The following is a 115,343-nucleotide window of genomic DNA, read 5'->3' as shown; positions in this document are numbered from 1 at the left end:
GAGATGCATCTAATTGTGATGCAATGGCCGGCAAAATCGGGTCCACAAGTCCTATCCCCATAAATGAAATCACACATGCAAAGGCAACAGCCCAGACGGCCTTCGGCTGTCTAAGCAGACTTGTACGCTGTTTTAACACTTCTTCTTCCTTCATTCCATCAGAACCTTTCCTTCAAATGTTGACAAAATAAAATAAACACACAGAGGTGTTTATTTTTGTAATTGCTCAATTGCATGAGCCGCTTTATCTTTCATCGTTTCAAGATCCTTTTTAAAGGATTGAATCGTTTCAAGCTTTTTTGTAATCAATTGATGCTGCACAGTCAGCTGCGCATCCATATCTAACAGCTTCTCTAATCGTTCCTTCGGATCAAGCGACAGCAAATAGCCTTCTTTATTTAGCTCTAGCTGTTTTCCTATTTCCATAAACGATTGAAGCTCTTGTAAAGAAAAGCCGAGTACCTCTTTTGCCTGCATCACTTTCTCTAGTTCTTCCATGTCGTCCTCTGAGTACAGTCTGACACCGCCCTCTGTCCGCTTTGGTGCTGATAATAAACCAATCTCTTCATAGAAACGAATCGTCCGTTTCGTCAGCCCGCTTCTTTTCGCCACTTGATCAATTTTCATCCATTCCATTGCCAGTGCCTCCTGCTCATCAATTCATGATTTATTATACACCTTTATAACCTTAACGTAAACGTAAATGTTTAAGTTCTTGATTCTCTCGTATTTTGATGTAAAGCAAAAAACCTGTAGAATGTTCTACAGGTTTCATATTAGGATTAACCCTCTAATTCCTCAATCATGATCGACAGTTCTGTCCAGCGGTCCATTGCTTGTTCTAGTTCTTCAGCAACGGCTTTTTGTTCGTCCATCAGCTCTTGAATTTTCCCAAAATCACTGCCTGCTTCTGCAATGCTGGCTTCAAGCTGCTGATGTTTTTCCTCTAATGCCTGAATCCGGTCTTCAATTCCGTCCCATTCAAGCTGATCTTTATAAGAAAGTTTTTTTCTCTTTTTAGGCGCCGCTTCTACTTGTTTCTCAGCAGGCTTTGTCTCTGTCCGCTTCGCCTCTTTTTCTTGCTCCATGTAATCGCTGTAAGCACCTTGGTAGTGTGAAATGCGGCCATTTCCTTCAAAGACAAGCAGACGATGAACCACTCGGTCTAAGAAATAACGATCATGCGATACGGTCATGACAACGCCAGGAAACTGTTCTAAATAATCCTCTAAAATGCTGAGGGTCTCCGTATCAAGATCGTTCGTCGGCTCATCTAAAAAGAGAACATTCGGTTCTTCCATTAAGACTTTCAGTAAATACAGTCTGCGGCGTTCTCCCCCTGACAGCTTGCGAATAAACGTCCGCTGCATGGATCTTGGGAATAGGAACCGCTCCAGCATTTGCTCTGCTGTCACTATGGCGCCATCAGATGTCTTAACGATTTCAGCTGTTTCCTTGATGTATTCAATGATCGTCAGCTCTTCATCCATTTCCTTGTGATCCTGCGTGTAATAGCCAATACGAACGGTTTGTCCAATTGTCAATTGTCCTGAAGTCGGTTCAATTTTACCCGCTAGACAGTTGAGAAGCGTCGTTTTTCCGACTCCATTCGGTCCGATAAATCCAATCCGGTCGCCCGGCACGACTAAGTCTGTAAACCGCTCCACAAGGTTCTGGCCAGCAAAGGAAATCGACAAGTCTTCTGCCTCTATGACTTGTTTTCCTAGGCGATGGGAACCGATGGCGAAATCCAGCTCTCCCTTCGCATCAGGCCCTTTTTGATCCATCAGCTCTTCGGCTCTGCCGATGCGTGCTTTCTGCTTCGTCGTTCTTGCTTTTGCCCCTCTTCTCAGCCATGCAAGCTCGCGTCTGAGTAAGTTTTGACGCTTCGTTTCTTTTACCTGAGCTTCGGCTTCTCGTTCCGCTCTTTTTTCTAAAAAGACTTCATAATTTCCTTTATACGTATAAAGCTGTCCTTGATTCAATTCATAAATTCGATTGGCCACCCGGTTGAGGAAATAACGATCATGCGTCACCAGAATGACAGCACCGCTGTATTGACTCAAATATCCTTCGAGCCATTCAATCGTTGCATTATCGAGATGGTTGGTTGGCTCATCTAAAATCAGCAATCCCGCAGGCTGAATTAAATTTTTAGCAATCGCGACACGCTTTTTCTGTCCGCCTGATAAGGCATGAACAGAACGGCTCACATCTTTGACGCCAAGCTTTGTCAAAATCGTTTTGGCTGACAGGTTCGCATCCCATGCGTCTTCCTGATCCATTCGATTTTGCATGCGCATGAGCGCCTCTTGTTTTGCTTCATTTTGCGGATCATGCTCTAAATCAGCGAGTGCCTGTTCATATGCCTTCATCGTTTGAATCATGGGTGCTGTTCCAGAAAAAATGTAATCGAGAATCGTTTCATCCCCGTTCATTTCAGGGTCCTGCTCAAGAAATTCGATATCAAGTGTCCCTGCCTTCGTGATGTCACCCTCCTCAAACGATTCAAGTCCTGCAATGACCTTTAGGAGCGTTGACTTTCCTGTTCCGTTTGGTCCAATCAATCCGATGCGTTCCTTTGGTTCTATATGAAAAGAAATATGATCAAACAGCGTTTTCTCGCCATAGGTTTTATATAATCCTTCAACATTCAATAAACTCATTTTTATCAGCCCTTACATAGATTCTTCCTTTATTCTAAATCAGCCAGTAGCAGAAAACTAGTTTTAAAAAACCTGCTGCTGAAAAGAATGTTTCCTTTTGCTGCTCGATACACTATGAAGAGGTGATCTAAAGATGGTAACCATTAGCTTATGTATGATCGTGAAAAATGAAGAGGAGGTGTTAGCGGACTGCCTCTCCTCTGTTCAAGACATTGTCGATGAGATGATCATCGTTGATACAGGTTCAACAGATCATACGAAGGAGATTGCTCACTCCTTTTCAGCACAGGTACTTGATTTCGAATGGGTTCAGCATTTTGCCAAAGCCCGCAATTTCGCTTTCTCACGTGCAACGAAAGAGTATATTTTATGGCTTGATGCAGACGATGTTCTGCTAGAAGAAGACCGTCAAAAATTTCTTCAGCTCAAAGAGACACTCGATCCTTCGGTAGATGCCGTCTCGATGTTTTATCATGTGGGATTTGATGAAGACGGTCGGGTGAATTTTAAATATAGAAGAAATCGCCTAGTGAAGCGTGCCTTAAACTTTCAATGGTACGGAGCCGTTCATGAGTATCTTCAAGTGTATGGCAACATCTTTCCAGCCGATATCGCCGTCACACACCAAAAGCGTAAGAAAACAACCGCTGGTGAGCCTGGGCGCAACTTGCGAATTTATGAAGATATGCTGGCAAAGGGAGAGAACATGACACCCCGTGATCTCTTTTACTTTGCCAATGAATTAAGAGATAACAAGCAGCATGTCAGAGCGATTCGTTTTTATCATGAATTTTTAGCGACAAAACAGTGCTGGATTGAGGATGAAATTCGCGCATGCCAATATTTAGCCGACTGCTATTATGCGGTAGGTTTCGAGGAAGCGGCTTTATCCTCATTATTACGTTCTTTCTTATATGATCAGCCTCGGCCAGAATTTTGCTGCCGGATCGGGGATCATCTAAAAATTCAAAATAAACATCAGGCAGCGATCTTTTGGTATGAGCAGGCGCTGAAGGCTCCTGAAAACGAAGCAGCCTTCACACTCACACAGTATAAAACGTGGTATCCTCACCTTCAGCTTTGCTATTGTTATTATCAGCTCGGCAATTTGGAGAAAGCCAAAACACATCACCTTGCCTCCGCCGCCCATAACCCCACTCATCCAAGTGTGCTGTATAATGAAAAAATATTTACTAAATAGACATAGACTATCTATCGCCACATCCGCCTTCCATCTCTTGGCGGATGTCTCTTTTTAAGCACAAATTCGATTGTGGCGTTTAATACTTTAGTGATTTAAAGCGTTCTCCAACCAATTGACTAAATTATCATTTAAGCATATACTAACACTCGTCTTACGAAAAGATTTATCCATTAGGAGGTCAACATGAGTTCTTTATTTCGAAAAAAGTCTCTCGACCAGCTCATGCTTGAAAGTCAAACGAAGCGGCTCAGCCGATCGTTAAATACGTTTGATTTAATCTTGCTTGGCATTGGCTGCGTGGTCGGGACTGGTATCTTTGTGATTACGGGGGTTGCTGCTGCGAAAGATGCGGGACCTGCGATTATTATATCTTTTATTTTAGCTGCGATCGCATGCGCCCTTGCTGCTTTTTGCTACGCTGAATTCTCCTCGTCCATTCCTGTGTCAGGAAGCGTCTATACGTATTCCTACGCAACACTTGGGGAATTTCTCGCCTTCTTAATGGGCTGGGATCTCATGCTTGAATATGTCATTGCGCTCTCTGCTGTAGCAAGCGGATGGTCGTCCTATTTTCAATCACTGCTCAGTGGATTCGGTCTGCACATACCGAAGGCATTATCAGCTGCACCTGGAGCCGCTGATGGAGCCGTCTTTAACCTTCCAGGCGCACTCATTATTTTGCTCATCACCTTTATCGTCTCAAGAGGCGTCAAAGAAAGCACGAAGCTGAATAACATCATTGTGCTGATTAAAATTGCCATCGTCCTTCTCTTTATCATTTCTGGCTTTGCTTACGTCAAACCTGAAAACTGGACACCTTTTATGCCGATGGGCTTTCACGGCGTGATTGCTGGAGCGGCGACTGTCTTTTTTGCTTACCTTGGATTTGATGCAATCGCTAATGCGTCTGAAGAAGTCAAAAATCCTCAAAAGGCGATGCCAATCGGAATCATCGGTGCGCTCGGTGTTTGTACGATTTTATACATTGGTGTTTCATTCGTCTTAACAGGCATGGTTCACTATACGAAGCTGAATGTCAGTGACCCTGTCGCATTTGCTCTTCAAGTTGTTGGCCTGAATAGTGTGGCGGGCATTATATCCGCAGGTGCTATTATCGGGATTACGACAGTGTTAATTGCACTTGTTTATGCTCAAGTTCGCTTAACCTTTGCCATGAGCCGAGATGGACTCATGCCGAAAATCTTTTCAAACGTTCATCCAAAATCGAAAACACCGGTTGCCAACACTTGGCTCACAGGTGCTGTTGCGGCATGTATCGTTGGATTCGTTAACTTATCTACGCTAGCGAATTTAGTCAGCATCGGTACACTTGCAGCCTTTACGGTGATCTCTATCGCTGTGATCGTACTACGGAAAAAACATCCGAATATGAAGACAGCTTTTAAAGTACCTTTTGTACCTTACCTTCCCATTATTAGTGCGGTCATTTGTATGATATTGGCTGCTACACTGAAATGGGAGACATGGAGAGCCTTCCTGATCTGGGTGGCCATTGGTGTCGTTGTTTATTTCACCTATGCAAGACGAAAAAGTCATCTGAATGAAACACATTAGAAAAGAGACACGGGGATTCCCGGTCTCTTTTTTTTGCTTAAACCACGCTGTTTTTGACTGAATTTGAGTCCACCATATCTGGATCTAACACGCTTGAAATTGGAATGACAAGCGGTGAACAATCTCCATTGTCCTCTCCAAATCCTTGGTTCAATTTCATTGAGAGAAAATAATCGATCTGCTGATAAGGACCTAGCGTCAGTGATGCACCCCGATCCATTGCATTGATTTTAAAAGCACCGACATTGACGACTGAGGGTGAGAATAACATCACACGTCACTTCCTTTGAATGGGTTTAGCTGCTGGTGAAAAAGAGGCAGGTGAGTCCACTTGATCTCGATCATCTACATGGCTTTTTGTCCCGACAAAACCGCTCGCATCTCCAAAATTTTGTCCGTACCCCTGATTTTTTTTATCTGAGTTTTGCCACTCTGCTAACAAATTTTGTCCGACATTCACCGCCGATGCATTTTCAAAGGAATTAATTTTTAACATGAAAATATTAATATTGATATACGGAGTTGGTTGAACCACAGATAAACCTCCTTTTTATAGGTATATGCAAGCACCCATCAAGTATGTTAACAGGAGGTCTTCACATGGACTTCGAAAAAATGAAGCAGTGGATGGATATTGCCCAGCAAATGCATGGGGATGATTTTTGGAAAATGATCTTCGATGATGAGCAAAGATCTCCCTTTATGGCAAATGGTCCATCTCCCTTTACATTCACTCAGCAGGATCAGCGCGGCCCAGACGCGTCGTTTCCACCAATCGACATGGTGGAAACCGCGACAGAAATTCAGTACTTATTTTATTTACCTGGCTACCGAAAGGAAGATGTACAAGTGTTATCATATGGTGAATATTTGGTTGTGAAAGGACAGCGTCTTTCCTTTTTTAATGAGCAGGATTTTCGCCAAAAGCAGGGGAAGTATGGTCCGTTTGAAAAGAAAATCCGGCTTCCAGAAATGATTCTTGGACAAATGAATGCGGCCTTTAAAGACGGTGTACTTTATATCAGGCTGCAAAAGGATGAAGGAAAAGCGACTGCTATTATCATAGATGACGAATATTGATACTCACGGCGTCGATTTGATCACGATCATCAATCGATTCAATCGGAAGGATCGTGATCACGCCATCAGCATTCTGTTCCCCAAAGCCATTGTTCCTTTTGATCGTACTGCAATGATTGCGAACAAACGTCGAACCAAACGTCATGGATGATCCTGTGCCAATCGAATTCGTTTTCATATGAGCAATGTGAATCTGAGTAGGCAGCATGTGCGTCTCCCCTTTCTTGTCATCTCTATAAGTATATATCTCACAGCTTTTCCATAGACTAGATCAAGGCAGAAGAAAAGGTTGTGGTCTACTTGAAACATTTCATTCTATCACTCTTTAAAAAAACTGAATCCAGTCCATCCCCCTCTGTCACCGAGCTGGAGAAAAGGCTCACCGCTCTCGAGCAAAAAATGTCCGCACCAGCTTCTCCTGTCTCAGAGGATACACACATTCATATCGAATCCCTGCATGTGGACAAAATTGATTACCATTTAGAGTTTGGGGAGCTTTCCATTGATCAGCTTCAAGGCAGGCTCAATATTGGGGCAACCTATTACACGCCAAAGGACACGCACATCAAAAAATCAGCACCACCACCGAAGCCAAAAGAAACAAAAACACCGACAGTCTCGATTCGATCAAAGCCATCATCTTAACCCGCTCAGCTTTTAAGCACAATCGGGAGCCAAAAATACACCGCAAGGACAATCACCACAATACTCATGATATTTAACCAAAAGCCTGCCCTGACCATATCAGATATTTTCAGCACGTCCGCACTAAAGACAGCGGCATTTGGCGGTGTGGAAATCGGCAGCATAAACGCACATGAGGAAGCCAAAGCAGCCGCAGCCATTAACCCATAGGGCTCGATGCCAATCGCAAGCCCAAGCCCTACCGTAATCGGAATAATCATATTGGCAACAGCTGTATTTGACATAATTTCAGTCATAAACAAAATCGCTCCCGTTAAAATGATCAATAGCATGATATACGAAAGCCCATTTAAATGCTGTAGATTTTCCCCGATCCATCCTGTTAGATTGGTTTCTGCAAAGCCCGTAGCGAGTGAAAGCCCACCTCCAAACAAAAGCAACAGCCCCCATGGTAGCTGTTTCATATCCTGCCATTCTAATATTCTCTCTCCGTTTGTTGCTGGAATGAGAAATAACAGCATGGCACCGAAAATGGCGATAGATGTATCAGATACGGTGATCCCTCCAAACAAAAAGAGCTTAAAAATCCACAAAAACGCCGTCATAAGAAAAACACCAAACACCCATTTCTCCTCTTGTTTCATTTTTCCTAAATTCTCTAATCCTTTTCGAATGAACGTTACACTCATTTCACCTGTGTGCTCTACTTTGAACTGTACCTTGGTCAAATACAGAAATAAGAGAATGAGCAGAATCATCGCAACAGGAAAACCAAACAAAAACCACTCAAAAAACATAATTTCCCGATCTAATAGCTTTTTTGACATTGCAGCAAACACAGCATTTGGCACAGACCCAACAAGTGTTGCCAAACCACCAATTGACGCTGAATACGCAACCGACAATAAAATACTTTTACTGAATCGCTCAAGAGATGGACCAGCTAAGATGTCATTAGCCTTGACCTCTTTAATCACAGCCAGTGCCACCGGAAGCATCATCAGGGCTGTCGCTGCATTTGAAATCCACATAGATAAAAAAGCAGTCGCAATCATGATACCTAATACAATGCGGTCACTTCGTGTGCCAATCACCCTTAAAATGTGTAAGGCCATTCTTCTATGCAAATTCCATTTTTCAATGGCAATTGCAATCATAAATCCTCCCATGTACATAAAAACGATCGGATCTCCATAAGCTCTTGATGTCTGTTCCATAGAAAGCCCGCCAAGTGTCGGCAGTAGGATGATGGGCAATAAAGATGTTGCAGGTATGGGCAGTGCTTCTGTCACCCACCATGTAGCCGTCCAAGCGGTAATGCCCAAGACTACCCTCGCAGCATAGGTCAATTCATTTTCAGGTATGAGAAAAAGAATGAGCAAGAAGAGTGCCGGTCCAAGAACAAGTCCAATCACATTCACCTTTTTATAAACGATAACAATCCCCCCCTATTGAAAGCGTTTGTATATTTTTCTATTTTTTCACATTCGATGATCTCTTAAGAAATCCTTTAAATCATAAGAAAAAATGAAGATATCTTTCATAGAAACAAGCTATCATTTTCGTCCCTTTCCCAAAACCATGACATCGTGCCTTGGTCTATTTTCATAGGAGAAACTATACAAATCACGACCAATCACTGTAAAATATAGAGGATCTAATCAAAAATTGAGGTGTTTTCATTGTATACGGATCAACGAAAATCATTTTGGAAACAGAAAAAAGTCATGATCCCCATTCTTAGTATCATCGTAGTTGCTGCTGCTTTCTTTTTCTTAAAAGATTCTCTTTTCTCAAAAGAAAAAGAAGCTTTAAAAGCGGCTCAATCCTTTACGAAACAAATGGAGAAGAAAGACTTTACAAGGCTGGCTGAAGAGGTAACAAGTGCGTCTTTGAAAGCCAATGACTTCTCAAAAAAACAACTAGCCGAAAAATACGACAATATCTTTAACGGAATTGGTGCTTATGATCTGAACATATCAAAGCTCAACGTCGAAAAACAGGACAAAGGAAATGGGTATCAATTTTCCTATGATGTGACAATGAAAACGTCATTGGGCAAGCTGCACAAGCTTTCTTACAAGGGCGTTCTCTCAGAAGAAGATGACAAATGGAAAGTCGACTGGAAGCCAAATCTCATCTTCCCGCAAATGGAGAAGGGAGATACCATCAAGGTCAAATCAGACCCTGCTGTCCGTGGAAACATCGTCGATCGAAAAGGGCGTACCCTAGCAGAAACAACTGGTGGAAGCGCACTTGGCATCATCCCAGGAAAGCTTGGCACAGGGGAAGAAAAAGAACGCAATATCAAAAAAATCAGCAAGGCGTTTGATTTAGATGAAGAACTAATCGACAATCAGCTGAAACAAGCATGGGTCACAGACGACACGTTTGTCCCGCTCAAATCAATGTTAGAACAGAAGCTGATTCCAAAGGATATAAAAGGCGTCACCTATCAATCGAAGGAAATGCGTTACTATCCTTATAACGAAGCCGCCGCCCATCTCACCGGCTATGTCGGGAAAGCAAATGCAGATGATATCAAAAGAAATCCGGCATTAAAAGCAGATCAAATCATTGGCAAAACCGGTCTTGAATTCACATTTGACAAAAACTTGCGCGGACAAGATGGCGGAAGCATTTTGATCGTCCATGATGAAACAGGCATTGAAGAAACATTGCAAAAGTCAGATCGACAAGATGGAAAAACAGTGAAGCTGACCATTGATGCCTCTTTACAGAAAAAAGCCTATGAACAGCTGAAAGGTGAAAAAGGGGCCGTCACGATCATGAATCCATCATCGGGGGATCTATTAGCGCTTGTCAGCGCCCCTTCCTATGATGTCAATCTTATGACAAATGGGATCACACCTAAGCAATATCAGGCATACAGTGAAAACCCAGATCTCCCATTCCAAGCCCGGTATGCGAGCCGGTATGCACCAGGGTCTACATTCAAAACCATTACAGCAGCCATCGGGCTGGAAACAGGTGTCACAAAGCCTAATAAAGTACGCACCATCCATGGACTGAAATGGCAAAAGGATCAATCTTGGGGCAATTATCGAATTACACGAGTTCACGATAAAGAAAACGTAAATATGGTTGATGCCCTCGTGTACTCAGATAATATTTACTTCGGACAGGAAGCACTGGAAATTGGCAAAGACACCTATGGAAAAAAAGTGAAAGCATTTGGATTTGGTGAAGATTTGCACATGCCATTTACAATGAAACCAGCACAAGTATCAAACGACGGCATTCAATCGGACATCTTACTTGCTGACTCAGCATATGGTCAAGGCGAATTACTCATGTCACCGATTGAACAAGTACATGCCTATTCTCCATTTGCAACAGGAGGCAAGCTTGTCTATCCTCGAGTCGTTCAAGATGAGAAAACAGCATCACCAAAACAAATCATCAAAGAAGACTCGGCAAATACAGTGAAAAACGCGCTCACTCAGGTCGTGACGAGTCCAAACGGTACAGCTCACTCCTTACAAATTGAAGGAGCTGACATTGCCGCTAAAACAGGAACGGCAGAGCTGAAAAGCAAACAAGGAGCGACAGACGGTTCTGAAAATGGATTTTTACTTGCTTTTAATCCTAAAAAAGAAGATTACGTCCTCGTCGGCATGATTGAAGGTGTAAAAAATCGCGGTGGTAGTGGACTCGTTATTCAAAAAATGAAGCCTGTCATCGCAACTTTTTATAAGTAACCATTTAGAGACACAAGCGCTTGTGTCTCTTTTTTCTAAATCATGACAATTTGCTATTGTTTTATAGTTCACCTTATGAATAAAATGAGAAGAATGCAAAATAGAAAACAGTTGAATGAAAGGAGGAAGTCTCATTGGCTATTGCTGCTCGTACAAAGGATAAACCTCAAAATTCTGTCACTGGATCAACGGTTTATCCCATTTTATTGATTATTGGCATTTGCCATATGCTCAATGACACTTTGCAAGCCGTTATTCCTGCCATGTTCCCTATTTTAGAACGCTCAATGGGGCTGACCTTTACACAATTAGGGCTGATTGCCTTTACATTAAATATGGTCTCCTCCGTGATGCAGCCCGCTATTGGGTGGTACACAGATAAAAGGCCGATGCCTTATGCACTCCCGGTTGCTTTATTTTCTAGTGCTGTCGGTATATTCGGGCTTGCGTTTGCGCCTTCCTTTGCCACCATCTTGCTTTGCGTTGTCTTTATCGGACTCGGCTCTGCCATTTTTCATCCAGAGGGCTCCCGCGTTGCCAACATGGCAGCTGGTCCAAGACGAGGACTTGCACAATCTATCTATCAAGTAGGCGGAAATACAGGTCAAGCCTTTGCTCCGCTGATCGCTGCTTTAATGCTCGTCCCTCTCGGTCAGCCAGGCGTGGCTTGGTTTACGATTGTTGGAATGATGGCTGTCGGTTTCCTTCTTTATATTTCAAGATGGTACGCAGGAAGACTTCAAACCATTCGAGCTCAAGCGAAAAAAGCTCCACCAAAAGCTGCAAGATCTGAACTTCACCGTAAGTCAGCACTCACAGCACTTGGCATTATCGTCTTTCTCATCTTTGCCCGCTCTTGGTATGGAAATGCGATATCAAATTTCTATGCGTTTTATGCGATTGAACAATATGGATTGACGATTAAAGAATCACAGACTTATATTTTCTTATTTCTCATTCTAGGTGCAATTGGGACATTTTTAGGCGGACCGCTTGCAGACCGCTTCGGCAAGAAAACGGTGATTTTAATTTCCTTATTGGCATCCTTTCCACTTGCCTTGCTGCTGCCATTTGCCGGACCTGTTTTTGCCTATGTTTTACTTGGACTGATTGGAGTCATTCTGACGTCAAGCTTCTCTGTCACAGTCGTTTATGCTCAAGAACTATTTCCCGGGAAAATTGGCACAATGTCTGGTTTAACGGTTGGACTTGCGTTTGGTATGGGTGCAATCGGATCGGTCGCTCTAGGCTCATTCATTGATGCCTTCGGTTTAACGCCTACCATGATCGGAGTCGCCTTTTTACCGATATTAGGCATCCTTGCATTCTTACTACCTAGCGATCAAACCATCTCCAAATGGAATGAATCATAAAAAGGAGAAAACCGCTCAGTGATTGAGCGGTTTTTTCATATCTCATAAAAATGCGTATCAGGTACATGCTTCTTTGCAATAAACCCTTGCTGGAATTCCGGAAAGACCTTTTGCACCTGTTTGATTTTTTGATGAACCAAATCGGCATATGGAATATATAAATGATCCACAAGCTTTTGTTCTGTCATATAGTAATACCAATTCAGATTAAAGGTATTCTCATCAATGATCGTAAAGGCAGAAAAATGATAGAACAAGAGTGGACATTCGTCGAGATACATTTCCCCTTTCACAACTGAAAGCTTGTAGTTTTCAATATTCCAAATCGCGGCATTGGCTCCTTTAGATGTCACCACATGGACCCCTTCAAAATCATCGATCCATCTTTCAACATACCGCTGATCTCCATACGTCTTATTTTTTGTATCCATTTCGACTGTACAGTGTGCAAGACAGTTTTCCTTCCATTGTGTGACCGCCCGTTTGGCAACGTCTGTGTTGCGGCAGCCGACAAATCCAGTATTGAAGCGGCCAGATAACTCATAAAAGTGATAGAACCGCTTGGAATTCATATGATCCGTCAAAAATAAATGAGCGAGTGGATTCTCTGCAAATATCGCCTCTGGATCATGATAAAAATACAAATCCGTATCCAAATGGGCGAGATAATCCGCTTCTGAGGACTCAAGGATTTTGAGCAAAAAAACGGGCTTTAACGTCCAGCAATACTCATGGAACGTCCGATCATCCTTTGCCTTTCGTAGCGTGTCATCTTCAATGTCTTCAAGCTGTTCATATTGAACGTGCGGATGCGGGAATTCACTTAACACCTTGTAAGCCAAAGGATCTGCGCATAAAACTGACAACTTGAATGAATGAGCGGTTTGTTCAAGCGAATGAAGCAGCGCCAAAAGCTTAAAAACATGGGTATTCGACACAATGGTTGTAAAATGATAACACGCCATCTACAACACATCCACTTGAAACAAATCAACGCGTAATAACTCTTTTGTCAGCCCTTGAATGGCTTCTACAACCACTGTGCAGCCATATTCCTGCCGCGCAAGCTGTGCTGCCTCGGACAGCTTTTTCAAAGGGACATGTCTAGCGGTCAGCTGATCTTTATTATCGCGTTTGATGCCTACGTTCCGCTCTGTGATCAAATGAAGCAGCTCTAAAAAATAAGAGAGCAGACCATCGAATACCGGATTTTCACGCAGCTGCCGAACCTCTTTCACAATGTCATTTGTGACGGTGTGAGAAAATGGACCAGAGAAAGCCAAATGGACATCAATGGCATCAATATTGTTGTACTTCTCGCACATATACAAAATGTTATATTTGATGTCATCAAATGACGTTAAATTACTTGGATGCTCCTGATGCACGCTCATGATATCCTCTCGCAATTCAAAGGAGAGACCAAGCTGATGCAGACGAATTCCTAAATCATAATCCTCAAACCCGTACCGAACGATCTGTTCATCAAACATCCCGAGCGCGATGACATGCTTGCGTTTGACAGAGGAGTTATTCGTAATAAAAAATCGCCACGGCAGCTCATAAGAGCCTAAATCATAGTTGTACGTGCGCAAAATGTCTTTGAGGATAGCAATAAACTCAGACTGCAAATCGAAGCTTTTCTCTAGAAATGCACCATTTTCAACTTCCTTCATTGATAAAAGAGGCGTTTTATCATTCATTTTCCGCTTATACAGGCCTTGCTTTTTCAACCGATTGATATGATCCTGATCAAATGCTTCGTAAAAATAACGATAAATCCGCTTCCAGCATACACCACAAATGACAAGGTCCTCATGATCAGCATGTGCCTCCGCATGCTTTTGAATAAATTGCGGCTCTGCCAGCATATCGCTGTCATGGAATATCAGCAGGTCTCCCTCCGCCTCGCGAATGGCATGATTGCGCCCCTTGGCTATCCCTTGATTGACAGGAATACGCACCTTTTTAAACGGGAAATTCACCTCAATGTTCTCAAGCATTTCCATCGTGCCGTCCGTTGACCCATTATCGGCGACAATGACCTCAAACGGAATATCCGTATTCTGAAGCGTTAAAGAAAAAAGACTCCCTTCTAAACGCTCCTTGGCATTATAGCTCGGAATAATGACGCTTACCTTTGGCTTCTCATTCATGCGTCATCCTCCTCCAATTTGGCATAGCCGTTAAACAGCGGATCGACCTGCTCAACAGATTCAATCACATGGCGCAGCACGTTTCGATAGGCTTCTTGGAAAAACGGCAGATCATCTCTCCCCTTTTCATGAATTTGCTGCATCTCTTCCTTGCTCACGATGCGAAAGCCGCTGAAATGATAGCAAATGAGCGGATGCCCATCCTCCAGCAAAATCCGTCCATTTTCTTCTCGATAGGAATGCTGTCCATAATTCCAATGACCAATATTCACGCCTTTTGTTTGAATATCCTCCACTTTTTCAAACAGCTTCGGCATATGATCGAGATATCCTTGATCGCCAAACTTGCCTTCTCCCGGTGCATTTTTGCATTCCTTCAAGCATTCTTCCTTCCACCAACTGAGGCATTTTCGTCCGGCTTTATCTCCTTTAAAATGCAGGAAGCCAGAATTATAGCGACCTAAAAGCTTTTGAAGCATTTTCACTTCCTCAGGATCGAAGCTCGGAATCACAATATCCCCTCTCGAAAGTAAAACAGAGGCATCCGGCTGATGTTGAAAAATCACTTGCGGGCTCTCATAAAAAAATAAATCCGCATCAAGATAGGTTACTCCTTCTGCCTGCTCCTGTTCAAATAACCACTCAATCCACATCGGCTTTAATGTCCAGCAATATTCCGAGGCATCCCGTTCCTCTTTTTTCTCCAGCAGCTCCGGCGTTTCGAGCTCCCGTACATGAACAAGATCAACATGAGGAAAATTCATTTTTTGAAGCAGATCAAATGCAGCATCATCCATACATAACGTCTTGATGACAGCATCATCTTCTACTTGCTTCAATGACAAGAAAAACGCAATGGCTTGATAAAGTCTTCCACTTGATAGAACCGTACAATATATGCTGTTCATCTACTCACACCTCTATTTTTGAAAGAATTCGCGGTACCATTCAATCGTCTTCTCTAAACCTTCATCAATCGAGTAGTCTGGCTTCCAATCAAGCAGCTTTCTCGCCTTTTCTGCCGACAAATATTGATGCTTTATCTCATGCGTTCCTTGGTTTAAAATACGAGGCTTCAGTTCACTGCCCATTGCCTTTAAAATCTTATCCACGAGTTCAAGAACCGTCAGCTGAATTTCATTACTAAAGTTAAAGGCTTCTCCAGCGAGCCCTTTTTCCTCCATCTTCTCAGCTAGCAGCAAATAAGCCTTAACCGCATCTTCAATGTAGAAATAATCACGAATAAATGTCCCGTCACTTCTAATTTCCGGCGCTTCTCCTTCTAGCACAAGCTGGATGGTTTGCGGAATGATTCTGTTGAAATTTAAATCCCCGCCCCCGTATAAATTGCCACAGCGCGTAATACAAACTGGAAGACCGTATGTGTTGTAATACGTGTGAGAAATTAAATCTGCACAGCTCTTTGATACATCATACGGATGTTTCCCATTTAGCGGCATGTCTTCATCGTATGGAAGCTGCTCCTGATCGCCGTATGCTTTGTCACTTGATGCCACGATGACTCGTTTGATCAGCGGCTGTCTTCTGCACGCCTCGAGTACATTCCATGTCCCTAAAATATTGGCTTCAAATGTAGAAACAGGGTGTCTATTTGCGACCCCAACAATGGCCTGCGCCGCCAAATGGAAGACAGTATCAATTTCGTATTCTCCTAACGCACGTTCAATCGTTTGCATATCCTCCAATGCACCTTGCACCACATTCATCTTTTCAAATTGACTGCCTTGATATAAATTCGACCTTGGCACCTGATCACGCACAAGTCCCGTCACGTTTGCCCCTTGATCAATCAATTCCTTGACGAGATAGCTTCCCAATAGTCCTGTACATCCAGTCACAAATACGTTTTTCCCATTCCAAAATCCGCTCATGCCGTCACCAAACCTTCCATGGTTGTTTTCCATTTGTCCACATGCCATTGATTTCCTTCAGGTTCTTATACGTATCGATCGCTGTCCAAAATCCGTGGTGCTCATAAACCGCAAGCTCTCCATCATTCGCCAGATTTTGAAGAGGCTCCGCTTCAAACACGCATTGATCATCGTCTGTCAAATAGTCAAATACCTTTGGAGACAACACAAAAAATCCTCCATTGATCATCCCGATACTGTCTGTCTTCTCAGAGAAGGATTGTGCCATCCCGTTATATACCTTCAACGTCCCGTACTGTGACTTCTTTTCAATTCCTGTGACAGTCGCAGCTGCCCCAAGATCCTGATGACGCTTCAGCAGATGAAACATATTGACATTGGCAAGTCCATCACCATACGTCATCATAAATGTCTCATCCCCAATGAAGTCCTGTGCCTGCTTTAACCGTCCGCCTGTCATCGTATTCTCGCCTGTATCTAAAAAAGTGATTTTCCAGTTCTCTGACTTTCCTAAAAGCTTCATCTCCCCTGTCGCCATATCTAGCTTCATGCTGTGATGCCGCCAGTCGTAGTTCAGGAAATACTCTTTGATCTTCTCTCCTTTATATCCAAGCAATAAGATAAACTCATCTACTCCGTAATACTGATAGATTTTCATAATATGCCATAGAATAGGCCGATCTCCGATCATAGCAAGTGGTTTAGGAAGCGCTTGTGTGACCTCACTCATTCTCGTTCCCTTTCCTCCGCAGAGAATGACTGCTTTCATCTTCTCCCCTCATCTCTCTATGAAAAATTTTTGATTGAAAACCTTATCTTTATGCGGAAAATCAGTACATGTACCCTCATACTTTGTCCGACATCAGGTTTTGAATCTACTCTATTCATATGTCGAAATGAGAGAGGGTGCCACCTAGCATTTAACTATTTTTCTTAAATATTTCATTTTTAAGGTTATTTTAAGGTTATTTACCTATTTTTACATTGATTTAAATTAACATGAGTGGTTTAATTTTACTATAGGAGGGATTTTTATGAAAAAAATTATATTGTCTAGTATTTCATTACTTATTTTCACATTAGGATTAGGAACAACGACTTATGCCGCAAGTGATATGACTGGTACAGAGTATGTACATAGGACCGCCACTAAGAGCAAAAAAACTTCTTTTACTCATACTGCCACAAATACCAGTAGTAAAACTGATAGAGTCAGTTATTCGGTAAGTACTACAAAATCTACAACTGCTAACTTCAGTGCTTCTTATACTTTAAAAGCTATGGTTCACGAGGTCGGGATAAAAACCGAAATTGGCTTAGGTCAATCAAAAACAGAAAAAATCACAATAACTTGGTCCATTCCACCCAAAAGCAAATATATACTGACTGCAGGTACTCAGTTTGTAAAGGGATCTGGAGTAGTAAAAAAATGGAATGCAGGAAAAGTAGTTAGCTCGAAATCGGTTTCAGCCACGTGGTCTTTTGGATCATGGAGTACGAAAAAGAAAGCTAAAAAATGAACTTAGGAAAAAAGTGTATCACTTTTTTATTTTTTATGTTGATAATCAGTCTATCAGGTTGTCATAATATGAAAACTCAGAAAGAAGACAGTGATGCAATTGCACTTCCTTTAGAAGAAAACTTTACACCTCCCAATTTTGAAATAAATAAATTCAAAATTAAAACAAGTCCATTAGGAGTAGAATATTCAATTGACTATACTTTACGAAGCAAATTACATTTTATTCTAAATGTACACAATAGCGAATATTACTTTTTAATAAACATACCTGAAAAAATATCTGAAATTATTAAAGAACAAGAAACAGATTTGATTCCAGGACAGAGGACTTTTAGTTTTAATCAATTAAACTATAACATCACCTTTAATTTACAAACATCTCATATGTTATCAATTAAAGAACAACAAGAGATTAAGACAACTAAAGAAGGTTACAGCTTTTACATTCTAAATCATGAAAAAAGACCAATTCATTATTTTGATGATATTGAACTTTTATATGAATCATCTAAGTGATAGAATACAAAAAATCCATCTATTTTTAAGATGGATTTTTTGTATTCTTGCTCTAAGTTTAAATTGTATATTATCAGGGTAGATGGTATGATAAACATGTGCATCAACAGCACAAACAGCCTCTTTTTATCAAGAGACTACTAGATGGAATGAATTCAAGTGGCAGCTTGCTTCATTCTCAATATGAATCACGGAGGTGAAATCCCATGGCACAAAACGTACTTTGTGAAGTGAACTCTTGCCGTTTTTGGGCTGATAACAGCTGTACGGCTTCTACCATTAAAATTGGTAAAAACACAATGACTGATGTGACTCGCAATACTGAAACTGATTGCGAAACATTTGAAACAAAATAAGTGATTTTTCTGAGATGAAGGAACTGGCAGGTTCCTTCTTTTCTTTTATCATTCTATCAAGAATGATAATTATTATCAAGTGTTTTTCCATAAACATTTCTCGGGAAATAATGACACGATATTTCTCCATTCGTTGACGATTTTCACTCCTTTTTCTATACTCAACATATCCGAAGAAGAAAAAGTGGTGACCAATCAATGGATTTTACGATACGTTTTCTATCATTCTTTGTCGTAGAAATCGAAGGCAAAGATGAACAAGCAAATAAACGGTTCAAGCATTATCAAACATTAGATCAAGAGGAATTTGAACAAAGTGAGCTGAAGGACTTTTTAGATGGTGAGCTAAAAAAAATCGTCAAACGAAAAGTGGACAGACACCCTAAATCTGAACAAGTACCAACCAAAATTGGCCGGTTCATTGTCGAACCCGGTCATGAACTCGATTCAAATCCAAACTACAATTTATTTCATCAGACGAGATTTGCCGATACAAAAGAAGTATTTAATGAATGCAGTGAACAGTTTGTTCGCACGTATTTAGATACAAGTGCTGTCAGAGGCGGCGTTTTTTTAGTTGCGTCTGCCGTTCCTAAAAAGTACTTCGATGACTCCTTTGTCTTTATTATGAAATGCGATTTTGAACAGAAAGTTGCTTCTATCGCTGATACATCTACCTTGATCAAAAAAGTAGAAATGGCTATTACAACAAAAAACATGAAATCAATTCAATACCCTTTTATGCCAGAAGAGGGCATGACAGAGGAAGCTGAAGTGAAAATTCACCAATCCTCACATGCTCGTTATTTTGAGGACTTTCTGAAATTCGTCGAATACGGAGAATCTATGCCTGAAATCATGAAATCACAGGTCATGAACATGGTGCAGGAACAAGTATTTGAAACATTACAGGATGAAAGTGAAGAATTAAAGCAGTTCGAAGAGGATCTTGAAATATGGGAAGCGAGTGAAAAACGAGAAATTAGAGAAACACTCGATACAGAACAGGTCACACTAGCAGCTTCTCACATTGTGGAACAAACCCCTGACATCACAATGAAAATGCGTCTAGGTGAAACAGAAATCAAAGGACTTCTAGCGGACTTTGGCCACTCGATCCATATTGCGAAGGTCAACAATCGATATGTCGTGCTCGTCGAAGCAGACCAAATTGTCTTCGAAAAAGGAAGCACACCTGTTGAATTCCATAAACCAAATGGATTAAAAGAGGTTGTCAGCCAGCTCACGCAAAAAGCCTACGATTCAGACTTAGAATAAGAGAATATGACTGCCTCCTGCGATCAGCTGCATGAGGCAGTTTTTTTATATAACGCTTTATTTTTTACACTGCACTAGAAGAAACATGCTGCCCGCCTCTTACCCACATGCTGACAAGCATTAAGCTTATGATGAGCATCAACCAAAAGACGCTGTTTGTTCCGAAAAACTGAATCAACGTATACCCGCACAAAGGCCCTAAAGCAGCCCCCATATCTTGAACAAAAGAATAGCTGGCGAGAAAGCGGTTCTTATCTGTTTGAGCAGAGGCTTTTTGAAAGGCAAGTGTATCGGTGAACGTTGTGACAATCGTTGCCAGCAGCTGAATCAAAAGCAGCATCAATAGGAACCAGCCGCTCACCTTCAGCATGACCCCAAGAAAACTGAGCCCTCCAAATGAAAGAAACATCCAGCATAGCATTCGTTCCTTCATCACAAGCCGATCAAACCATTTGCCCGTTCTCGGTGCCACAAATGGTTCCCATCCCCACCTAATTGCTTGAATCACACCGCTTAAAGCCGAAGCTCCGATGACAAAGCCAAACAGAGTCAATTGATCCTGGTCAATCTTTGCTTCAATGACATGACTCAGCGTGGATGCGAATAAACCTTGAATGATCAGTGCGATCAGCATGCCTGTTATCAGTACTTTTACAACATCTCGTGTAAACCACTTTTGTTTGATGCCATGATACACCTGCGTGCCTTCTCTCTTTTCAATTTCATCCAACGATACATAAAAAATGCATCCCATCAATGTAAGTAAACCAAAGACTAGCGTCATGGACTGGAAGCCGATCAAGCTAGCAAAGATTCCGCCAAATAACATGCCAAATAAACTGCCAAGCCGGTAAAGCCCATTATAAAGCCCCGTCAAATGTCCTTGTGAGCCTTCGTCCATTTCAGCCAAAACCCTCATCCCGCTCATTCGGAGTAATGTCCAAGCGAGACCCCATGCGCAGCGGCAGATAAGCAGCAGCCAAAAGCCGCTCATCCCATATAATATCGTGGTCACTGACGCGATCAAAATCGCGATCAATACACCCGTCTTCATTGGGATATAGCGATAGAGCCACCATACGACAGGTGCTAGCGGGATACGAATGAATCGGTTGATGGACAGCAGTAACCCGACCTCCCAAATGGATGATAAACCAATCTCTTTCCAATAGACCGGGAGAACAATATAGAGCATTGAATCCCCAATAAGTGCAAATGCTGTGATGAGCGATATTGACACAACTTGCTTTTGACGACGATCCATTTTTTCTTCCCCCTTCGCTACCTTTACGATAAGGGATGCCTTATAATAAATCTAATGAATGTTTTTAATTGTTTTATCAAAATAATTGATAGGTGGTGCGAAGTTGAATTTACATGCCCTTCGGATTTTTGCAAAGGTCGCAGAGACAAAAAGCGTCACACAAACTGCCGACGCACTATCTTTGACACAGCCAGCTGTGACGGCTCAGCTTAGAAGCATTGAACGAGAGATCGGGTTTCGCCTTTTTAAACGAAACGGTCGGGGCATTGCGCTCACAGAAATGGGAAAGATGCTGTATCCTTATGCCCGGCAAGTGTTTGAGGCTGAAAAGGAAGTAGAATATCAGATCACGCTATTACAAAACGGGAAGAAGGGGCGCCTCCGCATCGGTTCTACCTATGTACCACTCAACTTTTTACTGCCTGATTGGCTGGCTGCTTTTAAAACGTCATCACCACAGTCAGAAATCGAATTAAAAAGCGGAAATTCCGCTCAAGTGATAGAGAGCCTGCTTCAATATGAATCAGATGTCGCCATCGCTGTAATTGAAGATTTGCATCATGAGGAGATCGTTACCTCTCATTTGACGAATTTAAGCTATGATTTTATTGTGCCAGCAGACCATCTGTTGAACGGAAAAACCGTTCCGCTAGAGCACCTGAGTCAGGAGCCCTTTTTAATGCGTGAAGAAGGCAGCTCCACTAGAGATAAGCTCTTTTCCCTGTTCACCTCGAAAGGAATTAAAAAACCGACTGTTGATTTACAATTCAGCGGTGTTCATGAAGCGATTCAAATGATTAAAGCTGGCTATGGGATCACACTTGTTCCCCGTGATGCGGTTCAAGGCAGTCTCAAGCGGAAAGAGATTGGGCGTGTATATATCGAAGGCATAGAAATCGTCAGACCTGTTGTGATCTGCAAACGGGCGAATGATCTTGAAGAGAATAGAACCGTGGATGCCTTCCTGCAAATGAAAGATATCGGTCCATTTAAGGAGCCTACTGCAAATTAAAAAGGTGCCTGCATGAGAAACAGGCACTTTTTTCTATTCTGCTGGCTGCACGATGTCATACGGTACAGCCTTTGAGGCTTTCACTAATTGTTCTGGTGTGATCAGTATTTCATTTCCCCATTCACCTGCTCCAACACCTAATACTTCTTCCTCTAATAGCGAAGCTTCGATGATGGTGCGGAAGCCTTCTGGCTGCCAGCAAAACGGCGGTATTGAGCCAATTCGGTAGCCTGTCACTTCCAGAACCTTCTCTGGTGATGCCATTTTAATATTACGAGAGCCAGCCGCTTTCTTTAGTTTCCCTGACTTAATATGCTGGTCAGCGCCAACCATCACAAGCAGCTGCTCTCCTTCCCCTGTTTCAAAAATCAATGTCTTAATCATTTGTCTCTCGCGAAAACCAAGGGCTGCTGCTACATTTGCGGCTCCCTTCTCTGTTTCGGAAGAAAATGTTTTGATCTCATATGGGATGCTGTGCTGATTCAAGAATTCATGTGCTGGCAGTACTTTCATTGATTTGAACCCCTTTCCTTACGATGTCTTTCATTTAGCTTATCACAATCCTCTCATCCTTAAGATGTATTTTTCAATGAAAAGCCACTGGGTCCTTCTTCACCATGCTATACTGAACTTGTTTTTGAAAAGGAGCCGGTTGGATATGGGAAACAAGTTTTGGTACTATACAGGCAGTAAAAGCCTTCTCATGCTAAGTGATATTCTATTTGTCATGACGATCACATTTGTGATCTATCAAGATACACAATCTGTTGCGTATGCGGCTTTATTTCCGTTAATAAGAACGCTATGCCAGCTATTAGCTGGGCTCATCTCTCCTGTTTTGGCAGATCACTATCAAGCGGGCCGGCTGTTGAAATGGGTCCCGCTTTTACGTCTTGGGATGCTCATCGTGTTTACAGCTCAATTTCATTTCTTTCAGCAGCATATGATTTGGCTGTTTGGTGCGCTCATTCTCATTTCCATCACAGGCGGGTTCATTAGCCCTTTATTGCAGGCCATCATGCCGATGCTTGTGCCAGAAAATCAGCTTGTGAAAGCGAACAGTACAGCCTCCATTTTTCAACAAACGGTTCAAATTGCCGGCTATTCGTTTACTGGAATGCTCGTTCTGTTCATTGGTCCCTTTTATTTAATGTGGATCACTTGTTTGATGATTGTGTTGTCTTATTTATTTTGCATCCCTTTATTTCCTCTTCTTAAGCAAGAAGACACCGTTCGAAAAGCAAATAAGATGAACAGTTTCAAGGATGGCTGGACGATCATTTGGACAAATAAAACAATTCGCACCCTGACCTTTATGGATGTGTGTGAAAATATAGCAGGCGCTGTGTGGATTGGGGCAATTACGCTTGCCTTTGTCACACAAGATTTAAACGAAAGTGAGGATTGGTGGGGATTTATCAATGCCGCTTATTATACCGGCGCCATTCTAGGCGGGCTCTTGGCTGCGTGGATAAGCCGGTTCATTCAAAAGCAGCTTCTTCTCTTTATGGCAGCTGGTTCATTCATTTATGCAGTGCTGACCATTGTCTATTCACTGAACAGCCTGCCGTGGCTTGCTTTGCTGCTTTGTATTTTGATGGGGCCTGCCTATCAAATTCGTGATGTTTCACAGCAAACCATTCTTCAAACGGAAACGCCCGTCCGAGATTTATCTAAGGTGTACTCGGCTCATTACGTCCTTTCCTCTGTATCTGTCGGTTTATCTATTTTCTTTGTTGGATTGATTGCAGATGCATTTGGAGCGAGGACTGTGTATTTGCTGGGCGGCTTGTTTGTGCTCATCTGTTCCGGGATTGCCATCCTCGCTTTTATGAGGCAGAAAAAAAAGAGCGGCTGATTCATGCAGCGGCTCTTTTACTTTTCCTTTAACATTGCGAACATATCACGCGCCATCGCTTCTAAAATATACACAACGGGCGTCTGTGTCGTAATATTAGCTCTGTGAACCCGTTCGTCTGTCACGTAATAAGCAATATTTAAATCAGAAATGCGCGAAACCGTACAGTGCTGATTGTTTGTAATGCTAATGATTTTGCTTCCTTCTCTTTTTAACTTCGAAATATGATCAATCGTAATACTGTTCTCCCCTGATACAGACAGCACAATGGTGACACTATTGTCTAAATACTGCATATTCATCGGGAAAAACGGATCATTGATGTAAAATGAAAATTTCTCAAGACTTGAAAAGTACCTCGCCCCATACTGCGCCAAAATGCCAGAGCTGCCAGTGCCAATAAACAGCACATTTTTTGCATCGGCAATGAGTCTTGCTGCCTCTTTAATTTTCCCCTCAAAGTCCCCTTTTAGTGTTCGTTCAATAAATTCATACAGAAAGTGCTGGGTGCTTTTTAAAGTAGGTGTCTGCTCTGCTTCTAAATACATTTTAAGCTTCACTTTAAACTCTGAAAAGCCTTCACAATTTACTTTTCGGCAAAAGCGAAGGACAGACGAGGTGGATATATGGGCAGCATCTGCTAAGTCCCGAATTCTCATATACACGACCTTTTCACTGTTTTCCATGATGTATCGGTATAAAGCGCTTTCTAGTTCATTAAAGCTGGAAATAACCTCACTTGAAAACATCTGACTTCCCCTTTCTCCAACAGCATGTCACAATGTGTTTCTTTTATGTAACAAGTCTCTAAATAGGGCACCCTTGCCTAAAGACGCTGAAGTCATTTACGCACGAGCTGCTCTCACGATAAGCTATAGATGTACAAACAAAAGAATTGGCTTTTCTCTATTATAACATTGCGCGTTACATTATTCGGAGGTGCAGAACATGGCAAAAGGATTAAAGGTTGTCACAATTGGCGGAGGATCAAGCTATACACCAGAGCTTGTAGAAGGATTTATTAAACGGTACGATGAATTCCCGATTAGCGAGCTTTGGCTTGTCGATATTGAAGCGGGAAAAGAAAAGCTTGAAATCGTCGGAGATCTTGCAAAACGAATGGTGAAAAAGGCAGGACTTCCAATCGAGGTCCATTTAACATTAGATCGCCGGAAAGCGCTTGTGGACGCTGATTTCGTCACAACACAATTCCGTGTCGGACTTCTTGAAGCACGTATGAAGGATGAACGCATTCCTTTAAAATATGATGTCATTGGTCAAGAAACGAATGGTCCAGGAGGTCTATTCAAAGGGCTTCGCACCATTCCAGTCATTCTTGATATTGTGAAAGATATTGAAGAACTGTGCCCAAACGCATGGCTTGTGAACTTCACAAATCCAGCGGGTATGGTTACAGAAGCCGTACTTCGCTATTCAAACCATCGCAAAGTCGTGGGCTTATGCAACGTGCCAATCGGCATTCGCATGGGAATTGCCAAAGGGCTTGATGTCGACGCAAGCAGAGTCGAGGTCAGCTTTGCTGGATTGAACCATATGGTCTTTGGACTCAATGTATTCTTAGATGGCAAAAGTATCATGGATCAAGTCATCGAAGACATGGCAGATCCAAACTCCACGATGTCGATGAACAACATTCATGCCATTCCGTGGGATGCTGATTTCTTAAAAGGGCTTGGCGTGATTCCATGTCCATATCACCGCTACTACTACAAAACAAGTGATATGCTGACTGAAGAAAAGAAAGCAGCAGAGAATGAGGGCACTCGTGCAGAAGTCGTTCGTGCACTAGAAAATGACCTGTTCGAGCTGTACAAAGACCCTGATCTTGATATCAAGCCACCACAGCTTGAAAAACGAGGCGGTGCCTACTACAGTGATGCGGCTTGTAACTTGATTGCATCCATTTATAACGACAAGCATGACATTCAGCCTGTGAACACGATCAACAATGGTGCCATCAGTGACATTCCAAATGATTCTGCTGTTGAACTGAACTGTGTCATCACAAAAGACGGCCCTAAACCAATCGCTGTTGGCGAAATGCCAGTCGCAGTCAAAGGACTTATTTCTCAAATTAAATCCTTTGAACGTGTTGCCGCTGAAGCAGCCGTGACAGGCGATTACAACACAGCACTTGTCGCAATGACGATCAACCCGCTCGTCCCATCAGATGCCATTGCAAAAAGCATCCTAGATGAAATGCTAGAAGCACACAAAGAATATTTACCACAGTTCTTCAATAAAGTAGAAGCATAAAACAGAACCGCACTTGTCGACAAGTGCGGTTTTCTTATTTCTCTGTAAACAACTGATCCATCTGAGAGCGGTCATAGTCTAATAGCCAGTGCTGTAGATCAAAAGCATATCTGACAATTTTCAAAGCACGATCCCCTGCTTTTTCTAATACAACTGATTCTTCTCCTAATGACCAATCTGCCACTTCAAAGCGAAGCCCAAAATGCCACCCATAAAAAAGAGGCGGCGTGAGGACAAGATTAGGAAAATGACTTTTTAAAAAACTATCGGTTTGATCGCTCATGTCATATCCTTCCATTGGTTTTATTTCTTATTTTACCGTTGAAGCTGATGGAATTATAATTGGAAATAAACTGTCATTTCTTATATGATAGAAAGAGATGGAGGTGTGACCAATTGAAAAAATGGTTTTTACAGGTGTTCCTCACAGCATTGATCACTATGTGGATACAGGCTGGACTTGATCAGGTGAACATCATTTATATCACCAATGTATGGGTCGATGTCAGCAGCTGGATTCTGATCTTCTTTGTCATCTACGCACTTTTTGAATGGACAGCTCACGTCTTAGCAAAAAGGAAAACCGTTCATCGCTAAACATCTCTTTTCATAGAGATGTTTTTTGTTGAAATTCTTCTTGCACAAGTTCATGGATGACGCCCATTCCTGCTTGGCTTCCAGCTGCTGCTGCAAGGACAAGCTGAGCAGGGCCGCCTAAATTGTCACCGCATGCAAAGACACCGCTGACTGTTGTACGACCAAGAATATCTGTTTCAATACCGCCATTTTTCGTCATTTGACAGCCTAGTGTTTCAGCAAATGGAGCTGACTGCTTGAATTCACTTGCGACAAATCCGCCTTCTCTATTCACCGTTTCCCCATTCGCAAGGTGAATAGAGTGCATTTGCCCATTCTCATGATGAATGGACATAATTGGTACATCAATGACTTGGATAAAATGTGCTGATAGCAATGCCTTCTCCTCTTCAGCAAACACTTGCTGTCCATTCGTAAACACGATCAAATCCTTTGTCCAATTGGAAAGAAGTTTAGCCATATGCAAGGCGCGTGGATTCTCAGCAATGAGAGCAAGCGGCTTGTCCTTTAGCTCCCAGCCATCGCAGAAAGGACAGCTAAACAACGTCTTTCCATACACTTCATGCATCCCCTTGATCTCTGGCAGTATATCCTCTAGTCCTGTTGCCAATATGATTTTCTTCGCTTCGAATCTTTCTCCCTCTTGTGTCAGTAAGGCAAAGTTGTCCTCATTGTTTTGTACCTCAACAATTTTACTTCGTTTGATTTGGATATTGGGGTAGTTTTGAAGATCTGCTTCACCCGCTTTTCTGATCTCAAACGGTGTCATTCCATCGTTTGTAATAAATCCATGTGATTCCTGAGTCACTCGATTTCTTGGCATCTCGTCATCGAATACAATGACCTGTTTTCTGCCTCGCCCCACAACAAGTGCTGCACTTAATCCGGCTGGCCCGCCTCCAATAATGGCACAATCTAATAACATGTCAATCTCTCCTTTTTATTCAAGACTTTAAAGACTCTTAATATCTATAATAGGTTCAAAAAAATCACATGTTGAAAAATGGATTTTTTTCTGTCTGCTCTATTTGACTTGCAATATCAACTAACCGCTTTTGACTTAGCGTTTCCTGCATTTTCGTTTCAACATCCTGCATGACCTGTTCAATCAAACAGCCATCATGAGGCATGAAAGAATCATGTTCTAAGGAACAACGAAATAAATTGGTTTGTCCTTCTACAGCCTGAATCACATCTAAAAACGAAATGTCTTCCTTCTGTTTCATAATGGCGTAGCCACCTTTTGCGCCAGGTGTTGATTCAATCAATCCTGCCTTCACAAGCTTTGTTAAGATTTTGGATAAATAAGTGGATGAAAGGTCTTGCATCTTGGCGAGAGGCTCAACGCCTATTGCTTTCCCCTTTGGTGCAAGAGTTAAAAACACCATCGTATGCAGTGCATAGTTGGTCGCTTTAGAATATTTCATAGGAACATCCCTTTCTATCTATTACAGACCTTTTATATCTGTAATTGATCATAAAAGATTCAAGAAGAAAAAGCAAGTGTTGTGAATCTACTTCTTTTTTATTCCACATTTCGCATTTCCTTCCGATAATAGAGGTAAGCACGAATCAAATTTTGATGAAAACTAGAAGGAGTGAAGAGAAATGTCAGATCAACAGCACAATGCAGCACACGAAGAAGAAGAAGAGGAATTTAACGTATACGACATGCTTCCGCCCGCAGGAACAATCATTGGAGAAGCAACAGAAGAAGAAATGGAAGCTGCGGCAGCATTAGAAGTGAGACATGTCGCGTTCATGCGCCTTCAAGATATGTTCATTCAATTTGATGGCTCGTCTTACAAAGACTTATTAAAAGACTTCCAAGAATTCGAATTGGATTCAACAAAATTCTGGAGAGCCATTGCTAGACGCCTGCAAGTTCCATACGAATGGCCAATCCGACTCGACCACGCAAACGGCCCTATTTATATAGGTGAAACAGAGGGTAGCCGTGAGGTTGAGGAGAGTGCGGAGTAAGGAAATGTCGGCCCCCTGGTAAGGGGGTCTATTTTTAAAATGATAGATACTTATTCCTCTAAATCAAATTCCAATGCGATTGATATATTAAAGGCAATTTGGGGCATTTCATCTATTTCTGATTGACTCAAATGCTTAGCAAAACGACGTGCATGCTCGACAACATCAGCATGCTGCTTAATCATTTCATCATTCATTATAAAGATCGTATTGATTGCCCAGCCAGCAGTCGTTAACATTTCTTCGTTCTGAAGGGTGTCCATATACGTTTCTACCTCAGAAAAGATCCACTTGATATCATCAATTTGTTCTACTTGGAAATTCGCGATTTTTGAAAGCTGTTCAGGGTCTTTGGTTAAGAAGATATCTTTCACTTCTTCTTTTGATAATGGTTTATTCTGCTTTTCATATTCAGCCTGCCACTCTTCATCTGACATCCCATCTTCTTCGCTATCTTCTGCGGTATAATGCCCAGCAATCAGTTCATCAAACGAATCCGCTAATTTGAAATCCGTCTCATATTCTAGATCAAAGTAATGAACTGGCGGATGCTCCTTTGTTTCTCTGTAATCCAATGCAATCCAAGTATGACCATCCCCACAAATGAGCACAAGTCCCTCAGGCAATTCCCATTCTTCTATTAAATAATCACTGTCCATGATGCCTTCGCCTTTGGCAATTCCTCTTAGATGGTTTAACTGTACATGATCCTCTGCCCATCCATTCGGCTGGTCTGTTGGAAAAGCATTATGAATGGTATACCCGCCATTTTGTTCAAGAATCAGTTTTTTATATGTATCAGGCAGGATGACGCCTAGCTTCTTTTCCGCTTTTGCAATGCCTTTCTCATTGATTTTCTTAAATGTCTCTTCACTTTCTATGTCTGTATCCCAAAATGGTTTCAAATAAAATACCTCCAATTGTTATTTCTATCTCATTTTACCATTTAGAGCCACTAGTTTAATAGTCCTATTCATAGAAAAAAGAGAAGGGCTTCCCCCTCCTCTTTTTCATCATGATTGTTCTTGTTTTCTCGCTTCAAATTCATCCAGCATTGCACGCACTTCATCTGTTGATGATGTATTCATTAATTGATTTCTTAGGAAGCTCGCTCCTCTGAATCCTTTTACATAAATCTTAAAGAAACGATGCAATGCCTTGAATGGACGCAAGCCTAGTGATGAGTATTGATCATGAAGATCAAGATGTAATCTTAAAAGACCAAGCAGTTCATCACTCGTATGCTCCTTCGGCTCTTTTTCAAAAGCAAATGGGTTATGGAAAATTCCGCGCCCAATCATCACACCGTCCACTCCATACTGTTCAGCGAGCTTTAAGCCCGTTTGACGATCAGGAATATCACCATTGATCGTCAAAAGCGTATCAGGTGCTACTTCATCACGAAGTTTTATAATCTCAGGAATGAGCTCCCAATGCGCATCCACCTGGCTCATTTCCTTTCTAGTACGAAGGTGGATCGATAAGTTCACAATGTCTTGCTCCAAAATGTGTCTGAGCCAATCGCGCCATTCATCGACCTCTGTAAAACCAAGTCTTGTTTTCACACTGACAGGCAGTCCCCCAGCTTTAGCCGCTTGAATCAGCTCTGCCGCAACGTCTGGACGAAGAATCAATCCACTGCCCTTCCCGTTTTGCGTGACATTCGGGACAGGACAGCCCATATTAATATCAAGCCCCTGAAACCCTAATTCCGCCATTCCAATGCTCATTTGTCTAAAGTTCTCAGGTTTGTCTCCCCAAATATGAGCAACAATTGGCTGCTCATCCTCTGTGAAAGTTAAACGTCCCTTCACACTTTGAATCCCATCAGGATGGCAATAGCTCTCACTGTTCGTAAACTCTGTGAAAAACACATCCGGTCTCGCCGCCTCACTCACAACATGACGAAACACAACATCTGTCACTTCTTCCATTGGTGCTAATATAAAAAATGGCCGCGGCAAATCACGCCAGAAATTTTTACTCATCTTTCATCCAATTCCTCTCATGACATAGCGCCTTTTAGGGCATGTCCTTCTTTTATCATTATATACTTTAGTTAGGATTCAACGCAAAAGGAGCATAAAATGAACAATAACAAAATGCTATCAGCACTTTATAAAATATCAAAAATTTGAGAAGACGTAAACGCCGTTCAAAAAGGCACTACTGGGAAACGTGTTATGCAATGGCAGCAGGTATAGCATCCGGCAAACTAATGAAAAGATATTCAAATAAAAAAAGCCCTATGCAGGGGCTTTTTTTATATTGTAATTGCCTTTTCTGTTACATGATGAGTGTTAGAAGTAATGATTTTATCAAGCGACCAACCGGCAGCGAATAACACAGAAAAAATTGTTAAACTGATAAAATACAGTACTAAGATACAATTCATTCTTAGTATGGTTTTTGTTACAATTTTTGTGTATCGCATAGATAAAAGTGATTTTCTTAAAAGCTGCTGCTTGGATCAGAAAACATTCTGCCAAAATCGCAAAAGTAATGGATAAAGGGGAAAAGTGGACAGAAAAACAGTTCACAAATGCTTTTATTAAGATGGGTGCCCCTAGAGATGTTGCTAAAACTTTGGCAAAATTCATCATTACTCTTATCTAAATATAAAAAAAAGGGCTATTAGTTTCTAATAGCCCTTTTTTATGGAGGGTCTTCATGTCTTTTTCTTACGTGATTTCATTGACTTTTTTAATACTCCTTTTAGTGTCTATCATACTCTATACTTTTTTAAGAAAGAAAAACGTTGTAGATGAAGCCCCTGGCGCTATTGCTGCCGTTCTTCTTATTTTGCTTATATTTTTTTCCCTAAGTTTAGTTATTGCCCTTCCAACTGTCATGCTTTATCTAGTATCATTGGGAGTGAATTTTCTTTTCGGTGAATACATCACTTATGATTCATTTTTTTCTATGATTACCTTCTCGTTGTTAGTTAGCATCATTGTGATTTTTTGGTCATTTATCGTTTTATTTATAGGGAAAGGAATCACTTTTTTGTTGAAGATCCCAAATTGGATAACTTATATTTTAGAATTTTTTGCTTCGTGGGCTCTTATTTACTTCACGATTAAATATGTACTAAATTTGAAGATAATTGAAGTTTCTATATGGGGGAATGGTGTATTGATTTTATCTTTCTTTGTTAGCTTTTTATACATCGGACTTGATATCATATCCTCTGCGCTTGATCAAAAGAATCAAAATATAGAAGAAGAACCCCCTATCCAATAATGGAGAAGGGGTTTTATTCATTTCATAGCTTTTTCTATCTATATTCATATGTCTATAGAGTTTTATTTTAATAGCATTTCAAGCGAATTTTTCATTCTAACGGAGGGGAAGCAAAAATAAGAATATCCCGATATCGATATTTTTCACGAAATCGGGATATCTCAATTAATGATTGATTACAAGACTTGCCACGCACTCCACATGACTCGTATGCGGAAACATATCCACAGGCTGCACTTCCTCTGTCACATACCCACCATCTTCAAGAATGCGCAAATCACGAGCAAGCGTCCCTGGATTACAGGAAACATAAACAACTCGGTTTGGTTTCATCTTTAAAATGGTGTCAAGCAGTGCTTCGTCGCAGCCTTTTCTTGGTGGATCGACGACGAGGGTATCTGCTTTGATGCCTTCTTTGTACCAGTTTGGGATGATGGTTTCTGCTTCGCCGACTGCGAATTCGACGTTGTTGATCCCGTTTAAGGCAGCGTTGCGTTTTGCGTCTTCAATTGCTTCTGGCACAATTTCTACGCCATATACTCTGCCTGCTTTTTGTGCGAGAAATAAAGAGATCGTCCCGATTCCGCAATACGCATCAATAACAGTTTCTTCTCCTTGCAGCTCGGCATATTCAAGCGCTTTGTCGTAAAGCACCTTTGTTTGAGCTGGATTCACTTGATAAAACGAGCGGGCTGAAATGGCAAATTTGATGTCGCCAATTGTGTCATAAATGTATTCTTCACCCCATAAAACGGTCGTTTCGTCCCCGAAAATGACATTTGTTTTCTTTGAATTCACGTTTTGCACAATTGACCGAACGTGTGGGAAGCGTGCTATAATCTGCTCAATCACCTGCTGCTTTTGCGGAAAGTCAGCCGTTCTAGTAACAAACACAACCATCATTTCACCTGTTGCAATGCCGTAGCGAACCATCACATGACGCAGCCAGCCTTTGTGCCGCTCTTCGTTATATGCTTTGATGCCAAACGCATTACATATGTCTTTTACTGCCTGTACCACTTCGTCATTTTCTGACTGCTGGATCAAACATTTTTCCATATCGATGATTTCATGGGTACGCTGCTGATAAAATCCTGCAACTAGTCCGCCTTCGCGTTCGCCAATTGGAACTTGTGCTTTGTTTCTGTAATTCCAAGGGTCTTCCATGCCGAGTACAGGATGAACTTTTACACGGCTCATATCAAGCTTGCCGATCCGCTCTAAAACGTCCTTTACTTGTTTCTGTTTAAATAGCAGCTGGCCTTCATAGCTCATATGCTGAATTTGACAGCCGCCGCACTGCTTATAGATAGGACATGGCGCATCTTGCCTATGCTGACTTTCCTTTGTCAGCTCCATGAGTCGCCCAAAAGCAAATCCTTTTTTGACACGTGTGACTTTGATTTTCCCTTGTTCGTCAGGCAGTGCATTCGGTACAAAGACAGGGAATCCTTCAATTTTCGCTACACCTGCACCTTCGTGCGTTAAGTCTTCGAAGGTTACATTGTAGTATTCATTCTTTTCAACAGGCGGTTTCATTTTCACCAATTTTATCACCTCATTTGCAAAGAAAAACTTGGTGCCATAAGGAACCAAGTTCAATCTCTACCCTATTTTTTCAGCTGTTGCTTTTGGCACTATAAATTCAATATGACGATACAGGTTTTCAAATTCACCTGGCAGCATGCCGCCGAATTCGCCATCTAAATTTAATTGCATTTTATCTTTTACATCTACCTTCACGCGATTCGCTTTTGTGTAGATGACATTGTTATCATGAATATGCTCGCCTCGCAGTGCAAGGCTGACTACTCGAATGGCTTCTGCTAAATTGACCTTCTTTAAAATAATCAGGTCAAACATGCCATCATCCAAAACAGAATCTGGCGCTAGCTTTTCAAAGCCGCCTACTGAGTTTGTGAGTGAAACAAGAAACAGCATGATTTCTCCATGAAACAATTTGCCGTCATATTCAATTTCGACTTCTGTCGGGCGGATAGAAGGAAGCATCTCCATGCCTTTTAAATAATAAGCAAGCTGTCCAAGCATTGTCTTCAGCTTACTAGGCACTTCATAGGTGAGCTCTGTTAACCGGCCGCCGCCTGCAATATTAATAAAATAATGGCCATTGACTTTACCGATATCAAGCGGCTTCGCTACACCATCTATAATGGCATCTGTTGCTTTTAAAACACCTTCTCGTGGAATTCCAAGTGCTCTTGCAAAGTCATTTGTTGTTCCAACCGGAATAATTCCTAGTTTTGGTCTTTTTTCAAGCGGTGCTAGTCCATTGACGACTTCATTGATCGTGCCGTCTCCACCTGCTGCTACAATTAAATCAAAGTCTCTCTGTGCGGCATTCTCAGCTGCTTGTGTCGCATCTCCTGCACATGTCGTTGCATGACAAGATGTTTCATAGCCGGCTTGTTCAAATTTTTGCAAAACCTGCGGCAAATTCTTCTTGAAGAGTTCACGCCCAGATGTCGGATTGTATATAATTCGAGCACGTTTCATTCATCATCATCCTATATTCATTATGCAATCTATTTTCACCACTAACAACCTTTAATTATACTATGAGATTTGAAAATGGCAACAGAACAACACCCTAATAAGACAAATCTCCTGCCACATTTCCCTCAGCAAAAAAGCATTCTGATAAGATAAAAGAAAACGCTGTAAAGGATGGTTTGCGATGAAAAAGCCTGTCTATTTTAATCATGATGGTGGTGTTGATGACCTCGTCTCGTTATTTCTTCTCCTTCAAATGGAACATCTGAAAGTGATTGGGACGTCTGTGATTCCTGCTGATTGTTATTTAGAGCCTGCTCTCAGTGCGTCTCAAAAAATCATTGATCGATTTAGCCCATATGAAATTGAAGTCGCTGCTTCAAATTCTAGAGGCGTCAATCCCTTTCCAAAAGAGTGGCGCATGCATGCTTTTTATGTAGACGCCTTACCTATCTTAAACGAGAAAGGCACTGTTGATACAAAAGTGTCCAAGCTTCCAGCACATCTTCATTTAATCGAAACTGTTAAAAAGTCTGCAGAACCTGTCACGCTGCTCTTTACAGGTCCGCTCACAGACCTTGCACGCGCCTTAGAAGAAGATCCTTCAATCTCTAATAAAATTGAAAAATTGGTATGGATGGGCGGTACATTTCTTGAGAAAGGGAATGTGGAGGAACCCGAGCATGATGGGACAGCAGAATGGAATGCATTTTGGGACCCTTATGCTGTCAGCACCGTCTTCAAGGAACGCTTTCCTATTGAAATGGTCGCACTTGAGAGCACAAATCAAGTTCCGCTTACACCTGATATTCGTCAGCGGTGGGCTTCCCTTCGTTCTCATATCGGGATTGATTTTATTGGGCAGTGTTACGCCTTTTGCCCGCCTCTCATTCATCACGAAACCAACTCGACTTACTACTTATGGGACGTGCTGACAACGATCACTCTTGCTTCCTCATCATTTACTCGTTCAAAGGAAATGAATGCGATCGTTTACACCGAAACGCCAAAGCAAGGACGTACCGAAGAGCATACAGATGGAAAATCAATTCAAGTGATTGATCATGTCGATCGTGACGCATTTTTCCAAGCATTTGAAGAGCTTATGAAAAGAGCTGTTTGTCAGATTTCAACATAAAAAAGCCCCGCCATCAAAGCGGGGCCCCATCTCAATCTTCTTCTACGTATTTCTTTTTGCGTTTAAATTTGCTTAACACTTCGTATACGATTGGTACGATAACCAGTGTTAACAATGTTGAACTTGCGAGACCACCAATGACTGTGACGCCAAGTCCTTTTGAAACAATTTGGCTTCCGCCTTCAAATCCTAATGCTAATGGAAGAAGTGCCCCAATTGTCGCAAGTGCCGTCATTAAGATTGGACGTACTCTTATTGTACCAGCTTCCAGTAATGCCTCTCTTGTTGAGAGTCCTTCTTTCTCTTTATGAATGACTCGGTCAATTAAGACGATCGCGTTTGTCACAACAATTCCGATCAGCATGAGCAATCCAATCATGGCGTTTAAGCTGATGGTTTCTTTTGCTAAAAACAATCCAACGAGCGCGCCAATAATTGTAAATGGAAGCGAGAAGAGAATTGCAAATGGTGCAAGACCTCCGCCAAATGTGATGACGAGAACGAGATACACAATGGCAATCGCTGCGAGCATTGCGAGCCCAAGCTGTGTAAAGGATTCCTCAATATCCGCACTTACGCCGCCTGTGTCAATCGTTACGCCAGATTTCAGATCAAGCTTGTCGACTTTTTTCTGAACATCCTGTGTCACACTTGAGACATCATCTGTTGTCATGTCTCCAGACACTTCTGCGTAGATTTTTCCATCACGTTTTGTCACCGTATTCGCTGTCGTACCATTTCTTACTTTTACGACATCACCAATTCGGACTTCTTGCCCTGTTGGTGTTGTGATCTTTTTATTTTCTAAATCTTTTTTGCTCTTATATTCATCTTTTTCCGTTTGAAGATTCACATCAAGTTCTTTGCCGTCCTCAGTTACTTTCGTCAGTGTTGTTTCACTATTTTGAGGAGCAATCGCTTGAGCGATTTGTGAAGCAGTTAGACCCAGTTTCGCCAGTTTTTCTTGATCTGCATTAAACGTATATTCGTCGTATTTCTCAGATAAGCTTGTGCTGACATTTTTCAGGTTTTTCTCATCTTTTAAGATGTTCTCGACATCTTTTACTGTGCCTTCAATATCGCTTACTTTGTCACCGTAGACATAGTACGTTACTGTATTGCTTGCGCCAGCAGATGAGAAGTCTTGTGATTTCCATTCCCCTTTAGACGTTTTGTCTTGCAGGGCTTTGACCACTTTATCTTTTTCTTTATCAAAGTTTGGCGTGTCTTCATCATATTGTACGAAGAATAACGCACCGTTAGAATTGCCGCCTACACTTGCTGTCAAGGCATTTGAAGAGCCTAGTGAATATTGAACAGTATTGACATGGTCACGTTTGATCAAATATTCTTCTGCTTTTTTCGTTTCATCGATAGCTTGTTCTCTCGTTTGTCCAGGTTCAGGTGTATAAGTCACCATCGCCGTCTTCTCTGCTTCCTGTGGTAAGAAGCTGACACCGACAAGTGGTGCTAAGAATAAGCTTCCGACAAGCATAAGAATGGCAATTCCTGATGTGATCCATTTGTGGTTCAATGTCCAATTGAGTACACGTCTATAACCGCCAGCAAGCTTGCTTGGTTTATGTTCTTTTACCTTTTTCGCTGTGCCGTACAGGTTCTTTTTAAATAGACTGTGTGCCATCATTGGAACAATCGTAATGGCGACAAGGAGTGAAGCCATTAAAGCAAACACAATCGTTAATGCAAATGGGATGAATAGTTCACCAATCATTCCACCCACAAGTGCTAGCGGTAAGAAGACCGCAATTGTGACGATCGTCGAAGACATGATTGGAATAAACATTTCTTTTGTGGCTTCTTTAACGAGTTCTTTTCCTTTTAATGGCTCATCCTTTAATGCCATTCGTCGATATATGTTTTCTATGACAACAATGGAGTCATCAACAACACGCCCAATGGCGACGGTCATGGCACCAAGTGTCATGATATTTAGTGTGATATCCAGCTGATTTAATATTAAAACAGCAATCAACAGAGATAACGGAATGGAGATGACCGAAATTAAGGTTGATTTGATATCTCGAAGGAACAACATAATGATAATGATCGCAAAAATCGCTCCGATGATAGCCTTATTCAGCATTGTGCTAACGGACTCTTTAATCGGTTCTGCTTGATCATATGTGGTACTTACTTTGATTCCTTTGTTATCTTTCTTAAACTTCTCAAGTTCTTTTGTGACTGCTTCTGCTACACTTACTGTGTTGGCATCAGAGCCTTTGACAATTTGCAGACCGATACTGTCTTTTCCATTTGTTCTAGAGATCGATTCTGCATTCTTGACGACTTTAATATCCGCAATCTCAGAAAGCTTAATTGTCGGCAGCTCTACAGATTGATCGCTCGCTGCACTTCCACTAGGTTTCTGCTGGGCTGCTGCTTGCTGCTGACTTGCATTTCCAGCCTGCTGCTCCGCACCTTGCGCACCTGGGTTTTCAGCGCCGCTAGATGGTGCTCCAGCTCCACTGCTTGCACTTGGTGTGACAGGAATTCGCATGTTTTTCAAATCTTTGACGCTTAAAATATTGCCGTCCACGACAACTGATTTTTGTTTGTTGCCAAATGTGTATAAACCTAATGGCACATTCACATCAGAGCCTTTGATCATGTTTTGGACGGTTTCTTCATCTAAACCGTATTCTTTCAATTTTTTTTGTTTAAACGAAAATTCTACTTCTTTGATTTGCTGTCCAGAAGCTTCGACGGAAGATACACCGTCTAATCCTTCAAGTGAAGGGACAAGGTCACCTTCCACTTTTTTCGTCAGGTTTTCTAATGATTCTTTATCACCAGATACACTGAGTGCTAATATTGGAACCGCATTGATACTAAAGCGTGCGATTTTTGGTTTTTCTGCATTTTCCGGAAAATTGATGTTGTTAACTGCATCTTCAATTTCCTTTTTTGCTTCATCCATGTCTTTGTTATAATCGTACTCGACTTGAATCGATGAAGCATTTTCAAAAGAATTGGATGTGACCACATTGACTCCGTTTAGGTTTTGAATAGACTTCTCAATTGGATCGGTCACCTTATCTGATACTTCGTCCGGCGTTGCGCCAGGATACGTTGTAGAAACCGTAATGACTGGAGTGTTGATATTCGGGATTGATTCTTGTTTCATATTCAATCCAGCATATAGACCAGCAACTGTTACGATAATTGTCATGAGCCATACAGCGAACTTATTCTTTAATACAAAATTGATGATCGAATTCATTATGTCCTCCATTTTCCTTTATGTATTGACTGACTGGTCATTCTATATCATAATAAACGGTGATATACAATGCCGTCAACCATTTCTCTTGCGTTTGACGTAACATTCTAAAGCTGAAGGGGCCTTATTTCATGAACGAAAAAAAAGAAAAAATCATTAAAGCAAGCATCCAGTTGTTTGCGAAAAAGGGTTTTTCTTCTACGACCATTCAGGAAATAGCAGATGAGTGCGGAATATCGAAAGGCGCGTTTTATTTGCATTTCAAATCAAAAGAACAGCTTTTCAACCGAGCGTTCGAATATTATATCGACACTTCTATGCAAACTATTGAAACGATTCGAAAAGAGAATCAGCATCTCGCACCGAGAGAGATCTTCCAGAAGCAAATCGCTGAACAGTTTCAGCATTTTGCTGAGAACAAGGATTTTATCATTTTGATCCTCAGCGAGAACATTATTCCAGAAAACCAGCAAATTAAAAAGTATTCAAAAACTGTGAAAAAGCAAATGAATGATGAAATTCAAATTTCCATCTTGACCACTTATGGACAGGAGATCGAACCATTTATAACTGACCTGTCAGTCATGATTCAAGGAATCATCCAATCGTATGTGCAGGTGCTGCTTTTACAAGATCAGATGCAATTATCATTTGATGAGCTCTCTTCCTTTATACTCGAACGATTAGATGATTTGGTTCAAGGTATGCTTCGTTCTCAGACGAAACCGATCTTAAAGCCAACCATTTGGGACGATGAAGCGCCGAACGCTGCATCCCTAGAAGAGGAGCTTCGTTTGTTAAAGCTTGAGCATTTGCTTTCTGATGATACCCTTGTATCCATTGAAGTCATTGAAGAAGAACTGGCGAAAGCTGAGCCTCGTAAGCCAGTCATTCAAGGGATGCTGACGAATTTAGAAAAGTGTGAGGACCCTGCTGTCATAAGAGTAGTCGAACAATTGAAGCTGTTTCTTTCATAACTTTACGTGCTGTTTTTCCGGTTCGTTCACCTTTATCCCCCTTCGAATGTGCACTTTCGCTTATACTTCATTATAAGAAAAGAATCTCCGAATTGATATACGGCGGTGGTCTGAATCTATTATAAGACCCTGTCATTTCAAGCAAAAAAAACCGCCTCTTCTCATGAGGCGGTTTTTGCTATTGTTCATTAGCGTTTTTTGATTTCTTCTAGGAGAATCTTGTTGACCATCGGCGGGTTTGCTTGTCCCTTCGATGCTTTCATGATTTGTCCGACTAAGAAACCAATCGCGCGGTCTTTTCCGTTTTTAAAGTCTTCGATGGATTGCGGGTTGTTATCAAGTGCTTCTGTGACAAGTTTGAGCAGGGCACCTTCGTCAGAAATTTGGACAAGTCCTTTTTCTTTGACGATTGTTTCTGCGTCTCCCCCATTTTCAATCAGCTCTTTGAATACCTTTTTGGCAATCTTAGAAGAAATCGTTCCTTTTTCGATGAGATTGATCATGCCAGCCAGGCCTTGCGGCGTTAGCTTTGTATCTTCCAGCTCTTTTTGAGCTGAGTTTAAGTAGGCAGATACTTCACCCATCAGCCAGTTTGAAGCTTGCTTCGCTTCTGCACCTTCTGAAATGGTTGCTTCAAAGAAATCAGACATTTCTTTTGTCAGCGTCAGCACCATCGCATCATATGCAGGAAGCCCTAGATCATCGATGTAGCGTTTGCGGCGCTCATCTGGAAGCTCTGGGATCGATGCTCTTACGCGTTCTTTCCACTCGTCATCAATGTACAGCTCCACTAAATCTGGTTCTGGGAAGTAGCGGTAATCATCTGAGCCCTCTTTGACACGCATGAGGATCGTCTTTTTAGACGCTTCGTCATAGCGGCGAGTTTCTTGTTCGATCAAGCCGCCAGAAAGCAATACTTGCTCTTGACGTTTCTCTTCGAATTCAAGACCTTTTTGTACGAAAGCAAATGAGTTCAAGTTCTTGAGCTCTGTTTTCGTTCCAAACTCTTCACGGCCAATCGGACGAAGTGAAATATTGGCATCACAGCGAAGTGAGCCTTCTTCCATCTTACAGTCAGATACGCCTGTATATTGAATAATAGATTTTAGTTTTTCTAAGTACGCATACGCTTCTTCTGGTGTGCGAATGTCTGGCTCAGATACGATTTCAACAAGCGGTGTGCCTTGACGGTTGAAGTCAACAAGTGAATATCCGTCGCCTGTGTGTGTCAGTTTACCTGCATCCTCTTCCAAATGGAGACGCGTAATACCGATTCGTTTCGTTTTGCCTTCTACTTCAATTTCAATCCAGCCGTTTTCACCGATCGGTTTATCAAATTGAGAAATTTGATACGCCTTTGGGTTATCAGGATAGAAGTAGTTTTTACGGTCAAATTTTGTATCTGTTGCGATCTCACAGTTTAGCGCCATTGCTGCTTTCATTGCAAAGTTCACCGCTTCTTTGTTCAATACAGGCAGTACGCCAGGATATCCAAGGTCGATGACACTTGTTTGCGTGTTGGCAGCTGCACCAAAAGGTGTCGGCGAGCTGGAGAAAATTTTTGATTGTGTTTTTAGCTCAACGTGGACTTCAAGTCCAATTACCGTTTCAAAGTTCATTCTGATTCACCCCTTACAGTTCAGGTTTTGCTTTATGATGATCTGTTGCTTGCTCGAAAGCGTGAGCCACGCGGTAAACCGTTCCTTCATCAAAGTGCTTACCAATGATTTGCAGTCCTAACGGAAGACCGTTTGCAAATCCACAAGGCACACTGATTCCTGGAACGCCTGCAAGGTTCACAGGGATCGTTAAAATATCGTTCGCGTACATCGTCAGTGGATCGCTTGTCTTTTCACCAATCTTAAATGCAGGAGTTGGCGTTGTTGGCCCTACAATGACATCATACTTTTCAAAAACATCTTCGAAGTCTTTTTTGATCAATGTACGGACTTTTTGCGCCTTTTTATAGTATGCATCATAATATCCTGAGCTAAGAGCGAATGTGCCAAGCATGATGCGGCGTTTCACTTCGTTTCCAAAGCCTTCAGAACGAGTATTTTTGTATAAATCAATCAGGTTTTCTGCATTATCTGTACGGTAGCCATAGCGGATGCCGTCAAAACGCGCAAGGTTTGCAGATGCTTCTGAAGAAGACAGCAAGTAGTAAGTCGCAAGCGCATATTTAGAATGCGGAAGAGACACTTCTTCCCATGTGGCACCAAGTCCTTCTAATACTTTTAACGCTTGAAGAACAGACTCTTTTGCTTCCTCGCCAACACCTTCTCCAAGGTATTCTTTTGGCACTGCAATTTTCATGCCTTTGATGTCGCCAGTTAATGAAGAAAGAAAATCTGGGACGTCGACATTTGCACTCGTTGCGTCCATTTGATCGACTCCAGCAATCGCTTGAAGAACGTATGCATTGTCCTCTACGTTACGCGTAATCGGCCCGATTTGATCTAATGAAGAAGCAAATGCGATTAAGCCGTATCTAGATACACGGCCATACGTCGGCTTCAAGCCCACAACGCCGCAGAATGATGCCGGCTGGCGAATCGAACCGCCCGTATCTGATCCAAGTGAGAATGGCACTTCACCTGCTGCAACAGAAGCTGCTGAGCCACCACTTGATCCTCCTGGAACAGTGTTTAAATTCCAAGGGTTTTTCGTTGCTTTGTAGCCTGAGTTCTCTGTAGAAGATCCCATTGCAAATTCGTCCATATTTAATTTACCGATTGTGACTGCTTCCGCATCTCTTAAACGATTGACAACCGTTGCATCATAAATAGGATCAAAGTTTTGCAGGATTTTACTAGATGCTGTTGTACGTAAATCCTTTGTGACGATGTTATCTTTCACACCGATTGGCATACCGAACAATAGACCAAGCTCGTCCTTTTCACCAACTGCCTCGTCCAATTCCTTTGCATACGCACGAGCTTTCTCTTCGTCCAGTGCAAGGAATGCTTGTACTTTCCCGTCTACTTCATTGATTCGTTTATAAGACTCGTCCACTAAATCAGAAACAGACAGTTCCTTTTTATGTAAAAGCTCTTTTAATTCAGAAATTTTGTGATCAAACAGTGACATGCCTCAGGCCTCCTTTAGTCCAAAATTGATGGCACACGAATATAGCCGTCTTTATGATCAGGCGCGTTTTTGATGACTGCCTCAATGGAAAGACCTTTATTCGGAACATCTTCTCTCATGACGTTTTTCATTTTTAATACGTGTGTTGTTGGTTCAACGTTTTCCGTATCTACCTCGTTTAACTGCTCTGCAAATGAAATGATGCTATCAAGCTGTTCAGTAAACATTTCAGCTTCTTCTTCTGTAATTGCAAGCCGTGCCAAATGCGCCACGTGCTTTACTTCTTCTATTGAAATTCTAGACATGCAGGTTCACCTCCAAAAATGATACGTGTTCGTGGTCATGATCATAAGTCATATACACTTTATCATATCAAATTTTACTGTTCTAAAGCAACTTTACACAGGCGCAGCAAGAGCCCTTTTCTCTCGAAGCATCATAGTGATCCAACAGATAAAGAAAATAGTCATGCAGACCACCTTTTATTTTCAGAAAATTTTTACTTTTATTTACTTTTGTAAGCGTATACAAACTGATTCGTATCACCGATCTGTCCATTTTTTCTTCAAAATGAGGAGGTTTAAGAAGGTTGATCACTTGGGAATACTCTGTTAGGTTAAGTAACCATAGCAGTGAGAAGGGCATTCAATCAAAAAACTAGCCCTGACACTTCTGGATATTTTGATTGAGGTGATGTCAAATTTATACGAAAAAGGTGAGAACACAAAATGAGTATTGAAGTTACAATTTCCTTATCTATTTATTTTATCGGGATGCTTGCCATCGGTTGGTATGCATTCAGGAAAACACATGATTTAAATGATTATATGCTTGGTGGACGCGGACTTGGTCCATTCGTTACAGCTCTTTCAGCAGGTGCTGCGGATATGAGCGGCTGGATGCTGATGGGTGTACCAGGTGAAATGTATAAAACAGGTTTATCGACTACCTGGCTTGCGATTGGTCTCATCGTCGGTGCTTACTTAAACTATCTCATTCTTGCACCCCGTTTACGTTCTTATACAGAAATTGCTGATGATGCCATTACAATTCCTGATTTCTTTGATAAACGATTCAAAGGATCATCTTCTTTATTAAAAGCTGTATCAGCTGTCATCATTTTAATTTTCTTTACGCTGTATACATCGTCTGGGATGGTATCAGGCGGACGTTTATTTGAGTCAGCATTTGGTGCACACTACATGTTTGGACTGATTTTGACGTCAAGTATTGTTATTTTGTATACATTGTTTGGTGGATTCCTGGCAGTGAGCTTAACGGACTTTGTCCAAGGAGCTATCATGTTTTTAGCATTAGTGCTCGTGCCGATCGTTGCCTTTACACAATTAGGCGGACCTGTTGCTACATTCCAAGATATTCAACAGATTGATCCTAAATTGCTTGATATTTTTAGAGGAACGAGCGTCATTGGCATTATATCCTTCCTCGCTTGGGGACTAGGTTACTTTGGACAACCGCATATTATCGTGCGCTTTATGGCGATTACGTCCGTCAAAGACTTAAAACCAGCACGCCGCATCGGAATGAGCTGGATGATTATTTCAGTAATTGGTTCACTATCTGTCGGTTTAGTCGGTGTTGCCTATGTTCATGAAACGGGTATGAACCTTGCTGACCCTGAAACGATCTTTATCGTCTTTTCTAAGGTGCTGTTCCATCCATATATCACTGGATTTTTACTTTCTGCCATTTTAGCGGCGATTATGAGTTCAATTTCGTCTCAGCTGCTTGTCACGGCAAGTGCGATGACAGAGGATTTATACAGAACGTTCTTTAGAAAAAAAGCATCTGATAAAGAGCTCGTGATGATTGGCCGTATGTCTGTACTCGTTGTCGCTGTAATTGCCCTTTGCCTTTCACTTAATCCAAGTGATACCATTCTTGACCTTGTCGGTTATGCGTGGGCTGGATTTGGTTCTTCATTCGGTCCAGTCATCTTACTTTGCCTATACTGGAAGCGAATGAATCATCATGGTGCCCTTGTCGGGATGATTGTTGGGGCGATAGTCGTTCTCACATGGATCACGACAGGCCTTAACCATGCAACAGGTATTTATGAAATGATTCCTGGCTTTACGTTAAGTGGATTAGCTGCCATTATTGTGAGCTTATTGACAAGTAAGCCGTCAAAAGCATCAAAACAGCTATTTAACAAAATGGAAAATCATCTTGAAGAAGAAACAAAATAAAGAACATGAAGGGTCGTCTGCCTTATGCGGATGACTCTCTTTTTAAATTAAATAAAAAGCTTTTCTTTCTTCCGATTCTGAATAAAATAAGAGTTGTGCAGCCATATGGGCTGTGAGAAGATCATATACATGATGTGAAACGTACATGAAGTGAAGGAGCGATACGCATGTTTTGGACAATTGAATGGGATACAGTCTTAAAATTAGCCGTGGCCACCTTAATCGGTTTGATTATTGGGCTTGAACGCGAGCTGAAGAAAAAGCCACTCGGCTTAAAAACGTGTATTGTCATTGCTGTCAGCTCCTGCGTGTTAACCATCATCAGCATTGATGCAGCCTACAATTTCCCTCGAGTCTCTAGGCTTCAAATGGACCCACTCAGGTTACCGGCGCAAATTATATCTGGTGTTGGTTTTATTGGAGCAGGTGTGATTCTGCGAAAAAGCAATGATGTCATCTCAGGTCTTACGACTTCTGCGATGATCTGGGGAGCAGCAGGACTTGGGGTTGCAACAGGTGCAGGATTTTATAAAGAAGCCTTCCTCAGTCTTTTCTTTATTCTGGTTAGTGTCGAATTTCTACCATGGCTCTTCCAGCGGATCGGACCGATTCGCTTACAGGAAAAAGAAATCCGCATCAGAATGTCTCTTTCTGATCGAAACCGTATGACGGATATTTTAAAAGAAATAAAAGCCCTCAACATTCGCATTCATTCTGTTCGTATTGATGATTTAACAGAAAAGAACTATCCGATTATGGAAGTACGTGTACGCGTGCATAAAGATCGCTATACAACCGATGTGTATTTTGATATTAAAGATCTAGAAGGCGTCGTTGGCGTCAAGTGTGATACGGTATAAAAGGTGATGAGGCAAAAGTCTCATCCCTTTTTTTATGGGAAAAGGGGTTGAACCATTGCCCTCATTCAAATAAAATACAAATTATGAAATAAATGATAAAAGGGGATTTTTCATGGGCTCTATGGATCGTAAAAAACGTATTTTTCTTATGAGTGGGATTCTAGCGGTACTCGTATTCGCTGCTTTATTGACCTCACATTATGTCACTCCCGTCTCAACAAATGCAGCAGACAAGAAACAAACGAAAACACCAAAAAATGTTATTTTTATCGTTGGCGATGGAATGGGGATGCCCGTGATCAAAGCCTACCGCACATTCAAGCAGGAAAAGCTTGGTTCTCCAAAAGCACAAACCGTCTGGGACCCGTATTTAGTCGGGATGCAGACCACACACCCAGATGATCCTCGAGATAATATTACCGACTCAGCTGCCGCAGCCACGGCCATGGCGACTGGAAAAAAGACATACAATGATGCCATCGCCGTCAACCAAGAAAAAGAACCTCTTAGAAGTGTCGTTGAAGCAGCAAAGGAAGCACAAATGAAAACAGCCTTTGTTGTCTCATCTGACATCACCGATGCTACACCTGCCGCTTTTGGCACACATAACGTCTCCCGAAAAAACAAAGAACAAATTGCAGACCACTTTTTTGATGAGAAAATAGGCGGAGAGCACAAAGTTGATATCCTTCTAGGTGGCGGCATGCAATATTTTGACCGAAAAGACCGTGATCTTGTGAAAGAATTTGAGAAGAGCGGTTATTCCATACTAAGGTCAAAAGATGATTTAACCTCCCAATCATCTTCGAAAATGCTCGGCTTATTCCAGGAGGACGAGCTGGATCGAGCCATCGATCGTCCAAAGCATGTGCCTACCTTAAAAGCCATGACGCAGTCAGCATTAGCCCAATTAAATCAAGACAATTCGCATGGGTTTTTCATGCTGCTTGAAGGTAGTACCATTGATTCTGCTGGACATGAAAATGATGTGGTCGGCGCAATGAGTGAGATGGAGGATTTTGAGAAAGCAGTCCAAGCGGCTCTTCAATTCGCTAAAAAGGATCAAGAAACACTCGTTGTCATCACAGCAGATCATGCGACTGGCGGCTTTTCGTTTGGTGCAGACGGCATGACAAGTGAAACTGGATATAAATGGGACCCAGCACCTATTTTAGCTGCTAAGAAAACACCTGTGTATATGGCAAAGAAAATCGCAGGCGGACAATCGGTACGTGATGTCCTTCACACCCATATTGATTTCTCGCTCACAAATGAGGAAATCTCACAGGTGGAGAAAGCGGCACAATCAGGGAAGGCCAGTACAATTCAACTCAGCATTCAACACATCTTTGATCAGCGTTCTTTCTCAGGCTGGACAACCTTTGCTCATACAGGTGAGGATGTCCCTGTCTATGCATATGGACCTGGTAAAGCAGCATTTCAAGGCTGGATCGATAATACAAAGCAAGGAAAGAACCTGTTTCATATCATTGAATCACCGTCCACCTATCGCCCATAAAAAAACAATCCCCGCCTCATCACATAGGCGGGGATTTTGATGTTAAGATTGACTTAGCTTTGTAAAGTCAAACGTCGTAATCGGTGCTGCTTGCTCAATGTCGGAGCGGAAGCTAGCGAGCATGGCCTTCTCTTCTTCTCCGATGGTAGCCAAATCAAATGCTTGATGCAGCAAGCCATAGATTAGCACGTGACGTAAGCGAAGGAAGTCAGGAATGTAGGCAAGCCACTCATCCCCAAGCTCATTCTCTTCACGATAGCCTTTAAGGAACTGCTTCATAAAGTTTCCTGCAAAAGCTGCTTTGTCTTCGTATGGAATGACTGGGTACCACAACACATTGTATAGCAAAATGCTAATGTCATTCATAAACCAGTTGTACCCGATATCATCGAAATCAAAGGTCGTAATTTTGCCTTGATCCCAGTGGAAGTTTCCGTGATGAAGATCCGCATGAACCAATCCGTACGTATCCTGATTTTTCGGAAGCTTTGCCAGCTTTTCCATCAACCGATCCGCTTGTTCGAATACAAGCGTCTGATCGGCTGGGACATACTTACGCAATTTAAGCTGCTCCTCTTCATCCCACTCTTGTCTTTTATATCGCGTATCTGACAGCTGATAGCTTTTTGTCAGTTTATGCATGCGGCCTGTGTACTGTCCAAGGGCATAAAATAATTCATCATTCCAGTCTGCCTCTTCGACTTTATGACCCGGTGCTTTTTCATAGACCCGCAGTAAAAATGAACCGCCTTGCCCATCGTCTACTTGCTCGATATCACGGCCATTTAATGAAGCAATTGGTTTTGCAACCGAAAGTCCGCCCTTCGCTAAGTGATGGAGCCATTCCATTTCACCTAAAATATAATCAGGTGATCTGCGGATGGTATGGGTAATTTTTAAAATGAAAGACTCTCCGTCTTTTTTAAGTTCATACACATAGTTTTCTGCATCTGCGATAAAGTGGATGTCACTTCGCTGGACTCCGTATAAATGAGTGGCCTCATCTAAAATTTTTGATTCTTTATATATGGCTTTTACATCTTTATGCATGCTGATTCTCCCTCTTCATATATTTTGCTAATTCTCGAATGGTGTGTTTTTCAGCAAAATTCAAATCATCAACATACCAACCCTTCTTTTCTATCTCTACTTCCATTTTGACAGCAAGTAAAGAATTTCCTCCTAAATCGAAAAAGTCGTTGTCAATTCCTACTTTTTCCACATGAAGAATGTCACACCAAATCTCAAGAAGCAATGCCTCGCGTTCATTGGTTGGCTGTGCGTAAAGTCCCTGATCCTGCGTTAGTTCCGTCTTTAATAATGAACGAAGACCTTCTTGATCATGTACCTTAAGGGCTTTTACATACCCGCTGTGCAGCGTTTGATCTGTTTGAACCGTTTCCCATGTGTAACCTTCAGAAGCTGAATGACTTGCTGTCTCCACCCTTTGACCCTCTATTTCTTCAGCCGGGTGCTGACGAGGTGACAGGTGGTCGACGATCTGAATGTGATCGCTCAGTGAACCGATTTCTTCCACTTGTATCCGGTATGTTTGCTGCTCCCCCATCTCCTGCATCTGGTGCTCTTTCATAAATGACTTGAATAGCTCATTACGTCCAGTCGATGCAAATGTGAATTCAATAGAAGAAAGCTGGTGCTGACGGCTATATTCAGCGAGCCATGTCAGACATTTTTGCTCAATCCCTTTCCCTAGAGCACGGCAGCTTAGCATCCATGCATCAATGATCAAGGTGTCGCCTGCATGATGAGCCAAGATCGCCCCTACAATTCCTTCATGACTGAAGCGATCCGCTGCCTCGATAATCCAACCCTGAACAAGCTCATTTTCCATCCGCTCTCTCAGCTGCTGTTCATCAAAGCGCTGATCATTTAAGCGGAATTGGTTAATGCGACTGCTCATTTGCGCCACGCGGGCAAGGTGCTTTTCTCCCCACTTTGTTACACTCATGTTCAAATTCAAATCTTGTAAAAATTGCTCCATTGACGGCGATTCTGCTTTCTCCTTTTGACGAGCTTTTTCAGCCTTGTAGCTCGTTGTTCGCCCTCTATCTTCTTCTGTGACATCATAGCGGTCAAATGCCCAAGCATGCTGAGCGAATAATGGGATCGCTTTTTCATTGGCAGGTAGTAGCAGTGTCATCACTTCAGGCAGCTCTTCATTCATACGCAAGCACTGAGCAGGATCATCGTCTAAGAAAATAAACTGAGATAATGAAAGATTCAGTGAATCTGCCATTTCTTTGAGATGTGCCGGTTTACTTTCCCAATTGATCCGCCAGTCGACAATATCGTCTTTTTGCAAGATCATATCTGGGTGGTTTTCAAACACGCGCCACACATCTTCTTCATTATTCCTGCTGCTTAAGACAAGCAAGAGACCTTCTTTTTGCTTTTGTTTTAAAAAGCGCTGAAGCATTTGATGTTCTGGCGTAATATCGATGCCTTCTATACCGTCTTCTGAAACGACACCTCTCCAAAGCGTGTGATCACAATCAATGGCCGCTACCTTAAATGGTGCACCTTGCCATGCAATGAACTCGCGTGCGACTTTTGTACCGATGGCTCCACAAAAGACTTCTGTGAATGGGAGATGTGCGGCTTGCTCTCCTTTTGCATCAAAGATGTCATCTATCTGATAGTGCTTCGCAAGCTGACGGCAGTCGATTAATTGAACACCGTCTATCTCAGATAATTGAGCAATCCACTCTCGTTCCACATCTTGCAGCGTGTCTTTAAGAGCAGCACTTATCGGCAGAATCCCAACAAAATATAAGTTATGTTTCGTTTTTGATTTCAGAACGTTTGCAAGTTCTTCAGCATGCTCTGCAGCCAGTTTTTTCTTTTCTTCCAGTGAAAGATGAGCTGGACCCGTGATATCCTCTAATCGAATGAGCAGAAGGTTCGCACCGTTTTTCTTCTGTGAGATAAGGCTGCGCTCATTTAGTAATTCCTGATATACCTGCCCATACGGTGCAAATTGAACATCAAGCTGCACATCAAACTGCTTGGTCCAGTACTGAATGTAAGGTGCGATTGGATCTGCTGTAAATGTCGAGCTAACTGTAAGTACGAGCGGTGCTTTTTCCTCTGCACGCTCCCTTTTCTCCTTTGCTGCCTGTTCTTCTTCCTCTGTAAGCACATCGAAATCCTTGAGCAGTTGATCAGGTGTTTGAACAGCCTGTTCGACCAAGTGCTCGAAGTGCTTGACGAACGCTTGCATTGTCTCATGTTTAAACAGCGCAAGATTGTATTGAAGGACGCACTTTAACTCCCCCGTTACTTCTCTGACAACATCCATTTTCATATCGAGTTTGGAAATTCCCTTTGCAAACTCATGTGTTTCGAATGTTAGTCCATCGGCTTCGATTTTAATATTCGGATCGTACTCATTATGGTAGATGAGCATTGTATCAAAGAATGGATTGCGATGCGGTCTTGTTTTTGGATTCAGATGCTCAACCATTTTGTCAAATGGGTACTCTTGATGGTCATACGCATCCAGCAATACTTGCTTTGTCTGCGCCAGTTGCTCTGTAAAGGTTGATTCTTGTACCATGTCTAGTTTAATTGGCAGGAAGTTTGTAAACATGCCAATTGTATGCTCGATATCTGCATGACGCCGTCCAGCCACAAGTGAACCGACAATCAGCTCCTCTTGATCTGCATAACGTGAGAGCAGTAGCCCATAGAGCTGGAACAAGATAACGTTATTTGTCAGCTGATACTGTTCAGCAAGCTGTTCAATTTTCTCAACGATGTGCGGTTCAATATTGAATTTGATCGCTCTTCCTAAGAAGGATTGTTCCTTCCGTTCAAAATCATATGGCATTGTCAAAGTTGGCACATTTGAGCCAATTTGCTGCTTCCAATAATCCTGCTGCTTTTGAAACATCTCGCTGCGGAAATATTTGTCTTGCCATTCTGCATAATCTTTATATTGAACAGTGAGTTCCGGCAAGGTTTCCCCTCGATAGAGCTCAGTAAATTCTTTAATAAAGATGTTCATGCTCGCTCCATCCGCCACAATATTATGCATATCGACTAATAAGAGGTGATCGTTAGCTGCGATTTTCACAAAACGCACACGGATCAATGGTGCAGCCTTTAAGTCAAATGGACGAATGAATTCATCGATTTGTGCTTCTAATCCTTCTTCATCAGCCTCTGTCAATTCAACAGCAAATTGGAAGTCATCATGGACACGCTGAACTGGTTCACCATCTTTTAATTCAAAGGTCGTTCGCAAGGTTTCATGACGATCAATTAATTGCTTGAAGGTCTGCTCAAAGCGCTCGACGACAATTTCCCCTTTACATCTCAGTGCCATCGGCATGTTGTAAGAGGTCACTTGACCAATACGCTGATGAATGAGGAATGTCCGTCTTTGAGCAGCAGATAATGGATATGTGTCTTTCTTTTCGACTGGTTCAATCTTGAAATATTGATGCTTCTCTGCCTTTTCGATGAATGCTTGGAGCTTTTCAATTGTCGGATTGTTAAACATGTCTGTGAGCGTTAGCTCTACACCAAACTCTTTGTGAATTTGAGAAATCAGACCGGTGGCATTTAACGAATGTCCGCCAAGCTCAAAGAAATGGTCGTCTCTTTCCACCTTTTCAATTCCTAAAATGTCTTTCCACATCCGCTGTAACGTTGCCTCAATGTCATTCGATGCGGCGGCATGGACTTGATTGTTTTCTTCTATTTCCTGCCCTTTGTTATCCTTTGGCACCACCATTTGCACACCTGAGGATGAAGATAATGCAGATGTATCTACCTTTTCAATCCAATATCGTTGTCGTTCAAACGGATAGGTCGGCAAGGATACTTTTTGATTTGATGTCTGATTTCGCAATTTTTTCCAGTCAACCGGCACCCCTTGAAGCCAGATGTCACCCAATCTTCCCAGCAGGTAGCGGTCGTCGGCTGCCTCTTCTTTTGGATGACGCATCAATGGAATCGGCTGCTGATGATGTTCCTTTGAAGCTTGGCGAATAAAGGCACTTAACGTATTCCCCGGTCCGACTTCAACGAAAATAGGATCAAGCTCCGTTAATAACGTCTCTGCTCCATCACGGAAACGAACCGCTTGCCGCAAATGATTAGCCCAATATGCCGGGTCTTGCACTGCTTCATGGTCAATCCACGTACCTGTGACGTTAGAAATATACGGGATAGACGGCGCATTGAATTGATACTCAGCTACCTTTTCTTTAAATGATGGCAGGATGTCATCCATCATTTTAGAATGGAAGGCATGAGAGGTGTGAAGCTTCCTGCACCCATGTCCAGCAGACTCCAGCTTCTCAGCAAGTGCATCAATGGCTGCGGTCTCACCTGACACTACGCACAATTCAGGACCATTTACTGCTGCAAGTGAAAGATCATCTGTTAAATATGGCAGCACGTTTTGTTCACTCAAAGGAACACTCAGCATAGAGCCTTTTGGAAGCTGGCTAATGAGCTGTCCGCGATAAGCCACAAGATCTACGGCATCTTCAACAGATAGTAAACCAGATACGGCAGCAGCCGTATATTCTCCAATACTGTGACCGATCAGTGCCTGCGGTTTGACGCCAAAATGAATCAGCAATTTAGCCAAAGCGTATTCCACACTAAAGAGAAGCGGCTGCGTATATTCTGTTTGATTGATCAACTGACGATCATCACTTGCTTCTGTTGAGAATAAAATACGAAATGGGTCAACTGAGACATGCTGTTTGAATTGATTCAAGCATTGATCCAGCGCTTCTTTAAAGACTGGATATTTGTCATAAAGCTGACGCCCCATGTCTACATACTGAGATCCTTGGCCTGGGAAAAGAAAGACGACTGGACGGCTCGATGTTTGGGAGCTAGCCGTCTTGACCACCTCTTTTGACCTTTGATTCAGCGCCTGTAACATATCCGCCGTGTTACTTCCAAGAATGACACGTTTATGTGGGAAATGATGGCGCCCTGTTTGCAGCGTATAGGCAACGTCACTTAGACGAACATGCTGCTGATGCTGAAGTAAGTAGTCCGCAAGGCGATCCGTCATTTTTTCAAGAGCTGCTGGTGTTTTGGCAGATAATAAAAGAAGTTCACTATCCTCAGGGCTATCAGCGGCAACACGTGTAGCAGGTGCTTCTTCTAAAATGACATGAGCATTTGTTCCACCTATCCCAAATGAGCTTACACCTGCTCGGCGAGGAGATTCCTGCGTGCTCCATGGCGTCAAGTCTGTGTTTACAACGAAAGGCGAATTGGCAAATTCAATTTTTTCATTTGGTGTTTCAAAATGAATGGTCGGCGGAATCACTTGATGCTTTAAGCTTAAAACGGTTTTAATAAAGCCCGCGACACCTGATGCATCATTTAGATGACCAACATTTGATTTGACAGAGCCAATGCGGCAAAAGCCTTTTTTATCTGTATCAAATGCTTGCTTGAGCGCTTCAATTTCGATCGGATCTCCGAGGGTTGTCCCGGTTCCATGTGCTTCAATGTACGAAATGGTTTCAGGTTCCACCTCAGCCATTCGAAGTGCTGTCTTAATCGCTGAAACTTGACCTTTCGTACTCGGCGCTGTATATCCTACTTTTCTATTTCCATCATTATTAATAGATGACCCTTTGATGACAGCATAAATGTGATCGCCGTCTTCAATGGCATCCTCTAAATTTTTTAAAATAACGGCTCCTGCACCATCACCAAAAACGGTTCCATCGGCTTTGTTATCAAAGACGCGGCAATGCCCGTCAGATGAATGGATCATGCCTTCTTGATAAAGATAACCTGATTTTTGCGGCAGACGAATGGACACGCCACCTGCAACAGCCATATGACAGTCGCCGCTTAATAAAGCCTGAACGGCTAAATGAATCGACACCATCGAGGTCGAGCAGGCGGTTTGCACCACCATACTCGGTCCCTTCAGATTTAATTTATATGAAATCATCGTCGCTAAATAATCACGCATATTCAGAACGGCAGCTTCCAGTGTTTTCGAATCCTCACCTTGAGCCGCCCCTTGAAGTGCTCTCATGACCCATTCTGTATTGATCCCTGCACCTGTATAAAGACCGATTTGCCCTTTATATTCAAACGGATCGTATCCAGCGTCTTCAAGCGCCGTCCACACACATTCATGAAACAGTCTAAACTGCGGGTCCATCATGGCCGCTTCCTTTGGTGTATAGTCAAAGAAATCTGCATCAAATAAATCAACATCATCTAGCATCCCTTTTGCTTTAACAAAACGGGGATTTTTTAATAAAGCTTCATCTGTACCTTCACGCCGTAATTCTTCTTCTGTAAAAAAGGAGATTGTTTCTTTTCCCTTTTTCAGATTCTCCCAGTACTCATCTACATTTTTGGCCCCTGGAAAACGACCTGCAAGACCGATAACAGCAATTTCTGCGCCATGATAGTGATTCGTTGTATCATTCATTCTCGATTCCGCCTCTCAATCTTTTATTCCGTTGCTGTTTAAAACGAGCTCTTCGATCACCTGAAGTGACGACGGCTAGTTCTTCTTCCATCACTTCTTCCTTCGAGTCCTCAGAAGGCTGGATATATTTCGCAAGCTCTGCAACAGAAGGGTACGTAAACAACGTCACAACCGCTTCATTTGTTTGAAGTGCTTGATTTAACCGATTGGTGACTTGGACAATATCCAGCGAGCTTGCGCCGAGATCGAAGAAATTGTCGTGAATGCCCACTTGTTCCATGCCCATAAAATCCTGCCATACTTGGCAGATCGCTTTTTCAGTTTCATTTCGAGGCGCCACATATGGATTGCCCAGCTCTGGTCTTTCGTGCTTAGACACTTCATACGAATCCTCATCCGCTACGGTCTTAGGCTCTAGTGACAGCCATTGATCTATCCGTTCATCAAGATTTCCTGTGGACACGAGCATGTGTCGATTCTGCCGGCTAGACAGAACATACTGGAACAGCTCAGCACCCTCTTCTGGTAAAATCGCAAGCTCATTGATCGATTCACCTATTGTGGATTCTAGCTCACCCCAGAAATTCCACGCATCCCAGTTCACACACATCCACGGGGTTTGACTATGTTGATTAAGTCTAGCTGCAAATGCATCCATATATAAGTTAGCCGCTGAGTAAGCAGAGAATCCTAAGCCCCCAAGCAATGCACTAATGGAAGAAAAGAGAAGACAAAAGTCTGCTTGTTCTTGTTCCAGCAGCTGCTCTAGCACATCGAGCCCTTTCACCTTTGATTGGAATTGATCCTCTCCCTGCGCCAGTGTAGAAGGGATATCTTTGATTGCACGGAAGGATGTACTTCCTGGTAATCCTGCTGCATGGAATACACCATGAACGCCGCCATGCTTTTTGCGAATGGCATCAAATACATGTTTCATTTGATCAAGATCTCCTGCATTCGCCTGCACCGCTTCTACTGTTGCACCTAATCGTTCGAGCTCAAGCACCTTCTCAATTCTCGTGCGCTGCGCTTCATCGGCATTTGCTTGTTGAACATATGACGCCCATTCATTTCTTGGCGGCAATGCCGTTCTTCCAGTTAAATAAAGATGTACATTTCCTTCCTTCGCCAGCATCTTTGATAAAACAAATCCGATACCGCCTAAACCTCCTGTGATCAAATAAACACCATTTGGCCTAATCATCTTCGGAAGTCCATCTTCTTTTTGCAGCGGCAAATGCTTGTAGCTCTGCACCCAGCGCTTTCGATGACGATACGCCACAAGCTGGTCCTTTCCAGGCTGCATGATTTCCTGCACAATAAGATCGACAAGGACTTGTTCCTTCCAAGAAATGACTTCTGGCACGTCTTCCACATCGATATTCCAGCACTTAATATGATGGTATTCCTGTGAAATGACTTTACATGGTCCAAGCATTGCACTTTTCTCTGCACATATCGACTCATTGCCTGTGACTGGCTGAATTCCGCTAGTGATCGTAAACAGACGGCATTCTCGAATATTTTTTTGGGCAGCAATCGCTTGAGATAAGAAAATTAAACTGTAATAGCCTTTTTCAATGTGCGCCTGAAAAGCGGCTTGACGATTCGAGTTGTCATCTTCTTTCGCAGCTTCCCATAAATGCAGAATCCGCTGAATATTGATGCCTCTATTAGACAATGAATCTAGCATGTTTCGGTAGTGCTGGCCTTCTGCCGGATTGATCGTAAACGACTCATCTTGCTCTTGATAAGCTTCACCCTTTGTGACAGAAATGACCTTGATACCTTGTTGCGTAAATGAATGGGTAAACAGTTCATGAAAAGCATCCTGTTCCTTGAAAATGAGCCACGTTTGTTCTTCTGTTTCTTTTTCGAAAACTGGTTTTAGCGGCTGCTGCTCCCAAGAAGGCAGGTAGAACCATTCTTCCATCTCTTTTTTCTTCGTTTCTTTAGGAGCGGATAGCTGCGGAGACGCGGGCTTTCCTGCTTCAATCCAATATCGTTTCCGCTCAAATGGATAGGTCGGTAGCGATACGAGCTGACGTTCCTCTTGAGTTGGATGTTGCTGCGCTTTGACCTCGTAGCCCCCTGCCCATAGCTCTCCTATTCTCTTTAAGAAATATGCATGGTCATCCGCTTGTTCTCTCGTATGCCTCACCATATTCAGGACATCATGATGAGACTCCTTGTTTTCATGACGTTTCGCTAATGCCGTCAAGCTGTTTCCAGGTCCAACTTCAATGAGTGCTCGTACTTCATCCGTTAACAGCTGAGATAGACCTTCATGAAAACGAACGGTTCCACGCAGGTGGTTCGTCCAATAAGATGCTGTCATCACCTCTTCGCTTGTCGCCCAGGTGCCTGTCACATTCGATATAAACGGAATCGCCGGCTCGTGCAATTCTACTTTCTCTACGAATTGTTGAAACGCCTCAAGCATCGGCTCCATCATGTAGGAATGAAAGGCATGAGAAGTATGGAGCTGTCTTGTGACAATTCCTTTGTCTTGCAGTTTCATTTCAAATGCAGCGATATGCTCTTCTCTTCCAGAAACGACACAAAGGTCTTTTGCATTGACAGCAGCAACAGAAAGCGATTCATCGATCATTGAGATGAGCTCCGCCTCGGGTAATTGCACACTAAGCATCGCGCCTTTTTCCATGTCTTGCATCAATCTTCCTCTTGCCATCACGAGTGTTAATGCAGACTCGAGAGAAAAGACCCCTGACAAACAAGCGGCAACGTATTCGCCGATACTGTGTCCAATCATTGATTCTGGCTCAACACCGCTATGCTGAAGCAATTTGGCTAATGCATACTCAAATATAAATAGAAGCGGCTGGGCATTTGACGTTTTTGTGATGTCTTCGTTCGTTTCATTCTCGGAAAAAACAATGCTCTTTAAATCCACTTGCTCCGTTTCCATTACATATTTAAAGCATCTATCTACTTCCCATTTGAACACTGGCTCTGCATCATATAATCCGCGCATCATACCAGCATACTGAGCGCCTTGACCCGAAAACATAAAGGTCGCTTTACGCCATTTTTTGCTTCGGAACACACTCGTTTCAAGCTGTTTCTGCTGCATCCATTCATCAGCAGACGCGAGTACGATCGCTTTTCGGTATGGAAATTGCTTTCTACCATACCGTAATGTATAAGCAATATCTTCAAGTGGGACTTGAGGATGCTGGATCACATACTGCTTTAATCGCTCTGTCATTTCCGCCAAAGCAGTATCTGTTTTTGCAGATAAGACGAGCAGCTGCTTTTGGTTAGAAGCTGGCTTCTGCTTCGCCTGTATGCCCTCTTCTATGATCATATGGGCATTCGTTCCGCCAATACCGAAAGAGCTAACTCCCGCTCTTCTCGGACCATCTGCTTCCTTCCAATACAACGCCTTTTGATTCACATAAAACGGTGTATCTTTGAAAGGAATCTCCTGATTGGGTGATTCATAATGAATGGTTGGCGGAATCGTTTTATGCTGGAGAGCCAAAATGGCTTTAAACAGACCTGCAATCCCTGCCGCACTATTTAAGTGTCCGACATTACTTTTCACAGAACCGATCGGAATCGTCAGCGGATCTGTCCCTTTGAACACTTGACTAAGAGCAGATACCTCAATTGGATCTCCCATGTTTGTCCCCGTACCATGAGCTTCTACATAACCAATGGACGCGGGGTCGATACCTGATTTTTCATACGTTTCTTTTAAAACCTCTGCCTGTCCTTCCACACTCGGAGCGGTAAAACCAGCTTTTCGGCTGCCATCATTGTTCACACCAACCCCTTTGATGACCGCATGAATCGGGTTACCGTCTCTCATCGCATCTTCATAACGTTTTAGCAGAACAATCCCCGCTCCATCTCCGAAAATGGTTCCGCTCGCCTCTTGGTCAAACGGTCGGCAATGTCCATCCTTTGATTGAATCATCCCATCTTGATAGATGTAGCCGATATTTTCTGGAGAACTAACAGTCACACCGCCTGCCAGTGCTGCATCACATTCTTGATTCAATAATGCTTGACAGGCCATGCCAATATTGACAAGTGAGGTCGAACAAGCTGTTTGCATGGTCACACTAGGCCCGTGTAAATTCAATTTATAAGAAAGCTGTGTACTAAAGAACTCACGATCATTTAACAGCATGGCGCTGAATTGCTCAGTTGCTTCCATTTGATGGGCAAAGCGCGTCAGCCACTCATGGTTTGGACTCGTTCCTGTATAAACGCCAATTTTCCCTGCCATTCGATCAGGGTCACAGCCAGCATCCTCCAGCGCTTCCCAAGCACATTCATGCAAGAGCCTGAACTGCGGATCCATTAGCTCTGCCTCTCTAGCAGAATAGTTGAAGAAGTCTGCATCAAAGCCTTCGATTTCTTGTAAACGACCTTTTGCTCCAATGAAATTCGGATGCTGGTAGACAGACGCATCCAGCCCTGCTTTCTTGAGCTCTTCTTCTGTGAAAAAGTGAATCATTTCCTCGCCATTCACAAGTCGCTGCCAAAAGTCTTCTAGCGATGAAGCTCCCGGGAATCTTCCAGCCATTCCGACAATCGCAATATCCGTTTGCTCCTGAGACGTGTTTTTTACTTGGCTAGAAGCAGGCGTTTGAATCTGTTCTGACTGTTCTTCAAACAAATATTCAGCAAGACTTGCCACTGTCGCAAACCGATACAATTGCACAGTGTCAATTTGCTTGTCAACATGCTCAGATATTTTCGCTGCAAGCTGAGAAATATCAAGGGATGTCGCACCAAATTCGAAAAATGGCGATTCATCATCTATTTGATCAAACCCAAAATGAGTTTGCACAATGTCGTGAATGTCTTTTTGTAAAGAAGCGAGTGAAGCAAAGACACGCTGTTCATTCTGCGGCTTTTGTGGTTCAATGGCTGCCATCGTATTTGTTTGTGCAGAGAAATCAGTTTTATGAAATGGGTACCCAGGTAGCGGAATACGCTGTCTGTTCTTCTCATCTGTTATTGGGAAAGCTAAGCCGACCCCCATTTCCCAAAGAACACCTGCGATTTGAAGCATGTCTCCATCAAGTGGTTCGGTTGTTTTTTCTGCTCCCTTTTCAACTACAATCCCTTGTTTCGTTGAAAGGTCAATGATCAAAGCTGGTGATTCTTGCTCAACTATTAATGATTTTACAGGCTGATCCATAGTAAGAAGACCCTTTACAGACGATGGGTCGAAAGTGGTTAGTTCCTCCCCAGTTTGCTGCAAGTAAACAGGCTGTTGGAGTGTCCTCTGAGGCAGGGAAGCCAGCCTTTGATTAACCGTCTCGGTATCATGAAGATGGTACACAATAGTTGCCGCATCGTTTAGCTCAAGGCCGCCTGCTGCATATAAAGCTGTCCAGACGCCGCTACCTTCTCCAACCCATCCATCTAGTTCAATTCCGAGTGATCTTACCATGCTGGCAAAAGCCGATGTCATGATCAGCATCGCCACTTCTGATTGACTGCTTTGTTTAGGATGGAACAGCTCATCTTTTTTGATAGGTACCGCGGATTGGACGAGGCTTATGATTCGATCCACTTCTATTTTGAAAGAAGAATCTTTCTCATACAGCTTGATGTAATCACGTAAACCTGACTCATGATACCCCGTCAGCTTCATGCTGATCCGTTTATAAAAATGACTTTCTCTGCCTGCTGTCTCTTCATTCAGCAATTGCAGCTCCGCTAATAATTCATCCCGCGTGGAACAGACAAACGCCTTTCGATATTTGAAAGCCTTTCTTCCACTTTGTAAGGTATAAGCTGCTTCACCAAGTGAGAGATCAGGATGTGAGGAGACATATTCCTTTAAGTTTTTTGTCATGTTCTTCATGTCATGCGTTGATCTAGCTGACAGCACGATTAATTCTTTGGACGAGGCGTTGCTGTTTGCTTTTCTCGGCTTTGCCTCTTCTAAGATGACATGAGCATTTGCTCCCCCTATACCAAAGGCACTGACTCCCGCTCTCCTTGGCAATTGAGATGCCTTCCACTCCTCTTTGTCTGTCCCAACATAAAATGGGGTTTGATCAAAAGAAATGCGGTGATTCGGTTTCTCAAAGTGCGGCATCGGGGCAAATTGACGATGATGTAGCATCATGACTGTTTTGATAAAACCAGCTACACCGCTTGCGGCATCTAAATGCCCAATATTGGCTTTGACTGATCCAATTCGGCAATAGCCTTGTTGATCTGTTTGAAAAGCACGGGTAAGCGCCTCAATCTCAATCGGATCTCCAACAGGCGTCCCCGTTCCATGCGCTTCGATATAAGAAATCGTCTCTGGTTCTGTCTCAGCCATTTCTAACGCAGATTCAATGACACTTGCCTGTCCACTCACACTTGGGGCTGTATAACCGACTTTATTGCTCCCATCATTGTTCGTTGCAGATCCTTTTACGACAGCATAAATAAAATCTCCATCTTCTATCGCATCTTTTAATCGTTTTAGCACAACAACGCCTGCACCTTCACCAAAAATGGTTCCTTTTGCTTTTTCATCAAACGGACGGCAATGACCATCAGGAGAATAAATCATTCCTTCTTGGTATTGATAGCCTGTGATTTGCGGCTGATGGAGTGTGACACCTCCTGCTAACGCAAGGTCACATTCACCGCCGATTAATCCTTGGCAGGCCATATGGATAGCAACAAGCGATGTGGAGCAAGCCGTTTGCACCGATACGCTTGGACCTTTTAGATTTAATTTATAGGCAATCCGAGAAGCAAAGGATGGGTCATTGAGATGCATGATTTGAAACACATCTTCGTTCTTTGCAAGTGACGACATATGCTGCCCCATCCACGATAGATTGCTAGATGCGCCGGCATAAAGTCCAATTAATCCTTCGTATTGCTCGGGCTCATAGCCTGCATCCTCTAGCGCATGCCATGTGCATTCATGCATCAATCGAATTTGCGGGTCCATAATAGATGCCTCTCGCGGAGAGTAGCCAAAAAAGTCTGCATCAAATGATGATGCATGCTGTAAATATGGCTTTGCCTTGACATAATCAGAACGTTTTAGCAGCGTTTCATCTACACCCGCTGCCTTTAATTCTTCATCAGTGAAAAACGTAACGGATTCTTTCCCTTGCGATACATTTTCCCAAAACGCTTGCACATTCGGTGCCTCGGGAAACGTACCTGCTAATCCTACAACTGCAATTTCAAGTCCAGATTCGCTCCATTGCTCTTGATCAGACATACGCTGCATTTCTCCCATCTATTTTCGTTTTAATCTCTGTTTACGGCGGTTCTTCCCATCTGCCATCGCCTGTTTGCGGAGATTAGATGACTCAGTGACAGCTTGCTTTTCTTCCTTCACTCCATGTATCTTCTTCAGTTCTGCAGCCAATGACGCAATCGTTGGATGACTATACATCATGACCACTGGAACCTCTATACCATAAATTGATTTAATATGACCGCTCATCTGCAGTAAATCAAGGGATGTCGCACCCATTTCAAAGAAGTTCTCATTCACATCCGGTTCATGAGGAAAAAAGGAGCTGAGTACATCACACAATGATGCTTCTAGACGATCATCTATGACCTGCGATATTTGTTGAGTCGACTCTTCTTCCTGCTGCATAGGTGTTAATCGGTGTTTCATTCTCTCACCCATGTCTCGAACAGAAACAAGAATTTGCGGATAATCTAAACGCAGCACTTCCTGAAAGGCCTTGATTCCTTCACCTGGTGAAATTCCCGCCTGCTCCTCGAGCGTCATCATGTCATTGACTTTGGCCGCTAATGCTGAGTTGTGTGCCATACCGACTTTTTCCCATCGATCCCAGTTTAAAGAAATCACTGGCTTTCCTTCCTGCCTCTTCTCATGAGCAAAGCTGTCCATAAAAGCATTGGAAGCGGCATAAGCCACTTGTCCAGCCGCTCCAAGAAAGGACACTAGGGATGAACAAAGTAAAAAGAAGTCGAGCGTTTCATCCTTGAGTGTTTCATCCAGCACATAGGTCCCGTTGATTTTTGCCTGACACATGCGAATTTCATCGTCTGCTGTTCTTGCTTGGATGATCTTCCCATCTGCCTCTCCTGCCGCATGGATGACACCATGTAAATCACCAAATGATGTATGAGCCAGCTGGATCGCTTTCTGCACGGCGTCTTTATCTGACACATCACCGTGTACAGTTAGTACATCAGCTCCTAACTCTTCAAGAGTCATCAGCTTTTTCACGGTTTCAGCTTCTTTCCCATCCGCATCACGCAGCTCATGCCATGCAGAGCGTTCACGTATTTGTGATCGGCTGAGGAACACAAGTTTTGCTTGATACGTTTCTGCTAAATGTTGAGCTAGTGTGAAACCAATGCCTCCCATACCGCCGGTCAGGAGGTAAACACCATGAGTCCTGATAGGCTGTGTGGACGATTCCTCTTTCCTTAAAGGTGTACTTGAAGCTTTTCGAACCCACCTACTGTTCCCCCGATACGCCACGACTGCCTCTTGATCGTGCATTGCAACCTCATATGAAAGAAATAGCGGCCAGTCCGCCTTTGTTTCCTGACATAAATCAATGTGCTGACACGCAATATGCTGATATTCTTGAGGAATGGTCAGAGCTAATCCAGTACATGTTGCTTGAAGAGGATTGACCTTCTCCATCCCGATAACATCATGCGCTTGGTTTGTCACAAGGTGAAGACGGATGGTTGTGTTATGATGCTGACTGATCAGCCTGACGAGATCAAGTACAGATAAGTAGTTCGGCTGATCACCTGTATCTTCTGTTAGTTCATCATGCATCCAGATGATCTCTTCCGGTATAAATCCAGATTGCTGCAGTTCAGCCATCACCCACTCTAAGTGTGACAGCATATGAACGTCAGCCTTCATCACCTGGTCATTTTCTTTGATCGTATGATCACTTTGACAGACGCTGACAACCTCTGCATGCCGCTCTTTCAAATAAGCGGCAATATGACCATTTTTCTCAAAAACCAAGATACGCTTCCCTTGATGATGCTGCTCTTTTAGTACAGGTGCAGAGCGCTCCCATACCGGAATGTAAAACCAGTCTTGAAAATCAGCGGAGAGTGTCTCCCCCATTTCTGATGGTGCTAAATTGCTCATCAGCTGATCCGCTTTAAACTGCGGAGAGGGGAATATTTGATGCTCAAATGGATATGTTGGCAGTGACACTCGATATGGGGTCTTTTCTTTTCTGACAGCGCTCCAGTTCGGTTCCACTCCAAAACTCCACAGCTTCCCTATAGCCTTTTTCATATATTCATCATCAGCAGCTTGTTCTTTTGGATGTCTCACCAATGAAACAGCCGCTGCTTTGTTCACATCATAGTCATCATGTCGTCTCACAAATTGAGTCAACGTATGACCTGGTCCCACTTCAATGAAAACCACTTCACCAAGTCCAAGTAACGTCTCTAATCCTTGACTAAATAAAACAGGCTGCCTGATATGAGATGCCCAGTAATCAGGCGATGAGGCTTGCTCATTTGTTAACCAGCTTCCTGTCACATTCGAAAGGATCGGAACCTCGCCCTGCTGATAGGTGATCTCTGAGAGAGCGTTCTTAAACTGTACGGACGCTTCAGCCATCATACTCGTATGAAAGGCGTGAGAGGTTTTCAATGTTTGGACAGAAGCTCCTCTTTTTTCAGCTTGTTCGAGATAGATCTGTAACCGTTCTGGAGGACCGGAAACAACAGATAATTGTGAGCTATTCACCGCAGAAAGCTCGACACCCTCTGGAAGATCATGTTCAATCTCTTCGGCAGGGAGTGACACTCCGGCCATTTCACCCCGAGGCATTTTTTGCATCAAACTGCCTCTTTTTAAAACGATCCGGATTGCATCTTCGAGGTGTATGATACCGGCCACGCAGGCAGCTGTTATTTCTCCAATACTATGACCAATGAAATAATGCGGACGTATGCCTAGTCCCATCAGCTTCGATGCGAGCGCATACTCAAAACTAAACAAGATGATTTGTGTATATGATGTTTGCTGTATGAGTTGTTCTGCTTTTATGAACTCTTCTTCGGTTGTTGGATATAACACGTTCTCGATCTCAACACCTGATAAAGATAAAATGATGGCAAAACATTTCTGAAGCGTTTGTTTAAATTCAGGATCTTTCTCATATAAATCCTTGCCCATATTCACATACTGAGCACCTTGTCCAGAAAACATCCAGACAACTGCCGGCTGTTGAAAGGCCTTTTGCGGCTGTCCAGCTGACTGGAATGTGCGGTCAGGCCCTGCAAGAAAAGCTTGTCGATAAGGAAAATGCTTTCGTCCCTCTTGCAGTGTAAAGGCAGCCTCGGATAGTGTGACACGCTTTTGTTCTTTTAAATAAGATGTCATTTGTTCAGCCGATTTTTGAACCGCCTGCTTCGATCTTGCAGAAATCACCATTAGTTCATGATCTCTTTCTACTGACGGTTTGTCGGCGGCGGGTGCCTCTTCCATGATCAGGTGTACATTCGTTCCACCGACTCCAAACGAACTAACTCCAGCACGCAGCGGCTGCCCTGTTTTCATCCATGGTACGGGTGTTGTATTGACATAAAATGGACTTGATTCAAAATCAATTTTCGGATTCGGTTTTTTATAATGAAGGCTAGGCGGCAGCGTCTGATGGTACAGACTAAGCGTTGTCTTGATAAAACCTGCAATCCCTGCGGCTGAGTCAAGATGACCAATATTGGTTTTCACAGACCCAATCGCACAAAACTGTTTTTTATCCGTTTGAAAGGCTTTCTTTAGTGACTCAATTTCAACCGGATCCCCAAGAGTTGTACCGGTGCCGTGTGCTTCAATATAAGAAATACTCTCAGCTTCTACACGACTGATGTTGAGTGCCTTTTTAATCACTTCGCTTTGTCCTTCTATGCTTGGTGCTGTGTAGCCAACCTTCCGCCCGCCGTCATTGTTATAGGCTGACCCTTTAATCACGCCATAGATATGGTCCTTATCTTTTAGTGCCTGCTTTAATGATTTGAGCACAACAACACCGCAGCCCTCACCACCAACAGTGCCTTCTGCCTGTTCATCAAAAGCCCGGCAGTGCCCATCTGGCGACATGATCATGCCTTCTTGATACATGTATCCTTTTTTGTGAGGGGTCGTAATGGTGACGCCGCCTGCGAGTGCCATTTTACATTCTCCAGTAATCAGGGCACGCGCCGCCATATGAATGGCAGTCAAAGAGGAAGAACAAGCTGTATCAACAGCTACGCTCGGCCCCTTCAAATTCAATTTATAAGATACCTTTGTGTTCATGAAATCTTTATCTGTTAACTGAACAGCCGCAAATTGTTCGGATGAATGATTCGTTCTCATCAGCATGGAAGCAGCTTGCCAATATAAATTAGCAGAAGCGGCTCCAAATAAACCAATCGGTTCCTGATAGGTTTCAGGGTTATAGCCTGCATCTTCAAGAGATTCCCACGCCACCTCATGAAACATGCGGATTTGCGGGTCCATTACTTCTGCTTCACGCTGTGAATAACCAAAGAAATCTGCATCAAAATGATCATGCTGATCAACTGCTCCTTTGGCACGTACATATTGCTCATGATCCAATGCTTCTTTCTCAACCCCTGCCTCAAGCAGCTCTTCCTTCGAAAAGAACGTAATGGACTCTCTTCCATTTGCAAGGTTGTCCCAAAAGTGATGAATATTCTTTGCTCCGGGAAAACGGCAGGCCATCCCAACCACTGCAACCTCTAATCCTGTGAACTTACTCATCTATCATCCCGCCTAACAGTTGAGCGGCACTTTCTAAGTCATCCGCTTCATTTTCTCCATCATCTTCGATCTGTTTCTCTTGCCCTGATGCTTTGTTTTTTAATTGCGTAGCTATTTGCGAAACAGTTGTATATTGGAACAGCTCCATCACTGTCAGCTCCTGCTGAAATTCCTCTTTCACTTTATTGGACAACTCAACGATATTAAAAGAGTTCCCGCCTAAGTCAAAAAACGGTTCATCTATACGAATCTGCGAAGCAGGGACTTGTAAAATAGAGGCGAAAATGCGAACAAGCTTCTGCTCTGTTTCATTATGTGCTTGAATGGTCACAGGCTCTTGACTTTTTGACAGCTGATCTTCTGGATTCGGTAGTGCTTGGATATCCAATTTCCCTGATAGATTCAAAGGAAATTGCTCTATTTGGATGACATGTCTCGGCACCATATAACCTGGTAATCTTTCACTTAAAGACTGACGAAGCGCACGCTGATCTATCACTTGTTTTGCCATCATGTATGCGCAAATGTATTGGTCCTGATCCTGCGTTTCCTTAGGAATGACAATGACATCTTGAATCAGTCCTTGCATATGCGGGTCATCAAGAATCGCTCTACGGATTTCCTCTAGCTCAATTCGATATCCCCTAATTTTCACTTGACCGTCGTTTCTCTTGGCAAATTCTAATAAACCATCAAACCGCCATCTTGCAAGATCTCCCGTACCGTATAACATCCCGCTGCTCAGCTCTGGTTTTTTGATAAATTTCTCCTTGCTCAGATCAGGGTGATTGATGTACCCACGACCTACACCATCGCCTGCTATATATAACTCTCCAAAGACGCCAATCGGAACTGGCTCTCCTTGCGCGTCACATATGAAAATATGCTCATTCGGCATCGGCTGCCCAATAGGAATGACTTGTTCGTCCCAGTCTTGGGGAATCAAAAAGGATGATGACTGAACCGTACATTCAGTCGGCCCATACGCATTTATCATGATTGGTTTTTCACCTGATATATGCTGTAAAAATTGATCCATCAGCTCTTTTGTGAACACCTCTCCGCCCACCAGCATCATCTTCAATGCTGGCAGGTCTTGTTTCGATTGCGCTGCTGCCTTGTTCATCAGCTTCAAGTGAGAGGGGGTCACATCAGACAGCTGAATGTGATGTTCTTGGTAAAACGACCATAACGCATGCCCATCCATACGGACTTCATCTTTGGCAATATGCAGCGTATGCCCGAGGAGCAATGCCGGGAACAATGTTTGAACAGACGCATCAAAAATGTGTGAAGCCAGCATCCCTACTTGCAAAGGATTAGGGAGCAGATCAAAAAAGCGCGTTTTCATTCCATATACCAAATTAATGACATGACGATGTTCGATAACGACACCTTTCGGATGCCCTGTCGTACCTGATGTATACAGGACATACGCCATATCCGAAGGCGAGATAGACCAAGTCATATTCTCTTTTATTGATGGTTCTTGAAGCATGTCTTGAATCACATGGACCTCGACATCCAATCCTTCGTGTCCTTCTGCATCCGAGACAATAGCTGTAGCGCCGCTGTTTTTGAGCATATACCGAATTCTTTCAATCGGCAGATGAACATCAATCGGTAAATAAGCATAGCCAGCCTTTAAGATGCCAAGAATGGCAATGACAAGTTCAGCAGATCGATACATTCTGAGTCCAACAGGAGCCTCACGTGTTATCTGACTTTGAGATAGTCTAAGCGCAATGCGATCTGATAAATGATCAACCTCTTCATATGTATAGGAGGTGGTGCCAAACACAACAGCCGTTCGCGCTGGATGCAATTGGACTTGTTGTTGAAATAACGACACAATATCACGATCCACTGGATAAGCGAGCGACTCCCCTTGAAACGAATCAAACAGCTGATTTTTCTCTATATCAGATAAAAATGAGTGTGTGCTCATCGTTTGCTCAGACGTTTCGAGACATTGCTCTGTGAATCCCATGAAATGATTGGAGAACTGCTCCATCATGTTGTCATCATAAATGGAAGCATCCCAGTGAACTTCAGTATGAAGGTGATCTTGTTCTTTCTTCCAAACAATAAGCACATCCGCATGCAGCTGCTCTCTGTCAACTTGCCCATGCAATGTCTCAAATGCACATGCCAGATTGACACGCTTCTTGTCTTCTCCTGCTGAATGCCAAAGCTCATCCATTAAAATATGAACAGGATAGTTTTGATGACGCACTGCCTCCTGAAACGATTGTTTCACTGCCTCTAGCCCTGCACTAAAGCTCATATGAGGCTCAATCTCTGCCTTCAGCGGCAGCATATGATTGATGGCGGATTGATTAGCAGACTGTTCCATTGTAGGAACAGTCACCATCAACTCAGTTTTTCCGCTATAACGTTGAAGCAAGCCAAAAGCTGCTGTGGTTAGCACGATAAACAGGCGCAAATCAGAATCTCCACATAATTGCTTTAACGAATGATTCATAGCCACAGGGAAGGACGAATGAAGCGATCGGTTCATTGCAGCAGGCTTGGCATGTGAAACCGTATGAGGAATGCGGCCATCAAGCTGGACACCTGATAAGATCGATGTCCAGTAGGCTCTTTCTAACACCCTTTCCTTCGCCGCTGCTTTCAGTTGAAAATCATCATGTTCAATCACTCTTCCATTCACCTCTTTACTTATATTTTCAAGTCATCTAATTCGAAAAGAGATACGTCATCTAATTGCTTGAATGAAGAAGTCAGTTCGATCTCCTCTATTCTTACAGCATCTACTGAAACAGCCCTCATGATGTCTTTCAGCAAGCCCGCAATCTGCTCGATGGTTTCCTCTGTGAAAAGCTCAGTATTATATTCAATCGTTGAAGAAAGACCGTCTTCCTGCTCATACGCAATCCAGAGTAAATCAAAGCGTGACGTTCCTGTCTCATACGGATAATCACTAAAGGTTAAACCGCCTACCTTCAGTTCTGGCTGATTCATATTTTGCAAGGCGAACACAGCATCAAACAATAGATTCCGGCTGACACTCCGGCTTAACTGGAGGTCTTGAACCATTTGTTCATATTGATAGTCTTGATGTCCGAAATCATCGATGACATGTGCTTTCACATCCTGCAGGAATTGCTGGTACGTCAGCTCTGCTTTAGGATACAAACGAAGTGGCAGCATATTGACAAAAATACCGATCACTTGCTGCAGCTCCTCTTGTTTTCTCCCTGCTACCGGAACCCCGACCGTGATATCTGATTGTCCGCTTAATTTATGAAGTAAAATCTGATATACACTTAACAAGCCCATAAACAGTGTGGCGTCTTCCTGTAAAATCACCTGCTTAAACGCGTTCAGCTCCGCTTCTTCTATACGGAACGTATAATGTCCGCCGCGGAATTGTCTCACTTCTGGCCGATCGAAATCTGTTGGCAGATCAAGTAGCGGGGCACTTTCTAACCGGTTTTTCCAGTAATCACTCGATTCTTTCAGTGCTTCTGATGCAAGCAGGTCATTTTGCCATTCTGAAAAATCTTTATATTGCAGAGCAAGAGGCTCGAGCGTCCTGCCGTCATATAACTGCATAAAGTCATTGACCAAAATATCTTGAGAAAGACCGTCTGAGATAATGTGGTGCATGTCCAGCATGAGTACGAATTCCTCATCTGCCAGCTTCATCACACCGACTCTCATCAATGGAGCCTCACTTAACGTAAAGGCAGTCAAAAATTGTTCAATCACTTGTTTTTGATCTTCCTCAGATCCTTGTGTCGATCCGTTAGTGAGGTCAAATAATGTGACTGCAAATGGTACCTCTTCTTCAATCTTTTGATAAGGGACGCCATTCTCTAGTACAAACGCTGTCCGCAAACTTTCGTGTCTCTTAATGAGCTGCTGAAATGCCCATTCCAACCTGCTAATATCGAGTTTCCCTTTGATTCGTCCCGCTTTAAACTCGTTGTATCCTGTGCTGTTTACATCCATTTGCTGCATGAGATACAACCGTTTTTGCGCAGACGACAGTGGATAATGCTCCTTCACTTCGGCTTTTTCAATCGCATGATAAGCAGCAGTATCTGCTTGATCGATATATGCTGCCATTAATCGTATCGTAGGGATTTGGAAAAATTGTGGCAGCGTCAGCTCTACACTAAATGCACGATGAATGATGCCAATGAAGGTAATCGCCTTTAGAGAATCTCCACCCATTTCAAAGAAATGATCATCTATGCCAATTTCATCAATCTTAAAGAATGCTTGCCAATGTTGACTTAATGCCTTCTCCAGCTCCGTTTCTGGTGCCGCATAATTCGTGGAAAGCGCTGGTCGAGAATACAGGTTGCCATCTTGTTCATGCTCTCCGCCGCTCTCTTCCTCAAGGGATAAACGGTCTACATATCGGTGAATACGATCATGTAAAGATGTTGTCGAAATAACCATTTGTTCCACTTGATCCAGCGAAAGCAATCGTTCAAAGATCATTCTTCCTTCTTTTTCTGTAATTAACGTTTCGGTGACATCATCTCCAATTGGAAGATCAAGCTGCTTCCCTTGCTCAAATTCCCAGCCGTCAAAGCTAATGACAGACCACTGTGTTTCTGAACGTAGATTGCGTTCATACACGTACGCATCGATGAAATGATTCACAGCTGTATAGGCTGTAAAACCGAGTCCGCCCAAGATCGGTGACAAAGATGACAGGACAAAACAGAAATCAAGGGATCGATCACTTAAGGCAGCATCAAGATGAAGCACACCATTCATCTTCGCTTCAAAATGCGGCTCCGAAAAAGTGACATCTGTTTGCTCCATCACCTGGAAAGATTGGTCGCCTGTCACTCCAGCTGCATAGATCACGCCATCGATCTGCCCATATGATGCATCCACTGTGTTGATCAATTGCTGGATATCTTCCTTGTGACGAACGTCTACTTTCTGAATGAGAACATCTGCACCTGTCTCTTCCAGTGCCATTACCCTTTGGATTTTTTTCTTTGTTGGATCCTGTTCATCATGCGTAGACAGCCATTCTTGCCACTTGCTTCTATCAGGGAGTCCAGACCTGCTCGTTAAGATCAATGTTCCCTTCGTTTGCTCGGCCAAAGTCTGGGCGATATTCAATCCAATAAACCCAAGTCCGCCAATTAAAATGTATACACCATCTTTTTTAGCCAAATGAGCCTGTCCTGTTTCAGGAACTGAACTATTCGCATACTTTTTCACATATCGCTTATTTCGTCGATAGACCGTGAGAAGCTGTCCATACGCTCGATCTAGCTCATCGCTTATTTGCTTTAGCAATCTCTTTTCTTGAACCCCATTTTCCACTGGGCGATCAATATCAAGAATGCGGTAACGTAAGTTCGGTGTTTCCTGTGAAATCACCATCGCAGGTCCTAGATGGATCGCTTTTTCAGGATAAAGTACAGGCTCACCGCCAACGGCATACGTCAATGAGGAAAGAACTGTAATCGATACCTTTTGGTCCAACACATATTTTTTCAGTGCCTGGCCGATATAAAGCAAGGAGTAATAAGCATCTTGCTGCGTTTGCTTCACCCATTCTTCTTCCGTTTGAGATGACTGTCTTTCTGCAAGCCCCCATAGATGACAAACTTTCGACACGTTGATTTCATCATCTGCCAGATTTGATATGAGCCTTTCATAATCAGATGGCTCATGTGACCGAATGGTATAGCTATTTTTGTCATGCTTCGTAAATTCATTTCCTTTACGAACCACTACGGACTCGTTCCGTTTCGTCAGGAGCTCAGCCGCAATCTTCTCTCCAAAAGCAGATGGATCTGCAAACAAAAGCAAGGCTCCGCCAGATGTATCTTCTGATGGCACGCAAGGTAAAAGATCCGCTTCCCAATGAGGGGTATAGAACCATTCATCCATTTGCTGCTTTCGTCCAGACTGCTTTGGTTTTTCTTGTTTCACACGATCTGCTGCATCATACCAATAGGAAGTTTGATCAAATGCATACGTTGGCAGCGGCATTTTCCGCGGCTGACGGTTTAGATGGAACCTGTCCCAATCAATGGATAATCCGTTTGTCCATAAACGTCCGATTTGACCAAGTAAAAATTCAGTATCCGTCACATCTTGTTTTGCATGTCTTAACACATGACATACATGCTGGTTCAAGCCGTTCAGCGACCGGTTGACCATCACGCTTAAATCTTGTCCTGGGCCAATCTCAATTAGTTGAATATTGTCCTGTTGTAAAATATTTGTGATGCCTTCAGCAAAGCGAACTGTATCGGTCATATGCCTTTTCCAATAAGACATATCCTTCGCACTCGTATCTGTCATCCAATCTCCTGACAGATTCGAAATGAATGGAATACGAAGCGACTTGGCGTTAATATGCGTTAATTTTTCTCCGAATTGCTCCGCTGCCTCCTTCATGACATGTGAGTGGGCGGCAATGGTTCCACCTAATCGCATACACATCAATCTGTTGCTTTTTAGCTCTTGTTCAAATTCACCTATCGCCTCTTCTAGACCTGACACGATACATGATGAATCATTGACAACCGCGAGAGAAATATCGTTTGGAAGCATCGGTTTTAGCTCTGCCTCAGGTAATGGAACACTCATCATGACGCCAGCTGGTGACGACTGCATCGCATTCGCACGATAGGCGACCATGGACATTGCGTCCTTTAAGCTGAATAGCCCTGATATGGCGGCTGCCGTTAATTCGCCAAAGCTATAGCCGATCATTGCATCAGGACGAACGCCCCATTCAATGAAAAGCATGGATAAGGCATATTCAATGGCAAAAATGGCTGGCTGTGCATATTGAGTACTTGCCAACTGTTCACGTGCCTTTTCTGTTTCAGCTGCTAATGGGTACAGAATACGGGCAAGACTTCGTCCCGTTGCTTCTTCATATGCTTGAAAACAAGCATCCATTTGCTTCTTAAAGTAAGGCTCTTCCCGGTACAAATCTAATCCCATATTGAGATATTGATTGCCTTGTCCAGAAAACATAAAAATAATCTTTTGCTTTTCCACATGCGAATGCATGAGCTTTCCAATGCCTTTGCCTTGCTTTTCTGTTAATACTCTTAGAGCATCTTCTCTGTTTGCCGCAACAAATGCCTGACGAAAACCAAAGGATTGTCTTCCTGTTTGCAGCGTATAAGCTGCGTCTGCCAAATTGATAGAAGGTGTGTTTTCTATTTGGCTTGCGAGTTTGTCTTTCATTCGTTCCAAGCTCGTTTTGCTCTTGGCTGAAAGAACAAGCAGCTCAGCAGAACGAGGCATTTGCTGACGATCTCTTTGTGGTGCTTCTTCTAAGATGACATGTGCATTCGTTCCACCCATTCCAAATGAGCTCACCCCCGCCCGCCGCAAATGGGAAGCTGGCTGCTTCCAGTCGGTCAGCTCAGTGTTTACAAAGAAAGGACTGTGCTCAAATGCAATGTTTTCATTGGCTTTTTTGAAGTGAAGACTAGGTACAAATGTGTGATGCTGAAGCGAAAGCACAGCTTTGATCAAGCCAGCTGCTCCTGCCGCTGCATCTAAATGTCCAATATTTGTTTTCACAGATCCAATGCGGCAAAATTGTTTTTTCTCTGTGTCGAAAGCCTTTGTGAGCGCCTCTATTTCAATCGGATCACCAAGTGATGTGCCAGTTCCATGTGTTTCCACATATTCAATCGTCTCTGGTGAAACATCTGCTTGATGCAGGGCATCCTGAATGACACGTGTCTGTCCTTCGACGCTCGGAGCATTGAAACCAACCTTTTGATCACCATCATTGTTGATGGCAGAGCCCTTAATAACCGCATAAATATGGTCACCATCTTCTATGGCTTCACTAAGTGCTTTTAAAGCAACAAGACCAACACCATCTCCGCCAACAGTTCCATCTGCTTGATCATCAAAGGCGCGGCAGTGGCCATCGCTTGATTTCACCATATTCTGCTGATAAACGTAGCCTGATTTCACTGGGTGCAGGATCGACACACCTCCCGCAAGAGCTACATCTGAATCACCATTTGCAATGGATTGACAGGCCAAATGCAAGGCGACCAAGGAAGTTGAACAAGCGGTTTGCAGCGTAAGCGCCGGTCCTTTCAAATTCAATTTATGGGCAATTCTTGTACTGACGGTATACGTATCATTGAGTGAACCCACTTCAAACAGCTCTGACATGCTGCTATCAAGGGAAGCGGCAAAACGCTGAATCCATTGGAAGTTCGAAGTGGACCCAGTAAACAACCCGACCTTCCCCGTATAATCTTCTTGTACATACCCCGCATCTTCCAGCGCCTTATAGGCGTATTCATGCAGGAGACGTATTTGAGGATCCATCATTTCTGCCTGACCTGGCGAATAGCCGAAGAAGGATGCATCAAATAAATCAGGTCCATCAATGACACCCTTTGCCCTCACATAATCGGATCGCTCGAAGGTTTGGCGGTCAATACCAGCTTCAAACAGTTCTTCATCGGAAAAGAAGGAAATTGATTCTTCTCCATTCTTCAAATTTCGCCAGAATGCCTCAACATTTTTCGCACCTGGGAATTTACCAGCCATTCCAATAATGGCAATCGGCTCATTGGCTTTTCTTATCTTTTGTTTTACAGGCTGCGTGTCTGCCGCTGTCTGCTCTGAATCGCCGCTTAAATATGCGGCAAGCTCTCTAATCGTTGGGCGGCGGAACATTTCGACCATTGGAATGCTTTGATTCAATTGCTTAGCGAGCTGTTGATTGACGTGGATCAAATTGAGTGAATGCCCGCCAATGTCAAAGAATTTGTCATGAACACTTACCTCATCTAAGCCGAGCACCTTTTTCCAAATGTCTTGAATGACTTTCTCCGTATCAGAAAGATAGTCAGAGCCCGCCTGTTTTTTCGTTTGCTGCGCCTGTTTTAAAGCAGGTAAAGCTCGTTTATCTAGTTTGCCATTGGCAGTCAGCGGCATATCGTCTAATTGAACAAAGTGAGTTGGGATCATATAATCCGGCAGTTGATCAGCCAACGCTTGTTTTATTGCCGCTTGATCAAGTATGGCTGTCGTGACAACATATGCGGCCAAACATGGTGTACCAGAAACATCTGGCTTTACAACAACAGCTGCTGCTTTTATTCCTGGCTGTTCACTCAACCAAAATTCAATCTCACCAGTTTCAATCCGGTAGCCTCTCAGCTTCACTTGATCATCATTTCGACCTAAAAATTGAATGAGACCATTAGGGAGAATGCGCGCTGCATCACCTGTTTTATAAATTTTTTCTCCTGGCTGGAAAGGGTGATCGACAAATCTTTCTTCGGTTAGTTCTGGGCGATTCAAATAGCCTTTTGCGACACCTTTTCCGCCAATATATAATTCACCGACGGCTCCTTCCGGCATGAGATTCATATGTCTGTCAAACAGAAGAATATCCGTATGCTGTGCAGGCTTTCCAATCGGTACATACACGTCTTGATCAATGTCCTGGTTATATCGATGAATCATGCAGCCAACGACCGTTTCAGTTGGTCCATATTCATTCACAATTTCAATTGGCTGCGGAAAGGACTGCTGAATGGATTTCGCTAAAGATGTTTCCAGTTGCTCTCCGCCTAAAATGAAACATTTCATTTGGCTGTCTGGGAAAGACAAATGCTTAATAAACTGTAAATGAGATGGTGTCAGTTTCATCACATGTACACGGTTGTCTTTTATGATGTCTTCGACAAGTAGCTGCCGGTTTTCATGGTGATAAATCATGATGGTATTTCCTGAAATGAGCGGCGTGAAAATAGAAGTAACCGTCAAGTCAAAGGACAGTGAGGTATACAAAGCAAAATGCCTTGTTTCTCCTCGAACATATACTTGCTTCGCCCAATCAATATAGTTGGCTAAGCCAAGATGATGAATGAGTACTCCTTTTGGTCTTCCGGTCGTTCCTGATGTATAAATGCAGTAGGCTGTTTGGTCTGAGGTGATGGCTTGTGCCAAGTTGTCTGATGGTCCGGTGTATAGATCCGGCTGCGTGATATCAATTTTTTCTCCATGATAGGCATAGGTGAGCCCTTTCATTGGATGAGTTAAGAGCCATTCTACTCCGCTGTCTTCTAATAGATATTCTATTCGTTCCTGCGGATATTCAGGATCAATCGGCACGTAAGCACCGCCAGCTTTTAAGATCGATAAGCATGCTATCACCATTTCAATGGAATGCTCTGCTAAAATGCCGACACGCTGCTCCTGTTTGACCCCTTTGTTTTGTAAATAATGTGCGAGCTGGTTCACTCTCTTATTGAGTTGTTCATATGTAACCGTCGTATCGCCAAACTCAACTGCGACTGCCGCTGGCGTTCGCTCCACTTGTGCTTCAAATAGATCAATCACCGTTGGCTCATGGCTAGGTGTTGCTCCGCCGTATTGCTGAAAGACCGCTAACTGCTTTTCTTTCTCTTCTTCTGATAGCAGCTGTAGTTGAGCAGCAGATTTGTGCGGATGTGCACAGGCATCAGACAGGAGATGAAGAAAATGCTGACACCACTTTTCGATTTGCTCAGCTGAAAAGCTGACAGGGTTATATACCAATGAAAAGTGCAGCTGATCATCAAACGCCTGAACACTAAGCGTGAGATCGAATTCTGTCTGCTCAGTCATCTCAAATCCACGAATACGAATTGGCTGATCGTTTTTCGTGAGCATTTGATCTAGTGGATAGTTTTCAATGACGACGATTGAATCGAATAATGATTGCTCTGCAGTCATTCCTGCATATTTTTTTAAGTCAGATAGTGGGGTATGTTCATATTCATTTCTTACAGCGATCTCACGGCTCACCTCCTGCATCTGTTCAAGAATTGGCCGCTCCTGTTCGAATGAGACTCGCAGCGGTAAAGTGTTAATGAACAGCCCAGTCATCTTTTCAATATGAGGGACATCTGCATTTCTCCCTGATACTGTTGTCCCAAAGACAATATCATCTTGGTTCGCATACTTAGATAGCAAAACTCCCCACAGCGTATACATCACAGATGCCAGCGTCACGTCATATTGATTTGTGAATTTGCTCAAGCTCTCCGCAATGGAAGTATCCACTTGATGTTCATATTGATGAAACACTTCTGAAGGTTCATATGCGCCGCTTGACTTCGGAAGCAGTTCTGCATAACTCCATCCGTTGAAAACATTTTTCCAATAGGCGGCTTGTGCTTCTGTCTGTTGAAGGTTTTTCTGCTGCCATTTAACAAAGGATTGGTAGGACGGTCTTTGTTCCAGAAGAGGTTTGTCCCCATTCGATAAGCGCTCATATGCACTCATCCAATCGCTTAATACAATCCCAAGGCTCCATCCGTCCAATAAAATGTGATGGAAGCTAATGAGAACCCAGCTGACTTCATCATTCACTTCACATAACGTCAGGCGGAATGGGACTTCCTGCAGATCAAAGCGTTCTTCTCGGTTCTGTGCCGTCACCTCTTCTTTCAGCACATGAAGAGGCTCCTTCGCTTGCGTGAAATCACGATATCGAATGTCTGGCTGATGCTCCTTCAGCACAATTTGTACTGGTTTTGCTAGTTCCTGCCATCTAAACAATGTTCTAAGCATTTCATGCTGTTTGGTGACATTCGTCCATGATTGTTCAAAAATGTCTCGATCTATTGGTCCGTCTATTTCGATCAGCAGTTGTTCAAAATAAGCTGTTCCGTTCGGTTCCATTAAATGATGAAACAGCAGTCCTTCTTGGATCGTAGTGATACCTAACATATTTTCAATGTTCTGTTTATCCAGCTTCTGCGGCTGTAAAGCCATGGGCTCATCTCCTTTCTCTCTAAGAATGTTTCACGAAATAATGGCGTAAACCATAGTTAGCAATAACCTGCTGCTGAATTTGCGAAGTTCCTTCAATAATTTCAAGCACCTTTGCTTCACGATATAGTCTTGAAGCTGAGTTTTCCCGGCTAAATCCACTTCCGCCATGAATTTGGACATTTGTATTTGTAATGTCAACGGCAATTTTAGAGGTGAAATATTTTGCAATGGATGTTTCAGTGATCGCATCAGGATGATTCGCTTCTCTCATTTCCCCAGCCTTTAGGCATAAGGCTCTCGCTGCATGGAGCTGGGTCACCGCATCTCCGATCATGCCTTTGATCATTTGATGCTTGTACAATTTTTCATTAAACTGTGTTCTTTTACGCGAATACGTGACAAGAGAATCAACGGCTTCTTGTGCGATGGCAAGCCCTGCCCAAGCGACACTGTATCTTCCATGGTCTAATGCGAGTGACACCACATGGTTAAATCCGCCTCCAACTGGTCCTAAGACACAGTCTTCATGAACCTGAACATGATCGAGGGTGATTTCCGCTAAATATGACGCTCGGTTGGCCATCATTCCTGTAATCCTCTCAATCTCTACACCCAGCTGATTTCGATCGACAAGGAATGCCGTGACTTGTTCACCGTCTCTTGCAATCACAATAAAGAAATCGGCAATCGCTCCAAAGGAAATCCACTTTTTCTTCCCATTTAATACATAGGATTGCCCTTCCTTTTGATAGCTTGTTTCAACATGATTGGCATCTGAACCAATATTCGGCTCTGACAAAGCAAAGGCTCCGATTTTTTCTCCCTTGGCTAATTCAACGAGCCAGCCTTGTTTTTGGTCTTCTGTTCCATAACGAAGAATGGCTTCTCCTACAAGTGAATTCACTGTCAATAATGTGCGTACATTACAGCAAGCTTTTCCCACTTGTTCTGTGAACTGTCCATATGCGATTGGATCAAGCCCTAGCCCTTGATAGGAAGATGGGATACCTGCTGCCAAGTAGCCTCTTTTTGCCATATCTCGAATCAGTGACTCTGGCAAATGTTCCGTCTCATCGAATTCATTGGCAAACGGACGGATATGTTCATCGCAATACTGGCGAATTTCTTCAACGGCATTGATCGTTTGTTCAGCTGTTTTCATGAAGAGCCGCCCCCTGTTGTTTTCTCTCAATTAAGGCGACAATGCGATTGACCGTACTAAAATGAGCAATGTCGAGGTCTTCGTTATCTAATTGGAATTGAAAGTCTTGCTCGATATAGTTCACTAGTTTCATCGCAAATAGAGAATTCACAAAGCCTTGTTCAAAAATATGATCATCATTTCCAAGTTCAATTTCCTCATCAAATACCACTAGGTTTTGCTCGATATAGGCTCTTACTTGTTCGTGTAGGTTCATGATTTAATCTCCTCGCTTTTCGCTTTTTTATTGTTTGGCTGGGTCTTTCTGATTTAATTCAATATTGACATCTACGTATTCTGGGAAAGGCTGAATCATGCTTAAATCATTTTCAAACAAGATATAGCCGTCCTCCCCTTTCTCAATTTCTTTGAAATTCGCAAACTTATATGTGATGTACATCATGCGGTTTCGGTCGGTTTGTTTAAAGTCAGCGACAAGCCGCTTTCCTCGCTTTTTCGCTTCTTGCAAAATCGTTGTGAGTAAGATGGTCCCGACACCACGAGACATGACGCGGCAAGACATAAGCAGCAGTTTGACATGCCATGTGTCACCTGTTTCTTCTATTAATGAGAGTCCAATTTTTCCATAGGAACCGAATTTATCTTCAAGTTCACAGACAAGCAGCAAGTGAGAATCTGATTGACGGAAGAAATCAAGCTCTTCATAATCGTAGGTTTTCCCGCTCGCATTTAATTGATTGGTACGGACGGTCAATTCTTCAGCACGCTGGAGGTCTTGTTCTCCTGCTTCTGATATCACGAATTTCATATGTAAAGACGTCAAGAATTTCTCAGGCGGCCCTTCATATTTCTCTTCTTCCTGCTGCCTTTTGTCCGCTTCTAAGTACATTCTTCTGCGTCGTCTAGCATCTTCTGTGATAAAGACTGGACGCAGCCGATCATCAGTGAGTAATGACAGATAATCCACTGCATCCCAGCACGTAATCTCTGGATGAACAGCCTTCACTTCTTCTCGTTCAAATGGCTGATCATCAATAAAGAGAATGGTATCTTTATGAATATTTAGGCGCTCGCTGATTCTCTCTAATGAACTAGATTTGGCATTCCAATGAATCTCTGGATAGAGAAAGAAATGTTCGATTCCGAAGGCAGAAAGCTTTTCCTTCACGGCTGCTTCATCGTTCCGGCTTGCTATAGAAAGAAGGATGCCGCGCTCATCTAACTCTGTTAGTACTTCCTTCATCGATGGTTTTAACTTCACTTCATCTGACTCAAGTAAAATTCCATCCCATAATGTATGATCTAAATCCCAGACAACACACTTAATTTGCTTAGCCATTGGTTATTCTCCTCTCACATGTCATATTGGAAAAAGCCCTTGCCTGATTTTTTGCCGTACTCGCCTGCATCAACCATTTTGACAAGCAGAGGACATGGACGGAACTTCGGATCTTTGTAGCTTTCGTATAAAACAAGCAATGAATTCAAAATCGTATCAAGCCCAATTAAGTCTCCTGTCGCAAGTGGTCCCATTTTATGACCGAAACCTCCGCGGAAAATTTTATCGACATCCGCTGGCGTAGCGACTTGATCTTGCACCGCCCAAATCGCTTCGTTGATTGTCAGCATCAGCACACGGTTGGAAACAAATCCCGGAAAATCATGCACCACAACTGGTGTTTTATCAAACGATTTCAAGAAATCTTTTGCCGTTTCCACTGTGTCATCAGAAGTTGCTTTACCTCTAATGACTTCAACTAACGCTTTAAGAGGAACAGGGTTCATAAAGTGCGCCCCAATGACATTCTCAGGGTGATGCATAAGAGACCCTACCTTTGTGATGGAGATACAGCTTGTGTTTACAAAATAGATGGTTTCTTTCTCACAAATATCTCGTAGCTCTTCATAAATAGGTTTTTTAATCTCCCAATCTTCCGTCACATTTTCAATGACGATATGCGCGTCATGTAATCCTTCAAGTGAAGTTGACAGCTGGATTTGAGACAATACATCTTCTAAAGACAATGAGATTTTCTTCTTTCTCACAAATTGAACCAATTGATAGGTCTTCTTAATTTTTTCCAGCGCTTCGTTTAACTTTTCTTCTGTGACATCAACTAATGTGACTTGATAGCCATTTGCTGAAAGGTCTAATGCCATATCAGCCCCCATGACACCTGCTCCAATCACGCCTACGTGCTTCGTGTTCATTTCTCCAACACTCCAATTCGCTTTAAAATGACATTGATTTTTTCAACTACTTCATTTGTGAATGAATGAATAAAAAAGTGATCTCCATCGAATTCGAAAAACGCACAATCTTCGCTTGTATATTGATCCCAATCGTCTAAATCGAACAGCACAGAAGGCAAATCACGTGTACCATAAAAAATAGAAATTGGACAAGCAGCTGGAACGACTTCATCACACAAATAGGTCTCCAAAAGCTGAAAGTCTGCTCTTAAAATCGGCAGAAAGAAATCAAGCACTGCATGGTTATCAGCAAGTTCCTCAGGAACGCCTCCCATCGCAATGATCGCTTCTTTTAATTTGGAATCTGACAGCTGATGATAGACTTTCTTTTCTGGAATATGTGGCGGGAAGCGCCCAGAATAAAAGACATGGACAGGCTCTCTGTTTAACCTTGTTTTCATTCTTTTTTGTAATTCATATGCAAGGACGGCTCCCATACTATGACCGAAAATGGCATAGGGCTCTCCTTCTTTTAAGGAGGAGGACGCCTGTACATAAAGATCATCTGCGACCTGCTGTAAATCGGTTAGTACAGGCTCTGTCATTCTTGTCCCGTGCCCAGGGAGTTCTAGGGCATGAATTTCTATCGACCGGTCTATATAAGATTTCCACGTACTGAATACGGTACTGGCTCCACCTGCGTACGGTAAGCAAAATAACTTCACGACACGCCACACTCCCTTTTGCATTTGATTGCCAACGCTTCCAGCCAGTGTTTTTCATCCTGGATGATCTGTTCTAAAGAAGCTTTGATATTGGCTTGGTACCTACTAGACATCTCACCTGAAAAAAGGAGTTTTGCTGCCTGATGCCTTGCTTTCTCCCATTCTGCTAAAATACGTTCCATCCATCCCACCAGCTCAGGTAGATCGCCTTTGATGAGATTCAGCCGATACAGCTCTACTTTCTTCGTATTGATGATCTGATTGAACGACGCCACGAGCTTCTCGATATCATCCCATTGCGGAAGCTGCTCATAAAATGTTTCAAGAGCTGCGATTCCTTTTTCTATTACGTCTATCTGACCATGCATATTTCTCAGGAAATAAGTCGTTTTTTGATCAAATAACTCAGTTGAGAGCTTGTCCGGATCAAAGTAGAAGGCCGCATAGGAATGAAATTGATCATTCGGCTGAAAATGATCATGAAAGGTGTCATACCCTTTCTGTACATCTTTAAATGACAGCACTTGATGCTCATAAGACAAATTATCTAAATGCCGATTCTCTAATACGTGAAAGATTTGCTGATTTTCATCGAATCCAGTAATTAAAATGGAATGACGGCTATGGGTTGTCAAATACTCTTTTCTGCCTCGCTGAACGTAAGGGTCTACCCATACAATTACCGGGCGGTCACGCCTCACATCTTGCTTGACCTTTTCAATGAGGTCGGGACAATACGTCATTTTTTCTACTTGAATGCCTTGTAAATTCATAATCTTTTCTGGATCGTGTGCCGACATCCAGTCAATCTGTAGCAAGCCGTGCTCTGTAAGCCCGTAGGCAAATTGATCATTTAATAAGTATGGAGAAACTTCTTGATCATGCAGCTTCACAATTGGAAAAAAGCAATTGAAAAAACAGCTGCGATAAAACAAATCATTATAAGGATGAATGCCCGAAATCCGTTTGACGGTCATCTTTTTTTCCTCTCTTTCCAGCAGGAGATGTCACCATAAATCCTTTGATGAAACCAATCGTACAAAACCAAATGAAAAACAAATAATAAGAAATCGCTAATTCAATGAGAGAGGAAGGTCCCCATACAAAAGTCATTTTCCAAGGCAGCCCATTATAAGTATGGAGAAACTTCTTGATCATGCAGCTTCACAATTGGAAAAAAGCAATTGAAAAAACAGCTGCGATAAAACAAATCATTATAAGGATGAATGCCCGAAATCTGTTTGACGGTCATCTTTTTTTCCTCTCTTTCCAGCAGGAGATGTCACCATAAATCCTTTGATGAAACCAATCGTACAAAACCAAATGAAAAACAAATAATAAGAAATCGCTAATTCAATGAGAGAGGAAGGTCCCCATACAAAAGTCATTTTCCAAGGTAGCCCATTAAAGGCTAGCTGCGCAACAATGATTGGCAGGATCAATATCCCAATTAGCAGTAGCACCCAGCCGCTACTTTTCAGCCAGACGCGAAGTGACATGTCCCTGCGAACGAAAGCGCCGTTTCTTACACGCTTTTTCCATTTGATAAAACGAACGATAGACACTATTTGCAGCAAAATAAAAAGACATGTGGCACCAAGACTCAACTGATCAATGAGCTGAAAAGGATCCATTGATGACTCTACTTCCTCATTTGTACCCGTGATCGTTTTGGCAATAAGACGTGCTGTTTGCTCTGTGTAGCTGCTATTCATATTTGCTAACACTCCGATCGCAACCTCTTCTTTTGGCTGGATCAGAAAAAATGATGAATAGTTAGGGTTAGAGCCTGCATGAAAAAGCGAGTCTACCTGCTCATGTGCCTTTTCTATATACCAGCCGGCATTGTAATAGACATGCTTCCCTTCTTCTGGGACATTCACAGTTAAGTAATCAGGATTTTTTACAAAGCGAGACCAAGTTGAATCGGTCAATTGATATTGCAGCCAAGTCCCCACATCCTGACTATTCATCACAATATAGCCTGCCGGAGTGTTGCCTCGATATTCTGGTGCTTTATAAGCATGCGGAGCAAGGAATTGCAATTTAAACCCTTCTGAGACAGCGCCGGATTTCATCCGTTTTAGCCCAGCCTCCGTTTGGTCAAGATGATGCCTTTTAAACAGTCCTTTCATATAAGCCTCATACGATGTTCCTGTTACATTTTCAATGATGAGACCAAGAACATCATAGTTGATGGTCGCATATTCAAAGGAACTGCCTGGCTTACGATTAAGCTCGATTGATTTCAGCTGATCAACTGTTTTTTTCAACGCATCCTTTGTAGTATCTGGCTGGATAAGCGCAATGGATTGAAAGGGAATGCCGCTTGTGTGATGCATTAATTGCTCCACCGTTAAACGCTGAGGCTTTCCATTGTATGTTGGAAAAAAACCTGGAATATAGCTACTCACCGGATCTTTTAAATGAAGTTTCCCGTGCTTCTCTAACTCCACAATCGCAAGAGCGGTAAACGCCTTTGATGTAGATCCAATTTCAAAGAAAGTGCTGGCTGTCACTTGCTTCTTTTTCTTTCGATCCGCATAACCAAAGCCTTTTTGGTACACCACTTCGTCCTTTTTCACAACCACAACGGACATGCCTGGAATGCGTCCAAGCTCCATCTGTTCCTCTATCACTTGATCAATGGCTTTAGGTGAAATCACTGCTTTTGCATGTGTCCAACCGGCAAAGCTGCTTATCCATAAGACCGCTAATAAAAATGAAATGTAGATAACATGCTGATTTTTCCTCATGTAAATAATGAATCCATTTCTTCAAGAGACATATCCACTGTTTCAAAATCAGACGGTGTAAATTCGATTCCTTCTTTCTCTAAGCAATGCTGTACAAGACGCTCAATTTGCTGCTCTACCGCTTGCAATAGCTGCATCATGTCTGTTTCACACAGCTGTTTATCGCTGAAAGAAAGATGAAAAATCAGCTGACCGCCCTTGATGGTAGCGACCATATCGATGACGGTTGTTAATGGATTATCCAATGACGAATCCATCCCCGATGTAAAGTAAGACATCTCATAATCAGATGATTGTTTCAGCACTTGATCAATTTCACCTAGATAGTTAAAGCGTAATTGCGGCGCTGAATGAGGAGGAAGCTGCTTATTGATGAGTGACAACAGCCCATAGTCTGCACCTTTATTTGGCACTTCACGTATCGTTTCTTTGACAGTTCGTATGTGATCCGAGAGAGATTCAGACACATGAACATTCACAGGATACATGGTGGTGAACCAGCCAAACGTTCTAGATACATCGATCTCATCCTCTACTGCATCCCTGCCATGACCTTCTAATTCCAAAGAAATCTGCTCTTGATTCGTTTGCTGATAACAGGCTTGCGTCAAGGCTGAAATTAACAGTTCATGCGGCTGCGTTTGATACGCTTGATTCGCTTGATTGAGCAATTGATTCGTGAGTTCCACTGATAATGCGTTGGTTAATTTGATTTCGTCTCTGACATATCCCTCATTTGAGGAAACTGGATACAGAGGCTGTATATTTTGCACCGCTTTTTGCCAATAGCTGACCGACTCTTTTACACCCTCTGATACTGCATACTGATTCACCCGCTCGGCAAATGTTTGATAGGAATGGGTTTTAGACGGAAGTACTTCTGCTGTAACCTTCTCTGCATGCAATAATTGAATCAAGTCCTCCACAAGAATTTGCCAAGACATACCATCAGCTAATAGATGATGGGCGGCAAAGATGAGATGTGATTGAGAATCAGTTTGACAAAGCGCAGCCTGAATCAATGGTCCTTGATAAAGATGAGTCCTTTGCTTGATCCGATATCCTACTTCTTGTAACGCTTCTTCCACATTCTCTTCTGACAATGCCGTGAAATCGTGTATCATCAGCGGAATATCTTGAATGTCTTCATCATAATAAAGTGTGTTTGTTGCCTCATGTACTTTTAACCTTAGTCCATCATGGTGAATGACGAGCTCTTTGAGAACATCCTGCACGATGGTTTCATCCATCTTTTTCTTTGAATGAACAATGATGGATTGATGCCAGAAATGTTCATCTTTTAACCGCTGGGACCAGAACCATTCGATAATTGGAATCGATTTCACATCACCCACAGCTTGCTCTTGTGAGATATGTATGACAGGTTCCTGCTGAACGACTTGTGCCATTTCTCTAAAAATGGGATAAGTAAAAAGATCCTTGGTTTTTAAATAGAGTCCTTTGTCTTTTAATTTCGCAATAAATTGAATCGCCTTAATGGAATCTCCGCCAAGCTGATAAAAATGATCAGCCGGTTCGATTGTTTCATGCCCTAAGATGCCTTTTGCTGTATCTAGGATGATCTCTTCAATGTCCGCTGTTTCCTTGGACCACTCAACAGCTGTTTCTTGAGACAGCAATGGATCAGGCAGTGCCGTCCGATTGATTTTTCCGTTTTGAGTGAGCGGGAGCTCGTCTAGTACAACAAAATAGGCAGGTACCATGTAAGCTGGAAGCTGATCTGATAATTTCTTTCTAAGTAAAAAGGACGTCATCTGTTTTTCTTTCAATTCAATATAGGCTGCCAGCTGTTTTTCTCCAGATTCATCGGTTAGATCAATAACCGCTGCTTTATCAACTTCTTCAAGTGCCATCAGTGCAAGTTCAATTTCACCGAGCTCAATCCGGTAGCCTCGCAGCTTGATTTGATGATCAATTCTGCCAATGTAATCAATCTTTCCATCATTTGCTCGTTTGGCAATATCACCTGTTCGATACATGCGGCGACCATTTACAAATGGATTGGGCAGAAAGCGTGATTCCTGCAAATCAGGTCTTTGCCAATACCCTCTGCCAACACCTGCACCTGAAATATAGATTTCTCCTACTGTCCCAGGCAGCACGGCTTGCTGATGCTCATCTAAAAGGTAAATCTCTGTATTGGGCATTGGCACACCAATTGACACAGATGCCCCTTCATCATCTTGATGGAATTGATGAATCATACAGCCAACGGTTGCTTCAGTTGGTCCATATTCATTAAAGATAGATATCCTTCCATCACTTGCCTCTGTGATTCTTTTAGCCAAAGCGGTCGATAATTGTTCTCCGCCCACAATCATCCGTTTCACAACTGATTGAGAAAGTGCAACATCTGTTAGCAGTGCCATATGAGCTGGTGTCAGCTTGATGACTTTCGCTTTTTGATCAAACAAAATATGTTCTAATAAAAAGCCTGACTGATCCTCTTGACGATAGATCATCACGGTACTGCCAATGACCAATGGCGTATAAATGGATGTCACGGTTAAATCAAACGCAATGGATGAATACAAGGCAAAATGATCATCTGATGAATCAGTATAGTGTGTTTTGGCAGACATGATATAGTTCACTAAGCTTCGGTGCTCAATCATGACTCCCTTTGGCTGTCCTGTAGAGCCAGACGTATAAATCATATATGCGACATCTTCAGCATCTCCAATGAATGGATGTTCCGCATTATACTGAGCGAACTGATCCCACACGTTGTAGATATTGTACGTATCGCCATTAAAATGGTATGCAGAAGCGTCATCTGTGAAAAACAGCTTTGCCTGGCTGTCATCCAAAATAAACTGAATACGTTCCTCTGGATACTCAGGATCAATCGGCACATATGCGCCTCCAGCCTTTAAAATCCCCAGCAGCAGCACAATAAGTTCTGGTGAATGATTCATACATACGGCAACAAAGTCATGTCTTTGTAAGCCATGTGTTTGTAGAAAATGCGCCATTTGATTGGTTTTTCTCTCAAGTTCACCGTATGTCATGCTATGAGATTCGTCCTGAAGTGCAATTCGATCAGGAGAAGACGTTGACATGTCTGTGATCAATTCATGGATTTTTTGTTTCTGTGGAAACAGCATGCCTGTGTCGTTCCAGTGATATAGCTCTCGATGTGTCTCGACTTCTGTCATGAGAAGTACGTCTTTTAACAGTTGCTTTGGCTGAGCGAGTATCGTTTCGACAAAGAGAAGCATTCTTTCGTGTAGAAAGTCGATATCTTCATTGCTGTAATCTGAGATCTTGTAATCATATTGAAGCTCGATTTGCCCTTTTTCATCCCATTCTTTCACAGCAACTTGTAAGCCATATGGCTGGAAGCCATTGTAAAGCTCTATGTATTCAACCTTGTATCCTTCCATCTCCTGCACCATATTTGTGCTGTAGGAGTTGATATAGATTTGAAAAAGCTGATCATACCCTGCTTTTGCAAGCTCTAAATCTTTGACAAGTGCATCATAGGGATAACGCTGATGCAGGAAGTAAGCCTTATAGCTTTTTTGAACGTCTGTTAAGCTTTCTAACAAAGAGAGATGAGGATCGATCTTCATTCGATATGGCATTGTACTTACGGTCATACCGGACGTGGCTTTTTCCTTTTGTCCGGAACGATTGAGAACTGGCGTCCCAATAATAAAATCTTTTTGCTGGTATCTTTTATGCAAGTAGACGAAGAGTCCTAAAGTAAATAAAGAGTTGATTGAACAATGATGGACATCTATAAATTCATAGATTCGTTCTGAGAGTTGTCGATCAAGATAATGGCTTTGCCGATGGCCTTTGATTTGGTCAGTTCCCTGTACCAAATAACTATCAGACACATCAGATAATGCTTCTTTCCAAAATTGCTGATCTTTTTTAAATCTTGGGGAGTTCATATATTTTGATTCTTTATCAATAAATACAGAGTGATTGTCTGCTTCTTGTTCGATAGAGGAGCTGTGGGTAAGAGCAGTGTAAAGCTGGCTAATTTTATCGATGATTACTTTCATCGACCATCCATCTGCTACTGTATGATGGCATTTGATGAAATAACCGGATTGTTGTTCACTGATTTTTAGTACCGCAAATTCGGCGAGAGAGGTTTCTGTTAATTGAAATGGTGTTTTGAAGGCTTTTTCGGCCCATTCTAGCATGTCTTCATGTGTGGAAAACTCATAGGTAGGAATAGGGCTATCGGCGTTTGGATCAACGTATTGAAGCGTTTCACCATCTTTCTCTACTAGCTTGAGACGAAGAGATTCTGTCATCATGATACAAGATGCAATGGCCTGCTTCAGTTTATCGAGCTGCAATGGCCCATTGACGAAAATGATACCGCCAATATGATTGATCGGTGTTCCTGGATAAAATGTTTCCATGTTCATCACGCGCCGCTGCGGATGTGTTAATGGCCAATATACTAAACTATTAGTCAATTACGCCACCTCTACTTTTCATATAGTTAACATTTCTACCAACATATTAAATCACATAATGGTATTTTTGTAAATAATTGAGATAAAATGTCTAAATTTGTTCATTTTTTAATCTAGACGCTAGGAAAGCCGACACAGTAAACAGGGCAACGTTTATAAAAAAGACGACTCTTGCCCCAAAGAGATCGGTCATGGTGCTCATAACGAGGATGGACATTCCGTATATAAAAGTTGATAGTGTATGTTGAGCTGATAGTATTTTGGGCAATTCAATTTCACTCAGTTTATCTTGTACATAGGTTCGAATGGAAATACTGCGAAGCTGAAAGGCTGGTCCTAATAAAAAGACAAACAACAAACTCATCCATGCAGAATGATTCAATCCTAAGCAAAGGGTTAGCACAGCTACGATCACCGAACTGTAAAAAATGTGATCAAACAAACGCTGTTCCACATGCTTTGCGAACCGCAACACAAGCAGGCCGCCTAGAATGGTTCCGCCAAAATAGCTTGCGTTAATAAAGCCCCACCATGTTTCAGGCTGATGTAAAACTTCTGTGACATACACAAGGATAATGGCACCAGTCCAAATACTTCTACCGCTCATGGATAGCATTTCTAAAATCGTTAATGTTCGAATAGTTGGTTTTTCATACATGAGCTTCCACCCTGAAAAGACCCTTGTAGCAAATGATTCAGACTGTTGCTCTTGTTTAGCTGCAGCCCCAGTATCAATGATAAAGAGCATAGATATGAGTGACAAACTGTATAAAACAAGTGTCGTCAATAGGAGAAACTGTGGTCCAAGAATGCCAATAAACAGCCCTCCTAAAAGCCAGCCTAGTAAAAGGACCATTTGATCAGAAGTTAAGATATAGCTATTTGCTTTTAGTAAAAAGTTCTTTTCTACTAGACGTGGGATCATCGAATTTCGAACTGGAATGGTTCCTCCATCTATCAAAGAAAGGAAAAATACAATGATAAAAAAGAGAGGAATAGTAAAAGTTGATAGTTGTAGAATATAAATGAAAATTAAGCAACCGAAGAAAGCAATTTGACACATTTGTAAATAGATAATGAGTCTTTTTAGCTTAAATTGATACATAAAGAAAGGAATGAGTACCGCTCCAAGTGCTTGTCCAACAAACTGTGAGACAGCCACCATTGAAGCGATCAGTGTAGAATTTGTTAATTGATATGTCAGGATGGTCAATACGAGGACATATAGCGAATCCCCAAAATTAGCTAGGGATTGTCCCCCTAATAAAAAGTAAAATGATTTATTTTTCATAGTGATCTCCATTTTCTCTTCATTATCACCCATAATAATACATTATTTTCTACACTTCTACTTTTTATAACAATATTTTCATAATTTGATACATTATGACTAATTTAAAAAACCGCCAAAAGGCGGTTTTTATTTAGTCATATATATGGACGGTTGGTTCTTTGTCTTCAGCATTTTTCGTGATCAAGGCTTCTTGTTGATCTGAAGATGTGATGTTAATTTCGATATTCGTACTCTTATAGTAATCCATGACTTCACCTGTTAAATATTGCGTGAAGGCTACGACTTCCGTTTTTCCGTAGAACTGCATTGGAATTTCGACTTTCATTTTTTGCAGGTTGCCGTCTTTGTAAAACCCTTTTCCTACGACACCAGTATAATTCGGAAAGTAGTCTTCGACTTTTGTTTTGAAGCGGTCAAATCGCTCGGAATCATCTTTGTAGTTGCCTTTCGCATTATCTGAAGGGAAGAAGACATTCTCCTCTTTGATCGTATCCCAATTGCCGATATCAGCTGAGCCCGCTTTCACATCCGTTTTGGCGATAAAGTTTCCTGGAACGATAGATGATTTTGGTGCTTGCTTATAAAGGGCAATCATGACAGGCACTTTTTGCAGCCCATCCATTTGACGAATTCGTTTGATCACTTGTTCAGCAATTTTTTCGCCTTCTGCCAAAAGTTTCTTTGAATTTTTCGAAGAATCGATCGTCACTTCTTGCTGCGGGTCACCGATATTTTCACGGTAATAATAAACAGAGTTCAGCGCAAGCCCAATGACAACTCCGCCAAGCTGTAAGCTGTTTTTATCTTTTCGAATTAAGTAATTATGCTCTAGCATCGAAGCTAAGTAAATTGGACTACTTTCATTTTTAGACTTTGTTGAACCTGAGTTCGGAAGAGCAGGGTTTAAGCCTAGATTCTTAAAGTCTTTATCTTCTTTTTCTGCCTTTTTCAGATCACTGCCTGTTTTTTTGCGCGCCAGCCAGCCAAGAACGGTGTCCTCATCAAAATGCTGTCCTTCTTGGAAAAGGTAGTCGTTTGTATTAAATGACTCTGTTGCAAGGCGCATGAGTCCTGTTTCAAATTCATCGATATCCAAGCGTGTGTTGAGACGCTCTGCTGTTAATCCTCTCGCAGCCCCTTGTTTAAACGGCAGCACCATTTTGTAATAGGAGTCAGAGATATTGTACATCGGGATGATGGCTGTTTCCTTCGTTTCATCCGTTTTTTGTGTGACCTCTTCCTCTTCCTTTCCCCCAAAAGGTGCACACGCTGACAATATCAGTGTGAGCATTGTCAGCAGCAATAACAACTTTTTCAATAGAAAACACTCCTCTTATTTCTTTAGCTCCTCGAGCATTTTAGCTTCGTCCCAAATTTCTATATTGAGTTCTTCTGCCTTTGTCAGCTTACTTCCCGCTGCTTCTCCGGCTATGACTAAATCTGTTTTCTTACTCACACTACCTGCCAGTTTACCGCCTAGTGCTTCGATCGCTGCTTTTGCATCGTTTCGAGCCATTTCTTCTAATTTCCCTGTCAGCACAATGGTTTTGCCTGCAAAATAGGAATCACTTTCTTCAACCTTCACCGGTTTTGGTCCTGTGTAGGTCATATTAACCCCAAGCTCTTTTAGTTCATTTAGCAGATTGAGTATTTCTTCTTTCTCAAAGTATGTGACGACAGCATCAGCCATTTTTTCACCGATTTCATCGACTTCGAGTAATTGTTCTTTCGTCGCTTGCTTTAATTGATCGATATCACCGAAATGCATCGCCAAGGTCTTCGCCGCTTTAGAGCCAATAAATCGTATACCGAGTCCAAATAGTAAACGCTCTAGAGAGTTTTCTTTCGATTGCTCAATCGAACGCAGTAAATTGTCGACAGATTTTTCGCCCATTCGCTCAAGCTGAATGAGCTCTTCTTTCGTTAATCGGTAAAGATCAGACACACGAGAGACAAGCTGTTCTTGGAAAAGCTGTGTAATGACCCGCTCGCCAAGCCCATCAATGTTCATTGCATTGCGGGAAACAAAGTGAATGAGTCCCTCACGTATTTGGGCAGGGCATTCTGGATTGATGCAACGCAAAGCCACTTCGCCTTCAATTCTCACCAGCTCACTATGACACTCCGGGCATTCAGTCGGCATGTGAAACGGCTTTTCTTCTCCTGTACGCTGATCGATCAGTACACCTGCGACTTCCGGAATAATATCGCCCGCTTTTTTCACAATCACTTGATCAAAAAGGCGAATATCCTTTTCTTTGATCAAATCTTCATTATGAAGGGAAGCTCGCTGCACTGTCGTTCCTGCTACTTTGACAGGCTCAAGGATCGCCGTTGGTGTGATGACACCTGTACGCCCGACACTTAGTTCAATATCAAGCAGCTTTGTCACGACCTCTTCAGCTGGAAACTTGTACGCAACAGCCCAGCGGGGACTTTTTGCTGTAAAGCCGAGCTCTTCTTGCTGAGCTAACGAATCGACTTTGATCACAATTCCATCGATTTCATATGAAAAGTCGGCACGCTTCGTTTTTAGTGTTTCAATGAGCTCGATCACTTCCTCAATCGTTTGGCACATCCGTCTTTCTTTGTTTGTTTTAAAGCCAAGTTCGTCGAGAAGATCAAGTCCTTCGCTTTGCGATTCAACACCAATTTCATCAAGCTCCGCTATACTGTAGACGAAGATATCAAGGTTTCGTTTCGCCGCAATTTTCGTATCAAGCTGACGAAGCGAGCCTGCCGCCGCATTACGCGGGTTCGCAAACGGCTCTTCTTCGTTTTGTAATCTTTTTTCGTTTAATGCTTCAAAAGAAGGTTTTGGCATAAATGCCTCGCCTCTCACTTCAATTGACAAAGGACGTTTGATTTTGAGCGGGATGGATCGAATGGTTTTGAGGTTTTCTGTAATATCCTCACCCGTTGTCCCATCTCCACGTGTGGCACCTCGGACAAACAGGCCATTTTCATAACGGAGAGAAACAGCGAGTCCGTCAATTTTCAGCTCGACATTGTATGCAATATCGTCACCGACTGCTTGACGAACCCTGCGGTCAAAATCAAGAAGGTCCTGTTCATTAAACGCATTCCCGAGGCTGAGCATCGGTGTGCCGTGGCGCACTTTTTGGAAGGCGTCTAACACAGCGCCTCCGACTCTTTGTGAGGGAGAATCCGCTGCTTTTAAATCAGGGTGCTCTTCCTCTAAAGAGATCAGCTCACGCATCCGCGCATCATATTCAGCGTCAGGAACACTTGGACGATCCAGTGTATGATATTCGTAGTTGTATTGGTTCAAAATCTGGTGCAGTTCCTCGATCCGGCGTTTCGCTGCTTCTTTATCCATCTGATTCTTCCTTTCAATTCATCCGTTTTATATGTCCTATCGGTTTATTGCTTCTCAATTGGCGCAAATGCTGCGAGAAGACGCTTAATGCCTGTAGGGCTTGGGAAAGCAATATCAAGCTCCGTGCTGTCTCCACTGCCTTTTACGCTCACAACTGTTCCAACGCCCCATTTTTTATGAGCCGCTTTATCGCCCACAGCCCAGCCAATACTTCCGCCGCCTGTGTTTTGAATGGTTTGAGTTTGCGGACGTGAGACAGGTCCCCGTCTTTGTGGTCTTTCTCTAGTTTGGCCAAATGGTGTTTTCGTTTCTTTTTTCTCATTTAGGTTGTCCAATAAATCGGCTGGTATTTCTCGAATGAATCTTGATTCAAGGTTCATGTTTGTCCGGCCGAAGAGTGTTCTCATCTTGGCACTAGATAAATAAAGCTCTTCTTCCGCCCGTGTGATGCCTACATAAGCAAGGCGGCGCTCTTCTTCCATCTCTGCATCTTCCATTAATGAGCGGCTGTGCGGGAAGACACCTTCCTCCATGCCCATTAAGAAGACAACCGGGAATTCTAGACCTTTTGCGGCGTGAAGCGTCATTAAAATGACCGCATCTTGATCTTCTTCCTCATTCTCATCCAGCTTATCAATGTCTGCGACAAGAGCAAGATCTGTCAGGAAGGTCACAAGGGACTTGTCTTCATTTTGTTCTTCAAAGTTCTTAGTCACAGAGAGAAACTCGTCAATATTTTCTAGACGGCTTTGTGCCTCAATCGTTTTTTCAACCTTTAGTGCTTCACGATAGCCTGTTTTCTCTAAAATTTCTTCTGTTAGTTCTGTGACAGATAAATAATCCTGCATATTTGTCATTTGATCAATGAGCTGTTTGAATTCATCAAGTGCATTGGCTGCCCTTGCACTGAGTCCAATGAAATCTACCTGACCAAGCGCTTCAAACATAGACAGGTCATTCATCTCCGCGTATGCTGCGATTTTATCAACAGATGTCGCACCGATTCCGCGCTTTGGTACGTTCACAATTCGTGCAAAGCTAATGTCGTCATCTGGGTTAGCTACTAAGCGTAAGTACGCCAAAATGTCCTTGATCTCTTTTCTGTCATAGAACTTTGTGCCGCCGACAATGTTGTATTGAATGTTTGACTTCAATAATGTTTCCTCTATGACACGAGACTGGGCATTGGTTCGATAAAGAATCGCAAAATCGGATAATTTACGCTTACCGCTCTGATGAAGCTGATGAATCTTTCCAGCAACAAATTGACCCTCGCCGAATTCATTATCTGCACGGTAATAGGCAATCTTCGCCCCTTCATCATTTTCTGTCCAAAGGTTTTTCGGCTTACGGTTTGAATTGTTTTGAATCACCGTGTTTGCGGCATTCAGTATACGTTTCGTCGATCTGTAATTTTGCTCAAGCAGAATCACTTCACTGGATGGATAATCTTTTTCAAAGGAGAGAATGTTTGTAATATCCGCTCCGCGCCAGCGGTAGATGGACTGATCCGAGTCACCGACCACACATATATTTTGAAAACGCTGAGCAAGCAGTTTCACAAGCATGTACTGCGCTCTGTTCGTATCCTGATACTCATCGACATGAATGTATTGAAATTTTCGCTGATAGTGTTCTAATACTTCAGGGATGCGCTCAAACAGACGAATCGTCATCATAATAAGATCATCAAAATCGAGTGATTGGTTCTTAAGTAATCGCTTTTGGTAATCTGTGTAGACGTCGCTAACCACTTGATCATAGAAATCACTGGCTGTTTTGGCGTATTCCTCTGCGTCAATGAGTTCATTTTTTGCACTGCTGATTGATCCTAAAATGCTGCGAGGATCGAACTTTTTAGGATCGATATTTCGTTCTTTTAAAATGTTTTTAATGACTGAAAGCTGATCAGATGTGTCTAATATAGAGAAGTTGCGATTTACACCAATACGGTCAATATCGCGTCGTAAAATACGCACACACATGCTGTGGAACGTAGAGATCCAAATGTCATCCGCACCAGGTCCTAAAATGGCTTGGACACGCTCACGCATTTCACGTGCTGCTTTATTTGTAAACGTAATCGCTAAAATGTTCCACGGAGCCACATGCTTTTCTGCCATTAAGTAGGCAATTCGGTGTGTGAGCACCCGCGTTTTCCCGCTTCCTGCTCCTGCCATCAAGAGTAGCGGACCGTCTGTTGCTTTGACCGCTTCTTTTTGCGCGTCATTTAGCCCTTCTAATAGATGATTCGATATTTCATTCATTCCATTCACCGCCAATTCGAACTTATGTTCTATTTTAACCCTTTTCGTCTTGTTTGACTATGATGACTTTTTGACTGCGCTCACTGTCTTTAATGCTTCTTTGAAATTGTCATAAATGACGTTTCCTACAACAACCACGTCCGCATGCTGCGCAAAATCTTCCGCCTGCTTTGCGTTTTCAATGCCCCCGCCATAAAAAAGAACCGTATCAGAAAGCACTGCTTTCGTTTCTTTCACAAGTTCTATATCTCCAAGCGTTCCGCTGTATTCTAGATAAAAAATGGGCAGCTTCATTAAATGCTCTGCCACTCTTGCATATGCTCTTACGTCATCGATGTCCAGTGCTGTATTTGCCTCTGTGAGCTTGGCCGCTTTACACTCTTCATTTAAAATAACATAGCCTTCAGGCACGATCTCTTCCATCGACATCAAATCACCGAATTCCTTCATCGCATCCTTGTGAAGCCCAACAATCCAATCAGGATGAGAACTGTTTAAGACAGTCGGGATGAAATACAGATCGAAGCCCGGCACAATCATTTCATGTGTTGAGATTTCGAGTACACATGGCACAAGAAACCGGCGGACCTTTGACATTAATTGAAGCACGTTGTCCTCTGTCACATTGTCACTGCCGCCAATCAATATAGCATCCGTACCAGATTCGCAAATTGCCTCTAGCTGTTCATCGGATATTTCTTTATTTGGATCGAGTTTAAAGACATGCTTCCACTCGGTAACATCATACATGAAAAACGTTCCTCCATTCGTTTCATTCCATTTAAATATTATAACAAAATCAGTGACCGCAAAAAATGGGTAACCTTCTTCAGCTAAAAGTTTCATTCTTTTGAAAATGGGGTTCGTGACTTTAGGTTAGAATGCTGAAAACATCTAGGAGCTGAGAGGGATGATCTTTGACCGTTCACTGATAGGAAAGCTTTGTATCACCACATGTTATTATACAATAAAGGGACATTTTACTATTGATCAAAAAACCATACATAAAGTAGGTGACCCACATGAAAAGAACCATCACATATGATCAAACGATCAATATCGGATACATCTATCTCCTGCCTGTAGGAATCGGGACAATCAAAGAAACCATTGAATTAGATGTGAATGAATGTATGAACGCAGATATCGACAAGGAGGGACGAGTAGCTGGTCTGGAGTTATTTGCAGAAGAAGCCGAAGTTTTGAAGCATGCACCCGTGTATGAGGACGAGCTTTCTTTACGTTTTACAGATCAGGACGTTCTCTCAACCTATCATTTATCAGGCATTGAATTTCATTTCTCGACGCCTGATCACAAAGGGCTAATCGGTTTTACGATTGTCGATCCTCATCGATATAACGTCAAAAGAAAGACAAGAAAAAACCGTTTTGAATGGTCAAAACGGTTTTTCCAAGCTATTGTCTCACTTCATTGAAATAATGGACGGATGTCATGGCCCCTTCATCGACCATCTTGTTGTCTTGAATATCTAATGGATCAGGGTGTCCAGCTTTTTCAGGAATCTTTTCATCTGAGCGGAACATGCTTGCCCATTTTTTGAGATGCTGTTTATTTTTCACTGCTAATAACACTGCACCACCAACCCCTAATCCTGCAAGTACATACGCATTCGGACGCTTATTCATGTATGTTCCCTCCCCTTATGATCTTATTTGTAAGTTACCCCGGCTTTTCATTTCTAAACGTCACAATATGTTGAAGTGGTTTCTCTTTCAATGAAAAGTGGAATAACAACAACAATGATAGAGAAAAGAGGGGATCTTCGTGACAACAACTTTCATTGTCATTGTTGGCGCACTATTAGTGATTTGTTTCATCATACCAATCATTTTATTCATCTGGATTTGGATGAGAGATGAAAAACAGGAAGAGCATTCTGTCCTGCGAAATTATCCGGTCATTGGAAAGCTGCGGTTTATTTTTGAAAAAATAGGACCTGAGCTTCGTCAATATCTGTTTCTGAATGATCGCGAGGAGCTTCCTTTCTCAAGAAGAGAATACGAGCAAGCTGTCATGTCTGGAAAGTACAAAAGCCGGACGATGGGCTTTGGATCAAAACGTGATTTTGACAAGCCTGGTTACTACATTCGCAATGTTCTATTTCCAAAGCAGCGAGATGAGTTACGCATCGATCAATCTGAAAAAATCCAAACAAAAGTGTATCAGATTGATCAAGACAATTTACTACGAAGAAGTGAACATACCAAAGAGGTCGAAGCAAAACCTTACTATCTCCATCAAGACGATGTACAAGTGATTGGCGAGCACACATGTCAAAAGCCATTCCGTGTAAAAGGCCTGATTGGGCAGTCTGCCATGAGCTACGGCTCTTTAGGCGACAGGGCCATTACAGCACTATCCTCGGGATTAAAAATGGCTGGCGGTACGTGGATGAACACAGGTGAAGGCGGGCTTTCTCCCTATCATCTCAAAGGCGGAGCCGATATCATATGCCAGATTGGGCCCGGTCTATTCGGCGTGAGAACAGAAGATGGCGCTTTTTCCTTTGAAGAATTTAAGAAAAAAAGCGAGCATGAGGAAGTCAAAGCCTTTGAGCTGAAGCTGGCTCAAGGAGCTAAAACACGCGGCGGTCATATTGACGGCGAAAAGGTCACCGAAGAAATTGCGAACATCCGTAAATTACCGCCCCATCAATCCATTGACAGCCCAAACCGATTTGAGATGTTCCACTCCATTCCGGATATGTTTGATTTCATTGAACAGCTGCGAAGTATAGGCGGAAAGCCTGTCGGCATCAAGCTTGTGGTCGGACATAAAGAAAACATTGAAGAGCTTGCAACGTACATGAAAAAAAGCGGAAAGCACCCTGATTTCATTACAGTGGATGGCGGAGAAGGCGGCACTGGCGCATCTTTTCATGAATTGGCAGATTCCGCAGGGCTGCCGATTTTCACGGCACTCCCAATGGTTCATCAAATATTGAAGGAATACGGTGTCAGAGATCAGGTCAAACTCTTTGCTTCTGGCAAACTTCTCTCACCAGATAAAATTGCAATTGCCCTTTCCATGGGTGCTGACTTTGTCAATATCGCACGGGGACTCATGTTTTCAGTCGGATGCATTCGCGCCCAAGTGTGCCACACGAATAAATGCCCAGTCGGGGTCGCCACAACTGATCCAAAACTGCAAAAGGGTTTATCAATTGAAGAAAAGAAATACCGAGTCTGCAATTATATCCTTTCTCTAAGAGAAGGCTTGTTTAACTTATCCGCAGCCGCTGGTATTGAATCTCCCATTTATTTTAATGAGAAACATATTGTCTATAGACAAGAAAATGGTCAGACAAGTGAAGTGCCTATTTTTACAGGGACACAGCCATCCGTCTAGTTTGAGAAAGGTGCGTTTTTGCACCTTTTTTTCAATTGCCATTTTGGCTCAATCGCGTATAAAGAACTTAGGGCAAATGACCAGGAAGTGGAGAGATGGAGGATGCGTGAGAAAAAGGTTCGCGGGATGAAACGGAAGACGAATGAGATGGTGACAAGAATTGAGGAAAGTACACGAGAGTTCCCGGCAGATATTGAACAAGGGTATTGGCATCTTCCTCTACCAGCTGCTTATGATTTTATTTGTACAAACAAAACACCTCAAAAAATCAAGCGATTGTCCATCCATACACTGATAAATAGAGCTGAACATCTCATTGATTTGAAGCCAATTGATGGAGAAGTATATCGTGTCGTGGTTGTAGTAGATGCCACTGAATGATGGGGATCACAAATCATTGTGTTTAAAGGAGATTCCTATGTTAAAGACTTTTTCAATAGACATGATGATGATCAGAGATGGCCGCCTCTTTCCGATGCGAGAAACATTCAAAGGAAATGGCAGTAACACAAATTTAAAAATAACCGTTGTCCTTTTCGGCAATAGTCAATTTTTTGTATCTGTACTCATGTATCTCAAAATAAAAAAGAGTAGCCGCAGCCACTCTTAATTTTACTTATTCAACAATCGCGCCCTATTCTGGAAGAGACTTTCATGTTAACCTGCCATTTCTTGCGAGAACCTAAGTAAATATCCATCAGGATCTTGAACAAGAAATTCCTTTTGTATAAACGTAGTATCATTACTTTTATATTTGCTAACAGTTGGCTCTCTGAATAGTGGAATGTTTTGCTTTCTTAAACGGTCAATGACAGGCTGTACATCTTCAATGTCTATTTGAAAATTGATTCCCCGTCCAAATGGGTGTTTTAACTCCCCAGTGTCCCAATGGCCATTGATTTCTTCTAACATCATTTGTGTTTCCTCTTCCAACGAAACAAATATAAATTTATCGTCTTCACGCTCATATTCCAATTTAAAACCAAGCAATTCTATATAGAACCATTTAGACTTTTCGATGTCTGTTACAGATAACTCTGGTATCAAAGCATTGAATCTCATTTTTTCTTCTCCACAACCTTCTGATAAAGTTATTCGGTTAAATGACCCGTTTGTTGCTTCTTTCAAGCCAGTCCTTGCTTGTCTTTTCAGCGCTCTTCATAAAAAAACTGTAAACAACGCCATTCTTGTTGAATAGGATTGTTTACAGTGAAGTCTGCTTTATTTTGTTTCGTCATTTGCCTGCTGTTCTGCTACGCGGTCAAGTGCCATTGTGTAGGCATCATTTCCGTAGTTCAAGCAGCGTTTGACACGTGAGATAGTTGCAGTGCTCGCACCTGTTTCCGTCTCAATTTTATGATATGTGTTCCCCTCGCGAAGCATACGTGCTACTTCAAGACGCTGTGATAAAGATTGGATTTCATTGATGGTACACAAATCATCAAAGAATCGATAGCATTCTTCCAGGTCTTTAAGGGATAAGATGGAGTTGAATAACTGATCTAAGCTTTTGCCCCTTAATTTATCAATTTGCATCTTTATACATCTTCTCCTTTACTATTGGCACCGCTTCGCACGACATTCTGCGGAGAAAGCGGTATCTTTCCTGACTATTTTTTTTCAACCTCAGCAATGAGCTTTGAACGAATCATGACAGGTTTGGTTATACGCTGGAAATGCCGTCAGTTCTTTCGTAAGCCGAAGCTTCTTTATCGTATACAAAATCGACAAGTTCTGTCATTTTCCTTGTTCGACAATCTGACAAACTTGTTTGCTTCCGATATCAAGAACACTTCTGCTTGATTAGGTCTGCCCTAAAAATACAGGTTGTGCGGAAAGCTCGGCGAGACCACAAACATGCGCCCCGCCTCGCTCAATTATTCAAAATATGTTGGTCGGTCAGCGTAACCGACAGATTCATTTTTCAATCAGGCCATTTCACTCGTCATGTCAAAGCCCTCTGCTTCAACAACTCCACATAAGTATTTTCACTTACATGGCAGTGAAGAGATCCATTGCTCACGTCTGCCCTATAACAGTTGTCAGAAATGTGGCAAAGATGATACAGCTCCACTCTGTTATATTTTAACGCATTATAGACGGAAAGAGTACAGTTTTTTTCATGACATCAAATATTCCTCTTGGTGTCACTCGAATATACGGCAAATGGGTACTTTGGAAAAAGACAAGTGTATCAATTGGGCAATCAAATGGATAGCCTCGCTCAATGAGCAGCTCACGCAAGGTTTGTATTTGCTGAAGAACTGTCTCAAACGGTTCAGCAGAGGCACAGCCTGATAATTGCAGCGGGATTTCGTGTAAAATTTTCCTGTTCTCTGTGAGGACGATTCCCCCGCCGATTTCTTTCATTCGCTTATGTGCCAGCATCATATCTTCTTTATTTTTCCCGATCACTAAAATGTCACCCGTGAGCGAAAATGAGCTGACAAACCCTTGCACTTTGTTTGCAAAGCCTTTGAGCATCGTATTCACACGCCACTCGCCTTTTCGGTCAATCAGGCTAAAGAAACTTTGATCATGATCACATGACAGCTGGTTCACAGAGTTATCAATCTCCACTGTATAAGGCTCCATGATGACAGCATTTCTCATTTTGACACCTAGCGGCATGGAAAATTGCAAATCACTCGTCGTCAGATCATAGCCTAAATCTAATGGAACAAGCCCGCCATTTTCCCATTTAGTTTCTTGAAATTGATGCTGGTTCTCTCCATCTAATTTGAGGATAACCCCTTTAGATATCACCGTTTCCGGATTTGGATTCATTGGATCATCTAACACATTCAATGAAGCCAGACGTCCTGGACCGACAACACCTAATAGGTCATCAATTTGATAGTATTTCGCAATGTTAAAGGTCGCCATATTGTATGCATCGATGATAGGCACGCCTTCTTCAAGGGCAATTGAAATCAAACGATTAATCATACCCTCCTCATAAAAATGAGGCGCTGCTCCATCTGTTGTATAGAAGAAGTGATCATAGTGTCTAAAATCACGCTCGTGCAGCTCTCTTAAAATGTTCACTAAATCTGGGCGGATGGAAGAATGACGAAGTGAGACATGGTAGCCAAGGGACAAGCGTTTGAGCACATCGTCTGCATTCATCGCTTCATGATCGCTGTCCGCGCCAAACAGCTTCATTTTTGTTAGCGTTTTCTCAGAAGCTCCGGGGAAATGCCCTTCAATTCGTTTCCGCTGCTTCTTCGTTTCTTGCATGCAATATAAAATGAGATCATCACCGTCCATCAATCTTGGCCAGCTTGTTAATTCGCCGCCTTGAAGGACATCAGGATGATCAATCCATTCCTTCCGGTAGTTGATAGGAAGCATCTCATCTTCATATCTGACTTCAGTTTGAAGATCATATCTAGACCACCAGAAATACTGAAATGGCTGCTGTTTTAATTCACACAGAGTGGAAAGCGCTTTCTTTTCATTGCTCTGCAAAAGAAGAAATAAGTTATCACTGACCATCGTTGTTGTGCCAAATTGAGACACATATTCTGCAAGTGATTGGGGATTATAAATATGGAACGGGTGCGCGTGAGGCTCTATATACCCAGGCACAATGTATTTCCCTTCACAATCAATCACACGTTTAGCTGATTTATTTTGAGGAAGCTCTGCTCCGACATAAACAATTCGATCATCATGTATCCAAATATTTGCCTTCACCCATTGTTTTAAAAACGGGTTTAGCACGAGTCCATTCGTTAAAAGGAGTGTTGGAACTATTTTTGAGTCGACTACATCGATTTGTGTGCGGATGTCATTGTTTCTCCAATTAAAAGTACGTTCGGACATTCACATACTCTCCTTCATTTGTATTAGCCCTATCGTAACATAACGAACCACGTTACGCATTAATGAAACGTTACAATTTCTTGAAATCACACTTAAAATATTTAAAAAAGGAGATTTACCTTCAATGAAACCTAATCTCGGCTTAATGGAAGCGCTCATTCGAATTGCCTGTGGAATGACAATATGTACTGTAGCTGGTTCTTTATATGCTAGAAAACCATGGAGTAAAATGCTTCTTTTCAGCATCATGTTCGGCGGAATGAAACTGGCATCTGGCATTCTTCGTTTTTGTCCAGTGACGTATATGTGTGAGCAGCAAGACACACATAAAGAGAAGGCTGAGTGAGACAGCCTTCTTTTTTTGTGATCGTTTTCATATCACTCCGCTGCTTCACACCATTCCACCATCGTACCTGCGATAATTTCCGCTGCTTCAATCACATGCTCAATGTCGATGGATTCATTCGGGAAATGGGCAAGCTCCGTTGTTCCAGGTCCGAATACGATGATCGGGATACCTGCCGCCTGTGACAGTAATCCGCCGTCTGTTCCCCAAGGAGCGGCTTCGATCTTTGGCGGCTCCTTCTTGACCGCTTCATATTGTTCCTTCAATAGACCTAAAAGTAGATGGTCCGTATCAATTGAGCCTGGAAGCCATCTTGCACCAAACCATTCGACCTCAACAGGATGCTCTTTGAACCATTCATCCTTTTCCCCAAGTCCCATCATCCAATTTTCTAGTTCCTTCTCTGCCTGCTCAACCGTCTCACCTGGCATCACACCAAGTCTTCCCTCCATTGTGACCAGATCTGCTACAGAGGACGGCCAATCACCGCCTTGAATTTTCCCTATGTTGATGGGGATTGGAATCGGGATATGCTGAAATAACGGCTCGGTGATGCGCTGATTTCGTTCTTCTTCAAGTGCTGCTATATGTGAAAGAACGATCATACTTTTTTCAATAGCGGAAACGCCGTGATATCTTGTTCCGCCATGAGCTGCCCTTCCTTTAATATGCAGTCTGAACCACTTAGATCCCTGCTGAATCGGAAAGATTTTCATATGACTTGGTTCTGGAATGATGGCCGCATCTGCTGTATACCCTCTCAGTATGGCTGCAAGGGTGCCTGCACCGCCGCTCTCTTCTTCGACGACACTATGAAACACGACATCTCCTTTCAGCGGAATCTGTAGTGCATGCAGTGCCTCTAGTGCAAAGAGTAAAGAAACGTTTCCGCCTTTCATATCTGTTGCCCCGCGTCCATAAAGTCTCCCGTTTATGATATGCCCGCTGTAGGGCGGATATGTCCATTGTTTCGTATCTCCTGCTGGCACAACATCGACGTGCCCATTTAATAAAATGGATTTGCCGCCCCCTTTTCCCTTCAATCGTCCGGCGACATTGGGACTTCCTTTAAAGGAACGTCTCGGGGAATAGAAATACGGGTGTTCTAGCAAGTCTTCTCCGCCAATGTCCCATACATCTACATCAAAACCAATGGCAGACAGCTTATTTGCTACGATTTGCTGCACACCTTGTTCATTCCCTTGGGTGCTCTCACATTGCACCATTTGCTGAAGAAGCGCAATCGCTTCATCTTGGTGCTCTCTCATCCAGCTTCTGATACGTGTGATTGGCTGCAAGTCATTCATCCTTTCTACACAACAGATTTGACATCAGGCGCTAAAATTAAAGGTGCCTCTGTCGCCCTTATGACATCTTCCGGCTGATACGGCGGCATGACTTCACGTAAAATGAGCAGCTGCGATTTGACCTCAATGACTGCCATATCCGTTATAATCAGATCCACACAAGACTTAGCAGTTAAGGGCAGTGTGCAGGCAGATTTCACCTTTGATTCACCGTGTTTATCGAGGTGGCTCATCACCACCACAACCTTTTTCGCCTTTTGCGCAAGCTCAATCGCTCCGCCCATCCCGGGTACTCGTTTGCCTGGCACAATCCAATTCGCAAGATCACCCTGACTGCTTACTTCAAGTGCACCTAAAATGGTCATATCCAGCATGCCTTTTCGAATGATGCCAAAAGCAGTCGTGCTGTCCATGTATGAGCCGCCTTTTGTTAACGTAATAGGAAAACCACCGGCATTGCACAAGTTCGAATCTTCTTCTCCTTGTGCTGGTGAGGCGCCTGCCCCCATAATGCCGTTTTCTGCATGAAGCCATACGTTGTAATGCGCTGGAATGTAATCAGCCGCAAGGGTTGGGATGCCGATCCCAAGATTGACGATCATGCCATCTTCAATTTCCTGCGCCGCCCGTTTGGCTATGCGGTGTCTTATATCGTTGTCTCCCATGCCCATGTCCAGTTCACTCCTTTTGATTGCACGATCTGGTTCACAAATACGCCTGGTGTCACGATTTCCTCTGGATGAAGACTACCTACAGGCACAATCTCTTCCACTTCCGCAATGGTCCAGTCTCCTGCCATCGCCACAATCGGGTTTGTATTCCGTGCACTTTTATCAAATATCAGATTTCCTGCTTCATCTGCTTTGAATGCATTCACAATGGCAATATCCGCTGTCAGCGCAGGTTCAAGGATATATGTCTTTCCGTTTAGTGGCACGAGCTGCTTCTCATCAAGATTGAGGCTATCCATGCCGACATCTGTTACAATGCCTGCCAAGCCCATCCCGCCTGCTCGTATTTTTTCTGCTAGAATGCCCTGCGGGTAAAAATGAACATCTAGTGTACCTGATTGCATTTTCTGTCCGGCTATTGGATTTGAGCCAATATGAGAAGCAATGATCTTCTTGACTCTTCCTTCTGTGATCAGCCGGCCAACACCTATTTGCGGGAAGCCTGCATCGTTTCCGATCAATGTCAGATCTTTGATATTGGCTTCTAGGATGGCATCGATCAATGATGGCGGGGACCCTACGCCGCCAAATCCGCCAAACATGATGGTCATGCCGTCCCTAAAATGCGTGATCACTTCATCTACATTCACTGTTTTGTTCATCATCTTTCCTCCCTACATCGCAGATGGGAAAAACCCTCGGTTGATGACTTCTTGTTCGACCTGCGTGATTGTCTGCTCAAATAATTGAATGAGTTCATCCATCTCCTGCTGCGTGATAGAAAGCGGCGGAGCGATCATGACCGCTGCACCTCCCACTCCATCCTCTCCAGCGCTTGCTGGGTAAACGAGCAAGCCATTTTGCTTCGCTGTCTCAACGACTAAATGCGTCATTTGAGCATGGGCAGGAAATGGTGTTTTCGATAAACGGTCTGCGACAAACTCAATGCCGATGAGCAGTCCCTTTCCTCTCACATCTCCTATGATGAAATGGTTTGTTTGCACATCCTTTAAAGCATTCATTAAATAGCGGCCAGACAGATCCGCTCGTTCAGGAAGCTGATGTTTTTTCATATATCGAATGACAGCCAGTGAGACGGCTGCTGAAAGCGGGTTGCCGCTATAGGTGTGACCTGCCATCACAGAGCCGGAACCGCTCAGAATTGGTGCGATGACATGATCCGCTGAGACGGCTGCCGCAATCGGTGAATAGCCAGCACTCATCCCTTTGCCGAGAACCATAATATCTGGTACAACGCCCCAATGCTCCATCGCAAACATTTTCCCAGTTCGTCCAAAGCCTGTCATGACTTCGTCTGCAATCATTAAAATATCGTTTTCCTCACAGACACGCTTCATTGCATCAAAATATCCATCTGGCGGTACAAGTGCCGCTCCCGATGCTCCAACAATCGGCTCTGCAATAAAAGCGGCAATCCTCTCTTTTCCTATACGCTGAATGACGGTTTTAAATTCCTGAACATACCATTCAACCTGCTTGCCCTCTTCCTTCGGCAGCCATGAACGATAGCTATATGGCGGAGACAGCACTGGGTTCTTTTCGAGCAATGGTTCAAAGCGCTCTCTCCTTGCAATATGTCCGGACATCGACAGTGCACCGAGGGTGATGCCGTGATAACTCATCCATCGTGAGATAATGTGATTCTTCTCAGCCTTTCCCTGCTCCTGCCAGTGCTGAATAGCAATTTTCATAGCCGTTTCCGTTGCCTCTGATCCGCTTCCGACAAAAAAAGACCAGTTCAGGTTACCTGGACAAAGCGTACTCAATTCATAGGCAAGTTCTTCTGCTGGTTCATTTGTGAATTGTGATCTGTACGTAAAGCTCACTTTTTCCGCTTGCTCGGTCATGGCATCAACGATTTCACGTATGCCATGTCCAATACTTGCCGTGACAGCCCCCGATGAGCCGTCTATATATTTTTTTCCGTCCCGATCATATAAATAAATTCCCTCTCCTTTCACAGCCACAGGATAATGCTGATTCAACATCGGTTTGATTAAGTAATCCCGGGTCTCCACTTTGCCATTCCTCCCTCTCTCGTCAGCAGCTGCCTCTTTCTTTTTCATGAATCGCAAGAAAATTTTGTATACTTGTTATAAGATTAGCTTAATCAAGAGGGCAGTCATCCTCCATTCGCCACATGCCCGAATTTCAGACGCATTTTTTATACATCGTGTATAAGAGTGTTCAAAAGGAGGTCATGAGTCTATGGCGATTCTCGTCAAAGATGCACTTTCGCTCGATATCATGAAGGGAACAAAGCTGCTCGCTGGAGAAAATGGACTGGACCGACTCATTCAATGGGTGACCATCGTGGAAATCATCGAAGACACGTCGAGGCTTTCCGAAGGAGAATTGCTCGTCACAACCGGATTTGGACTCGCAGACAATCAAGAAAGACGCGACCGGCTTGAGGAATTGATTCAAACTCAAAGGCTATCAGCTATCGCCATTTATAAAGGTGTGTACTTAAGCGACATTCCAGCATCACTCATTCAAGCGGCGAAAAATAGCGGCATTCCGCTCATCGAGATTCCCCCGCACATCAATTTCTCGGACATTACAAAAGCCGTGTTAGAACAAATCGTGAGCAGTCAGCTTCATCAGCTTAAATATTCATCCGCTATTCATCAAAGACTGACCCAATTAAATGTAAGGAATAAAAATGTGACGCAAATTACAGAGGAACTGGCACATCTCACTGCAGCAAACATTGTCGTTCTTGATGTCTTTTTACATCAAACAGCGGCTCATCTCATCAAAGATGAAGTGACGTACTCTCCTGCTTTTGGCTTTCTGACAGATCATGAACCAATTGAAACCATGCCCCTTCTCAAGCAGGCAGAAGAAAAAGGGCGGCTCGTTTATGACACGTGCGGAGCATTTGTCCTCGCCGCATGTCCGGTGATTGCGATGGGTGATATTTTCGGGTTCATTGTGTCTTTAAAGAAAAAGGATACGTGGCATCATCTCGACGCGATTGCAATCGAGCATGCCGGGGCCGTGTATGCGATTGAATGGCTGAAGCAAAAAGCCATTCAAGATACAGAAAACCAAATGCAGGGACATTTGTTAGATGATATTTTGCAGCAGCAATATACAGAAGAAAGCTACGTGGTCGAACAAGCAACAAAGCTGCAATATGATATGAGCGACGAGCAGGTGGTGATCTACTTTCAATTCCAGCATCAGCACACACAGCTCGATCACCAAATGATGCAGCGTCTATCGCAATTACTCACCTCGATCTTTGAACGCAGACATATTCCTTTTTTACTAAAGACAAGGCTCGATTCCATTTTTGTCCTAACACCAGCAGGAAAAAAAGCGTTTCAAGAAGCGGAGTGGTATCGCGCAGCAGAGGAGTGCCGGAGCACTTGGTCGTATTTTTTCCCCGTCCATCCGATTGTCATTGGCATTGGGAGAGCCTATGACCAGATCAGTCTCTTTGCAAAAAGCGCAAAGGAAGCGCAGTATGCAGCTAGGCTTCTTCCGCTTTTAAAAACAGACGAGAGCATCATTCATTATCAAAAGCTCGGCTTATATGGGATGCTTCTTGAAATGAATGAAGCGGGTATGAATTTGCATGATTTTTACGTGGAGCTGTTAAGTCCGTTGCTATATACGAAAAAACAAGGGGCTGACCTGATTCATACACTCGAAGTGTATTTGGCGCACAATGAAAATATTCAAAAATCTGCGGGAGAATTATTTATTCATAGACATACGTTAAGCTACCGGCTGAAACAAATTGAAACGAGAACAGGCTGCAGCCTCAAATCCACTGATGATCGGATGAAGCTGCAGCTTAGTATCATGGCGTACCGCCTATCTGGTCTGCTTGATCAGATGAGAACCATTTCATGATTCATTTGGCGTTTTGACCCATAGATTCATATCTTCAATTTTGTCAAAAATATAGCAGTTGTTTTGGAAGCGCCCGGTATACGTATAGCCAAGCTGATAAAACACTTGATTCATTCCATAGGATAGTGCACGTGCAAGTGAGTAAAAGACATAGATATGCATCGACTGGAGTTCTTTTTCAAGGGCTAGAATCAAATGATGCATGAATCCTAGTTTTCTATATGAAGGAAGGGTCGCACAGTCTGTTAATTCTGCATGACCATACGGCGCATTGATCTCAGCGGATGCTGCACTCACAATGTGTCCGTCATGTTCAACAGCATAAAAAATGGTCCCTTCCTCCATTACCTTTTGAATATAATCTGACTCGTTCATTGGCGTAGGGTACGTTTCAAAGACGGTATCATAGAGCTTTGCCAGCTTGTGAATATCCTTTGGATCGGCTTTTCTCATCACATACTCATCCTGCCATGTGCCTTGGTCTTTTTTGATTACTTTTGCTTGAATGGATGCGACGATCTCATCCTCCTGCAGCCAATACGAACTGTTCATTCGATCCTCAGTGAGAAAAAGCGACATACCGTAAGCGTCACTTCCAAGGAAATAATGAGAAAACACCCCTTCAAGCCGAAAGCCTTTTTCTAAAAAAAGCGGCACATGCTCACGTCTTACTTTCACAATGACCTTAGAAGCCTTACAGTCCGCCGCTTCCTGAAGAACGGATGGAATGACATCCCGCACCCTCCCGCTATAATCATCTAAACGGATTCGCTTATTAAATGAATCAATACAGATCAAGGCAGAAAAACGCTCATTCGCAAGTTCCTTCAATTGCACCATACACTCATTCCTCTCTAATGAATTATTTAATAAAGAATGTCCAAATTAGAAATGACGAAATAGCGATGCCAGAAAAAATTGAAAGTATCATATAACTAATGGCTGAAGCCTTTTTCATTTTATTGTGCTTAATGGCAATCAACATGATGTTATTTATAGTTATGAGAAATAAAATAAGTATGACGATTGCAAAGATAATAAATGCTTTGATTTCCATGTTTCCTCCCTATATCTATTCGTGATCCCATACTACTTCTTCATTTTCAATCGGCATCCCTTCTCATGAACAAAAAACACCTTTCCATCTCATCAGATAGAAAGGTGTTTTGATTAAACGGTTTTCCCCGCAGCCTTCAGCGCACGGGCGCCAATGTCACGGCGATAAAATAGACCTGGTTGAATGATTTCTTCAACCGCTTCATACACTCTTGATCTTGCCGCTTCAAATGTGTCATCAAATGCTGTCACATTCGCTACACGGCCGCCATTTGTGACGAATTGATCGTTTTCTTTTTTTGTTCCTGCGTGGAAGGTCACGACATCAGATACCGTTGTTTGCAAAGCACCGATTGGCGCGCCTTTTGCGTAGTCCTCAGGATATCCTTCTGAAGCAAGAACGACACTGACAGCGGCAGTGTCTTTCCACCGCAAGTCCACATCTTTTCCGTCCAGAATGTCGAGGAAGACTTGAACTAGATCTGATTCAAGACGAGGGAGAACCACCTGCGTTTCAGGGTCGCCGAAGCGTGCATTGAACTCAATGACCTTTGAGCCTTCTGGTGTTAGCATTAAGCCTGCATATAAAATGCCTGTAAACGGACGCTCTTCCTGCACCATGGCGCGAGCCGCCGGTTTGACGACATCTTCCACCGCTTTTTGGACAACTTCATCTGAAATTTGTGGCACTGGTGAATAAGCGCCCATTCCGCCGGTATTCGGTCCTTTGTCATCTTCAAATGCCCGTTTGTGATCTTGCGCGATCACCATTGGGTACACCTTTTCTCCATTGACAAAGGCCATCAGTGAAAATTCCTCACCTGTTAAAAATTCCTCGATGACGACAGAAGCACTTGCATCGCCAAACTTTTCATCCTCTAAAAAGTCGTGCAGACAGTCGATCGCCTCTTCAAGTGTCATCGCAACTGTCACGCCTTTTCCTGCTGCGAGACCATCTGCTTTAATGACAATCGGCGCACCCTTTTCTTCCACATATGCCTTCGCTTCTTCAAACGATGTAAAAGTGGCATAAGCGGCGGTCGGGATATCGTAGTTTTTCATTAAGTCTTTTGCAAATTCCTTTGAGCCTTCAATGACTGCGGCTTTTGCATTTGGTCCAAATACCTTTAGACCTGCCTCTTCAAATGCATCGACTACACCTGCAATTAAAGGAACCTCTGGACCGACAATCGTTAAGCCGATTTCATTGTCTTTTGCAAAACGAATTAATGCCTCATGATCACCTTCGTCGATCGGTACAAGCTTCGCAGCATCTGCCATTCCATCATTGCCGGGTGCGACAAATACTTGGCTGACAAGTTCACTTTGGTTCACTTTCCATGCGATGGTATGCTCTCTTCCGCCTCTGCCGATAATTAATACGTTCACACTGTCATCCCCTTAATGTTTGAAATGTCTAACGCCAGTGAAGACCATGGCGATGCCGTATTCATCTGCTTTTTGGATTGATTCTTCATCACGAATGGAACCACCTGGCTGGATGATTGCTGTGACGCCTGCCTTTGCAGCAGCTTCCACTGTATCGCCCATTGGGAAGAACGCATCAGAGCCTAGAGCGCTTCCTTTCGCCTTTTCACCTGCTTGCTCAATCGCAATATTTGCTGAGCCCACGCGGTTCATCTGACCAGCGCCGATCCCTGCTGTCATTTGATCTTTTGCAAGGACAATCGCATTTGATTTCACATGCTTGACGACTTTCCAAGCAAGCTTTAAGTCTTTCCATTCGTCTTCTGTTGGTTCTCTTTTCGTTGGAATAGAAATCGTTGCTTCCTCTAAGCCATACGTATCAATGTCCTGCACAAGCAGTCCGCCATGAACACTTGTTAGCTGCTTTTCTTTTTTCTCAAGATCTGCTTCTACATCTAATGTTAATAGACGAAGGTTCTTTTTCGCTGTTAACACGTCAAGCGCTTCTTGGCTAAACGATGGAGCGATGACGATTTCTAAGAAAATCGTATGGAGCACCTCAGCCGTTTGCTTGTCTACTTCACGGTTCAGCGCCACAATGCCGCCAAAAATAGAGGTTTCATCTGCTTTGAAGGCACGATCAAACGCTTCTGCAATCGTTTCTCCTGTACCAACGCCGCATGGGTTCATATGTTTTACAGCCACAGCCGCTGGCTCCGTAAATTCACGTACGATTTGAAGAGCTGCATCTGCATCTTTAATATTGTTGTAGGAAAGCTCTTTTCCATGTAACTGTGTAGCTGTTGCCAAAGAGCCTTTGCTTGGAAGAGCATTTTCATAGAAAGTCGCCGCTTGGTGCGGGTTTTCTCCATAACGAAGGGATTGTTTTTTCTCGAACGTGACGGTGAACTGCTCTGGCTCTGTTTCGCCAACAAAGTTCGTTAAATAATCTGCAATGAGGGCATCGTAAGCAGCTGTATGACGGAATACCTTCGCCGCAAGCTCACGTTTTTTCTCAAGTGACACGCCGCCTTCTTTGATTTGCTGAACGACTGTATCATAGTCACGAGGATCGACAATCACTGTGACGTCTTGGTGGTTTTTCGATGCCGCACGAAGCATTCCCGGTCCGCCAATATCAATGTTTTCAATTGCTTCTTCATACGTTACATCGTCTTTTGAGATCGTCTCTTTGAATGGATAGAGATTCACGACAACAAGATCAATCGGCTGAATGCCATGCTTTTCAATCTGTGCCATATGCTCATCGTTTTCTCTCACTGCCAATAATCCACCATGAATGTTCGGGTGAAGCGTTTTGAGTCGTCCGTCCATGATTTCAGGGAATCCAGTGACTTCAGAAATCCCAATGACATCAATGCCATTTTCTTGAAGAAGCTTATGAGTACCTCCAGTTGAAATGACTTCAACACCAAGTTCTGTTAATTTTTTCACAAAAGGTACAAGATTCGTTTTATCGGAAACACTGATTAATGCGCGTTTGATCGTCATGCCTTCGTCACCTCATTAAGATAATTCTAAAAGTGATTTGATCACTTTTGGATATAGTGTGTGTTCTAGTTCATGCATTCTTTTTTCAATTGATTCAAGCTCTTCGCCTTGTTCAATATAGATCGCGGCTTGGTCAATAATCGGACCTGTATCCATCCCTTCGTCAACAAAATGGACGGTGATGCCTGCCACTTTGACGCCTGCTTGATACGCCTGTCCGATGGCATCAAGACCAGGGAAAGCTGGCAGCAAGGATGGGTGGATATTCACGATTTTCCCTTTGTATGCTTCAAGTAATGTCGGGCCGATTAGTCTCATATACCCCGCAAGGAAAACCCATTCTACTTCATGAAGCCTCAGTTGTTCGATGATTGTTTGTTCAAAAGCGGCTTTATTCGGAAAAGCCTTCGGGGTAAAAGCAAAGGAGGGAATGCCCTCTTTCTCAGCACGCTCCAGCACCTTTGCACCCGGTTTATCACAAATCACAATGGCGGCCTCTGCCTGCCACTTTTCTTCTTTTAACGTATCTATAATGGCTTGAAAGTTCGTCCCGCTTCCAGAGGCGAAGATCGCAAACTTCTTCATGAGAGGCTTCCACCGCCGAATGTGACACCTTCTCCTTTTTGAACACGTCCGATGAGAAATGCTTTCTCTCCATCCTGTTCAAGTCCGCTAATCACATCCACAAGATCGTCCTCTTTGACAGCTAGGACAAAGCCAATGCCCATATTAAACACGTTGAACATCTCTTCTGCCTTCAACTGACCCTTTTCTTGAATAAAGGAGAAAATGGGTGGTACTGGCCATGAGCCGTTATCTACCTCAACACCAAGACCTTCAGGCAGCATACGTGGTAAATTCTCAATAAAACCGCCGCCTGTCACATGTGCCATGCCGTCAACCTTGCCGGCTTTCACTTGTTTGAGTACGGGCTTCACATAAATTTTTGTCGGTTCAAGAAGCTCTTCTCCGAGCGGTCTTGTAAAAGGTGCATACGT

The 115,343-nt window shown here is 42.8% G+C and carries 84 protein-coding genes and 1 pseudogene (2 of these 85 cut by a window edge); 26 read left to right on the top strand and 59 right to left on the bottom strand.

The features are described 5' to 3' along the window. The 3 genes from QRN39_RS17910 to QRN39_RS17900 all read right to left on the bottom strand — a co-directional run. Positions 1 to 154: the beginning of an MFS transporter gene (locus tag QRN39_RS17910; RefSeq protein WP_003214465.1), read on the bottom strand. The gene continues 1,037 nt to the left of window position 1, outside the view; only the first 154 of its 1,191 coding nucleotides appear in the window; it begins with the start codon at positions 152 to 154; its stop codon lies beyond the left edge, outside the window. A 56-nt stretch (positions 155 to 210) separates the two neighbouring features. Continuing rightward, a complete protein-coding gene (locus QRN39_RS17905; RefSeq protein WP_003213966.1) occupies positions 211 to 636 on the bottom strand; it encodes a MerR family transcriptional regulator in 426 nt (141 codons plus the stop codon). A gap of 146 nt (positions 637 to 782) precedes the next feature. After that, the gene (locus tag QRN39_RS17900; RefSeq protein ID WP_050945769.1) at positions 783 to 2,666 is read right to left on the bottom strand and encodes an ABC-F family ATP-binding cassette domain-containing protein; all 1,884 of its coding nucleotides are present in this window, start codon (positions 2,664 to 2,666) and stop codon (positions 783 to 785) included. 133 nt (positions 2,667 to 2,799) lie between these two features. On the opposite strand from QRN39_RS17900, the gene QRN39_RS17895 reads away from it, so the two are divergent. Both QRN39_RS17895 and bcaP read left to right on the top strand, forming a co-directional pair. After that, positions 2,800 to 3,867 (top strand): tetratricopeptide repeat-containing glycosyltransferase family 2 protein, encoded by a 1,068-nt coding sequence (locus QRN39_RS17895; RefSeq protein ID WP_268458206.1) that lies wholly within the window; start codon positions 2,800 to 2,802, stop codon positions 3,865 to 3,867. Positions 3,868 to 4,053: 186 nt separating this feature from the next. Further along, a complete protein-coding gene (bcaP, locus tag QRN39_RS17890) occupies positions 4,054 to 5,445 on the top strand; it encodes a branched-chain amino acid transporter BcaP (protein ID WP_106036035.1) in 1,392 nt (463 codons plus the stop codon). Positions 5,446 to 5,482: 37 nt separating this feature from the next. Here the strand turns inward: bcaP and QRN39_RS17885 are convergent, their stop codons facing one another. Both QRN39_RS17885 and QRN39_RS17880 read right to left on the bottom strand, forming a co-directional pair. Beyond that, positions 5,483 to 5,716, bottom strand: coding sequence for a hypothetical protein (locus QRN39_RS17885; RefSeq protein WP_024424583.1), 234 nt, complete (start codon positions 5,714 to 5,716; stop codon positions 5,483 to 5,485). Positions 5,717 to 5,722: 6 nt separating this feature from the next. Beyond that, positions 5,723 to 5,980 (bottom strand): hypothetical protein, encoded by a 258-nt coding sequence (locus QRN39_RS17880; RefSeq protein ID WP_003213975.1) that lies wholly within the window; start codon positions 5,978 to 5,980, stop codon positions 5,723 to 5,725. A 65-nt stretch (positions 5,981 to 6,045) separates the two neighbouring features. Here QRN39_RS17880 and QRN39_RS17875 point away from each other — a divergent pair, with 65 nt between their 5' ends. Continuing rightward, positions 6,046 to 6,525, top strand: a complete 480-nt coding sequence (locus tag QRN39_RS17875; protein ID WP_284907810.1) for an Hsp20/alpha crystallin family protein — start codon at positions 6,046 to 6,048, stop codon at positions 6,523 to 6,525. On the opposite strand, the gene QRN39_RS17870 is transcribed toward QRN39_RS17875, so the two are convergent. Next, complete coding sequence (locus QRN39_RS17870; protein ID WP_050945766.1) at positions 6,506 to 6,733, bottom strand: hypothetical protein; 228 nt, start codon at positions 6,731 to 6,733, stop codon at positions 6,506 to 6,508. The genes QRN39_RS17875 and QRN39_RS17870 overlap by 20 nt on opposite strands. Positions 6,734 to 6,816: 83 nt before the next feature. On the opposite strand from QRN39_RS17870, the gene QRN39_RS17865 reads away from it, so the two are divergent. Further along, on the top strand, positions 6,817 to 7,170 hold the full coding sequence (locus QRN39_RS17865) for a hypothetical protein (RefSeq protein ID WP_137055410.1): 354 nt from the start codon (positions 6,817 to 6,819) through the stop codon (positions 7,168 to 7,170). 5 nt (positions 7,171 to 7,175) lie between these two features. On the opposite strand, the gene QRN39_RS17860 is transcribed toward QRN39_RS17865, so the two are convergent. Next, on the bottom strand, positions 7,176 to 8,591 hold the full coding sequence (locus QRN39_RS17860) for an SLC13 family permease (protein WP_137055411.1): 1,416 nt from the start codon (positions 8,589 to 8,591) through the stop codon (positions 7,176 to 7,178). A gap of 261 nt (positions 8,592 to 8,852) precedes the next feature. On the opposite strand from QRN39_RS17860, the gene pbp4 reads away from it, so the two are divergent. Further along, entirely contained in the window at positions 8,853 to 10,892 is a 2,040-nt protein-coding gene (gene pbp4, locus QRN39_RS17855; protein WP_284907808.1) for a penicillin-binding protein PBP4(5), read from the top strand. A 134-nt stretch (positions 10,893 to 11,026) separates the two neighbouring features. Beyond that, a complete protein-coding gene (locus QRN39_RS17850) occupies positions 11,027 to 12,265 on the top strand; it encodes an MFS transporter (protein WP_284907807.1) in 1,239 nt (412 codons plus the stop codon). 35 nt (positions 12,266 to 12,300) lie between these two features. Here QRN39_RS17850 and QRN39_RS17845 read toward each other — a convergent pair whose 3' ends face one another. Genes QRN39_RS17845 through rfbF form a run of 5 tightly spaced genes read right to left on the bottom strand, consistent with a single transcriptional unit; the run spans position 12,301 to position 17,082 of the window. Then, complete coding sequence (locus QRN39_RS17845; RefSeq protein WP_284907806.1) at positions 12,301 to 13,230, bottom strand: putative nucleotide-diphospho-sugar transferase; 930 nt, start codon at positions 13,228 to 13,230, stop codon at positions 12,301 to 12,303. Next, positions 13,231 to 14,421, bottom strand: coding sequence for a glycosyltransferase family 2 protein (locus tag QRN39_RS17840; protein ID WP_284907804.1), 1,191 nt, complete (start codon positions 14,419 to 14,421; stop codon positions 13,231 to 13,233). Continuing rightward, positions 14,418 to 15,329, bottom strand: a complete 912-nt coding sequence (locus QRN39_RS17835; RefSeq protein ID WP_113386820.1) for a putative nucleotide-diphospho-sugar transferase — start codon at positions 15,327 to 15,329, stop codon at positions 14,418 to 14,420. The genes QRN39_RS17840 and QRN39_RS17835 overlap by 4 nt, the downstream gene beginning before the upstream one ends. A gap of 12 nt (positions 15,330 to 15,341) precedes the next feature. After that, the gene (locus QRN39_RS17830; RefSeq protein ID WP_041816148.1) at positions 15,342 to 16,313 is read right to left on the bottom strand and encodes a GDP-mannose 4,6-dehydratase; all 972 of its coding nucleotides are present in this window, start codon (positions 16,311 to 16,313) and stop codon (positions 15,342 to 15,344) included. Positions 16,314 to 16,317: 4 nt separating this feature from the next. Beyond that, the gene (gene rfbF, locus QRN39_RS17825) at positions 16,318 to 17,082 is read right to left on the bottom strand and encodes a glucose-1-phosphate cytidylyltransferase (protein WP_003214374.1); all 765 of its coding nucleotides are present in this window, start codon (positions 17,080 to 17,082) and stop codon (positions 16,318 to 16,320) included. 265 nt (positions 17,083 to 17,347) lie between these two features. Here rfbF and QRN39_RS17820 point away from each other — a divergent pair, with 265 nt between their 5' ends. The 4 genes from QRN39_RS17820 to QRN39_RS17805 all read left to right on the top strand — a co-directional run bounded on the left by QRN39_RS17820 (position 17,348) and on the right by QRN39_RS17805 (position 19,985). Then, a complete protein-coding gene (locus QRN39_RS17820) occupies positions 17,348 to 17,833 on the top strand; it encodes a hypothetical protein (protein ID WP_284907803.1) in 486 nt (161 codons plus the stop codon). 68 nt (positions 17,834 to 17,901) lie between these two features. Further along, positions 17,902 to 18,351, top strand: a complete 450-nt coding sequence (locus QRN39_RS17815; RefSeq protein ID WP_284907802.1) for a hypothetical protein — start codon at positions 17,902 to 17,904, stop codon at positions 18,349 to 18,351. Positions 18,352 to 18,557: 206 nt separating this feature from the next. Next, complete coding sequence (locus QRN39_RS17810) at positions 18,558 to 18,707, top strand: DUF1540 domain-containing protein (protein WP_080984809.1); 150 nt, start codon at positions 18,558 to 18,560, stop codon at positions 18,705 to 18,707. A gap of 198 nt (positions 18,708 to 18,905) precedes the next feature. Continuing rightward, a complete protein-coding gene (locus QRN39_RS17805) occupies positions 18,906 to 19,985 on the top strand; it encodes a DUF3900 domain-containing protein (protein ID WP_012009211.1) in 1,080 nt (359 codons plus the stop codon). 64 nt (positions 19,986 to 20,049) lie between these two features. Here the strand turns inward: QRN39_RS17805 and QRN39_RS17800 are convergent, their stop codons facing one another. Further along, the gene (locus QRN39_RS17800; RefSeq protein ID WP_113386819.1) at positions 20,050 to 21,249 is read right to left on the bottom strand and encodes an MFS transporter; all 1,200 of its coding nucleotides are present in this window, start codon (positions 21,247 to 21,249) and stop codon (positions 20,050 to 20,052) included. A 103-nt stretch (positions 21,250 to 21,352) separates the two neighbouring features. Here QRN39_RS17800 and QRN39_RS17795 point away from each other — a divergent pair, with 103 nt between their 5' ends. Next, complete coding sequence (locus QRN39_RS17795; RefSeq protein ID WP_284907801.1) at positions 21,353 to 22,261, top strand: LysR family transcriptional regulator; 909 nt, start codon at positions 21,353 to 21,355, stop codon at positions 22,259 to 22,261. Between the two features lie 33 nt (positions 22,262 to 22,294). Here the strand turns inward: QRN39_RS17795 and QRN39_RS17790 are convergent, their stop codons facing one another. Beyond that, positions 22,295 to 22,774, bottom strand: coding sequence for an aminoacyl-tRNA deacylase (locus QRN39_RS17790; RefSeq protein ID WP_034664582.1), 480 nt, complete (start codon positions 22,772 to 22,774; stop codon positions 22,295 to 22,297). 145 nt (positions 22,775 to 22,919) lie between these two features. On the opposite strand from QRN39_RS17790, the gene QRN39_RS17785 reads away from it, so the two are divergent. Then, entirely contained in the window at positions 22,920 to 24,119 is a 1,200-nt protein-coding gene (locus tag QRN39_RS17785) for an MFS transporter (protein WP_284907800.1), read from the top strand. 17 nt (positions 24,120 to 24,136) lie between these two features. On the opposite strand, the gene QRN39_RS17780 is transcribed toward QRN39_RS17785, so the two are convergent. Beyond that, positions 24,137 to 24,868, bottom strand: coding sequence for a MurR/RpiR family transcriptional regulator (locus QRN39_RS17780; RefSeq protein ID WP_137055419.1), 732 nt, complete (start codon positions 24,866 to 24,868; stop codon positions 24,137 to 24,139). A 199-nt stretch (positions 24,869 to 25,067) separates the two neighbouring features. On the opposite strand from QRN39_RS17780, the gene QRN39_RS17775 reads away from it, so the two are divergent. Next, on the top strand, positions 25,068 to 26,396 hold the full coding sequence (locus tag QRN39_RS17775) for a 6-phospho-beta-glucosidase (RefSeq protein WP_284907799.1): 1,329 nt from the start codon (positions 25,068 to 25,070) through the stop codon (positions 26,394 to 26,396). Between the two features lie 34 nt (positions 26,397 to 26,430). Here the strand turns inward: QRN39_RS17775 and QRN39_RS17770 are convergent, their stop codons facing one another. Next, on the bottom strand, positions 26,431 to 26,679 hold the full coding sequence (locus QRN39_RS17770) for a DUF3885 domain-containing protein (RefSeq protein ID WP_249118333.1): 249 nt from the start codon (positions 26,677 to 26,679) through the stop codon (positions 26,431 to 26,433). 113 nt (positions 26,680 to 26,792) lie between these two features. Here QRN39_RS17770 and QRN39_RS17765 point away from each other — a divergent pair, with 113 nt between their 5' ends. Continuing rightward, the gene (locus QRN39_RS17765; RefSeq protein ID WP_284907798.1) at positions 26,793 to 26,993 is read left to right on the top strand and encodes a hypothetical protein; all 201 of its coding nucleotides are present in this window, start codon (positions 26,793 to 26,795) and stop codon (positions 26,991 to 26,993) included. 10 nt (positions 26,994 to 27,003) lie between these two features. Here QRN39_RS17765 and QRN39_RS17760 read toward each other — a convergent pair whose 3' ends face one another. Together QRN39_RS17760 and QRN39_RS17755 are read right to left on the bottom strand one after the other, a co-directional pair. After that, positions 27,004 to 27,918, bottom strand: a complete 915-nt coding sequence (locus QRN39_RS17760; RefSeq protein WP_284907797.1) for an NAD(P)/FAD-dependent oxidoreductase — start codon at positions 27,916 to 27,918, stop codon at positions 27,004 to 27,006. A gap of 64 nt (positions 27,919 to 27,982) precedes the next feature. Next, positions 27,983 to 28,420: an Rrf2 family transcriptional regulator gene (locus tag QRN39_RS17755; RefSeq protein WP_003214239.1), complete on the bottom strand. Its 438-nt coding sequence runs from the start codon at positions 28,418 to 28,420 to the stop codon at positions 27,983 to 27,985. Positions 28,421 to 28,601: 181 nt separating this feature from the next. Between QRN39_RS17755 and QRN39_RS17750 the strand changes: the two genes are divergently transcribed. Continuing rightward, positions 28,602 to 28,976, top strand: coding sequence for a hypothetical protein (locus QRN39_RS17750; protein ID WP_284907796.1), 375 nt, complete (start codon positions 28,602 to 28,604; stop codon positions 28,974 to 28,976). Positions 28,977 to 29,026: 50 nt separating this feature from the next. On the opposite strand, the gene QRN39_RS17745 is transcribed toward QRN39_RS17750, so the two are convergent. Together QRN39_RS17745 and QRN39_RS17740 are read right to left on the bottom strand one after the other, a co-directional pair. Beyond that, complete coding sequence (locus tag QRN39_RS17745) at positions 29,027 to 29,881, bottom strand: SMI1/KNR4 family protein (protein ID WP_284907795.1); 855 nt, start codon at positions 29,879 to 29,881, stop codon at positions 29,027 to 29,029. A 108-nt stretch (positions 29,882 to 29,989) separates the two neighbouring features. Further along, the gene (locus tag QRN39_RS17740) at positions 29,990 to 30,964 is read right to left on the bottom strand and encodes a tRNA dihydrouridine synthase (protein WP_284907794.1); all 975 of its coding nucleotides are present in this window, start codon (positions 30,962 to 30,964) and stop codon (positions 29,990 to 29,992) included. Positions 30,965 to 31,646: 682 nt separating this feature from the next. Here QRN39_RS17740 and QRN39_RS17735 point away from each other — a divergent pair. Continuing rightward, complete coding sequence (locus QRN39_RS17735; protein WP_137055424.1) at positions 31,647 to 32,219, top strand: hypothetical protein; 573 nt, start codon at positions 31,647 to 31,649, stop codon at positions 32,217 to 32,219. Between the two features lie 165 nt (positions 32,220 to 32,384). On the opposite strand, the gene rlmD is transcribed toward QRN39_RS17735, so the two are convergent. Both rlmD and QRN39_RS17725 read right to left on the bottom strand, forming a co-directional pair. Next, positions 32,385 to 33,764, bottom strand: coding sequence for a 23S rRNA (uracil(1939)-C(5))-methyltransferase RlmD (gene rlmD, locus QRN39_RS17730; protein WP_284907793.1), 1,380 nt, complete (start codon positions 33,762 to 33,764; stop codon positions 32,385 to 32,387). 60 nt (positions 33,765 to 33,824) lie between these two features. Continuing rightward, positions 33,825 to 34,733 (bottom strand): diacylglycerol kinase, encoded by a 909-nt coding sequence (locus QRN39_RS17725; protein WP_003214384.1) that lies wholly within the window; start codon positions 34,731 to 34,733, stop codon positions 33,825 to 33,827. 181 nt (positions 34,734 to 34,914) lie between these two features. Here QRN39_RS17725 and QRN39_RS17720 point away from each other — a divergent pair, with 181 nt between their 5' ends. Next, positions 34,915 to 35,868, top strand: coding sequence for a nucleoside hydrolase (locus QRN39_RS17720; protein WP_212046312.1), 954 nt, complete (start codon positions 34,915 to 34,917; stop codon positions 35,866 to 35,868). A 31-nt stretch (positions 35,869 to 35,899) separates the two neighbouring features. On the opposite strand, the gene QRN39_RS17715 is transcribed toward QRN39_RS17720, so the two are convergent. Further along, positions 35,900 to 39,109, bottom strand: a complete 3,210-nt coding sequence (locus tag QRN39_RS17715) for an efflux RND transporter permease subunit (protein WP_284907791.1) — start codon at positions 39,107 to 39,109, stop codon at positions 35,900 to 35,902. A gap of 131 nt (positions 39,110 to 39,240) precedes the next feature. Between QRN39_RS17715 and QRN39_RS17710 the strand changes: the two genes are divergently transcribed. Then, positions 39,241 to 40,086, top strand: coding sequence for a TetR/AcrR family transcriptional regulator (locus QRN39_RS17710; RefSeq protein WP_268458179.1), 846 nt, complete (start codon positions 39,241 to 39,243; stop codon positions 40,084 to 40,086). Between the two features lie 188 nt (positions 40,087 to 40,274). Here the strand turns inward: QRN39_RS17710 and gatB are convergent, their stop codons facing one another. The 3 genes from gatB to gatC are packed head-to-tail and all read right to left on the bottom strand — an operon-like array spanning position 40,275 to position 43,481. After that, positions 40,275 to 41,705, bottom strand: coding sequence for an Asp-tRNA(Asn)/Glu-tRNA(Gln) amidotransferase subunit GatB (gatB, locus tag QRN39_RS17705; protein ID WP_268458178.1), 1,431 nt, complete (start codon positions 41,703 to 41,705; stop codon positions 40,275 to 40,277). 13 nt (positions 41,706 to 41,718) lie between these two features. After that, entirely contained in the window at positions 41,719 to 43,176 is a 1,458-nt protein-coding gene (gatA, locus tag QRN39_RS17700) for an Asp-tRNA(Asn)/Glu-tRNA(Gln) amidotransferase subunit GatA (RefSeq protein WP_044141558.1), read from the bottom strand. Positions 43,177 to 43,190: 14 nt separating this feature from the next. Next, complete coding sequence (gatC, locus tag QRN39_RS17695) at positions 43,191 to 43,481, bottom strand: Asp-tRNA(Asn)/Glu-tRNA(Gln) amidotransferase subunit GatC (protein ID WP_003213898.1); 291 nt, start codon at positions 43,479 to 43,481, stop codon at positions 43,191 to 43,193. A 423-nt stretch (positions 43,482 to 43,904) separates the two neighbouring features. Between gatC and putP the strand changes: the two genes are divergently transcribed. From putP to QRN39_RS17680, 3 genes are all read left to right on the top strand, one after another. Further along, positions 43,905 to 45,386: a sodium/proline symporter PutP gene (gene putP, locus QRN39_RS17690; RefSeq protein WP_126741168.1), complete on the top strand. Its 1,482-nt coding sequence runs from the start codon at positions 43,905 to 43,907 to the stop codon at positions 45,384 to 45,386. A 167-nt stretch (positions 45,387 to 45,553) separates the two neighbouring features. Further along, complete coding sequence (locus QRN39_RS17685) at positions 45,554 to 46,246, top strand: MgtC/SapB family protein (RefSeq protein ID WP_417894895.1); 693 nt, start codon at positions 45,554 to 45,556, stop codon at positions 46,244 to 46,246. 112 nt (positions 46,247 to 46,358) lie between these two features. Continuing rightward, entirely contained in the window at positions 46,359 to 47,765 is a 1,407-nt protein-coding gene (locus tag QRN39_RS17680) for an alkaline phosphatase (RefSeq protein WP_253622874.1), read from the top strand. 42 nt (positions 47,766 to 47,807) lie between these two features. Here QRN39_RS17680 and QRN39_RS17675 read toward each other — a convergent pair whose 3' ends face one another. The 20 genes from QRN39_RS17675 to pcrB all read right to left on the bottom strand — a co-directional run bounded on the left by QRN39_RS17675 (position 47,808) and on the right by pcrB (position 97,689). Then, positions 47,808 to 48,815: a phosphotransferase enzyme family protein gene (locus QRN39_RS17675; RefSeq protein WP_284907786.1), complete on the bottom strand. Its 1,008-nt coding sequence runs from the start codon at positions 48,813 to 48,815 to the stop codon at positions 47,808 to 47,810. Beyond that, the gene (locus QRN39_RS17670; protein ID WP_284907785.1) at positions 48,808 to 55,218 is read right to left on the bottom strand and encodes a type I polyketide synthase; all 6,411 of its coding nucleotides are present in this window, start codon (positions 55,216 to 55,218) and stop codon (positions 48,808 to 48,810) included. The genes QRN39_RS17675 and QRN39_RS17670 overlap by 8 nt, the downstream gene beginning before the upstream one ends. Further along, positions 55,211 to 62,443, bottom strand: a complete 7,233-nt coding sequence (locus QRN39_RS17665; protein WP_284907784.1) for a type I polyketide synthase — start codon at positions 62,441 to 62,443, stop codon at positions 55,211 to 55,213. Before QRN39_RS17665 ends, QRN39_RS17670 begins: the two co-directional genes overlap by 8 nt. Before the next feature lie 18 nt (positions 62,444 to 62,461). Next, positions 62,462 to 66,967, bottom strand: coding sequence for a type I polyketide synthase (locus tag QRN39_RS17660; RefSeq protein WP_284907783.1), 4,506 nt, complete (start codon positions 66,965 to 66,967; stop codon positions 62,462 to 62,464). Further along, on the bottom strand, positions 66,960 to 69,629 hold the full coding sequence (locus QRN39_RS17655) for a non-ribosomal peptide synthetase (RefSeq protein WP_284907781.1): 2,670 nt from the start codon (positions 69,627 to 69,629) through the stop codon (positions 66,960 to 66,962). The genes QRN39_RS17660 and QRN39_RS17655 overlap by 8 nt, the downstream gene beginning before the upstream one ends. Before the next feature lie 20 nt (positions 69,630 to 69,649). Continuing rightward, complete coding sequence (locus QRN39_RS17650) at positions 69,650 to 78,739, bottom strand: non-ribosomal peptide synthetase/type I polyketide synthase (RefSeq protein ID WP_284907780.1); 9,090 nt, start codon at positions 78,737 to 78,739, stop codon at positions 69,650 to 69,652. Positions 78,740 to 78,758: 19 nt separating this feature from the next. Next, positions 78,759 to 79,901 carry an acyl-CoA dehydrogenase family protein gene (locus QRN39_RS17645; RefSeq protein WP_137055434.1) on the bottom strand — a complete coding sequence of 381 codons (1,143 nt, stop codon included), beginning with the start codon at positions 79,899 to 79,901 and terminating at the stop codon, positions 78,759 to 78,761. Continuing rightward, entirely contained in the window at positions 79,888 to 80,157 is a 270-nt protein-coding gene (locus tag QRN39_RS17640) for an acyl carrier protein (protein ID WP_050945733.1), read from the bottom strand. The genes QRN39_RS17645 and QRN39_RS17640 overlap by 14 nt, the downstream gene beginning before the upstream one ends. Before the next feature lie 27 nt (positions 80,158 to 80,184). Further along, positions 80,185 to 81,240 (bottom strand): HAD-IIIC family phosphatase, encoded by a 1,056-nt coding sequence (locus QRN39_RS17635; RefSeq protein WP_284907779.1) that lies wholly within the window; start codon positions 81,238 to 81,240, stop codon positions 80,185 to 80,187. 14 nt (positions 81,241 to 81,254) lie between these two features. After that, on the bottom strand, positions 81,255 to 82,112 hold the full coding sequence (locus QRN39_RS17630) for a 3-hydroxyacyl-CoA dehydrogenase family protein (RefSeq protein ID WP_251191450.1): 858 nt from the start codon (positions 82,110 to 82,112) through the stop codon (positions 81,255 to 81,257). Next, positions 82,109 to 82,819, bottom strand: a complete 711-nt coding sequence (locus QRN39_RS17625; protein WP_050945731.1) for a thioesterase II family protein — start codon at positions 82,817 to 82,819, stop codon at positions 82,109 to 82,111. The genes QRN39_RS17630 and QRN39_RS17625 overlap by 4 nt, the downstream gene beginning before the upstream one ends. Then, on the bottom strand, positions 82,816 to 83,796 hold the full coding sequence (locus QRN39_RS17620) for a C39 family peptidase (protein ID WP_284907778.1): 981 nt from the start codon (positions 83,794 to 83,796) through the stop codon (positions 82,816 to 82,818). The genes QRN39_RS17625 and QRN39_RS17620 overlap by 4 nt, the downstream gene beginning before the upstream one ends. Next, positions 83,759 to 83,932: a hypothetical protein gene (locus QRN39_RS17615; RefSeq protein WP_284907777.1), complete on the bottom strand. Its 174-nt coding sequence runs from the start codon at positions 83,930 to 83,932 to the stop codon at positions 83,759 to 83,761. The genes QRN39_RS17620 and QRN39_RS17615 overlap by 38 nt, the downstream gene beginning before the upstream one ends. 101 nt (positions 83,933 to 84,033) lie before the next feature. Further along, positions 84,034 to 85,575, bottom strand: coding sequence for a serine hydrolase domain-containing protein (locus tag QRN39_RS17610; protein ID WP_284907776.1), 1,542 nt, complete (start codon positions 85,573 to 85,575; stop codon positions 84,034 to 84,036). Then, positions 85,572 to 90,038, bottom strand: a complete 4,467-nt coding sequence (locus QRN39_RS17605; RefSeq protein WP_284907775.1) for an amino acid adenylation domain-containing protein — start codon at positions 90,036 to 90,038, stop codon at positions 85,572 to 85,574. The genes QRN39_RS17610 and QRN39_RS17605 overlap by 4 nt, the downstream gene beginning before the upstream one ends. A 91-nt stretch (positions 90,039 to 90,129) precedes the next feature. Further along, complete coding sequence (locus QRN39_RS17600) at positions 90,130 to 91,329, bottom strand: MFS transporter (protein WP_284907773.1); 1,200 nt, start codon at positions 91,327 to 91,329, stop codon at positions 90,130 to 90,132. A 133-nt stretch (positions 91,330 to 91,462) separates the two neighbouring features. Then, positions 91,463 to 92,650 carry a CamS family sex pheromone protein gene (locus QRN39_RS17595; RefSeq protein ID WP_003214281.1) on the bottom strand — a complete coding sequence of 396 codons (1,188 nt, stop codon included), beginning with the start codon at positions 92,648 to 92,650 and terminating at the stop codon, positions 91,463 to 91,465. A gap of 15 nt (positions 92,651 to 92,665) precedes the next feature. Then, positions 92,666 to 94,672, bottom strand: a complete 2,007-nt coding sequence (gene ligA, locus QRN39_RS17590; protein ID WP_212046324.1) for an NAD-dependent DNA ligase LigA — start codon at positions 94,670 to 94,672, stop codon at positions 92,666 to 92,668. A gap of 44 nt (positions 94,673 to 94,716) precedes the next feature. Further along, entirely contained in the window at positions 94,717 to 96,939 is a 2,223-nt protein-coding gene (pcrA, locus tag QRN39_RS17585) for a DNA helicase PcrA (protein WP_050945726.1), read from the bottom strand. 57 nt (positions 96,940 to 96,996) lie between these two features. Beyond that, on the bottom strand, positions 96,997 to 97,689 hold the full coding sequence (gene pcrB, locus QRN39_RS17580) for a heptaprenylglyceryl phosphate synthase (RefSeq protein WP_041816135.1): 693 nt from the start codon (positions 97,687 to 97,689) through the stop codon (positions 96,997 to 96,999). A 272-nt stretch (positions 97,690 to 97,961) separates the two neighbouring features. Here pcrB and QRN39_RS17575 point away from each other — a divergent pair, with 272 nt between their 5' ends. Next, on the top strand, positions 97,962 to 98,375 hold the full coding sequence (locus QRN39_RS17575) for a DUF2283 domain-containing protein (protein WP_050945724.1): 414 nt from the start codon (positions 97,962 to 97,964) through the stop codon (positions 98,373 to 98,375). Here the strand turns inward: QRN39_RS17575 and QRN39_RS17570 are convergent. Continuing rightward, on the bottom strand, positions 98,356 to 98,586 hold the full coding sequence (locus QRN39_RS17570; RefSeq protein ID WP_003214314.1) for a hypothetical protein: 231 nt from the start codon (positions 98,584 to 98,586) through the stop codon (positions 98,356 to 98,358). The genes QRN39_RS17575 and QRN39_RS17570 overlap by 20 nt on opposite strands. A gap of 139 nt (positions 98,587 to 98,725) precedes the next feature. Between QRN39_RS17570 and QRN39_RS17565 the strand changes: the two genes are divergently transcribed. After that, positions 98,726 to 100,309, top strand: a complete 1,584-nt coding sequence (locus QRN39_RS17565; RefSeq protein ID WP_284907772.1) for an FMN-binding glutamate synthase family protein — start codon at positions 98,726 to 98,728, stop codon at positions 100,307 to 100,309. A gap of 102 nt (positions 100,310 to 100,411) precedes the next feature. Further along, positions 100,412 to 100,816: pseudogene (locus tag QRN39_RS17560) on the top strand (DUF3916 domain-containing protein). A 150-nt stretch (positions 100,817 to 100,966) separates the two neighbouring features. Here the strand turns inward: QRN39_RS17560 and QRN39_RS17555 are convergent. From QRN39_RS17555 to QRN39_RS17545, 3 genes are all read right to left on the bottom strand, one after another. Next, the gene (locus QRN39_RS17555; RefSeq protein WP_427281649.1) at positions 100,967 to 101,437 is read right to left on the bottom strand and encodes a bleomycin resistance protein; all 471 of its coding nucleotides are present in this window, start codon (positions 101,435 to 101,437) and stop codon (positions 100,967 to 100,969) included. A 93-nt stretch (positions 101,438 to 101,530) separates the two neighbouring features. Next, positions 101,531 to 101,845: a YerC/YecD family TrpR-related protein gene (locus QRN39_RS17550; protein WP_003214053.1), complete on the bottom strand. Its 315-nt coding sequence runs from the start codon at positions 101,843 to 101,845 to the stop codon at positions 101,531 to 101,533. A gap of 549 nt (positions 101,846 to 102,394) precedes the next feature. Next, complete coding sequence (locus QRN39_RS17545; protein ID WP_284907771.1) at positions 102,395 to 104,137, bottom strand: adenine deaminase C-terminal domain-containing protein; 1,743 nt, start codon at positions 104,135 to 104,137, stop codon at positions 102,395 to 102,397. A gap of 124 nt (positions 104,138 to 104,261) precedes the next feature. Between QRN39_RS17545 and QRN39_RS17540 the strand changes: the two genes are divergently transcribed. After that, complete coding sequence (locus QRN39_RS17540) at positions 104,262 to 104,483, top strand: YgaP family membrane protein (RefSeq protein WP_034320223.1); 222 nt, start codon at positions 104,262 to 104,264, stop codon at positions 104,481 to 104,483. Positions 104,484 to 104,515: 32 nt separating this feature from the next. Here QRN39_RS17540 and QRN39_RS17535 read toward each other — a convergent pair whose 3' ends face one another. Genes QRN39_RS17535 through QRN39_RS17520 form a run of 4 tightly spaced genes read right to left on the bottom strand, consistent with a single transcriptional unit; the run spans position 104,516 to position 108,500 of the window. Beyond that, positions 104,516 to 105,781, bottom strand: a complete 1,266-nt coding sequence (locus QRN39_RS17535) for a peptidase (RefSeq protein ID WP_113386802.1) — start codon at positions 105,779 to 105,781, stop codon at positions 104,516 to 104,518. Between the two features lie 14 nt (positions 105,782 to 105,795). Next, positions 105,796 to 106,461, bottom strand: a complete 666-nt coding sequence (locus QRN39_RS17530) for a 3-oxoacid CoA-transferase subunit B (RefSeq protein ID WP_050945720.1) — start codon at positions 106,459 to 106,461, stop codon at positions 105,796 to 105,798. After that, entirely contained in the window at positions 106,437 to 107,123 is a 687-nt protein-coding gene (locus QRN39_RS17525; protein ID WP_050945719.1) for a CoA transferase subunit A, read from the bottom strand. Before QRN39_RS17525 ends, QRN39_RS17530 begins: the two co-directional genes overlap by 25 nt. Positions 107,124 to 107,135: 12 nt before the next feature. Then, positions 107,136 to 108,500, bottom strand: a complete 1,365-nt coding sequence (locus tag QRN39_RS17520; protein WP_212046328.1) for an aspartate aminotransferase family protein — start codon at positions 108,498 to 108,500, stop codon at positions 107,136 to 107,138. Between the two features lie 190 nt (positions 108,501 to 108,690). On the opposite strand from QRN39_RS17520, the gene QRN39_RS17515 reads away from it, so the two are divergent. Continuing rightward, positions 108,691 to 110,349 (top strand): PucR family transcriptional regulator, encoded by a 1,659-nt coding sequence (locus QRN39_RS17515; protein ID WP_284907770.1) that lies wholly within the window; start codon positions 108,691 to 108,693, stop codon positions 110,347 to 110,349. On the opposite strand, the gene ablB is transcribed toward QRN39_RS17515, so the two are convergent. The 5 genes from ablB to purM all read right to left on the bottom strand — a co-directional run. Then, on the bottom strand, positions 110,344 to 111,189 hold the full coding sequence (gene ablB, locus QRN39_RS17510) for a putative beta-lysine N-acetyltransferase (protein WP_284907769.1): 846 nt from the start codon (positions 111,187 to 111,189) through the stop codon (positions 110,344 to 110,346). The two genes, QRN39_RS17515 and ablB, sit on opposite strands and share 6 nt — an antisense overlap. Before the next feature lie 330 nt (positions 111,190 to 111,519). Beyond that, positions 111,520 to 112,794 (bottom strand): phosphoribosylamine--glycine ligase, encoded by a 1,275-nt coding sequence (gene purD / locus QRN39_RS17505; RefSeq protein ID WP_284907768.1) that lies wholly within the window; start codon positions 112,792 to 112,794, stop codon positions 111,520 to 111,522. Positions 112,795 to 112,806: 12 nt separating this feature from the next. Continuing rightward, entirely contained in the window at positions 112,807 to 114,345 is a 1,539-nt protein-coding gene (gene purH, locus QRN39_RS17500) for a bifunctional phosphoribosylaminoimidazolecarboxamide formyltransferase/IMP cyclohydrolase (RefSeq protein WP_284907767.1), read from the bottom strand. 15 nt (positions 114,346 to 114,360) lie between these two features. Beyond that, complete coding sequence (gene purN, locus QRN39_RS17495; protein WP_044141522.1) at positions 114,361 to 114,930, bottom strand: phosphoribosylglycinamide formyltransferase; 570 nt, start codon at positions 114,928 to 114,930, stop codon at positions 114,361 to 114,363. Then, positions 114,927 to 115,343 carry the 3' end of a phosphoribosylformylglycinamidine cyclo-ligase gene (gene purM, locus QRN39_RS17490; protein ID WP_212046336.1) on the bottom strand. Its footprint extends 624 nt past the window's final position, so the window shows 417 of its 1,041 coding nt (coding positions 625-1,041); the start codon falls outside the window, past its right edge; the stop codon is at positions 114,927 to 114,929. The genes purN and purM overlap by 4 nt, the downstream gene beginning before the upstream one ends.

Origin of the sequence: Bacillus sp. lyk4-R2A-2 (assembly GCF_030209735.1) — a bacterium.
Taxonomy (GTDB): Bacteria; Bacillota; Bacilli; order Bacillales; family Bacillaceae; genus Bacillus; species Bacillus pumilus.
The sequence above is the reverse complement of the archived record's forward strand: the minus strand, read 5'-3'. Positions and strand labels throughout refer to the sequence as shown.

Coding starts and splice junctions, on each gene's coding strand:
- purN (WP_044141522.1), bottom strand. CDS start 114,930: ATGAAGAAGTTTGCGATCTTCGCCTCTGGAAGCGGGACGAACTTTCAA.
- QRN39_RS17545 (WP_284907771.1), bottom strand. CDS start 104,137: ATGTCCGAACGTACTTTTAATTGGAGAAACAATGACATCCGCACACAA.
- QRN39_RS17650 (WP_284907780.1), bottom strand. CDS start 78,739: ATGGCTTTACAGCCGCAGAAGCTGGATAAACAGAACATTGAAAATATG.
- QRN39_RS17805 (WP_012009211.1), top strand. CDS start 18,906: ATGGATTTTACGATACGTTTTCTATCATTCTTTGTCGTAGAAATCGAA.
- gatA (WP_044141558.1), bottom strand. CDS start 43,176: ATGTCACTGTTTGATCACAAAATTTCTGAATTAAAAGAGCTTTTACAT.
- QRN39_RS17835 (WP_113386820.1), bottom strand. CDS start 15,329: ATGAACAGCATATATTGTACGGTTCTATCAAGTGGAAGACTTTATCAA.
- QRN39_RS17685 (WP_417894895.1), top strand. CDS start 45,554: ATGTTTTGGACAATTGAATGGGATACAGTCTTAAAATTAGCCGTGGCC.
- QRN39_RS17790 (WP_034664582.1), bottom strand. CDS start 22,774: ATGAAAGTACTGCCAGCACATGAATTCTTGAATCAGCACAGCATCCCA.
- QRN39_RS17630 (WP_251191450.1), bottom strand. CDS start 82,112: ATGAACACGAAGCACGTAGGCGTGATTGGAGCAGGTGTCATGGGGGCT.
- QRN39_RS17635 (WP_284907779.1), bottom strand. CDS start 81,240: ATGGCTAAGCAAATTAAGTGTGTTGTCTGGGATTTAGATCATACATTA.
- QRN39_RS17530 (WP_050945720.1), bottom strand. CDS start 106,461: ATGGGCATGGGAGACAACGATATAAGACACCGCATAGCCAAACGGGCG.
- purH (WP_284907767.1), bottom strand. CDS start 114,345: ATGACGATCAAACGCGCATTAATCAGTGTTTCCGATAAAACGAATCTT.
- QRN39_RS17800 (WP_113386819.1), bottom strand. CDS start 21,249: ATGGATCGTCGTCAAAAGCAAGTTGTGTCAATATCGCTCATCACAGCA.
- QRN39_RS17740 (WP_284907794.1), bottom strand. CDS start 30,964: ATGAGTAAAAATTTCTGGCGTGATTTGCCGCGGCCATTTTTTATATTA.
- QRN39_RS17540 (WP_034320223.1), top strand. CDS start 104,262: ATGAAACCTAATCTCGGCTTAATGGAAGCGCTCATTCGAATTGCCTGT.
- pcrB (WP_041816135.1), bottom strand. CDS start 97,689: ATGTATGATGTTACCGAGTGGAAGCATGTCTTTAAACTCGATCCAAAT.
- QRN39_RS17575 (WP_050945724.1), top strand. CDS start 97,962: ATGAAAAGAACCATCACATATGATCAAACGATCAATATCGGATACATC.
- QRN39_RS17665 (WP_284907784.1), bottom strand. CDS start 62,443: ATGTCTGATCAAGAGCAATGGAGCGAATCTGGACTTGAAATTGCAGTT.
- ablB (WP_284907769.1), bottom strand. CDS start 111,189: ATGGTGCAATTGAAGGAACTTGCGAATGAGCGTTTTTCTGCCTTGATC.
- ligA (WP_212046324.1), bottom strand. CDS start 94,672: ATGGATAAAGAAGCAGCGAAACGCCGGATCGAGGAACTGCACCAGATT.
- putP (WP_126741168.1), top strand. CDS start 43,905: ATGAGTATTGAAGTTACAATTTCCTTATCTATTTATTTTATCGGGATG.
- QRN39_RS17670 (WP_284907785.1), bottom strand. CDS start 55,218: ATGAATGATACAACGAATCACTATCATGGCGCAGAAATTGCTGTTATC.
- QRN39_RS17760 (WP_284907797.1), bottom strand. CDS start 27,918: ATGTTATTAGATTGTGCCATTATTGGAGGCGGGCCAGCCGGATTAAGT.
- QRN39_RS17600 (WP_284907773.1), bottom strand. CDS start 91,329: ATGAAAAATAAATCATTTTACTTTTTATTAGGGGGACAATCCCTAGCT.
- QRN39_RS17755 (WP_003214239.1), bottom strand. CDS start 28,420: ATGAAATATTCTAAAGCGACCAACTATGCACTGCATACGATGGTGTTT.
- QRN39_RS17515 (WP_284907770.1), top strand. CDS start 108,691: ATGGCGATTCTCGTCAAAGATGCACTTTCGCTCGATATCATGAAGGGA.
- QRN39_RS17900 (WP_050945769.1), bottom strand. CDS start 2,666: ATGAGTTTATTGAATGTTGAAGGATTATATAAAACCTATGGCGAGAAA.
- QRN39_RS17610 (WP_284907776.1), bottom strand. CDS start 85,575: ATGAGGAAAAATCAGCATGTTATCTACATTTCATTTTTATTAGCGGTC.
- QRN39_RS17640 (WP_050945733.1), bottom strand. CDS start 80,157: ATGAACCTACACGAACAAGTAAGAGCCTATATCGAGCAAAACCTAGTG.
- QRN39_RS17785 (WP_284907800.1), top strand. CDS start 22,920: ATGGGAAACAAGTTTTGGTACTATACAGGCAGTAAAAGCCTTCTCATG.
- QRN39_RS17815 (WP_284907802.1), top strand. CDS start 17,902: ATGAAAACTCAGAAAGAAGACAGTGATGCAATTGCACTTCCTTTAGAA.
- QRN39_RS17830 (WP_041816148.1), bottom strand. CDS start 16,313: ATGAGCGGATTTTGGAATGGGAAAAACGTATTTGTGACTGGATGTACA.
- QRN39_RS17620 (WP_284907778.1), bottom strand. CDS start 83,796: ATGACCGTCAAACGGATTTCGGGCATTCATCCTTATAATGATTTGTTT.
- QRN39_RS17645 (WP_137055434.1), bottom strand. CDS start 79,901: ATGAAAACAGCTGAACAAACGATCAATGCCGTTGAAGAAATTCGCCAG.
- QRN39_RS17720 (WP_212046312.1), top strand. CDS start 34,915: ATGAAAAAGCCTGTCTATTTTAATCATGATGGTGGTGTTGATGACCTC.
- gatB (WP_268458178.1), bottom strand. CDS start 41,705: ATGAACTTTGAAACGGTAATTGGACTTGAAGTCCACGTTGAGCTAAAA.
- QRN39_RS17660 (WP_284907783.1), bottom strand. CDS start 66,967: ATGAGTAAGTTCACAGGATTAGAGGTTGCAGTGGTTGGGATGGCCTGC.
- QRN39_RS17615 (WP_284907777.1), bottom strand. CDS start 83,932: ATGACTTTTGTATGGGGACCTTCCTCTCTCATTGAATTAGCGATTTCT.
- QRN39_RS17770 (WP_249118333.1), bottom strand. CDS start 26,679: ATGAGCGATCAAACCGATAGTTTTTTAAAAAGTCATTTTCCTAATCTT.
- rfbF (WP_003214374.1), bottom strand. CDS start 17,082: ATGAAAGCAGTCATTCTCTGCGGAGGAAAGGGAACGAGAATGAGTGAG.
- QRN39_RS17710 (WP_268458179.1), top strand. CDS start 39,241: ATGAACGAAAAAAAAGAAAAAATCATTAAAGCAAGCATCCAGTTGTTT.
- QRN39_RS17905 (WP_003213966.1), bottom strand. CDS start 636: ATGGAATGGATGAAAATTGATCAAGTGGCGAAAAGAAGCGGGCTGACG.
- bcaP (WP_106036035.1), top strand. CDS start 4,054: ATGAGTTCTTTATTTCGAAAAAAGTCTCTCGACCAGCTCATGCTTGAA.
- QRN39_RS17675 (WP_284907786.1), bottom strand. CDS start 48,815: ATGCATAAAGATGTAAAAGCCATATATAAAGAATCAAAAATTTTAGAT.
- pcrA (WP_050945726.1), bottom strand. CDS start 96,939: ATGAATGAAATATCGAATCATCTATTAGAAGGGCTAAATGACGCGCAA.
- QRN39_RS17570 (WP_003214314.1), bottom strand. CDS start 98,586: ATGAATAAGCGTCCGAATGCGTATGTACTTGCAGGATTAGGGGTTGGT.
- QRN39_RS17820 (WP_284907803.1), top strand. CDS start 17,348: ATGAAAAAAATTATATTGTCTAGTATTTCATTACTTATTTTCACATTA.
- QRN39_RS17870 (WP_050945766.1), bottom strand. CDS start 6,733: ATGCTGCCTACTCAGATTCACATTGCTCATATGAAAACGAATTCGATT.
- QRN39_RS17680 (WP_253622874.1), top strand. CDS start 46,359: ATGGGCTCTATGGATCGTAAAAAACGTATTTTTCTTATGAGTGGGATT.
- QRN39_RS17735 (WP_137055424.1), top strand. CDS start 31,647: ATGTCTTTTTCTTACGTGATTTCATTGACTTTTTTAATACTCCTTTTA.
- QRN39_RS17725 (WP_003214384.1), bottom strand. CDS start 34,733: ATGAAACGTGCTCGAATTATATACAATCCGACATCTGGGCGTGAACTC.
- QRN39_RS17810 (WP_080984809.1), top strand. CDS start 18,558: ATGGCACAAAACGTACTTTGTGAAGTGAACTCTTGCCGTTTTTGGGCT.
- QRN39_RS17895 (WP_268458206.1), top strand. CDS start 2,800: ATGGTAACCATTAGCTTATGTATGATCGTGAAAAATGAAGAGGAGGTG.
- QRN39_RS17845 (WP_284907806.1), bottom strand. CDS start 13,230: ATGGCGTGTTATCATTTTACAACCATTGTGTCGAATACCCATGTTTTT.
- QRN39_RS17550 (WP_003214053.1), bottom strand. CDS start 101,845: ATGCAAATTGATAAATTAAGGGGCAAAAGCTTAGATCAGTTATTCAAC.
- QRN39_RS17780 (WP_137055419.1), bottom strand. CDS start 24,868: ATGTTTTCAAGTGAGGTTATTTCCAGCTTTAATGAACTAGAAAGCGCT.
- gatC (WP_003213898.1), bottom strand. CDS start 43,481: ATGTCTAGAATTTCAATAGAAGAAGTAAAGCACGTGGCGCATTTGGCA.
- QRN39_RS17750 (WP_284907796.1), top strand. CDS start 28,602: ATGTCAGATCAACAGCACAATGCAGCACACGAAGAAGAAGAAGAGGAA.
- QRN39_RS17525 (WP_050945719.1), bottom strand. CDS start 107,123: ATGAACAAAACAGTGAATGTAGATGAAGTGATCACGCATTTTAGGGAC.
- QRN39_RS17715 (WP_284907791.1), bottom strand. CDS start 39,109: ATGAATTCGATCATCAATTTTGTATTAAAGAATAAGTTCGCTGTATGG.
- QRN39_RS17885 (WP_024424583.1), bottom strand. CDS start 5,716: ATGTTATTCTCACCCTCAGTCGTCAATGTCGGTGCTTTTAAAATCAAT.
- QRN39_RS17875 (WP_284907810.1), top strand. CDS start 6,046: ATGGACTTCGAAAAAATGAAGCAGTGGATGGATATTGCCCAGCAAATG.
- QRN39_RS17775 (WP_284907799.1), top strand. CDS start 25,068: ATGGCAAAAGGATTAAAGGTTGTCACAATTGGCGGAGGATCAAGCTAT.
- QRN39_RS17840 (WP_284907804.1), bottom strand. CDS start 14,421: ATGAATGAGAAGCCAAAGGTAAGCGTCATTATTCCGAGCTATAATGCC.